Annotated in this window: 92 protein-coding genes and 2 tRNA genes (1 of these 94 running past the window's edge); 55 read left to right on the forward strand and 39 right to left on the reverse strand. The window is 49.1% G+C overall.

The window, feature by feature from the left end; translation table 11 throughout:
* The 4 genes from C3F13_10030 to C3F13_10045 all read left to right on the forward strand — a co-directional run.
* A partial coding sequence (locus C3F13_10030) for a 2,5-didehydrogluconate reductase (GenBank protein ID PWB52955.1) occupies positions 1-354 on the forward strand: 354 nt, incomplete at its 5' end.
* Between the two features lie 25 nt (positions 355-379).
* On the forward strand, positions 380-1,507 hold the full coding sequence (locus tag C3F13_10035; GenBank protein ID PWB52956.1) for a hypothetical protein: 1,128 nt from the start codon (positions 380-382) through the stop codon (positions 1,505-1,507).
* 139 nt (positions 1,508-1,646) lie between these two features.
* Positions 1,647-3,470: a hypothetical protein gene (locus C3F13_10040; protein PWB52957.1), complete on the forward strand. Its 1,824-nt coding sequence runs from the start codon at positions 1,647-1,649 to the stop codon at positions 3,468-3,470.
* Positions 3,464-5,083, forward strand: coding sequence for a hypothetical protein (locus C3F13_10045; GenBank protein ID PWB52958.1), 1,620 nt, complete (start codon positions 3,464-3,466; stop codon positions 5,081-5,083). Before C3F13_10040 ends, C3F13_10045 begins: the two co-directional genes overlap by 7 nt.
* Positions 5,084-5,157: 74 nt before the next feature.
* Here the strand turns inward: C3F13_10045 and C3F13_10050 are convergent, their stop codons facing one another.
* The gene (locus C3F13_10050) at positions 5,158-5,526 is read right to left on the reverse strand and encodes a hypothetical protein (protein PWB52959.1); all 369 of its coding nucleotides are present in this window, start codon (positions 5,524-5,526) and stop codon (positions 5,158-5,160) included.
* 25 nt (positions 5,527-5,551) lie between these two features.
* Positions 5,552-6,013, reverse strand: a complete 462-nt coding sequence (locus C3F13_10055; protein PWB52960.1) for a hypothetical protein — start codon at positions 6,011-6,013, stop codon at positions 5,552-5,554.
* Positions 6,014-6,155: 142 nt separating this feature from the next.
* Between C3F13_10055 and C3F13_10060 the strand changes: the two genes are divergently transcribed.
* From C3F13_10060 to C3F13_10125, 14 genes are all read left to right on the forward strand, one after another.
* Positions 6,156-6,686, forward strand: coding sequence for an Lrp/AsnC family transcriptional regulator (locus tag C3F13_10060; protein PWB52961.1), 531 nt, complete (start codon positions 6,156-6,158; stop codon positions 6,684-6,686).
* Complete coding sequence (locus tag C3F13_10065; GenBank protein PWB52962.1) at positions 6,664-7,971, forward strand: aspartate aminotransferase family protein; 1,308 nt, start codon at positions 6,664-6,666, stop codon at positions 7,969-7,971. The genes C3F13_10060 and C3F13_10065 overlap by 23 nt, the downstream gene beginning before the upstream one ends.
* 55 nt (positions 7,972-8,026) lie before the next feature.
* Positions 8,027-9,346 carry an aspartate aminotransferase family protein gene (locus C3F13_10070; GenBank protein ID PWB52963.1) on the forward strand — a complete coding sequence of 440 codons (1,320 nt, stop codon included), beginning with the start codon at positions 8,027-8,029 and terminating at the stop codon, positions 9,344-9,346.
* Between the two features lie 50 nt (positions 9,347-9,396).
* A complete protein-coding gene (gene mmsA / locus C3F13_10075) occupies positions 9,397-10,872 on the forward strand; it encodes a methylmalonate-semialdehyde dehydrogenase (CoA acylating) (protein ID PWB53096.1) in 1,476 nt (491 codons plus the stop codon).
* A 101-nt stretch (positions 10,873-10,973) separates the two neighbouring features.
* Positions 10,974-12,581: an APC family permease gene (locus tag C3F13_10080; protein ID PWB52964.1), complete on the forward strand. Its 1,608-nt coding sequence runs from the start codon at positions 10,974-10,976 to the stop codon at positions 12,579-12,581.
* A gap of 80 nt (positions 12,582-12,661) precedes the next feature.
* The gene (locus C3F13_10085; GenBank protein ID PWB52965.1) at positions 12,662-13,603 is read left to right on the forward strand and encodes a metallophosphoesterase; all 942 of its coding nucleotides are present in this window, start codon (positions 12,662-12,664) and stop codon (positions 13,601-13,603) included.
* A gap of 11 nt (positions 13,604-13,614) precedes the next feature.
* Entirely contained in the window at positions 13,615-14,430 is an 816-nt protein-coding gene (locus C3F13_10090; GenBank protein PWB52966.1) for a hypothetical protein, read from the forward strand.
* 11 nt (positions 14,431-14,441) lie between these two features.
* On the forward strand, positions 14,442-15,800 hold the full coding sequence (locus C3F13_10095; protein ID PWB52967.1) for a putrescine aminotransferase: 1,359 nt from the start codon (positions 14,442-14,444) through the stop codon (positions 15,798-15,800).
* A 72-nt stretch (positions 15,801-15,872) separates the two neighbouring features.
* The gene (locus C3F13_10100) at positions 15,873-17,078 is read left to right on the forward strand and encodes an ATP-binding protein (protein PWB52968.1); all 1,206 of its coding nucleotides are present in this window, start codon (positions 15,873-15,875) and stop codon (positions 17,076-17,078) included.
* Positions 17,079-17,140: 62 nt separating this feature from the next.
* Positions 17,141-18,415 (forward strand): aspartate aminotransferase family protein, encoded by a 1,275-nt coding sequence (locus C3F13_10105; GenBank protein ID PWB52969.1) that lies wholly within the window; start codon positions 17,141-17,143, stop codon positions 18,413-18,415.
* A gap of 25 nt (positions 18,416-18,440) precedes the next feature.
* Positions 18,441-19,796 (forward strand): aspartate aminotransferase family protein, encoded by a 1,356-nt coding sequence (locus C3F13_10110; protein ID PWB52970.1) that lies wholly within the window; start codon positions 18,441-18,443, stop codon positions 19,794-19,796.
* Between the two features lie 13 nt (positions 19,797-19,809).
* Positions 19,810-21,540 (forward strand): aldehyde ferredoxin oxidoreductase, encoded by a 1,731-nt coding sequence (locus C3F13_10115; protein PWB52971.1) that lies wholly within the window; start codon positions 19,810-19,812, stop codon positions 21,538-21,540.
* Positions 21,541-21,691: 151 nt separating this feature from the next.
* Entirely contained in the window at positions 21,692-23,716 is a 2,025-nt protein-coding gene (locus C3F13_10120) for a DNA ligase (NAD(+)) LigA (protein PWB52972.1), read from the forward strand.
* Positions 23,717-23,758: 42 nt separating this feature from the next.
* Positions 23,759-24,949: a 23S rRNA (cytosine(1962)-C(5))-methyltransferase RlmI gene (locus tag C3F13_10125; GenBank protein PWB53097.1), complete on the forward strand. Its 1,191-nt coding sequence runs from the start codon at positions 23,759-23,761 to the stop codon at positions 24,947-24,949.
* On the opposite strand, the gene C3F13_10130 is transcribed toward C3F13_10125, so the two are convergent.
* Both C3F13_10130 and C3F13_10135 read right to left on the reverse strand, forming a co-directional pair.
* Complete coding sequence (locus C3F13_10130; protein PWB52973.1) at positions 24,917-27,337, reverse strand: alpha-glucosidase; 2,421 nt, start codon at positions 27,335-27,337, stop codon at positions 24,917-24,919. The genes C3F13_10125 and C3F13_10130 overlap by 33 nt on opposite strands.
* Positions 27,338-27,455: 118 nt before the next feature.
* Positions 27,456-28,343, reverse strand: a complete 888-nt coding sequence (locus tag C3F13_10135) for a hypothetical protein (GenBank protein PWB52974.1) — start codon at positions 28,341-28,343, stop codon at positions 27,456-27,458.
* 79 nt (positions 28,344-28,422) lie between these two features.
* Here C3F13_10135 and hpt point away from each other — a divergent pair, with 79 nt between their 5' ends.
* Complete coding sequence (gene hpt, locus C3F13_10140) at positions 28,423-28,959, forward strand: hypoxanthine phosphoribosyltransferase (protein ID PWB53098.1); 537 nt, start codon at positions 28,423-28,425, stop codon at positions 28,957-28,959.
* A 78-nt stretch (positions 28,960-29,037) separates the two neighbouring features.
* On the opposite strand, the gene C3F13_10145 is transcribed toward hpt, so the two are convergent.
* The 4 genes from C3F13_10145 to C3F13_10160 all read right to left on the reverse strand — a co-directional run bounded on the left by C3F13_10145 (position 29,038) and on the right by C3F13_10160 (position 36,436).
* Positions 29,038-29,111: transfer RNA gene (locus tag C3F13_10145), tRNA-Asp, on the reverse strand.
* A 52-nt stretch (positions 29,112-29,163) separates the two neighbouring features.
* Positions 29,164-31,356, reverse strand: a complete 2,193-nt coding sequence (locus C3F13_10150; protein PWB52975.1) for a hypothetical protein — start codon at positions 31,354-31,356, stop codon at positions 29,164-29,166.
* 1,293 nt (positions 31,357-32,649) lie between these two features.
* Positions 32,650-36,129 (reverse strand): hypothetical protein, encoded by a 3,480-nt coding sequence (locus tag C3F13_10155; protein ID PWB52976.1) that lies wholly within the window; start codon positions 36,127-36,129, stop codon positions 32,650-32,652.
* Positions 36,101-36,436 (reverse strand): anti-sigma factor antagonist, encoded by a 336-nt coding sequence (locus tag C3F13_10160; protein PWB52977.1) that lies wholly within the window; start codon positions 36,434-36,436, stop codon positions 36,101-36,103. The genes C3F13_10155 and C3F13_10160 overlap by 29 nt, the downstream gene beginning before the upstream one ends.
* Positions 36,437-36,570: 134 nt before the next feature.
* Between C3F13_10160 and C3F13_10165 the strand changes: the two genes are divergently transcribed.
* Positions 36,571-37,542 carry a glycosyltransferase gene (locus tag C3F13_10165; protein PWB53099.1) on the forward strand — a complete coding sequence of 324 codons (972 nt, stop codon included), beginning with the start codon at positions 36,571-36,573 and terminating at the stop codon, positions 37,540-37,542.
* Between the two features lie 55 nt (positions 37,543-37,597).
* On the opposite strand, the gene C3F13_10170 is transcribed toward C3F13_10165, so the two are convergent.
* Positions 37,598-38,593: a hypothetical protein gene (locus C3F13_10170; GenBank protein PWB52978.1), complete on the reverse strand. Its 996-nt coding sequence runs from the start codon at positions 38,591-38,593 to the stop codon at positions 37,598-37,600.
* A gap of 199 nt (positions 38,594-38,792) precedes the next feature.
* The gene (locus C3F13_10175; protein PWB52979.1) at positions 38,793-41,798 is read right to left on the reverse strand and encodes an FAD-binding oxidoreductase; all 3,006 of its coding nucleotides are present in this window, start codon (positions 41,796-41,798) and stop codon (positions 38,793-38,795) included.
* 99 nt (positions 41,799-41,897) lie between these two features.
* Here C3F13_10175 and thrC point away from each other — a divergent pair, with 99 nt between their 5' ends.
* From thrC to pckA, 3 genes are all read left to right on the forward strand, one after another.
* Entirely contained in the window at positions 41,898-43,064 is a 1,167-nt protein-coding gene (gene thrC, locus C3F13_10180) for a threonine synthase (GenBank protein ID PWB52980.1), read from the forward strand.
* Between the two features lie 160 nt (positions 43,065-43,224).
* Positions 43,225-44,457: a pyridoxal phosphate-dependent aminotransferase gene (locus tag C3F13_10185; GenBank protein PWB52981.1), complete on the forward strand. Its 1,233-nt coding sequence runs from the start codon at positions 43,225-43,227 to the stop codon at positions 44,455-44,457.
* Positions 44,454-46,094, forward strand: coding sequence for a phosphoenolpyruvate carboxykinase (ATP) (pckA, locus tag C3F13_10190; protein PWB52982.1), 1,641 nt, complete (start codon positions 44,454-44,456; stop codon positions 46,092-46,094). Before C3F13_10185 ends, pckA begins: the two co-directional genes overlap by 4 nt.
* A gap of 54 nt (positions 46,095-46,148) precedes the next feature.
* Here the strand turns inward: pckA and hflX are convergent, their stop codons facing one another.
* Genes hflX through C3F13_10205 form a run of 3 tightly spaced genes read right to left on the reverse strand, consistent with a single transcriptional unit; the run spans position 46,149 to position 49,832 of the window.
* A complete protein-coding gene (gene hflX, locus C3F13_10195) occupies positions 46,149-47,480 on the reverse strand; it encodes a GTPase HflX (GenBank protein ID PWB52983.1) in 1,332 nt (443 codons plus the stop codon).
* 49 nt (positions 47,481-47,529) lie between these two features.
* The gene (locus tag C3F13_10200) at positions 47,530-48,435 is read right to left on the reverse strand and encodes a hypothetical protein (GenBank protein PWB52984.1); all 906 of its coding nucleotides are present in this window, start codon (positions 48,433-48,435) and stop codon (positions 47,530-47,532) included.
* A 5-nt stretch (positions 48,436-48,440) separates the two neighbouring features.
* Positions 48,441-49,832 carry a methylenetetrahydrofolate--tRNA-(uracil(54)-C(5))-methyltransferase (FADH(2)-oxidizing) TrmFO gene (locus tag C3F13_10205; GenBank protein PWB52985.1) on the reverse strand — a complete coding sequence of 464 codons (1,392 nt, stop codon included), beginning with the start codon at positions 49,830-49,832 and terminating at the stop codon, positions 48,441-48,443.
* A 180-nt stretch (positions 49,833-50,012) separates the two neighbouring features.
* Here C3F13_10205 and C3F13_10210 point away from each other — a divergent pair, with 180 nt between their 5' ends.
* From C3F13_10210 to hypE, 7 genes are all read left to right on the forward strand, one after another.
* Positions 50,013-51,167, forward strand: a complete 1,155-nt coding sequence (locus C3F13_10210; GenBank protein ID PWB52986.1) for an acetyl-CoA acetyltransferase — start codon at positions 50,013-50,015, stop codon at positions 51,165-51,167.
* Between the two features lie 128 nt (positions 51,168-51,295).
* Complete coding sequence (gene hypA / locus C3F13_10215) at positions 51,296-51,640, forward strand: hydrogenase maturation nickel metallochaperone HypA (GenBank protein PWB52987.1); 345 nt, start codon at positions 51,296-51,298, stop codon at positions 51,638-51,640.
* 24 nt (positions 51,641-51,664) lie between these two features.
* Positions 51,665-52,312 (forward strand): hydrogenase accessory protein HypB, encoded by a 648-nt coding sequence (hypB, locus tag C3F13_10220; GenBank protein ID PWB52988.1) that lies wholly within the window; start codon positions 51,665-51,667, stop codon positions 52,310-52,312.
* 32 nt (positions 52,313-52,344) lie between these two features.
* Positions 52,345-54,690, forward strand: coding sequence for a carbamoyltransferase HypF (gene hypF / locus C3F13_10225; GenBank protein PWB52989.1), 2,346 nt, complete (start codon positions 52,345-52,347; stop codon positions 54,688-54,690).
* Between the two features lie 22 nt (positions 54,691-54,712).
* The gene (gene hypC, locus C3F13_10230) at positions 54,713-54,952 is read left to right on the forward strand and encodes a HypC/HybG/HupF family hydrogenase formation chaperone (GenBank protein PWB52990.1); all 240 of its coding nucleotides are present in this window, start codon (positions 54,713-54,715) and stop codon (positions 54,950-54,952) included.
* A complete protein-coding gene (locus tag C3F13_10235) occupies positions 54,949-56,037 on the forward strand; it encodes a hydrogenase formation protein HypD (protein ID PWB52991.1) in 1,089 nt (362 codons plus the stop codon). Before hypC ends, C3F13_10235 begins: the two co-directional genes overlap by 4 nt.
* Positions 56,034-57,113 carry a hydrogenase expression/formation protein HypE gene (hypE, locus tag C3F13_10240; GenBank protein ID PWB52992.1) on the forward strand — a complete coding sequence of 360 codons (1,080 nt, stop codon included), beginning with the start codon at positions 56,034-56,036 and terminating at the stop codon, positions 57,111-57,113. Before C3F13_10235 ends, hypE begins: the two co-directional genes overlap by 4 nt.
* 28 nt (positions 57,114-57,141) lie before the next feature.
* Here hypE and C3F13_10245 read toward each other — a convergent pair whose 3' ends face one another.
* Together C3F13_10245 and C3F13_10250 are read right to left on the reverse strand one after the other, a co-directional pair.
* A complete protein-coding gene (locus C3F13_10245) occupies positions 57,142-57,714 on the reverse strand; it encodes a hypothetical protein (protein PWB52993.1) in 573 nt (190 codons plus the stop codon).
* A 547-nt stretch (positions 57,715-58,261) separates the two neighbouring features.
* Positions 58,262-60,517: a (p)ppGpp synthetase gene (locus tag C3F13_10250; GenBank protein ID PWB53100.1), complete on the reverse strand. Its 2,256-nt coding sequence runs from the start codon at positions 60,515-60,517 to the stop codon at positions 58,262-58,264.
* A gap of 170 nt (positions 60,518-60,687) precedes the next feature.
* Between C3F13_10250 and C3F13_10255 the strand changes: the two genes are divergently transcribed.
* Positions 60,688-61,359, forward strand: a complete 672-nt coding sequence (locus C3F13_10255; GenBank protein ID PWB52994.1) for a hypothetical protein — start codon at positions 60,688-60,690, stop codon at positions 61,357-61,359.
* A gap of 16 nt (positions 61,360-61,375) precedes the next feature.
* A complete protein-coding gene (locus tag C3F13_10260) occupies positions 61,376-62,749 on the forward strand; it encodes a glycerate kinase (GenBank protein PWB52995.1) in 1,374 nt (457 codons plus the stop codon).
* A 1-nt stretch (position 62,750) separates the two neighbouring features.
* On the opposite strand, the gene C3F13_10265 is transcribed toward C3F13_10260, so the two are convergent.
* The 8 genes from C3F13_10265 to mtnA all read right to left on the reverse strand — a co-directional run bounded on the left by C3F13_10265 (position 62,751) and on the right by mtnA (position 72,676).
* On the reverse strand, positions 62,751-65,183 hold the full coding sequence (locus tag C3F13_10265; GenBank protein PWB52996.1) for a copper-translocating P-type ATPase: 2,433 nt from the start codon (positions 65,181-65,183) through the stop codon (positions 62,751-62,753).
* An 86-nt stretch (positions 65,184-65,269) separates the two neighbouring features.
* On the reverse strand, positions 65,270-65,479 hold the full coding sequence (locus C3F13_10270; GenBank protein ID PWB52997.1) for a heavy metal transporter: 210 nt from the start codon (positions 65,477-65,479) through the stop codon (positions 65,270-65,272).
* Between the two features lie 18 nt (positions 65,480-65,497).
* A complete protein-coding gene (locus C3F13_10275; protein ID PWB52998.1) occupies positions 65,498-65,764 on the reverse strand; it encodes a transcriptional regulator in 267 nt (88 codons plus the stop codon).
* Positions 65,765-65,866: 102 nt separating this feature from the next.
* Positions 65,867-69,496 (reverse strand): chromosome segregation protein SMC, encoded by a 3,630-nt coding sequence (gene smc, locus C3F13_10280; GenBank protein ID PWB52999.1) that lies wholly within the window; start codon positions 69,494-69,496, stop codon positions 65,867-65,869.
* A 3-nt stretch (positions 69,497-69,499) separates the two neighbouring features.
* Positions 69,500-70,219, reverse strand: a complete 720-nt coding sequence (gene rnc / locus C3F13_10285; protein PWB53000.1) for a ribonuclease III — start codon at positions 70,217-70,219, stop codon at positions 69,500-69,502.
* 210 nt (positions 70,220-70,429) lie between these two features.
* Positions 70,430-71,158 carry a hypothetical protein gene (locus C3F13_10290; GenBank protein ID PWB53001.1) on the reverse strand — a complete coding sequence of 243 codons (729 nt, stop codon included), beginning with the start codon at positions 71,156-71,158 and terminating at the stop codon, positions 70,430-70,432.
* On the reverse strand, positions 71,142-71,621 hold the full coding sequence (moaC, locus tag C3F13_10295) for a cyclic pyranopterin monophosphate synthase MoaC (GenBank protein ID PWB53002.1): 480 nt from the start codon (positions 71,619-71,621) through the stop codon (positions 71,142-71,144). Before moaC ends, C3F13_10290 begins: the two co-directional genes overlap by 17 nt.
* A gap of 11 nt (positions 71,622-71,632) precedes the next feature.
* Positions 71,633-72,676 (reverse strand): S-methyl-5-thioribose-1-phosphate isomerase, encoded by a 1,044-nt coding sequence (gene mtnA, locus C3F13_10300; GenBank protein PWB53003.1) that lies wholly within the window; start codon positions 72,674-72,676, stop codon positions 71,633-71,635.
* Between the two features lie 69 nt (positions 72,677-72,745).
* Between mtnA and C3F13_10305 the strand changes: the two genes are divergently transcribed.
* The 15 genes from C3F13_10305 to C3F13_10375 all read left to right on the forward strand — a co-directional run bounded on the left by C3F13_10305 (position 72,746) and on the right by C3F13_10375 (position 87,684).
* Positions 72,746-73,654: a signal recognition particle-docking protein FtsY gene (locus tag C3F13_10305; protein PWB53004.1), complete on the forward strand. Its 909-nt coding sequence runs from the start codon at positions 72,746-72,748 to the stop codon at positions 73,652-73,654.
* 29 nt (positions 73,655-73,683) lie between these two features.
* A protein-coding gene (locus C3F13_10310; protein PWB53005.1) for a peptide chain release factor 2 occupies positions 73,684-74,779 on the forward strand; the annotation gives its coding sequence in 2 pieces (ribosomal slippage) (positions 73,684-73,719 and positions 73,721-74,779; 1,095 coding nt in all).
* A 109-nt stretch (positions 74,780-74,888) separates the two neighbouring features.
* The gene (locus C3F13_10315; GenBank protein PWB53006.1) at positions 74,889-77,291 is read left to right on the forward strand and encodes a hypothetical protein; all 2,403 of its coding nucleotides are present in this window, start codon (positions 74,889-74,891) and stop codon (positions 77,289-77,291) included.
* Positions 77,292-77,415: 124 nt separating this feature from the next.
* Positions 77,416-77,607 carry a 50S ribosomal protein L32 gene (locus C3F13_10320; GenBank protein ID PWB53007.1) on the forward strand — a complete coding sequence of 64 codons (192 nt, stop codon included), beginning with the start codon at positions 77,416-77,418 and terminating at the stop codon, positions 77,605-77,607.
* Between the two features lie 51 nt (positions 77,608-77,658).
* Positions 77,659-78,594 carry a [acyl-carrier-protein] S-malonyltransferase gene (fabD, locus tag C3F13_10325; protein PWB53008.1) on the forward strand — a complete coding sequence of 312 codons (936 nt, stop codon included), beginning with the start codon at positions 77,659-77,661 and terminating at the stop codon, positions 78,592-78,594.
* Positions 78,595-78,717: 123 nt separating this feature from the next.
* Complete coding sequence (locus C3F13_10330) at positions 78,718-79,458, forward strand: beta-ketoacyl-ACP reductase (protein ID PWB53101.1); 741 nt, start codon at positions 78,718-78,720, stop codon at positions 79,456-79,458.
* Positions 79,459-79,480: 22 nt separating this feature from the next.
* Complete coding sequence (locus C3F13_10335; GenBank protein PWB53009.1) at positions 79,481-79,840, forward strand: hypothetical protein; 360 nt, start codon at positions 79,481-79,483, stop codon at positions 79,838-79,840.
* Between the two features lie 4 nt (positions 79,841-79,844).
* Positions 79,845-80,285, forward strand: coding sequence for a transcription antitermination factor NusB (gene nusB, locus C3F13_10340; GenBank protein ID PWB53010.1), 441 nt, complete (start codon positions 79,845-79,847; stop codon positions 80,283-80,285).
* A 5-nt stretch (positions 80,286-80,290) separates the two neighbouring features.
* The gene (locus C3F13_10345) at positions 80,291-80,701 is read left to right on the forward strand and encodes a hypothetical protein (protein ID PWB53011.1); all 411 of its coding nucleotides are present in this window, start codon (positions 80,291-80,293) and stop codon (positions 80,699-80,701) included.
* A gap of 3 nt (positions 80,702-80,704) precedes the next feature.
* Entirely contained in the window at positions 80,705-81,616 is a 912-nt protein-coding gene (tatC, locus tag C3F13_10350) for a twin-arginine translocase subunit TatC (GenBank protein PWB53012.1), read from the forward strand.
* A gap of 67 nt (positions 81,617-81,683) precedes the next feature.
* Positions 81,684-82,835, forward strand: coding sequence for an acetyl-CoA acetyltransferase (locus C3F13_10355; GenBank protein ID PWB53013.1), 1,152 nt, complete (start codon positions 81,684-81,686; stop codon positions 82,833-82,835).
* A gap of 13 nt (positions 82,836-82,848) precedes the next feature.
* Entirely contained in the window at positions 82,849-84,015 is a 1,167-nt protein-coding gene (locus tag C3F13_10360) for an acetyl-CoA acetyltransferase (protein PWB53014.1), read from the forward strand.
* A 10-nt stretch (positions 84,016-84,025) separates the two neighbouring features.
* Positions 84,026-84,541, forward strand: coding sequence for a DNA-binding protein (locus tag C3F13_10365; protein ID PWB53015.1), 516 nt, complete (start codon positions 84,026-84,028; stop codon positions 84,539-84,541).
* Positions 84,538-85,005, forward strand: a complete 468-nt coding sequence (locus tag C3F13_10370) for a nucleic acid-binding protein (protein PWB53016.1) — start codon at positions 84,538-84,540, stop codon at positions 85,003-85,005. Before C3F13_10365 ends, C3F13_10370 begins: the two co-directional genes overlap by 4 nt.
* 186 nt (positions 85,006-85,191) lie before the next feature.
* Positions 85,192-87,684: a hypothetical protein gene (locus tag C3F13_10375; GenBank protein ID PWB53017.1), complete on the forward strand. Its 2,493-nt coding sequence runs from the start codon at positions 85,192-85,194 to the stop codon at positions 87,682-87,684.
* Positions 87,685-87,795: 111 nt separating this feature from the next.
* Here the strand turns inward: C3F13_10375 and C3F13_10380 are convergent, their stop codons facing one another.
* The 10 genes from C3F13_10380 to C3F13_10425 are packed head-to-tail and all read right to left on the reverse strand — an operon-like array spanning position 87,796 to position 98,177.
* A complete protein-coding gene (locus tag C3F13_10380; GenBank protein ID PWB53018.1) occupies positions 87,796-88,842 on the reverse strand; it encodes a 2-oxoglutarate ferredoxin oxidoreductase subunit beta in 1,047 nt (348 codons plus the stop codon).
* Between the two features lie 6 nt (positions 88,843-88,848).
* Positions 88,849-90,681, reverse strand: coding sequence for a 2-oxoacid:acceptor oxidoreductase subunit alpha (locus C3F13_10385; GenBank protein PWB53019.1), 1,833 nt, complete (start codon positions 90,679-90,681; stop codon positions 88,849-88,851).
* A gap of 25 nt (positions 90,682-90,706) precedes the next feature.
* Positions 90,707-91,882 carry an amidohydrolase gene (locus C3F13_10390; protein ID PWB53020.1) on the reverse strand — a complete coding sequence of 392 codons (1,176 nt, stop codon included), beginning with the start codon at positions 91,880-91,882 and terminating at the stop codon, positions 90,707-90,709.
* A gap of 44 nt (positions 91,883-91,926) precedes the next feature.
* The gene (locus C3F13_10395) at positions 91,927-92,841 is read right to left on the reverse strand and encodes a hypothetical protein (protein PWB53021.1); all 915 of its coding nucleotides are present in this window, start codon (positions 92,839-92,841) and stop codon (positions 91,927-91,929) included.
* Complete coding sequence (locus C3F13_10400; GenBank protein PWB53022.1) at positions 92,645-93,631, reverse strand: hypothetical protein; 987 nt, start codon at positions 93,629-93,631, stop codon at positions 92,645-92,647. The genes C3F13_10395 and C3F13_10400 overlap by 197 nt, the downstream gene beginning before the upstream one ends.
* Positions 93,632-93,643: 12 nt before the next feature.
* Complete coding sequence (locus tag C3F13_10405; protein ID PWB53102.1) at positions 93,644-94,714, reverse strand: chromosome partitioning protein; 1,071 nt, start codon at positions 94,712-94,714, stop codon at positions 93,644-93,646.
* A 16-nt stretch (positions 94,715-94,730) separates the two neighbouring features.
* Entirely contained in the window at positions 94,731-95,051 is a 321-nt protein-coding gene (locus C3F13_10410; protein ID PWB53023.1) for a hypothetical protein, read from the reverse strand.
* Between the two features lie 40 nt (positions 95,052-95,091).
* Entirely contained in the window at positions 95,092-95,721 is a 630-nt protein-coding gene (locus C3F13_10415) for a hypothetical protein (GenBank protein ID PWB53024.1), read from the reverse strand.
* Positions 95,722-95,728: 7 nt separating this feature from the next.
* On the reverse strand, positions 95,729-97,471 hold the full coding sequence (locus C3F13_10420; GenBank protein ID PWB53025.1) for an NADH-quinone oxidoreductase subunit NuoD: 1,743 nt from the start codon (positions 97,469-97,471) through the stop codon (positions 95,729-95,731).
* A 28-nt stretch (positions 97,472-97,499) separates the two neighbouring features.
* Positions 97,500-98,177 (reverse strand): NADH-quinone oxidoreductase subunit B, encoded by a 678-nt coding sequence (locus tag C3F13_10425; protein ID PWB53026.1) that lies wholly within the window; start codon positions 98,175-98,177, stop codon positions 97,500-97,502.
* A gap of 127 nt (positions 98,178-98,304) precedes the next feature.
* On the opposite strand from C3F13_10425, the gene C3F13_10430 reads away from it, so the two are divergent.
* The 8 genes from C3F13_10430 to C3F13_10465 all read left to right on the forward strand — a co-directional run bounded on the left by C3F13_10430 (position 98,305) and on the right by C3F13_10465 (position 107,541).
* On the forward strand, positions 98,305-98,922 hold the full coding sequence (locus C3F13_10430) for a hypothetical protein (GenBank protein ID PWB53027.1): 618 nt from the start codon (positions 98,305-98,307) through the stop codon (positions 98,920-98,922).
* 96 nt (positions 98,923-99,018) lie between these two features.
* On the forward strand, positions 99,019-99,777 hold the full coding sequence (locus C3F13_10435; GenBank protein PWB53028.1) for a hypothetical protein: 759 nt from the start codon (positions 99,019-99,021) through the stop codon (positions 99,775-99,777).
* 24 nt (positions 99,778-99,801) lie between these two features.
* On the forward strand, positions 99,802-100,452 hold the full coding sequence (locus tag C3F13_10440; protein ID PWB53029.1) for a hypothetical protein: 651 nt from the start codon (positions 99,802-99,804) through the stop codon (positions 100,450-100,452).
* A gap of 18 nt (positions 100,453-100,470) precedes the next feature.
* Positions 100,471-101,922 (forward strand): hypothetical protein, encoded by a 1,452-nt coding sequence (locus C3F13_10445; protein PWB53030.1) that lies wholly within the window; start codon positions 100,471-100,473, stop codon positions 101,920-101,922.
* 5 nt (positions 101,923-101,927) lie between these two features.
* Positions 101,928-103,385: a hypothetical protein gene (locus C3F13_10450; GenBank protein ID PWB53031.1), complete on the forward strand. Its 1,458-nt coding sequence runs from the start codon at positions 101,928-101,930 to the stop codon at positions 103,383-103,385.
* A gap of 117 nt (positions 103,386-103,502) precedes the next feature.
* Positions 103,503-104,918, forward strand: coding sequence for a hypothetical protein (locus C3F13_10455; protein ID PWB53032.1), 1,416 nt, complete (start codon positions 103,503-103,505; stop codon positions 104,916-104,918).
* Between the two features lie 14 nt (positions 104,919-104,932).
* On the forward strand, positions 104,933-106,102 hold the full coding sequence (locus C3F13_10460; GenBank protein PWB53033.1) for an amidohydrolase: 1,170 nt from the start codon (positions 104,933-104,935) through the stop codon (positions 106,100-106,102).
* A gap of 11 nt (positions 106,103-106,113) precedes the next feature.
* Positions 106,114-107,541, forward strand: a complete 1,428-nt coding sequence (locus C3F13_10465; GenBank protein PWB53034.1) for a hypothetical protein — start codon at positions 106,114-106,116, stop codon at positions 107,539-107,541.
* A 9-nt stretch (positions 107,542-107,550) separates the two neighbouring features.
* Here C3F13_10465 and glmS read toward each other — a convergent pair whose 3' ends face one another.
* From glmS to C3F13_10495, 6 genes are all read right to left on the reverse strand, one after another.
* Entirely contained in the window at positions 107,551-109,392 is a 1,842-nt protein-coding gene (glmS, locus tag C3F13_10470) for a glutamine--fructose-6-phosphate transaminase (isomerizing) (GenBank protein ID PWB53035.1), read from the reverse strand.
* 65 nt (positions 109,393-109,457) lie between these two features.
* Entirely contained in the window at positions 109,458-111,161 is a 1,704-nt protein-coding gene (locus tag C3F13_10475) for a glutamine--tRNA ligase (protein ID PWB53036.1), read from the reverse strand.
* Between the two features lie 58 nt (positions 111,162-111,219).
* Positions 111,220-111,293, reverse strand: a tRNA-Gln gene (locus tag C3F13_10480).
* Positions 111,294-111,364: 71 nt separating this feature from the next.
* Positions 111,365-112,852: a glutamate--tRNA ligase gene (locus C3F13_10485; GenBank protein PWB53037.1), complete on the reverse strand. Its 1,488-nt coding sequence runs from the start codon at positions 112,850-112,852 to the stop codon at positions 111,365-111,367.
* A gap of 61 nt (positions 112,853-112,913) precedes the next feature.
* Complete coding sequence (locus C3F13_10490; GenBank protein PWB53038.1) at positions 112,914-114,017, reverse strand: hypothetical protein; 1,104 nt, start codon at positions 114,015-114,017, stop codon at positions 112,914-112,916.
* 75 nt (positions 114,018-114,092) lie between these two features.
* Positions 114,093-115,343 carry the 3' portion of a hypothetical protein gene (locus C3F13_10495; protein PWB53039.1) on the reverse strand. The gene runs 897 nt beyond the window's last position, so only the last 1,251 of its 2,148 coding nucleotides appear in the window; its start codon lies beyond the right edge, outside the window; its stop codon occupies positions 114,093-114,095.

Consider the following 115,343-nt stretch of genomic DNA (forward strand, 5'->3'; position numbering starts at 1 on the left):
CAATTAGGCATCACAATCATTGCGTATTCTCCATTAGAGAAAGGACTCTTAACCGGGAAATACACAACGGAAAGACTCCCACGGGGTTTATTGTCTTGGCGATATAATAAATCAATGATGGTGAAAATCTCACCATTACTTAATATCTTGCAGGAAGTAAGTGATGTGCATGACAATACCACGCCTGGGCAGGTGGCATTAAATTGGCTTGTTTGCAAAGGAGCGGTGCCCATCCCTGGTGCCCGGAACCTTAAGCAAGCCAATGAAAATGCCGGGGCAATGCTATGGAGCCTGACGGATGACGAGGTAGATAGGCTCGATAATGCATATCATAGTGTTTACAAAAACGGGTAACTAAAAATTCCTGATGGAGGACACAATGTTACGTGTAGATCAAATCGATACCAATGATAAAGCACTCGTAAAGAAATTTGTTCGAATTCCTTACCGATTGTATAAAAATCATCCACAGTGGGTACCTCCGATATTAATGGATGCAGAGACGCAGCTTGACCGAAAGAAGCACCCGTTTTTTGAGCACAGTGATGCAGATTTCTTCCTTGCTACTAGAGATGGACGAGAAGTAGGCAGGATTGCTGCGCTTGAAAACAAGCGCTTTAACGCCTACCACAAGACAAAGCAAGCTCAATTCTATTTATTTGAGTGCGAAGACGATCAGGAAGCTGCCGACGCATTGTTCGAGAGAGTATTCAATTGGTCAATGAAACGCGGCCTCGATCGTGTTGTTGGACCAAAAGGCTTCGGGGCACTGGATGGTTATGGTGTTTTAGTGGAAGGCTATGAAAACCGCCAGATCATGTCGATGATGAATTACAACTATCCATATTATGTAAAGCTGATAGAGAATAACGGATTTACTAAAGAAGTCGATTTCGTTTCGTGCTATATGAGTCGAGATTCTTTCCACCTCCCTGAAAGGGTATATAAAATTGGGGAGCGGGTCAAAGCCAGGAATAATATGGGTGTTCATTATTTTGAAACGAAGAAGGACTTGAAAAATTGGGCTAACCGGATTGGTAAACTCTATAACGCTTCATTTGTCAATAATTGGGAGTATTATCCGTTGACAGAACGTGAAATTCAATTCTTACTGGACAATATCCTGACCATCGCGGATCCCAGGCTGATCAAGATTATCACCCATAATGAGGATGCGGTGGGATTTTTATTCGGTTTCCCCGATTTATCTTCTGCGATGCAACGTGCCAAGGGTAAACTACTCCCGTTTGGCATCATTGACATCATGCTTGAAATGAAACGGACAAAGTGGATATCGCTCAATGGAGCCGGTGTCCTGCCTGAATATCAGGGAATGGGCGGAAATGCACTGCTGTACCTTGAAATGGAAAAGTCACTGAACGATTTTCAATTTGAGCATGCAGATTTAACACAGGTAGCCGAAACCGCTGTCCAAATGCGGCGCGACCTTGAAAATGTGGGTGGCAGGGCCTATAAGAATCATCGTGTATACCAAAGAACGGTATAGGTAATTGAGTAGATATCTACCAAGACGAACTAGAATATTCAAGTATTTTTACATCCTCCCTGATCTCTTTAGGGAGGATGTGTTATTACCACAATTTGTGTTAAACTAAATTACGCGCTGATCAAGGAGGTCAGGTGAAATGATGCAGCCAATCCTAAGGGTAAACTTAACAACTGGAAAGGTCGATGAGTATCACATCCCCCAATCATGGCAAGATGATTATTTAGGCGGGGCATCATTAGCGGCAAGGATACTCTTCGATAAGTTGTTGCCCGGGTTGGATCCCCTCTCTCCTGAAGCGCCTTTATTATTTTTAAACGGACCATTATCTGGCACAGCCGGTCCGGCTGTTGGGAGGTTCGTGGTATGTGCTAGGTCACCGGCGACAGGTTTTTGGGGTGAATCAAATTGCGGGGGTTTTTGGGGACCTGAACTGCGATTGAACGGCTATGATGGCCTGTGGGTTACAGGTAAGGCTGAGCAACCTGCTTATCTGACAGTGATTAATGGTAAGCTTGAAATAAGAGCAGCCGGTCATCTTTGGGGGATGGATACTTATTCAACCCAGGAAGCGGTGAAAAGGGAGCTGGAAGTAAAAAATCCACGGGTAGCAGTGATTGGGCAGGCAGGTGAAGCGCTAATCCCATACGCATCGATTCTTACAGATCACGGTCGACTGGCTGGGCGAACTGGCATGGGGGCAGTGATGGGTGCGAAAAAATTAAAGGCTATCGCAGTGAAAGGCAACCAAAAAGTGCCGGTTGTAGATATTGAAAAGTACTCCGTGCTCCGAAGTATTGCCAACCATGAGCTTAAAGCTGATTCGTACACAGAAGTGTTCCATGACCTTGGAACCGCAGGGGCAGCCGATTATTTCGATTACCTGGGCGATATGCCTAAAAAGTATTTTCAAAATGGTGTGTATGAGAATGCCTTGAAGGTTTCTGGCTCCAGTGTTGCGGAGAGTATTTTAGTGGGTACAACTGCCTGCCACGCATGTGTGATCGCCTGTGGTAGAGTTGTCCAGTTGAATGAAGGAGCAAAGCGTAAGGGCCCCGAGTATGAAACCCTGATAGGCTTTGGACCTAACTTACTATATGATGATCCGTCCCGGATCACTCAACTGGGAGAACTATGTGACCGGTATGGTATGGATACCATCAGCATGAGTAACACCATTGGATTGGTATTCACTTTGAGTGAGATGGGTGCCATACCGAAGGAAGATATGGCTAATTTATCATTAGAATGGGGAGATGCAGAATGTATGGAGCACCTAATCCATTTAACGGTCAGGCGGGAGGGGATTGGACAATGGATAGCTCAAGGGGCACGAGCATTCGGCGGGCATTACGGTCATGAACAGGAGGCAATCCAGGTAAATGGATTAGAAGTACCCTATCATGATCCACGCGGCTCCAGCGGTATGGCATTGGTCTATGCCACCTCTCCCCGCGGCGCCTGCCACAACCAATCCGATTACTTTGTGATTGATATGGGCCAGGTATTAACTAGTTTAGGGATAAAAAAGTATGATCGGCAGGGCGGTGCTGAAAAGGCAGCTAACGTTGCCATCCACCAGGATTGGCGGACGGTGATGAACGCACTCGTCATGTGCGTGTTTGCGAATGTCCCTGTTGAAACTGTCCTTGGCCTAGTCAATACGGCTTGTGGTCTGGATTGGGATATAACCGACCTAATACGATCTGGTGAGCGGGGCTGGAACCTCAAGCGGGTGATCAATCACCGCCTGGGATTGTCCCGCCAAAACGATACGTTGCCAAAGGGCTTGTTACAGCCATATAAAGATCATCCAGGTGGCGCAGATGGATTTGCTCCCGATTTCGCGGCGATGATCGATGCATATTATGAGGCACGTGGGTGGGATAAGATCACTGGATACCCGACAGCTGAAAAGCTGGATTCACTGAACCTGGGCTGGGCAGTGGAGGACCTATGGTGAAAATCTATTCAGTCAAAGAAATGCTTTCACTGGAGAAGGAAGCGGACAGCAGCGGATTAAGCTATGCGATGATGATGGAAAACGCTGGAAAAGGATTAGCGGGCGAAATCGAACGCGCATATAGCCATCATCATAACAAAACAGTCTTGGCTTTGGTCGGCTCAGGAAATAACGGTGGTGACGCCCTGGTCGCTTTACAGGAGCTGGCGAGGTTGAATTGGGAAACCTATGCCTATATCGTAAAACATAGGGAAGTGGATGATCCACTAGTCAAAAAATATGAAGAACTTCATGGGTGTGTTACTGATATTGATCATGATCCAAAGCTTGAAAAATTATCCGAATTATTAACCAATTGTGGTATTTTGATTGACGGTGTTTTTGGTACGGGAATTAAGTTGCCCTTGCGAGGTGAAACAGCGGAAGTTCTGGCATTCTGCAAGAAAATCATCGAAATCCAGGATGAGAAAATCCAGGTTGTTGCAGTTGACTGCCCGTCAGGGGTGGACTGTGAAACTGGAGAAGTCGCAGATCAGACGATTCCCGCAGATCTCACGGTGACAATGGCCGGTTTAAAGACCGGGTTACTGCGCGCACCGGCTGAAAAAATTATTGGCACATTGCGCATAGTAAGTATAGGGTCATTGGAGAGACTGAAAACTTACACTGATAACCAAAAAATTGTCCTCGACAATGCATCTGCGAAGAAAATTCTTCCACAGCGTCCCATCGATGCGCATAAGGGCACATTTGGCACAGCTTTTATTGTTGCTGGGTCGATCAATTATACTGGGGCAGCCCTGCTGGCTGGTGAGGCAGCTTATCGCGCCGGGGTCGGATTGGTTACTATGGCAGTGCCTGAACCACTACATAGAATATTAGCAGGTCATTTTCCGGAATCTACCTGGGTTATTCTTCCTCATGAGATGGGAGTGATTTCAGAGGATGCAGTAAGGGTTGTTCGACAAAATATTGCCAAAGCATCCGCAGTTCTAATCGGTCCAGGTTTCGGGCTTGAAGAAACCACTGGCGTTTTTATGTCCCGATTATTTGAGGAAAGTAGACCAGTATACCTTGGAGATTTTGGATATATTCAAAATAAAGCATCTGAAATTGACAACCAATTATTTACACAACCAGTCGTTATAGACGCAGACGGTTTAAAGCTGCTGGCGAGAATCGAGCATTGGTTTGAGAAACTGCCAGCCCTGGCTGTGCTCACTCCGCATCCAGGGGAAATGTCAATCTTATCTGGCTTGCCCGTAAATGAGATTCAAGCTAACCGATTGGAAATCGCTGAGAAATATGCCAAAGAATGGGGTCATGTGCTAGTCTTGAAAGGGGCGTATACTGTTATTGCTGCTCCAGATGGCCGAATAGCCGTCGTACCGATTGCCACATCTGCTTTAGCCAGGGCTGGAACGGGTGATGTTCTCGCCGGATTGATTGTTGGATTGAGAGCTCAGGGAGCTGGTGCATTTGAAGCCGCGTGTGCAGGCGCATGGATTCACGCCCAGGCTGGATTATCGGCTGCGGATAAATTAGGGACTACTGCCTCAATCTTAGCCAGAGATGTATTAAACGCGGTACCATCGGTCATCAGCAAGTTATAGATTATTGGTCACTTAAATAAAAAAACGGAACCCATTACAACAAGATAGGGTTCCGTTTTTCGTTGTGAGGTTATCTAGCCTTCTACAGTTACTTCTGGGGTCTCTCCTGTAGCAGGAGCAGATTTTGCTGCATCACCTTTTGACCGGTAGCTCTGAACGACTTCTTCACCTTTTTTCTTCATTTCGAGCGCTTTTTCCTGGGTCAATTTCGCAAGCTCATCAGCGCGGGCCCTTGCTTCTGCAGCAGCGGCTTCAGCCTTAATACGAGCTTCTTCTGCTTTTTCAACAGCTTTATCCTTTAGCTCAATGCTCCTGTCATGGATTAATGTCCGAGTCTCCTCACCTGATTGGGGGGCAAGTAATAAGGCAACGATCGAGCCGACCATACCGCCAATTACGAATCCAGCTAAAAATACCCCAATATCACCTTCATGCTCTGCCATGTTGTTTTCTCCTTTCAAAATATGCTTATTTTTTTCCTGATAGTCTGAAGATATCCGATAATCGCTGTAAAACAGCAACGATTTCATTCAACTTAATAACTGGTTCAACCAGGTTATCACTTAAGAATTTTGTGGTGCCACGCAAATTACTGACTGTCTCATTCGTGGAATCGAGGATCGGTTTTACCTCATTTTCAATAAGGTTAGTCAACCGGGCAATCTGTACAATCAATATTACCAGAGCCAGGCTGATGACGATTGATTCAATTGCCATCAAGATAATTGAGATATCGCGTAAACGGGCAACAGTCTCATAGGACGAATATGCAGGACTGATTAAATAAATAAATCCGAGGATAAACAGAGCCAGTACGATCACCACCCCGACGACAATTCCAGCTGTCGTAAGGCGCCTCTTACGAAGCTCTTCAGGGGATAAAACTGGTTGAATTACTTGAGGTTCAGGATCGTTTGTCCCAGTGTCCATTATTAATAATTATACCATAGGGAGATTTTTTTTGAATTTTCCCTAATATGAACCTAAACAGCGCCCTGACTGCTGGTTTGCTTGACATTTGGTGAAGTATGAGTATAATGATTGTTAGAAACGGAAACGTTTCTCCCAAATCATGTACGAAATAGACAATACTGATATTAAGATCATTAATTTGCTTATGGAGGATGGCCGTATGCCAGCCTCTGAGCTGGCAAGGCGTATCGGCAATATCTCTGAACGCGTCATACGTTATCGAATTGATCGCATCATTCAAGAGGGGTACATACAAATCAGCGCGATTAATAATCCAAAATCATTGGGATATTCGGTAACTGCTGATGTGTTCCTAGAAGTTGAATCAAATCATATCCTTGAAGTCGCTAAAAAAGCAGCTGAATTTGAATGCGTAAGTTATGTAGCCTGTTCAATAGGGGAAAATGATATCAGTGTACAGGTACTTGGGCATGATACCAATGAGGTATATCAATTTGTAACGGATGTAATCGGCAAGATCCCGGGTGTGCGCAAGACGACGACATCCATTGTGCCTTTAGTGCTAAAAGATGTATACCAATGGCGGATTCCTAAATCAGCCTGTACTTCACAAAAGTTGATAGATAATCTGGCGATTGAGGAGAGAGATGATGAGCGAGACACGATCTAAAAGCAAGCTGCTTCAAGAGAGGGCATTCAAATCTATCCCGTTAGGTGTAAATTCAAATTTTCGATATTGGGGCGAAGGGATCACCCCTTACCTGGAGCGCGCCAAGGGGGCATATCTATGGGATGTGGATGGAAATCGATACATTGATTACCGGCTGGCATTCGGGCCTATTATTCTGGGGCACGCCTACGACGAAGTAAATAGCTTGGTGCACGCCGAGATCGATCGGGCAGTCTTAGGTGCCATGACCTGTGAGCTTGAAGTAAAAGTTGCAGAAATGATCATCGATATGTGCCCTTGTGTTGAGATGGTCAGGTTAGCATGCTCCGGCACAGAAGCCACCATGCATGCCCTACGGATCGCCCGGGCTTACACGGGACGAGAGAAAGTGATAAAGTTCGAAGGTATGTATCATGGCTTTCATGATTACACGCTCTTTTCTACCTATGCTCCGGCAGAAGCATACGGAAACATAAACAACCCGATTCCCATCCCTTCGAGTTCAGGCATTCCAAAACCTTTGAACGACCTGATCACGACGGTTCCATTCAACAATTTTGAAGTATTAGAGAAGGTATTGCGCAGAGTCGGCTATGAAGTAGCTGCGATCATCGCTGAACCTTGCATGGGCAATTGTGCCTCGATTGAGCCAGCCCCTAAGTTCCTTGATTTCATACGCGAGAAATGTAATGAATACGGGATCGTTTTTATCCTCGACGAAGTGAAGACAGGCTTCCGAATTGCTCGTGGTGGTGCCCAAGAATATTATCAGCTGATGCCAGATATGGCAACGTACGCCAAGGCACTTGGAAATGGCTTCCCAGTGGCAGCTTTTGGGGGTAAGAAAGAAATCATGAGCATCATCGGGAAAGGCGTAGCCCAGGGTGGGACCTATAACAACAATAAAGCTGGTGTGGCAGCCGCCTACGCAACTCTTAAACTCCTAAAAGAGGAACCCATCCTCGAAACAATAGAGCAGCGAGGGGAAAAATTAATGCAGGGGTTTAAGGACATCTTTGAGCGGGCACAAATACCTGCATGCATCAATGGATACCCAGCCATGCATTCATTTGCCGTAGGTACTGAAAAGGTCGTTGCCCAACGCGACTGGCAGGAAACTGAGCGGGATTATTACCTGCGCCTGGTTGAATACGCCATCGAACGCGGCGTGATGCCTGACCATGACCCACGTGAACCCTGGTTCTTATGCTATTCACATACCGACCAGGATATTGATGAGACACTGAACGTCATGTCGGATGCAGTCAGGGATGTAAAGCGGTAAAACAATTGACAATCGACATTTAGATATTTAACCATTTACTTACACGGAGAATGCAATGAGTAGAAACAATACCAAGCTTTCTACGCAAGAGATCGTAGCGCTTAATAAAGAGTACACACTATTTTCCTGGTCAGTACAATCTGCTACCAATCCCATACCCATTGCAAGGGCTGAGGGGATATATTTCTGGGATAATGACGGTAAACGATATTACGATTTCTCTTCGCAACTTATGAACATGAATATTGGTCACCAGCATCCCAAGGTGATCAAGGCGATACAGGAACAAGCTGAAAAGCTGTGCTATGCCCATCCAGGTATGGCAACCGAAGCGCGAGGATTGTTAGGCGAAAAGATTGCCGAGGTCGCACCAGGTAATTTGAACAAAACTTTCTTTTGCCTGGGCGGCGCGGAAGCGAATGAGAATGCCATCAAGATTGCCCGGTTCTTTACAGGGCGGCACAAGATCATGGCCCGTTATCGCTCGTACCACGGTGCCACGCATGGCGCAATCGCCCTGACCGGTGACTACCGGCGTTTACCCGTTGAGCCTGCTCTGCCCGGTGTGGTGCATTTTCTTGATCCATTCTGTTATCGCTGCCCATTCGGATGGACCATTGAGACCTGCCATAAAGAATGTATCTCTCATGTGGAGGAAGTGATCAGTTACGAAGGCCCGGATAAGATCGCGGCGATCATCATGGAAGGCGTAACTGGCTCAAATGGATTGATCGTCCCTCCGGAAGATTATTGGCCACGGGTGCGTGAGATTTGCACAAAATATGGCATCCTATTGATCTCGGATGAGGTAATGAGCGGTTGGGGCCGGACAGGAAAGTGGTTTGCGGTGGATAACTGGAACGTCGTCCCCGATATCATTACGACTGCCAAAGGCATCACTTCAGGTTACGTTCCATTGGGTGCCGTGATCGTGTCTGATCCGATCGCGGAATATTTTAACGACAAGATGTTTTACTGTGGATTAACCTACAGCGGGCATCCGCTGGCATGCGCTGCTGGAATTGCAACGATCGAAGTTTATAAAGAAGATCATCTATTGGAAAATGCTGTCAAGGTCGGGAAACACCTTGCAAAACGATTGGATCACATCAAGCAGCACCATGCAAGTGTGGGAGATGTGCGCCATATCGGATTATTCACCGCCATAGAAATTGTAAGTGATAAAAAGACTAAAAAACCGATTGATCCATTAGCCGATACCGCAAAATTATTGAGGGACAATGGCTTATTCACATTTGTGTTCCATAACGTTGTCTTTGTTGTGCCTCCGTTATGCATAAATGAATCGCAAATTGATGATGGTCTAGCTATTGTCGAAAAAGCTATCGATGTCATCGATAAAAACATCAAATAATTATCATTAGCCATTCGATAAACTACCGACATTTTCGAGGAGAATAGATGATGGAAGAACGTATTTTACAGAACTACATCAATGGGAAATGGGTGAACTCAAATTCAGGGAAATTCAGAGAAGTAACCAACCCTGCAACAGCCGAATTACTGGCAAAAGTACCTGTTTCCACCCTTGCAGAGTTTGATGAGGCGGTTCAAATAGCACAAAAAGCGTATCACAGCTGGCGGCGGGTGCCTGTAACTAACCGTATTCAATATTTATTCAAGCTAAAAATGCTGCTGGAAGAGCATTTTGAAGATCTGGCACGCACGATCACCCTTGAACATGGAAAAGTATTGGATGAGTCACGGGGAGAAATGCGCCGGGCGATTGAAAATGTCGAAGTAGCTTGTGGGACACCTTCCCTGGCAATGGGAGATCTGGTGGAAGATATTGCTCCTGGAATCGATGAAATGATGATTCGCCAGCCGCTTGGTGTCGTTGGGCTTATCTCTCCATTCAATTTCCCGGCAATGATTGCATTCTGGTACTTACCTTATGCGGTAGCTACTGGAAATACGGTAGTCGTGAAACCTTCCAGTCGAGTACCGATCACCATGGTGAAAATGTTCGAGCTCATGCAAGAAGCGGGCTTCCCTGAGGGCGTGGTGAACCTGGTAAATGGCGGGGCAGAGATCGTAGATGGCATGCTTGATCACCCATTGATCAAGGCAGTTGGATTTATTGGATCTACGCCGGTGGCATTACACGTGTACAGCCGCGGGGCAGCGCATGGCAAAAGGGTGTCAGCTGGTGGCGGAGCCAAATGCCCGTGCCTTATCCTGCCCGATGCAGATATCAATACAACCACCAATATCATGATGGACAGCGCATTCGGATGCTCAGGCCAACGTTGCCTGGCAGCGACAGTTGCGATAATGATTGGTGAAGCAGACAAGACCTTCATCCCAGCCTTCGCTGAGGCGGCATCAAAGCGCGTGACCGGTTATGGCATCAATCCCGACGTCCAGATGGGCCCAGTGATCACGATGCAAGATAAAGTGAGGATCGAAGGCTTGGTTAAACAGGGGTTGGATGAAGGCTGCGAAATGCTGGTGGATGGTCGAAATGCGGTGATCCCCGGATATGAAAAAGGTTATTTCATACGGCCAACCATCCTGACTGATATCCCCGTCAATGGCATCATTCACTCAACCGAAATCTTTGGCCCAGTGCTGGGGATCATGCATTGCAATACAGTTGATGAAGCGATAAAAATTGTCAATGACCATACTTTTGGTAATGCTGCTTCAATATTTACTCGTGATGGAACAGCAGCTCACAAATTCCGTTACGAGGCACTTGCGGGCAATATTGGGGTTAATATTGGTATAGCTGCGCCGATGGCATTCTTCCCGTTTAGTGGCTGGAAAGATAGCTTCTTCGGAGATTTGCATGGGCAGGGAAAACATGCAATCGAATTTTTCACTCAGACTAAGGTCGTAATTGAACGTTGGCCAAAGGAGTGGACACGGAAGTTTTAGTGAAAGGAGGAAGTATAAGAAATTAAGTAAGTCTTTCATTGGCTCTGATGTATATAAATGCATAAATTAGTACCAAACCAATAATTGCAGGAGGATGAAAGATGTCTCAAGACATGGCTTTTGCTCGAAAAGCAAGTGGACTTGTGAGGGGGCTGTCTTTTTGGGACGCATTCGGTGTTGGTTTCATGAACCAGGGGTTGACACCCAGCATGTATGTGATGATCAGCCTAGGTTTGGGGGTATACACTGGCGGGAACCTGATCCTAGCAACAATCATTTCAGCGGTTCTCTGTGGTATTGGGTTTTCTCTGGTTTGGGGCATCCTGGGTGGATCTATGCCCCGATCGGGTGGTGAATATATTTATAACTCACGCATTATTCACCCACTGGTTGGTATCGCAGAGTCTTTTGGAAATGCATTTGTTTGGATTATGTGGATCTATGTTCTAGCCCCATGGACAGCTGACGGCTTGGTAATGCTTTTCCAATTTTTAGGCCTTCAGTCTCTTGCGGATGTCCTTCAAACACCGACGAGTATATTTCTTCTAGCCACACTGACCAGTCTGATTGCTTTGCTATTTGTGGTATTTGGTATGAAAGTTTTTGCCATGGTACAGAAAGTGGTCATGGTTCTGGCTATTCTAGGCTGTATCGTCATATTAGGGGTGTTCACTTTTACCAATCATTCCGAATATGTCACAGCCTGGAATAATACCGCCGCACAATATGGATCATTAAATTATGATGCATTCCTCAGCGAAGCTCGAACGACTATTGAAGGCGCCGGAAATGTTCTTCCTACGACGTGGAATTGGTATGATACTTTCGGCGTGATGGTTGCTGGTTCATGGCTTTTTGCTTATGCTTATTGCATCACCTTCATCGCTGGGGAGGTAAAGCGACCGGATAAAACGATTATCCTATCCAACTTAGCCGCGGTTCTTGTGCCGGCATTCTTTATGTTGTGGTTGGCGATTGTTTTGTACAACTCGGTAGGATTTGAGTTTCTTTCTGCCGCATCATGGGTGGATAACAGCGGAGAAGCGTTAGCTGGCTATACCATCCCTTGGTCAACCAACTTTGTTGGCCTGGCGGTGATGGTCACCCAGAATGCATTTGCGGTATTCATGATGGCTCTCTCGTGGATATTGTTTAACTTGTGGTGGGTCGCGTTATCCTACCTGGCTTTCCCGAGAATCTTATTTGCCTGGGGCATGGACCGCATGGGACCGAAGTGGTTCGCTGACATTGACTATCGCTGGGCTTCACCGGTCAAAAACCACATTCTTTGCTTCATCCTGGGCGAGATAGGAATTGCTCTATATGCTTTCCGAGGCAACCCGATGGAGGGTCTGTCAGTAACCGGCATGGAGATAGTATCTGTGTTCGGAATCACTGCCATCGCGGCTGGAATCTTCCCATTCAGCAAACGTGCAAAGCAGATTTGGGATGCATCGCCATACAAAGGCTGGAAGGTCTTGGGAATTCCAGCTGTCACCATTGGCGCGATCGTCAATCTGATTTATCTCGGCATCCTTTTCTATTTCTTGATTGTCATGCCCGATTTGGAAGGACTGGTACTTGGATCGGTGATCCTGTACGTTGTAATCTGGGCATTAGGAATCGCGTGGTACTTCTACTGGAAGTCGCGCAATAAGCAAGTAGGCGTGGATGTTAGCATGACATTTGGAGAATTGCCTCCAGACTAGCCATTGATATCGTTGTGATATGGAGGACGGAGAGATAAGCCTCCGTCCTCCATAAGCCTTAATATTTTGAGGAGAAAAACATGGGAAATGCGATCAGAATTTTCTTTGTAACCGATATCCATGGCTCGAATCATTGCTATCGGAAATACCTGAATGCCTTGAAAGTCTACAATGTGGATGTTGGCATCCTGCTGGGAGATTTGACCGGCAAAGTACTTGTCCCGCTGGTTGAAAAAGCCGGAGGTGGTTGGGAAACAACCCTGATGGGCATCCATCGGGATATTAATACTCAGGAAGAGCTGGCTGAGCTAAAAAAGACCATCGAGCTCCTGGGGTACTATTGGGTCCACCAGACTCCGGAAGAATTTAGGGCATATAAAGATGATCCGATGTTAGTCGATAAGTTGTTCAAGGAATTGATGATGAGTCGACTGTGCGAATGGATTGACCTGGCTGATGAGCGATTGGCTGGGTCAAAGTATAAAGTATATATGGCTCCGGGAAATGACGACCATTTTGAAGTCGATCAGATTATTTCTGATTCGACAGCAATTGTGAATTGTAACAATAAGAACGTCGTGGTAGGCGATCATGAAATGATTACCTTCTGCTGGGCGAACCCGACACCTTGGAATACTCCCAGGGAAAAACCGGATGAAGAGCTAGAGCCCATGCTTGAAGAACTTATCGCTACGGTAAAAGACAAATCGAATGCGATCTTTAACTTCCACGTACCTCCGTACGGTTTCGCATTAGACCTGGCACCAGAATTAAGTAAGGATTTAGTGCAAGCAGCGGATCGGAAGATCCACGTAGGTAGCCGGTCGGTAGCGAAAATGATAGAAAAATACCAGCCCTTGATAGGTTTACACGGCCACATTCATGAATCAAGGGGTGCACAAAAAATTAAGAAGACTTTGATCATCAATCCAGGTAGTGAATATTCTGAAGGGATTTTAAAAGGTGCGATGATTGTGTTGGAGAAGGGTAAAGTAAAAGATTACGTCTTCACTTCTGGATAGGAGGAGAAAGCATGTTACCGGTGAAAAAATTTCGTTTGCCGAAGGACATCCCCATGGAAGAATATCCCAAACCAGAGGAGTATTTAGACGAGGCGCGTCGCTTGACCGATGCCGCTCAAAAAGAGGGATTGATTCTACGGGTGATGGGCCCAATTGCTTTGCATTATTATTTTCCCGATTATGTTGATTTGTATCGACGCATGGAACGACTGGGTGAAAGGGTTTTCACCGATATTGACTATGCCTCCTACGGGAAAAATCGCGGCAAGATCGTTCCGTTCTTCGAAAAACAGGGTTATGAGTTGGAAAAACGGGCTGCTATGATGAGCGGAGGAACGCGACACATCTATTTTGGATCACGTATTCCCATGATCGATGTTTTTTTTGATAAATTAGATTATAACCATCCGATCAACTACCAGGGCCGTCTTGAGCTGCATCCTTATTGTGTATCCCTCACCGATTTACTCCTGCAAAAACTGCAGATTGTAAAGATCAACGATAAGGACTTGAAAGATGCGATGATCTTGCTCCTTGCTGGGCAGATCGGGGAAGATGATAAGAACAAGATCAATATTAAATATGTCGTAAAACTGATGTCAGAAGATTGGGGTTTTTATTACACCTCTGTCATGAACCTGAATAAAGTGCAGGCGGCGATATACGGAGTGCCTGTCCTTTCGGATCAGGACCGATTACTAATCAAAGAAAATGCCGAAACGATTATAAAAAGTATTGAAATGGCTCCAAAATCAGGAAAGTGGAAGGGCCGCGCAAAGACTGGCACCAATAAGATTTGGTACAAGGAAGTATCAGATTGGGAATAGGGAAGGAAAATATGAGCGATACATACGATGAGGCAATTGCATTTGCGCAACGCTGGACGGACATTATTCACAAGTCGCAGGTGACTGAGGATGAAGCAAAAGCGATCATTGATGAGTCAAAATACAACTTTGCACAACATTTCAATGCCGGTTGGCTCGATTATAGAAAATCAGTAACGGAAGCCGGTGATTGGGCTTGCGTGGAGTGGACGGGCTCAGGCGCGATTTTCAGAGATGTACTGGGTCGCGAATATATCGATTGCTTGGGTGGATATGGAATGATGGACCTCGGGTGGGGAAATGCGGAAGTAATTGATAACGTCAAAGCGCAATTAGGGCGCACCCCCATGCCGAGCCAGGAATTAATCGATCCACTGCGTGGGGTACTTGCCAGGTTATTAGCGATGATTACCCCGGGAGAGATCAAGTATAGTTTCTTTGCCGCCAGCGGGACTGAGGCGATTGAAGGGGCGATCAAACTGGCGAAGATGTATACCCACAAAAGTGGATTTATCGCTGCAACCCAAGCCTTTCATGGAAAAACGATGGGATCGTTAAGCATGATAGGAAAATCGGATTTCCGTGTACCGGTAGGCACTTTGTACGGTGGGCCGGTCTACCATCTTCCATTTGGAGATGCCGATGCAGTGGAAAAGCAATTGGAGATCTCCAAGAAGGTCGGTGTAGATATTGCGGCTGTGTTAATGGAACCAATCCAGGGAGAAGCCGGCGCCATCGTTCCTCCAGATGATTTCTGGCCGCGCCTCAGGGAATTAACCAAGCAATATGGTGTGTTGCTGATTGCCGATGAAGTACAGACTGGCCTGGGGAGAACCGGTAAGTTGTGGGGCGTGGATCATTGGGATGTGAAGCCGGATATTATCGCTCTGGCAAAATCACTGGGTGGGGGAGTAATGCCGATCAGTGCTTTCTGCTCTACGGAAGAAATCTGGCAGTGCATGATGTACCCGAACCCGTTTATTCATACAACTACCACTGGTGGTGGCGCCTTGGCTTGCAGCGCAGCGATTGCAGCCATCAAGATCACCTTGCGTGATAAGCTTTGGGAGCAGGCAGCTGCAAAAGGTGATTATCTGATCCCCAAGCTCAAAGAGATTGCCAACCGATATCCAGATATCTACCGAGGTGTGACTGGCAAGGGTCTGTTGATAGGTCAGCATTTCCATAATCCAGAGGTAGGGTATAAAGTTGCCGCAGGCTTATTTAAACGAGGCGTATTGGTCGCGGGGACGCTGACCAGTGCTCAAACGGTTCGTATCGAACCTCCATTAGTAATCACCTATGAGCAGATTGATAAACTACTTGATCGCCTCGAAGATACGCTAAACGAAATCGTACGAGATCAATAATTCGACAATATCGCATAGTCAAAAATCTTCATATAAACACGAATAACATCCCGGATAATAAGGAGAATTTTTATGAAAGTGCTGCTTGTAGGTGTAGGAGGTGTGGGGGAAGCCATTGCGGCAATTGCAAAACCACGAAATTGGGTGGAGCTGATCGTGCTATCCGATTACAACCTTGAGAGAGCTAAGGAAGTTCAGGCAAAACTAGGAGACGAAAAGCGTTTCCCTGCTGAAAAGGTGGACGCCAATCGTCAAGATCAGATTGAAGCCCTCGCTCGAAAATATCAGGTCGATTTGATCATGAATGCCTGTGATCCGTCTTTCAATAAGCCGATATTTGATGCTGCCTTCAATTATGGATGCAATTACATGGATATGGCCATGACATTGTCGGAACCTCATCCGACCGATCCATTTAACAAGTGCGGAATTAAATTGGGTGATTACCAATTTGAACGATCAAAGCAGTGGGAAGATAAGGGATTATTGGCACTCGTTGGTCTAGGTGTGGAGCCTGGAATGGCGGATGTGTTTGCACGTTATGCCCAGGATTACCTGTTTGATGAGATAGAGGAGATCGGCATTCGGGATGGTGCAAATATTGAGGTCCGTGGCTATGAGTTTGCTCCAAACTTCTCCATCTGGACGACAATAGAAGAGTGCTTAAACCCACCCGTCGTTTGGGAAAAGGAACGCAATTGGTTCACAACACAACCGTTTTCCGAGCCAGAAGTATTTGACTTCCCAGAAGGTATAGGAAAAGTTGAAGTAGTAAATGTAGAACATGAAGAGGTCCTGTTAATTCCCCGATGGGTGAAGTGTAAAAGGGTAACCTTTAAATACGGGCTAGGTGACCAATTCATTGGTGTATTGAAAACCCTGCACATGATCGGGTTAGATAATAAGGAACCTATCAAAGTGAAGGATGTGATGGTGGCTCCCCGCGATGTGGTGGCAGCTTGCTTGCCTGATCCGGCTCACCTAGGTGACCGAATGTTCGGCAAAACTTGCGCTGGAACCTGGGTGAAAGGCAAGCAAGACGGGAAATCGAAGCAGGTCTATCTATACCAGGTAGCCGACAACGAAGAATGTATGCAGAAATGGGGTTGCCAGGCAGTGGTCGCTCAAACTGCTTTTAATGCAGTTATCGGGTGGGATCTTCTCCATAGTGGCACCTGGACTGGTAAGGGAGTCGTCGGACCAGAAGCACTGGACCCGGTTCCCTTCATGAAATTAATGGCTGATTATGGCTTCCCCTATGGGATAAAAGAATTATAAAAAAATCTCCTGCCTGCTAACTGAGCGGGCAGGATTTATGATTAACATAAAAGGAATTAGCAATGGAAAATATTGAAGAGAGCAAGTCAAATTTATCGCCAGTCTGGTCACGGATATTCTCTATAGAAGTTGACCATGGTGAGGGCAGCTATTTATATGATGTCCACGGCAACCGCTACCTTGATTTTACCTGCGGTATTGCGGTAACGAACACTGGGCATTGCCACCCGCAGGTAGTTGAAGCTATTCGCAAACAAGCTGGACTATTAATTCACGGCCAGGCAAACATCGTGCTGCATAAACCCATGCTTGAACTGGTGGCTGAGCTGAAAACCGTTGTAAATCCTGTCATTGATGGTTATTTCTTCACCAACTCTGGCGCTGAGGCAGTAGAGGGTGCAGTAAAACTGGCCAGGCACGCCACTGGTCGGACAAATATCATCGTGTTCCAGGGAAGTTTCCATGGGCGAACCGTTGGAACGATGAGCCTGACCACATCCAAAACCGTATATCGGGCAGGATACCAGCCACTGATGGCTGGCGTATTTGTAGCGCCATACCCTTACAGCTATAAATATGGATGGTCTGATGAGCAGACCACACAGTGGTGCCTGGATGAGCTTGACTTCCTTTTCTTCTCGCAGACCGCACCTCAGGAAACTGCTGCGATCCTGATCGAACCGGTGCTGGGTGAAGGTGGATATGTTGTGCCGCCGGCAGGATTTTTAAGTAGCCTGCGTGAGATTTGTGATAAGTATGGCATCATGTTGATTATCGATGAAATTCAATCCGGTTTTGGACGGACAGGTAAGTGGTTTGCTCAGGAACATTTCAATGTGACCCCGGATATCATGACCGTAGCCAAGGGTATTGCTTCAGGGATGCCTCTCTCGGGTGTGTTCAGCCGGTTGGAACTAATGAAAAAGTGGCAGACGGGAACCCATGGCGGAACCTATGGTGGTAATGCCATTGCGTGTGCAGCTGGTGTGGCAACCATTCGAGCGATGCGAGATGAGAAAATGCCTGAAAATGCCCAGGTACGCGGCGCACAATTGATCAATCACTTGCGTCGTTTGCAGTTGGATTATCCGGTTATTGGAGATGTGCGCGGCTTGGGTTTGATGATCGGAGTAGAATTCAGAACTCCTGACAGGAAACCAGATAAAGCTACCACAAAAGCAGTCATCCAGGCTTGCTTCGACCGGAAACTGATGCTTTTGGCTTGTGGCTCGTTCGACAATGTCATACGCTGGATACCACCTCTGGTGGTGACTGAGAAGCAAATCGAAGAAGCAGTCGATATCTTCGCAGACGTGTTGAAAACGGTCGTAAAATAATCAGTCCTTATCGCAAGGATAAAATATGGTAAATATTGCGCGTGCGCACATGGAGAAGCTGCTTAAAGCAGAAGAATTACGCTTTCATGAGACGCATCAAAAATCATATCAGCTCTATAAACGCGCCCGGAAAAGCTTGCATGGTGGAGTGCCCATGCTTTGGATGATCCGCTGGGCCGGAACTTTCCCGATTTTCGTCGATGAAGGTAAAGGGGCACATTTTACAGATGTCGATGGGAACAGGTATATCGATTTCTGCCTGGGGGATACAGGTGCAATGACGGGGCATGCTCCTGATAAAACAGTTGAAGCGATTACGAAGCAGGTGGGAAAAGGGATCACCTACATGCTCCCCACAGAAGATGTGATTTGGGTGGGAGAAGAACTTCAAAGGCGTTTCGGATTGCCTTACTGGCAGTTCACCCTCACCGCCACGGATGCCAATCGGTTTGCCATCCGCATGGCACGCGAAGTCACCCAGCGAAAGTATATCCTCGTTTACAACTACTGTTACCATGGCTCGGTGGATGAGACATTTATCACAATTGGTGATAAAGGAGTTGGACCACGCAGAGGAAACCTGGGTCCACCTGTCAATCCAGCTGAGACCACCAAGGTGATTGAGTTCAATGATATTGAAGCGCTCGAAAGCGCATTAGCTCCGGGAGACGTGGCTTGCGTGCTGGCAGAACCAGCGATGACGAACATCGGCATCATTCATCCAGATCCGGGATACCATGCAGCTCTCAGAGAGATCACACGCCGGACTGGCACTTTATTGATTATTGATGAGACGCATTCCATTTGCACTGGACCACGCGGCTATACCGGCGCATATAAATTAGAGCCCGACATGTTCACTTTAGGGAAACCGCTGGCTGGGGGTGTGCCTGCAGCCGTATACGGATTTTCCCAGGAGGTGGCTGACCGATTTGCTGCCAGGTTGAGCCTGGAAGATTCTGATGTGGGAGGGATTGGTGGTACACTGGCTGGCAATGCCCTATCGATCGCGGCCATGCGAGCTACCCTTGAGTACGTATTAACAGAAGCTGCTTATGAAAGGGCTATCGGATTGGCTGTTCACTTTGCAAATGGTGTTCAGTCTGTGATCGATGAGAAACACCTCCCATGGATCGTAAAAAGGTTGGGGTGCCGTAGCGAATACTGGTTTCGTGAAAAGCCTCCCAGGAATGGTAGAGAGGCGTTTGATGCCATCGATAGTGAGTTGGATCGCTATATGCACCTTTATTCACTCAACCAGGGGATATTAATGACCCCATTTCATAACATGGCTTTGATCGCCCCCGACACTACCAGAGATGATGTCGATTATCATACGCAAGTATTCCGTAATGCAGTAGAAAATTTGTTGAATCAATAATCAGGAGCACTAAATGGTTGAAAAGAGCACGAATTTTAGTACACAGAAGGTTTGGAGAATTAACAGCCGGACACGGCAGATAGCCTGCGAACCCGTCCCAGAAGCATGGGAAAAGCTGGGTGGTCGAGCTCTCATTGCCAAGATCCTGGTAGATGAAGTCAAGGCAACCTGTGAACCGCTTGGACCATTGAACAAGCTAATTTTCACACCAGGCTTGCTGGTAGGGCACATGTTGTCCAGCTGTGATCGCATTTCTGTGGGAGGGAAAAGCCCCCTTACTGGAGGGGTAAAAGAAGCGAATGCTGGTGGCACGACTGGGTTACAAATGGCGTTATTGGGTATAAAGGCGATCCTGATCGAAGATAAGCCTGACAATAACGAGTGGAGTATTCTATTTGTCGATCATGAGGGGATTAGGTTTGAGCCTGCTGACAACCTGGTTGGTTGTGGGGTTTATGATTGCGGTCAGAAAATCGTGGCGTGGTATGGGGGAAAAGTTGCAGCGGCAATCATCGGCCCAGGTGGTGAAATGCAGCTTGCTGCATCCGGCATCCAAAATTTTGATAAGGAGAATATACCATCACGGATCGCCGCGCGCGGTGGGTTGGGAGCAGTCATGGGCTCGAAGAAAATCAAAGCTGTGGTGATCGATGCCCGGCAAGGACAAAAACCACCGCTGATAGATCCTGATGCTTATAAACAAGCTCAAAAGGTTTTCACCCAGACCTTGATGGGTACGCCACAGACAGCAGTGTATAGGGATTACGGCACAGCTGCCATGGCACGCATGGCGCAAGGATTTGGCGGTATTCCCACCCGTAATTTTTCTGAAGGGACGTTTGAAGATGTCGAGACGATTAGCGGTGAGTACATGCGTGATCTGATCTTAAGCCGTGGCGGACGAGGTGTTCCAACCCACGCATGCATGCCAGGTTGTACGATTCGTTGCTCGAATAACTTTGCTGATGAACATGGCGAAACCATTGTCGCACCATTGGAATACGAAACCATCGGATTAATGGGATCAAACCTTGGGATCAGCAACCTGGATGAGATTGCCAGGTTGAATTGGATGGTAAATGACCTGGGCTTGGATTCGATTGAAATTGGTGCAGCTCTGGGTGTGGCAGCCAAGGCTGGATTGATGAATTTTGGAGATGTAGAACAAGCGCATCGACTACTTGACGAGATCAAGCTCAATACTCCTTTAGGCCGGTTATTGGGCAGCGGTGCGACCATAACTGGGAAAGTGCTCGGGGTTGAGCAGGTGCCGGCTGTGAAGGGGCAAGCGATGTCGTCTTACGAACCGCGCGCCATTAAAGGCACTGGCGTTACCTATGCTACATCACCTCAAGGAGCGGATCATACCAGTGGATTGACCATACGAGCAAAAGTCGATCACCTGGACCCGGCAATTCAAGCTGATTTATCACGACCCATGCAAATCAATATGGCTGGTTATGATTCACTTGGTGCCTGTATTTTCACCGGTTCTGGATTTACCGCTGCGCCAGATTCGATACGAGATCTGATCAATGCGCGCTATGGGTGGAATGTTGGCTCCGATTTTTTACAGGTGCTGGGTCGTGAATCATTGAAATGGGAACACGAATTTAACCGCCTGGCAGGATTTACCAGTGCGGACGACCGCCTGCCTGAATGGATGACTCGCGAGCCATTGCCACCCAATAATTCTGTTTTTGATGTATCTGATGAAGATCTGGATGGAGTGTATAACTGGTAGAAAACCTCAGAAACAAGGGTTTACTATCCGCCAGGAATAATCTTGGCGGATTTTCATTTATTTAATAGAGCATATTATTTAACTTCCATCAAAATATAAAAACCGGAAAATAGGTTCAGAGCAGGCTATAATTACTGAGAGGGAAACGAAAATGACTGAACCAGAAGAACGACAAAAGCTTGAAAAATTAAAGAAAGAAATAAACTTTCATGATTACCGTTATCATGTTCTTGACTCGCCGGTGATCAGCGATTATGAATATGACCAACTGGTGAAAGGTCTTCGAAAGATCGAGGCAGAACATCCGGATTGGATTACACCTGATTCACCTTCCCAGAGAGCCGGAGCAAAACCTTTAGATAAATTTGTAAAGGTAAGACACCCCAGTCCGATCTTGAGCCTGGCTAATGCATTTACCGATACTGATGTACGTGCCTGGTTTGACCGGATTGGCCGACTGGATTCGACTGTACGCACGACTGATTTTCTGGTTGAGCCAAAAATCGATGGCTTAACCATTGTGTTGCATTATCATAACGGTATATTCGTCCAGGGAGCCACCCGGGGGGATGGAATGATTGGAGAGGATATCACCGAGAATTTAAGAACGATGCGTGTGTTACCGCTGAAGATACCTGTGCTGCCAAATGGATCCATTCCTCCGTCGGAACTGGTAGTCAGGGGTGAAGCGTTTATTACGGTAAAGGATTTCGAAAAGCTGAATAAAAGGCTTGAGGAAGCTGGAGAAGCCACGTATCAAAACCCGCGAAATACGGCTGCCGGTTCTTTACGCCAGCTGGACCCGGGATTAACTGCTCGACGCCCATTAAGCATGCTGATCTACGCCATCGTCGCTGCGAATGGGGATATACCAATGACGCAAAAAGAGCGCCTGGAATATCTCAACACCTTAGGATTTCCCGTTCCACAATCATTTTATTGTAAGACCTTAGAAGATGCTATCATTGCGTATAGCCACATATGTGATCAACGTGATCAGTTTGCCTATGAAGCTGATGGTGCGGTTATCAAACTTAATGACCTGGCCTTGTCTGAGAAACTCGGAGTGGTTGGGAAGGACCCGCGTGGGGCGATCGCATATAAATTCCCTGCCCGTGAAGTGACCACGAAGCTGCTTGATATCGGGGTTAATGTTGGTCGGACCGGAGTGCTAACGCCATACGCGATCCTTCAAGCGGTTGAAGTGGGAGGAGTTGTCGTCAGGCAAGCCACGTTACATAATTTCGATTACATCCGCGATAAGGATATCCGCATCGGTGATCGGGTTGCATTAAAGAGGGCTGGAGATGTAATACCTTATGTGATTGGGCCTATCAGCGACGTGCGTGATGGGACTGAAGTCGTATTTGATCCTCCACGCGCCTGCCCGACCTGCAGGCAGCCTGTAGAGCATTTCGAAGGTGAGGTAGCCTGGTACTGCGTCAATATTGCCTGCCCGGCACAGCTGATTCGTAACCTTGAACATTTCGCCTCCAGAGGCGCAATGGATATTGTTGGCATGGGACATAAAATTGTAGAGCAGCTTGTTGATGCGAGTCTTGTGAAGGACGTCGCTGACATCTATTCATTAAATAACGCAAAGCTCCTTGCCCTGGAGGGATTCGCCACGAAAAAAGCTGATAATCTCCTGGCTTCCATTCAAGCCTCGAAAAGCCAGCCTTTGAACCGGGTGATCAATGCCCTCGGGATACATGGGGTGGGGGAGGTAATGGCGGTTGAGCTTGCCCAGCATTTCCTGGATCTAAGCATGTTGTCGCACGCAAGCCTGAGTGACCTGCAGAAGATCGAAGGGGTTGGCCCAAATATCGCCTTGGCAATTACAGATTGGTTCAAACGTAAGACCAACCGCCAAGTGTTGGAGAAATTACATCAGGCTGGTGTGTGGCCTACCGAACAGCCTGTGGAACGAAAGGACACGCAAAACCTACCGCTTTCTGAGCTTATTTTTGTGATCACTGGTACGATTGAAGGTTATACACGCGATGAGCTAAAGGATCTCATTACAAAGAATGGTGGTAAAGTAACTGATTCAGTCAGCAAGAATACGAGTTATGTACTGGTTGGCGAACAGCCGGGTTCAAAACTGGATAAGGCAAAAAAACTCGGTGTTAATATCATTGATATCGAAAACTTTAAGCAGCTGATCAATCAATGATGGTAGTAAACGAGATAACCAGTGTAGATGAATAACTTACCAATGGCAGAAATCATCCTTAAGGCTGGCAGGGAGAAATCGCTCTTGCGCCATCATCCGTGGATTTTCTCTGGGGCAATCAGCATGGTGAATGGCAAGCCAAATCCAGGCGAAAGTGTGAAATTATTATCGGCTAAAGGTGAGTTTCTGGCAATAGCTGCCTATAATCCTCTTTCTCAAATAGCCTGCCGTGTTTGGACCTGGAATATGGATGAAGAGATCACACCTGATTTTTTCAAGCAGCGTCTTGCCCAGGCCATTCACCTGCGTGAGTTGAATTCCGAGCTGATCCATTCGAATGCGATGCGGCTAGTCCATGGAGAATCGGATGGGATTCCTGGACTGGTCCTGGATAAATATGGCGAGACACTTGTAGTCCAATTCCTGACTGCTGGGGCCGAATTTTGGCGTGAATGCATTATCAAGGAAATCGTGCACCTAACCAATTGCCGAGTGTTATATGAGCGGTCAGACGTCGACGTGAGGCAGTTAGAAGGTCTGCCATTAAAAACGGGTTTATTGTATGGAATGGTGAAAGGTGAGCCGGTAACGATTGTTGAAAACGGGCTACAATTCTTAGTCGATGTAAGCAAAGGGCATAAAACGGGATTTTACCTTGATCAGCGCGAGAATAGATTATTAACCAGACAGATAAGCACGGATAGAAAAATCCTGGATTGTTTTTCTTACACCGGTGGTTTCACAGTTAACGCCTTAGCTGGTAATGCGAAACATGTCACCACGGTCGATTCATCAAAGGAAGCGCTTGAGATAGCGGCTCGAAATGTTGAATTGAACAGCCTGGATCTTCGGAAGGTAACATTCATCGAACAGGATGTGTTCAAGTACCTGCGATATTTACGAGACAAGGGAGAGGTTTTTGACCTGATCATCCTGGATCCACCGAAATTTGCGCCAACCGCTTCCCAGGCGGAGAAAGCCGCACGTGGATACAAGGACATTAATTTACTAGCCCTGAAAATGCTGGTACCTGGTGGCTATCTACTCACCTTCTCCTGCTCCGGTGGGGTGGGGGAAGAGTTATTTCAGAAAATCATCGCTGGAGCGACACTTGATGCTGGAATTAATGCCGTCATCCTAAAACGTCTGCACCAGGCAGTGGACCACCCAGTAGCTATCAATTTCCCAGAGGGGGCCTATCTAAAGGGATTTTTGATCCAGCGGATGAATTGAAGCTCTTAAAATATTTAGCTCTAAAGTATTAAATAATTGCGTGGTGAGCTCATGATTGACAATCTCAATCTTTTTACCATCAATTTGCGCATAGTCATTATTGACACCATGAAAATTCCAACTAATCTTTGAATAATCTAAACGATACTCGCCCTTGCTATCCCAGATAATTCGAAATCTTCCTTTTTGGTTATCTAAATAAAATTTATCGATGCGATTATTTCCATAGCCATCGCCTTCATCATGATAGATATGGCTAATCGACGGTTCATCAAGCCCGGGATAAACATGGAAGATAAGTGAATTTCCTTCTTGAGTCGGAAGCACACTTCCACCTTTTACGAAAATCGGAATCGTATCAGGGGTTGTGTGAATTTCGACCTGGCAAGGACCTTGATGTTGTTGATCGTCCCAATAGGAGTACCACAACCCGGCAGGCAACACTACTTTCCGGCTGATTTCACCTGGATGCACTATCGGGGCAATCAATAGCGCATCACCCAGCATGAACTCGTCTTCAATATCCCAGGAGGATTGATTTTCTTGATCATTCCAGAATAATGGCCGTAACAATGGCAAACTAGTTTGGTGTGATTCCCATGCCAGGGTATAGTAATACGGGAGCAATTGGTAGCGCAGTTTGGCGAACTTCCGCACAATACTCGTTGTCGGCTCACCGAAAGACCAGGGCTCTCTGGGTTCTGTCCCTACCGCCGAATGAGTTCGAAAAAGGGGTAAAAAGGCACCCAATTGGAACCAGCGTTGGTATAGCTCAGCATCGGGGTTGCCACTGAATCCGCCGATATCCACACCTGAGAAAATATGCCCGGAAAGGCCAAGCCCAAGGAGCATGGGGATGGTTACCTGGAGGGCTTCCCAGGAAGTTTCAACATCGCCGGTCCAATTCCAGGCATACTTTTGAAGGCCAGCCCAACCAGACCTTGAAAAGATCCACGGTCTTTTTTCAGAGGTGAGTTTTCGAAAGGCCTCAAAACCAGATTGGTTCATCAGCAATCCATAGATATTATGGGCTTCGAGGTGGTCACCACCACATCCTTCCATGGCGTGGCGAGTTGTGATCGGGAAGGATTTATCTCCCCAAGCGGTAAACGAAGACGGCTCATTCATGTCATGCCAGATACCGGATATTCCCTGATCGAACAACCGCTTGTATAAGCTCATCCACCATTGCCGGGTTTCTGCGTTCGTGAAGTCTGGGAAGACTGACCAGCCAGGCCACGATACACCATTCATTGTTTTCCCATTGGGTAACTTGCAATATACATCCCTGGATAAGCCAACTGCGTAGATATCATACCCAGCATCGCGTTTCACCGCCGGGTTGATACTGGCAACAACTTTGATCCCTTGATGATCAAGCTCAGTTGTCAGGTTTTTCAGTTCAGGAAAGTGGGATTTGTCGACGGTAAATACTTTGAAGCCATCCATATAATCGATGTCAAGGTGGATAGCAGAGATTGGCAGATCATGGGTTTCAAAACCTTTGATCACCTGCCTGATATCTTCTTCCGTATGGTAACCCCAACGGCATTGGTGATAACCAAGCGACCATTTCGGTGGTAGGAATGGACGGCCAATAAGGTCACCAAGCTGAGTGTAGATCGTGGACAATGAACCAGTGATCACGTAGTACCTGAGCTCACCGCCTGAAAATGAAGCCTCAAGTGTCTCACCAATTTCAAATGTGGAGCGGTATGAATTTTCAAAATACACCAGATGGCTGCCTGAAGGAGAGATGCTTAGATAAATCGGTGTACCGATATAGAGAGGATCGCTGCCTCGGGTGTAGGTTCCGCCGGCATCGGTGTTCCATGAGGTATAACGACCAGGACGGAGATTGATTGAGCTGGAACGCTCACCCAAGCCATAAATGTGTTCATCAGGGGAGAGATTGGTGGATACCTTCCACGTTTCTCCACAACGAATGGGTGCATTGTCCTGTTTTAATATCTTATCATTTCGATCTCCAAAAATGACATTCCCCGCCTCACCAAGCATTACCTGCAAATTATTCCCTCGCAGAGTGAATCTATCCGAACTACCTGCAGTCAGCTCAGCATCAACAAAATTCCATTCCGTTCGGTTTATCGTATAAGGATAAGAAGGCTTACCTGGTCCCCAGGTTATTCGGATCATCTCCTCGGTGAGGAAAACAACTTCCAGGTTTGCGTTTTCAAATTTGAAAATAAATCCGCCAGGAATTTTGTCATATTCTATTAAAGTACCAGGCTTTACTGATGTTTCCGTTGAATTATTATTTGTTGCCAAACGTTCATTGTGGTCACGAATAATAGTGTTTTGCAAGGTTCGCGAAATCCCAGATAAGCGAAGCGCTCGTAATACATAGAAAATTCTGCTGATGTCCATAACGATTCACAACTTCCTTAATACATTCATCAGGCAATATTCAGTGCCGATAAAGATCGGTTTGGAACGCGAAAACCACAAATCGCAAGAAATAATAAATTCAAAGACTAAATCGTGACTAGTCGATCAATTCTTTTAATGCTCTATATCCGATGACGTGAATACCTTCCTTATTTAAATGTTGGCGTAATTCCTCAGACATGAAGGTCAAATAATCAGCTACGCGACTATGCCAATCTGGGGTGATCGCAGTCAGCTCAGGGGTTTTGACAGAGGGGTGTATCACAAAATGGGTAATTCCGCTTTGTAGATTGCTCATCGTCTGCTTTGCATAATCCAGGCGATTATGTGGCTTATCCAGATCGAGCCCAGATGTGTGATCCACTAACGGAATGCCCTGTTCTTCTAGAATTTTGACATAGCTGGCAGCAAAGGCGGCTGTATCTTGATCCAATCCTAACTTGATATAGCTCACCTCATCTAGCCTTGGAAATAAAAAAGGCACCTTAGATTGGAGAGCTAATTGGATATAGTCCTTAACAAATTTCGGGTGAGCCACGGTTAGCATGTGAGTATCCAGGTGGGTGACAACGATGCCAGCCGATAGCGCTCGATTGAGCTGGGCTTGCAGCTCGGTCCGAACAGCTTCAGGGTCGCCAGATAATTGAGCTTCCTCTGATGTGTGGTAAAAATATCCAGCTGGATCGATCATTCCTGAGCGCTTATCGGAGGTAGAAATTGGCGACCAGCGGTAATTATCCCACTCGCTGGTTAGAGTCAGGTGGACACCCATGTCAGTCGATATATTTTGACGGCAATACGCTACTACGGCCGGAAACCATGACGAAGGCACCATTGTAGCGCCGGAAGAAATCAATCCGAAATCGAATAATTCCGAATACGCCTGGACAGATGCCTGGCACATACCAATATCGTCGGTATGGATGATCACTAAACGGTCATTGTCAGAAAACCCAAGTTTGTTGAGGACAGGATTAGGTTGCATAGATTTTCCCTAACAGAGAAAGAATTAGTTATGATTATAATTGAGGCATTCAATTACTTGGAGAAAATAAATGGAGAATATGGAGAATGATCTCGAGCGGATCCTGGTCACGTCTGAGCAGATCAAGGCTCGGGTAAATGAACTAGCCGACCAAATTTCAAAGGACTACGCCCAAGTCGATCAAATATATTTGATCGGTATATTAAAAGGGGCATTCATTTTTTTGGCAGATTTATGCCGAGAGCTCAGGATGCCACATATTGTTGATTTTATGGCGGTATCAAGTTATGGCAAAACCGCGAATACCGGGGCAGTAAGGTTGATAATGGACTTGCGCGAGCCAATTGATGGGCAGCATGCAATCATTGTAGAAGATATCGCCGATAGTGGAAAAACACTCCGGTATCTATACCAGGTATTAAAGTGGCATAATCCTGCGTCATTAAAAACTTGCGTTTTACTGCGGAAAAACAAAGATAACCTCGATATACCCATTGATTACCTCGGGTTCGATATACCTAATGCCTGGGTTGTCGGCTACGGGCTGGATTATGCTGACCACTACCGAACTCTGCCCTATATTGCAGAACTAAAGCCAAAAATCTATTCTACCTAGATTGTTTACAATCCCCACCTAAAAATAAAGCCTGGAGGTTTATATTCTCCTCCAGGTTTACTTTTCCTGCATTTCCTGCGGTCCCGACGGGATTCGAACCCGCGATCTCGGCCTTGACAGGGCCGCATGTTCGGCCGCTACACCACGGGACCTTGCGTGCGGTAGTTTACTATACAATTATTCCATCGTCAAGTAAAGTGACGCTTACCTGGTAGCTGGTTCACGCAATGGCAATATATCCACACTGATGGAATATTCATCGGAGTTATCAACTTCAACAACAGCCATTGGAAAGGGCAGGTAATGACCAGGTGAATAGTCAAAATTAGGGTCCTCTGGTTTGGACATCATCGAAAATGTGTCATTGAAGGCATAGGTGCTTATGGGGACTGAGGATGAGATTCTCACTCGTATGCCAGAATGCAATCCCCAGGTAGAACTGCGATTACTTTTTTCTAAGAAATATAATTTCCCCCAATCGGGTGTAAAACGTGTCCAAGGGTCAACAGCCAAAGGAATTAATGTTTTAGTCGCGTTGGGAGGCGTTTGGATTTGGATGTCTACCCCATCAGCTGTAAGGGTAAAGGATCTTGAGATTGCTCCGCGGTTGTCTATGAGATATATGTAGTCATTCTCGATCTGTGCAGTATAGTCTTCCCATTCTGAAAATGGGTTTTGAAGCGCACCTAAAATCTGGGCAGAGTCAGCCCGAATCCCCAGGTTCGGTTGCCAGGTGGAAGGGTCGCTCAAGCCAACGACAAATTCCCAGGTGGGACCAATAATTTGATGGACGCCTTGAGCATCGATCGAGAAGAAAAATGGAATGTAACCACCTTGAGGCTCAATTACCAGGAATTTGGTCTGATCGGCGAATATACATTCACTGGCATCATCGAAATCCAAATCGAGGGTGCAGGTTTGAATCGGGAGCGGTGCAGCAGCCCATTCAGCTGCCTTAAGCAGAAAACCCAATTGGTTTAAATAGCCTGCTCGCAGCACAGCCAGGTCAGGTCTAGCCTGTCCGTTGAGGTCATCAAACACGGATTGGGTAAGCTGAGTCAAGCGATTATCGGGCGAAGCAGATAAAGCATCAGCGATTTTTAACTTAACCTGCGTTTCGTGGTCAGAATCAGCAATCCGTGTCGGGGAGGTGACAGCAGACTGGGCGTAAATAGCTGAGAACATATCAGGGTAGGCTAGTAAATCTTCCCGAGTTAATACCTGGATCCAAGGATGGGACGAGATATAACCGAAAACCTCGGAACTTACAGCCGGGTCTCCCAGGGGAGAGAGAGCAAAATCACCGCCGAATACAAGTAGGGAAGAGGATGGGTTATTTGCCGTAGAAATCATTAACACCTTGCAAGATAATGAAAGAGAAAGAATCGCGTCGGATTTTTCAAAGGTACGGTATTCATGGGTTTGCTGACAATCATATGGAAAATCAAAATAATGCGCATAGCCATAATCGATAAATAATATAGATTTATCTTCCTCCTCAAAATAAAATACTTCTTCATTTTCTTTATTGATCAAAATGCTATTTATTATATTTCTACTAACTAGTAAGGTTACTTCGTCATCGTTTCCCATATAATCAAGCGCGGATATGTTTTCACGAGATAAAAAATCATAAAAAAATACTGGAGAGTAAGTGCGCGCAACATCATCCAGGAGGTATTTCATGCCATGCCGACTGCTCATCAGCCCGGAATGGGCACCAGCCCAGGATCTCAATGCCTGTGCGGGTGTTACGGAGGAGAAAGTATTCCAAAAGACTAACAGTACTTTTGATTTGGGTGGTGGGAGGGTGTCAATATTGAATGGATCGGTTTGATCAACTACCAGTGGACTGCCAGGTTTCGTAACAATGGCTTGGAGTTTTGTAAACCCCGGGTAAACAGGTATGCGGTTATGAATGAAATCTAGTACTAACCAATCCTGGTAAACGTCATATACTGAATTAATTCTCTGGTTTATCACCGAGGTTTTTTTATTGTCAATAACACTTATCCTGCCGAAGTCATTAATTTTGACCAGATAATCCCAGCTAAAACCTGCAGGATTTTGATAATTACTGAAATTCAGGCGGTTTTGGTTGCTGTCCGGATTCGTATCTATAGCAATATAAATATCATTTCCCAGGTAGGAGTCCAGGTCTAGAAAATCGAGCCGGATTTGAAAAGAGTCATCGATTTTTCGAGTATATAGCGCAATCAGGTCTTGTTTTGGTTCGAGAGAATCAACCGGATCCAATAACCTGAGATCCGAATACTTCCAGTTTACGAGATCCGTACCTGGATCGAGGTAAGCTGCCTGACATCCTGCTAAACCCAGGCATATAATAAGACCCAGGATCATCAGTGTGGTCTTATTTTTATAATGAATGTGGCGCATACAGTAGAGAAGAACTGTCATATACCGTGTGGATTGTTCAAAAAATAACAAAAATCTTAACAAAATGAAGTAATGCAAGTATAATCAGGAATTATCCACATTGATGCTTTTCCAACAATTTAGAAGGGAGATATCCGATGAAAAGATTATTTGCAGTCCTTATAACTATCATCGCATTATTGGCGTTTGTTTTTCCTGCCTCAGCATCAACAAACTCATCCCAATCATACCCTTATTTTAATATATTGGAAGTCGTGAAAGATAAAACTGTCACGATACAGGCTTACAATTTCCCAGCCAGCGATAGTTTTCGGGTCACTATGGGACAGTATGGCAACCTTGGAATAAATGGCGTCGTTGTCGGGTTCACCGACACAGGCAATGGGGGATCGTTCACCGCAACTTATTCCATTCCTTCCACTTTGGCGGGCTATGAACGGATCGCCATACGACTGCAAAGCCCCACCAGCGGATATTATGCCTACAATTGGTTCTGGAATAATCCCCAAACAGCTCCAGCACCAGCACCAGCGCCGATACCTGGTTATAGCGGCTTTCCAACTTTCTCAATAAAATCAGTGGTTAAAAACGATTCCGTCACGATATTGACGAAGAATTTTCCTCCCAATGACGCCTTCACAGCGACTATGGGCAAATATGGAACCATGGGAGTGGGTGGCGTCGTTGTGGCAACCACAAATTCTGGTGAAGGAGGCTCATTCGAAGTCACATATAAGATCCCTTCATCGCTAAAGGATTTTAACCCAATCGCGATTCGATTACAGAGTCCAACAACCGGCTATTATGCCTACAATTGGTTTTGGAATAACACTGCAAATACCGCAGCACCTGAGCCACAGCCAGCCCCAGCCCCAGCACCAGCCCCAGCCCCAGCGCCTGCACCTGGTCCGGTCACACCCGGATATAGTGGTTTCCCAACCTTTGTGATTAGCGCAGTGGTTAAAGGCAGCACGGTCACCATTTCTGGGTCCAACTTCCCAACCAGTGATACGTTCTCAGTATATATGGGAGCATATGGCACTCAAGGTGTGGGAGGAGTAAATGTTGGCAGTACGAGCACAGGTTCGGGAGGCAAACTAACCGCAACTTACAATATCCCAGCATCCTTAGCAGGCTCCACACAAATTGCCATACGACTGCAAAGCCCCTCTAGCGGATATTTCGCCTTTAATTGGTTCTGGAATAACACATATCCGTAATATGTAATTTTGGATAAATATAGGACCTCATTCTTTTGAATAAAAGGATGAAGGTCCTATTTTTAATTAAGAATTAACCGATTTTTCGAAAAATCGCGGCTAGGGTCATATCATCGGAAATTTCTGCTCCCCGGATAAACTCGAGCACAGATCCTACGATCATTTCTAGCAAGTCAGCACAAGTTGTAAAACCATGCTTTGACAAAAGGTCGAATAACCTCTGCGTGCCAAACATCTCTTCGCCAACCGAAAAAGCTTCGGTGATGCCATCCGTATACAAAAACACAAGGTCACCGGGATTAATCTGGATGTATCTTTCGGTAACTTCGATATCATCAAATATACCCAATGCGATGCTGGTGCGGGTCAGCTCAACGAGCCCTTCCTGCCTGGCATTGATTATGATCGGAGGATTATGTCCTGCATTCGCATAAACAAATTCGCCGGTATCGAGAGAAATCACTCCATAAAAGACAGTTACAAACAAGCCGTGCTTAGAATCAGGGAACAACAGGTCATTGACTTGCTTCAAAACAGCAGCCGGAGATGGCTTTTCTTTAGCGGTTGAGCGGATCAGTGTCCTTATCAAGGTCATAAATAACGCAGCTGGCATCCCTTTATCAGCTACATCGGCAATAACCAGACCAATTCGATTTCCATCAAGTTTCAGAACATCATAGAAATCTCCGGATACCTGGCGGGCTGGTTGCCAGTGAGCGCAGATATCCCATCCCGGTAAATCGGGCAACCGATCGGGCAAAAAAGTCATTTGGATCTCGCGAGCCAGCTGAAGCTCACGTTCCATCCGCTCACTTTTGACGGCTTCCTGCTGCAATAAATCATTTTTTATAGCAATTGCCGCTTGTTGGGTAATACCTTTAACGATTTCGATGCGTTTTTCGCGGATGTGCAGAGACGGCGTGCCTCGGATTGGGTCTTCTTCTTCAATCAACATCACACCTAAAACTTCATCCTTCACACTTAGGGGGAAACCGATGAGGAGCTTTTCCCTCACTCTAAGTGACTGGCTATCCAGCTGAACGGAAATATCATCACCATCTTCAGAGGAAACAGTATCCACATACTGATAACCGCCAGAAGCAATCTCATTCCAGTTGGTTGGTGAGCTGTCATGGCCGAGTGAATGGTAGACTATCTGCTTACTTATCTGAATACCTTCGATTAAGGGAAATTCGTCCGCTCTGATTACCTGACCCAGCAATGCGAGCTCATTCCTGGAAAAACCAAAATATTCCGACTGGCGGAACACCAGTTGCCGCGCATCCCACAAGTAGATGATGCACCGTTTGACCCCGACCAGGATGGGTGTGATGCGGACAATTGAGCTAAGGATTTCACTTATCTCCTTCGAACTGACCACAGCTTGAGCTACTTGAAGCAGGGCAATGGAGGTATAGGCTTCTTCCTCTTGAGATTTTATCAACTGAAGGTTTTCAATAGCTGCCGCTGTCTGGCGGGCGGCCCCCTCAATCAAGGTAAATTCCTCATCCCAAACATCCTGTGGGGAATCCTTGGAGAATGAGGAATCGCTGAAGTCAAGCAACATGGCGCCGCACAGGCCATTTTGGGATATCAAGGGAAATAAAATCAGTAGATCCTTGTGGAGATCTTTTTCAGGAAAAACCTGCGCAGAAAATTCTATTGGTACTGACTCATCAGTGAATATAACCGGGCTGGTGCTTTCCTTTAGCTTATCAAATGCGGGAATAGTGCCTTCGAAGACTTCCACTGCCATCAACCTGGCAGTCTGATCTTCACTAAAACCACTGGATGCCCGAGCAAAGAAGGCCTCAATGAGTGAATCCCATAAGAAGACTACACACCCTGTGGCATTAATCAGCCCGGGCAACATACTAACCACAGTCTCAAGCAGTTCATCAAGATTAGTGATTGATTGAGTAGCTTCAGCAACCTGGAGAAGAACCGTGGAAATCCAGGCCTGATCATGGGCTGCAGTATAATTCCTGGCATTTTCCAGGGCGATCGCGGCAAAATTTGAAAATGATCTGATAAGGCTATTTGATTCACTATCATATAGACCAGATTTATGGCTTACTGCCAGGATCATTCCTAATGCCTGGCCCGAGCCATCAAATAATGGAGACCCAATGGCTGAATAATCCCCATCAAAACCAAGGATATCTCCAAAAGGCTCGAGCACAGCCTCAATGTCTTTAATCACCGGAGTGACCGAACCGATAATTTCCATTAACCATGGATAGATGGTTAAAAGATCCTCTTCATCAAATGTCCGCTCAGCATACTTATCTTCAAAATCCGCAATGCTTGTGATATTTTTAGTTGCGGAAGTTTGAATAGATTGCTCAGCTAATCGGTAATCAGCTAATCGCAACGTTGATCGAAACAGGTCGATATCGGATTGGTGTTCAGCGATTTTATATAACCAGATACCCACTGCATCCCATGTGAGAACCTTACCCAGCTCATCAAATAGAAGCTTTGAGACACTTTCCAGAGAAATGTCTGGAGACAGTCGCCCGACCGATTGATGTAAACGCTCATATATTGCCCGTTTGACATACTCTGATTGATGAATGTCAGCATTATGGATGGCCACAGCAATATTCTGGGACAGTAAATGGAAGCCATTCAACGTTTCAGGGCCAAATACATCTGAAACATTACTATAAATAGCCAAGGCACCCATGCAGTGGTCGCCAATCACCAATGGTAGGATTATTTCAGCAGCTTCAGGCGATTTGAAACCGAGTGAGTGCTCAGGGATGGCAGCCATATCGTTGACGATAATAGGGAACTGATGGTTAATCGACCAAACCAACTGGACGGGCACTTCATTAACTTCAAGGATCTGCTCTTCAAGAACGTTTTCCTGAGATATTCCGATATATTTAAACCTATTAAGGGTATTTCCATGGCGAAGATATAACCCGACGCTAGAATGCCCATAATATTGATGGATAAGAGACAGGCAGTTATTGGATAGGCTGTCACGGTCTAAATTGGATAATATAGACCGGCTAATTAGGGTCGTAATATTCAGCCAGTCCATGCAAGTGTGAATATATTCAGCCTTTGTCCACGATGTAAGGCGACTGATCGCCAGAGCAAATTGAGAACACACATCGATAATGAATTGAACATCATGAGGAGCGACTGTATGCTGAGTATGTTCCTGTATCTGCACCGCACCAAGCAGTTGTCCTTTATCCAGTAAGGGAATAGCAAAATTCAGAGGCCTGGTTTCATCCTGAAGCAAGAATTCATCATTCCAGACTACTCGTTTTTCATCGCTTGCTTTCGTCATTAAAGGAGTATGTTGATTGGTAAAATATGGAGGACTATACGGATCTTCACCCGACAGGTTGCTCACCCAGGTTGGATCGAGCCAAAGGCTGATTTTGCATCCGTATACCTGATCGAGAAGCTGTGATAAGTAGGATTCCAGGGAAATTAAATCATATTGTGCCGCTAGTAACTCGGCTAGTCTTAGGTGATGGTGCCATTTATTCAAGTTGGCAGTTTCAGAAAGCTGTGAGGGCTGAATCGACATCTTGGAAAAATCTGAATAGCGGAACAAAACCTGCCAACTCTAATGTATCATAAACCCTTTGAGGCACATTAACCAACAAGACTTCCCCCGGATGGATCTTTTTGCACGTTTTTTGAATATCGATCAATACCCTCAGCCCCGCACTGGATACATACATGACATCCCCAAGGTCCAGGATGATCTGGAAATGATTCTGTTCGGTGATGTTTTTTAGTACATCCGCAAGACTCGGAGCCGTGTAGCTATCAATCCGTCCCTTGATTGCGACTAAATCACAATTTGGCTGAGATGTTACGGTAATCTCCATGCCGCTATATCCTTTTCGTTATGATTGTCGTCTACTAGCCTCGTAAAATTATACCATTGGGGAATATAATATACTGGTTCGTCAGCATAATTGCATACCCAATCGCGTCAGGATAAGGCTCTATGGATAGTCAAATTGCTCTGTCAGTTGTGATTCCAGTTTTTAATGAAGAAAATAACCTATCACCGATATATTCGGAGCTGACCGAAGAGTTAAAGAAGATTGGCTTATCTTATGAGATCATATTTGTGGATGATGGCAGCACTGATAAAAGCTTTGACGAACTTGAAAAGCTCCACCAGGCCGATAAATCGATCAAGGTGATCCAATTCCGGCGGAATTTCGGCCAAACCGCAGCGTTTGCTGCGGGATTTGACCATGCCCTGGGGAATTTGATCGTTACACTCGATGCAGATGGCCAGAATGATCCTGCAGATATCTCGAAACTACTCAAGCTGATGCAGGATGGCGATTACGATTTTGTCACGGGTTGGCGGCTAAATCGCAAAGAACCCATCATCCGCCGCTTCCTTTCTAAAACAGCCAATAAAATCATCAGCCACAGCACACACCTGGTGATCCAGGATCGGGGTTGCTCATTAAAACTCTTCAAAAGCGAGATCGTGAAAAACCTGCGCTTATATGGGCAATTGCACAGATTTCTGCCTGAATTAGCCAGCTCATTGGGCGTGAAAATCGCCGAAGTACCTGTCAATGATCGATCCAGGACATCCGGGAAATCAAAATACGGCTCGATTACACGCACGCCGCGCGTGTTCCTGGATATGATCACCGTGATCTATTTACTGACTTTCTTCACCAGCCCGATGCGGTTATTCGGATCGATGGCATTTTTCTGCGGTATTGCTGGTTTTATTATCGGTGCGGTGCTAGCCGGAGCAAAAATTTATCATGGAATTATCGGTGGATGGGTAGGCTTCCAATCATACGAGATCGGGAATCGACCGTTATTGCTATTAGCCATCCTGCTGATTGTGATCGGGGTCCAGCTGCTCATGATGGGTTTCTTAGGCGAAATGATCATGCGTATCTATTATGAATCACGCGATAAACCTGTCTATCACATACGCCAGGTATTAGAATGATTTCCCTACCCAACAAGCAAGAGCTCCACAAATAAATCACATATTTGCAGAAAATCTAGGAATTGGTTTTTTTTCTTTCAAATATTTCCCAATAGCCTTTATCCAGCTCATCATCGGAGAGATGCGCATATCGTTGGGTTACGGCGATATTCTTATGCCTGGCCAGTTCCTGGGCGAGCTTCAGGTTGCCAGATCCTCTAAGCACAACGGTGACAAAGTAATGGCGAAACGAGTGGGGAGTTATGGTCCCCACTGCTTCCTCCCCAAGCGCCTCTCGAACCCTCTGGGTGACAATGTTCCTTCCCGTCGTGGTGGTGATGGGCTTGATCTTTTTACCGGCACCTCGATCATGCCGGGCGAAGAGGGGCAGGGAAGCGAGAGTCCTTCCGGAGGCTCCATCCAGGCTAGCTCGACGCGAGAGGTAATCCTTGATGGCGGCTATACTGCGCCTAGAAAATCTAACCACTGCTTGTTGGTTACCTTTCCCAATGATGATCGCCCGACCTTCGTTCCAATCCATATCACCACGGCGAAGATTACATGCTTCATGTACACGTAATCCTGTATCTGCCAGGGTAAGCAGGAATGCCCTATCGCGGTAATTTATTAATTGTATAACTTCATCTGTAACAGGCGTTATTGCAATATTATTTGCATTTTCTAATACATTCTCAATATTGTAATAGGGAAACTGGGGCAGGCGTTGACCTGGTTTCCTGGCCCGCTGCCTGATTAGCATCCGAACACGTGGAAGGTTGATTTCGCATAGTCGTTCTGCTGAAACGAACTCATAAAATCCGGTCAATGCCGTCAGGTAAAGACGTTCGGTGGTGGGCGAATATACTTTCAAGGTCGTGATAAACCAGACCACAGCATCTTCCGATAAAGTCACAATGGGAGTAGTCTCCGGCGGTATGCTGTGGTCAGTAAGCATGATCTCAAATGCATTCATTGCGTTGTGGTAGGTGCGACCGGTGTTCGCACTACGAGCAGAGGAGACAGATTGAATATATTCGTTAATTACTTGTGATATAGATGTTTTCTTATTCATAGGTCCAGTCACTCAGAATTCTATGGTTATGATAATAATACTTATCGAAACCATGATTATAATAACCGATGGAATCCGGGTTGTCAAGCCCCCCACTCATTAAAAGCATTGTAAATTAAGGTTAAATCTCTATTCAGAAATATAATTTCCCCAAAATATTTATTATTAACAAATATTTATCGAAAATACTTACTCTAATTCAGCTCCCCCACTCGCATCTCCTGGCCAATAAAGAGATCGGGTGATGAGCCTGCACTCCTGTTCCGTCCAGGATTTGCGATTGGCATGAAATGCCAGCCGCAGCGACAAGCGGATCATCGGTAGCATCAATTGCGGGAAACAAAGCTAACCTACCAACTTGCAACGATGTGTCGTAGTGTTCAGCCTCATAACCAAATGCCCCTGCCATACCACAACAACCATCGTCGATGACCTTGACCACATACCCAGCATATTCCAATATCGCCGCCGATGCAGCCACTCCCACCGGGTATCCATCCACTGCTGGAGGTTGAGCTTTTTGGTAACAGTGTCCGTGTAATAGAACATTTGTGCTAGACGCAATATCTTGCTTCACTCGTATCCTTGAGATCAAAGTCTGATTATCTCTCCCCGGCCTGAGCAAGAACTCGTCCACCAGGTAGGCTCTGCGAGACAAGGCAGCGACGGTTTCGTCTCCTGGGAAAAAGTCAAGAAACTCGTCTTTGAGGGTATAAATTTCGGATGGCTCTAGTCCAACCACCGGTAGCTTTCCATCAGGATCTTCATTACGAATTTCGTCTATCAGATTGTGCGCATGTTCCTTTGCCTGGGTGAGGAAACCTTTGGATACCAATGTCCGGCCGGCACCCAGGTTGCGTAAAACTTTTACGCTCACACCTGCTGACTTCAACACTTGCAATGCATCCATGCCAGTTTCAGGGTAAAAGTATTCGTTGAATGCATCGGATAAGAACAGGCAATCGGGATGATCCATTGACTCCATGATGGACCTTGCTCTCGCCCGAAAAGACATGCGTGATAACTCAGGTAAACTACGCTCCTTGGAAAGTCCAAGCATGGATCGACGCAATCCGGCAAAAGCGGGCGCAGATAGGAATATGTTGAGAATTGGTGCCAGGTGATGTCCATACCTTGCAATGGTTGAGATGTACCCAAAGAGATAATCTCTCAGGGGATGTCGGTGGCCAGGCAACGAATAATAATACTGGTAAAACTCATATTTCAATTTTGCCATATCCACTGCCGACGGACATTCGGCCTTACAGCCCTTACACGCCAGGCACAATTCCAGGCTCTGCTTAACGGCTTGAAAGCTACTTTCCTGGGATGTAAATCCGTTCGAGATCATCTCTCTGAGTAGGTTCGCCCGTCCACGGGTACTGAACATCTCATCCTTCGTCGCCTGGAACGAAGGGCACATCACGCCAGTGGACTTACGGCATACCCCGGCACCGTTACACTGCTCTATGGCTGCAACCAGCTGTTTAGGCTCAGCCTTGCTCGATGAAAATGCCATCACTGATGCCCAGCCTACCGGCTGATATGCATCATCATATCTTAGCGAGCTGTCCATCCTGGGTGGGTTAACTATCTTTCCAGGATTCAATATCCCAGTGGGATCAGCGGCTAGCTTCAGGAGGCGGCAAGCTTCTACGACCTTCGGACCATATGCACGTTCTATCCACTCACCGCGGGTGATGCCATCACCGTGCTCGGCACTTACTGCCCCACCCAGGCTGATTACCAGGTCCGCAGTAGCTTCAGCGATTTGGCGCAGCTCCTGCCTGCCTTGGGGGGTCTTGATGTTGATCAGAGGCCGGATATGCAAACAGCCGGCTGAGGCATGGCCATAAAAATCAGCTTCAGTGTGAAAACCGGCGAGGATTTGTACCATCCGACTCACAAACTCACTCAATCGCTCCACCGGCACACTCATATCCTCGATGAAGCTGATTGGCTTTTGAGCTCCCAGCCTGGACATTAGGATGCCCAGGCCCACCTTCCGCACATCCCATACCTGCTTCTGCTGTTTCGGGGTTTCGGCAAGATATGCTTCATCAGGCCAATGCTGCAACTGATTAAGCCGGGAAATCTTGTCTTTGATGCCCTTGAGCTCATTCCCGGAAAATTCTACAACCAGCATAGCAGCCGGGTCTCCAACAACAAACGAAAGCAGGCTGGCATATGCAGGTACAGAACGAGCCAAGTGAATCAAACTCTGCGGAATCAGCTCGACTGCTGAAGGTGAAAGTTCCAGGATGTCTACGACACTGTCACAGGCTTCGCTGATTGACGAGAAATTGATCACCGATAAAACCGTATGCTGCTTGACTGGCACCAGGCGTAGGGTGGCATTACGGATGAGAGCCAGGGTTCCTTCTGAACCCGCCATGATTTGCGCCAGGTTGATCGTCCCAGGGGCTACCGGTGGGTATGGATATGTGCTGGTATCCCATTGCGGTGGGTATGTCGGAGACCAGGGCAGCAGGTAGTTCAGGTTATAGCCCGATACCCGTCGCCAGGTGCCTGGCCAGGCTTTGCGAATGTCATCAGCATAGTCTCGGCGGATTTGCTGCACTGAGCGATAGATACACGTGATAATCTCAGGCTCGGGATAATTTTTCGGAGTTTGTAAACTGCGATTGATTTCATCCAGTGGCACCTGTCTAAAGGCGGCGACCGCCCCATCAGCAAGCACCACATCGACTGCCAGGATATGGTCAGCGGTCATACCATGCTCGATAGAATGCGCCCCGGCTGCATTATTTCCAATGCAACCACCCAAGGTGGCACGTTCGGAGGAAGCCGGGTCAGGGCCAAATACCAGATCATATTTCCGTACCGCCCGGTTGAAATCATCAAGGACCAAACCTGGCTCGACTACTGCGCTGCGTTCTTCCAAATTCAAACTCACCAATCGGTTGAGATAACGCGAGCAATCAACAATTAAGCCTTTGCCGATACAACCACCAGCCAAACCGGAGCCAGAACCACGCGGGATGATGGGGATACCATACTGGTGGCACATTCTGACTATCGGAACCAGCTCATCAGAAGAACGTGGAAAGACAACACCAAGTGGCTGAATCTTGTGTATCGATGCATCGGTGCTGAATAAAACCCGGCTGATAGGGTCTACCTTGACCTCGCCAGTTATATTCTGTTTTAGCTCTGCAACAAATTCTGGTGATAATTGGTCCATATTAAGTACACTCGGAAAATAAACCTGAGATTTCTAATTATGCCATAATCCACTCAGATCATTGTTATATAATGGCAGTGAAAATAAAGGCAATGGATTATGGCAAAAACCTCCTATCTCATAGATCTCTCCTGCACAACTTGTGGAAAGCATTTTCCATCAAATCAGCCTCAGACCTATTGCCACGATTGCAACGCGACGCTCCTGGCGAATTATGATTTTACACGCCTGAAGCAAGCTGTAGATCGTGATCAATTCAGGTGCCGACCCAAAGGGATGTGGCGCTGGTATGAATGCTTGCCTGTGAGAAAAGCGCATAGCATCGTTACCCTCGGAGAAGGTGATACACCATTGCTACGCCTCACAAGGTTAGGTCACACGCTTGGTTTACTAAATCTTTATATCAAGGAAGAAGGAATTAACCCAACCGGTTCTTTCAAAGCGCGTGGGGTGGCTTGTGCTGTTTCAAAAGCCCAGGAGCATGGGATAACAAAGCTAGTTATCCCCTCAGCCGGCAATGCTGGCGGTGCCCTGGCGGCTTATGCCGCCCAAGCAGGCATGGACGCACTTATCTATATGCCAAAATCATCCCCAAATTCTAATATCTCCGAAAGCATAATCACTGGAGCCAGGGTTGAGCTGGTTGATGGCCTAATCGATCAGGCAGGAAAGCTGGCTAATTTAAAGACGGAGCAAGATGGATGGTTTAACATGGCAACCTTCAAGGAGCCGTACCGGGTGGAAGGTAAGAAGATCATGGGCTATGAAATCGCCGAAAGCCTGGGATGGAGACTTCCTGACGTGATCATCTATCCCACTGGAGGCGGCACAGGTCTGGTGGGGATGTGGAAAGCCTTCCAAGAGCTGGCATCCCTCAGTTGGTTGGAGGAGAGAAGCATGCCAAGGATGATGGCGGTTCAGGCTGAGGGCTGTGCACCGGTAGTAAAGGCATTCGACTCAGGCGTAACGTTTTGTGAACCCTGGATAGATGCTCAGACGATTGCCACCGGGTTGTGCGTGCCGAAGAGTTTTGCTGACCAGCTCATCCTGAGAGACATCCAAGAAAGCAATGGTATGGCGATCAGTGTGTCCGATGAGGAGATCCGCCAATGGCAGGGACAACTAGCCAGGACGGAAGGATTATTTGCCTGTCCAGAAGGAGCGGCTACGCTGGCAGGATTGGTAAAGCTCATCCATCAGGGTTCGATATCAAAAGACGAGACCGTGGTCATCTTCAACACGGCCAGTGGAATAAAATACAATTAGGGTCGCTATTACCACTCCAGGCAAGATACTCATAATCGTGAAACCCCGATAAATATCACATTGACGCAATAGTTTATTCACGATACACTTTTTAGGAGAGTCATTGCTAACATCTGTTTAAAACCATAGCTCAGAATAATGTCAGGAGAGAAGTCGATTTATGAATATCAGCAGACTTGCGAGAGGAATTGCTGAATCACCCACATTTGCACTGAATGAAGAGGCCAGGATCTTGCGGGAAAGAGGTGAGCCGGTCATCAATATGAGCATCGGCGAGCCGAAGAACAAAACACCGATTACCGCAATCTTGAGCTCAGCAACAAAGCTGAGTGGAGGAGACATAAAATATACTCCGCCAGATGGCACGCCATCCCTGAAAAAAGCCATCATTCGCTATACGGAAGAGAATTATAACAAGGTGGTTGCCCCTGAAAACGTGATCGTTTCAGCGGGAGCCAAGCAATCGCTGTTCAACATCCTGTATAGCATTATCAACCCGCAGGATGAAGTGATCATCCTTGCTCCGCATTGGGTCAGTTACCCAGAGATGGTGAAGATGGTGTATGGCATCCCTGTAATCGTCAGTCCAGAAGATGGGACGTTCCACCCACGCATGGAAGATATAGAGCGTGCGGTGAGCTCGTACACGAAGGCGATCATCGTTAACAGCCCCAATAATCCATCTGGCGAAGTGTTTTCATCAGAATTTATTGGACAGATTGTCGAATTTTGCGAGCGGAAGAAGATTTACCTGATCATGGACGATATTTACCACAAGCTTGTGTTCGATGGTTCAGTCTGGGAGCCAGCATATAAGTTCACCAACCTGGATATCGAGAATACCATGGTCATTGTGGTGAATGGTGTTGCCAAGCTATACGGGATGACCGGCTTCCGCATCGGTTGGACGGTAGCCAATCGAAAATTGGTCGAAGTAATGACCAATGTGCAGGGGCAGATGACTTCTTGCACCTCAGCTTTACTCCAGGCAGCCGCAGAAGGTGCATTAAACGGGATGCAGAGCATTGTCGAAAACCTGCGTTTGACCTTTCAGAATAACAAGCAGGTTGTCGTCCAGGAGTTGAAAGCGTTCAAAGGGATCCACCTCAATCCTCCCAAGGGGACCTTTTATGCCCTCCCAGACTTCCGGGCATACCTTCCCTCCAGCCTGGCCAAGGATTCTGTTGAGCTGTCCAATCTGCTTCTCAAAAGAGCCCTGGTAGTTACCGTTCCTGGCAAGGAATTCGGGATGGAAGGCCACATCCGGTTGAGTTATGCCGGCTCTGTCAAGGATATAAAAGAAGGAATCGAGCGCATCAAATGGGTCTTAGATCCTACCTCGCCAAATGAAATCTACATTGGTGACCGCAAGCTGGTGAGGGACTGGCTATGAACAACATTTTGAATATCAAGACCCCCGCCGAAGGCCAGGCCGAGGCCAACAAAAGCGATTTCGGACTGGATAATATCGCGCTGCTTAACTTGCGGAAAGTATATTGGAACCTGACCACCGAAGCATTATATGAGGAGATCATTTTCAGGGGTGAAGCCCAAATATCCCACATGGGTCCGGTTATCGTCAATACCGGTAAGCACACCGCCCGGGCTGCCAGCGATAAATTTGTGGTGCGCGAGTCGACCACCGAACAAAATGTATGGTGGGGGGAATATAATCGCCCGTATGCCACCCCGAAATTCGATGAGCTGTACAACCGCTTGCAAGGCTTCCTACAGGGACGCGATTTATTCGTCCAGGATTGCTATGGTGGAGCTGATCCAAATTATCGATTACCAGTTCGGATCATCACCGAATCAGCCTGGCACTCGCTCTTTGCCAGGAATATGTTCATCAAGCCAAAGACGAATGAAGAATACCGCCGGCATGTACCAGAATTCACGGTGATCAGCGTTCCCTCCTTCAAGGCTTTCCCGCAGATCGACGGGACACCTTCCAATACGTTCATTGTGATCAACTTTGAACAAAGACTGTGCATCATTGGGAACACAGGGTACGGTGGTGAGATCAAGAAGTCGGTCTTTACTTTATTGAACTACTTATTGCCGATGCAGGGCATCATGACCATGCATTGCTCTGCCAATATCGGCAAAAATGGAGACACCGCTTTATTTTTCGGCCTTTCCGGCACGGGGAAAACCACCCTTTCAGCAGACCCGAACCGAGGTTTGATCGGTGATGATGAGCATGGCTGGAGTGACGAAGGTATCTTCAATTTTGAAGATGGATGTTATGCCAAAGTCATCGGTCTCTCGCCCACTGCTGAGCCTGAGATCTATGCCTGTACACGCCGGTTTGGGACCATCCTTGAAAACGTTGTCTATGATCCAGTCACCCGCTATGTGGATCTTGACGACGATACGCGCACCGAGAATACACGTGCCTCCTACCCACTCGATTTCATTGGTAATGCCATCCCGGAGAAAATGGGTGGGCATCCAAAAAATATCATTTTCCTGACCTGTGACGCCTCGGGCGTGATGCCCCCGATCGCCCGTCTCACCCCTGACCAAGCGCTATACCATTTCATATCAGGATACACAGCCAAGGTGGGAGGAACCGAGATTGGTCTTGGTGAAGAACCAGAGATCACTTTCAGTGCCTGCTTTGGGGCTCCATTCATGGTCCTTCCTCCCGCTTTTTATGCGAATTTATTGAAGCAGAAGATCCTTCGGTACGGGGTCGATTGCTGGTTGGTCAATACGGGTTGGGTCGGTGGACCCTATGGCGTGGGTAAACGGATCAGCATCCGCTACACGCGTGACCTGTTGAACTCGGCCTTGAACGGGGAACTGAAGGATGTTGAGTATTACACTGACCCAGTCTTTGGTTTCCAGGTTCCTAAACATTGCCCAGGCATACCCGATAATGTTTTGTACCCAGCAACTTCATGGCCGAGTGAAGATGCTTACATGAAACGCTACACCAGCCTGGCAGCAAGGTTCATCGATAACTTCAAAAAATTTGCCGACGATTGCCCGCCGGAAGTCGTGAAATCTGGGCCTACGATCTAGAAAACTTAATCTCATCAAACTGACCTGCAGTATTTGGCTGCAGGTCAGTTTATTTTATGTTTGGTTGATTTCTTTCTGGAATGGGTGGAAATAGGATAGCAGTCTTCCAGGGATGTGACCCTGGATTTCCACACCACCCGAGACGTGCTCCAGGCGGTCTACCTGGCCTTGCCCGTGGAACAAGGTGATCAATCCACCCTCGTTGTAAGGGAGGTAAACGTGAATGGGAATAAAATCCTCATAAAGGTACGTATGGGCTTTTTGGAGCAGATCAGGGAGACCTTCACCCGTCAGAGCAGAAATGGCAACGGCACTGGGGAAATCAGCCAGGGATCGCATTGCCTGGTCAGGGTCGGTCAGCTGATCAATCTTATTTAACGCGGTAAGGATGGGGATATGGTCAGCTTCGATCTCCGATAACGTCTGATACACTGCCCGGGCTTGCTCGTGTGCCTGGGGATGGGTGATATCGATGACATGGATCAGCAGGTCAGCTTCAGCAATTTCCTCCAGGGTGGCTCGAAAAGCTGCCACGAGCGTGGTAGGTAGCTTTTGGATGAATCCCACCGTGTCGGTGAACAAGGCCACATGCCCATCAGAGATATTCACCCTGCGGGTAGTTGGATCTAATGTGGCGAATAGCTGGTCGGCTACATATACATCCGAATCGGAAAGGATATTCAGTAGGGTCGATTTGCCGGCGTTGGTGTAACCCACCAAGGCCACCACAGGGGTGAGCGATTTTTTACGACGGTTGCGATAATGCTGCCTATGCACACGCACCTTCTCAAGCTGTTCTTTTAGATGCTTGATGCGGGAGCGTATCTCGCGGCGATCTACTTCCAACTGGGTTTCACCCGGCCCGCGTAAGCCGACACCGCCGACTTTACCTGACCGACCTCCACCACCGCCAGCCTGCCGTGCCAGGTGGGTCCAGGCCCTGGTGAGGCGGGGTAGCCGGTATTCATACTGCGCTAGCTCAACCTGTAGTGCACCTTCATTCGTGTTGGCATGTTGCGCAAAGATATCCAAAATCAAGGCAGTGCGGTCGAGGATACGGAAATGATCCCCAAAAATCTGTTCCAGCTCACGTAGGTGACGTGGAGAAAGCTCATTATCGAAAAGGATTACTTCCGCTTTCACCTCATCAGCCAGCATACGGATCTCATCCACCTTGCCAGAACCAACATAAGTCTTGACATTCGGTTTAACCGGGTATTGGGTGGATTGGCCAACGACCTGTAACCCAGCAGTATCCCCAAGTAATGCCAGCTCAGCTAATGAATCTTCAAGGCTTAATAAGTGCTCTTCACCGCGGATCTCCACCCCGACGAGGAAGGCTTTTTCGCGCGGACGCTTGGTAAGCTCAGGTAGTTTTTTTGCCATTGTGGTCCTGTTATTTCCCTTAAGAAAATCGTTTAGACAGTCTTCATGCTTAATTCGTAGAATTCTTAATTATTGAATATTGCTCAAGCCATTTTTGAACAGTAATGCCAACAATTTCCAGACTCTGGGCAGATACTTTATCCACTGTATCGCTGATGGTATGCCAATAGGGGTAATCCATGTCGATCACATCGATAGCCGGTATGCCAGCCTTGATAAACGGGATATGATCATCGATGATATCGTATTTGTAAATTTGGATGAATTGTGAATAACCTATTTCGTTGGCCAGTGCCCAAAACTCATTGTTCAGCTCTCGGTTCGAGTTGCCTTCCATGTAAATATTCAGGTCTTTATCACCTACCATGTCAAGAACGATGACCTGATCGGGTTTTCCCTCGAGCATAGAAACAAAATACTCTGATCCATTCGCCCAACCTGTGCCCGTGCTCTTGCCGGTATCTTCTGCATCAAAAAACACCAGCCAGATTTGACCATCGATCCTGCGAGGAATCACGCGGGCAAGCTCTAGCAGAATGGCTGTGCTGGATGCGCCATCATTAGCGCCGGGTACAGGCTTATCACAATTTGTTGGATCAGGATCCCGATCAGCAGTCGGTCGTGAATCGTAGTGGCTGCCCAGGATAATCCAGGGCGTGCCCTCACCTCGCTTTGCAATGACATTGGTGATCGCCTGACCAGAAATCTCAGCTTCTTGGGTCTCAACTTGCCAGCCCTCAGTGGACAGCTCACCAACAATCCAATCCACCACCCTGGAATGGGCTTCGCTGTCCAGTGTTCGAGGACCTAAACGTACCTGGTATTTCACATCCTCGAATGCCCTGGTTCCACTAAATTCTTCAAAAGGTTTATTGGTGAACTCGAGGTAACCGATAAAAATAATAATGCCAATTATTATTAGAATAAAAGTAATTAACAAATATCGTTTTAACATTATGGCTATACGCAATCTAGTTTATTTACAACTTCTTGGTGCCTGGCGATGAATTGCTGAATCTGGCGACTAGAGCGCTCTGCAAAGGCAGCTGCGCGTTTCCTTTTTCCCTTGATCTGTTCTTCGAACTCCGGAAGGATCCCAAAATTGGCCTTCATCGGCTGAAAGTCTTTTGCATTGGCATGAGAAATATAGTTGCATAATGCTCCAATGATTGTACCAGACGGCATCTCGATCAATGGCTCCCCAAGAAGATAATTGGCAGCGTTCCAACCGGCCACCAACCCGGTGGCGATATTCCCAATGTACCCCTCTACCCCGGTGATTTGGCCAGCAAAGAAAAGACCATCCCGCTGCCTATATTGTAAGGTCAGATCCAGTAATGCGGGTGAAAAAATAAAGGTATTGCGATGCATCTGACCAAAGCGGGCAAACTCAGCCTGCTCAAGCCCTGGGATCATCCTGATGAGGCGTTCCTGTTCATTATGCTTGAGGTTGGTCTGGAATCCGACCAGATTGTATAAGGTCTTCGCCAGGTTATCCTGCCTCAGTTGCACAACTGCGTAAGCTTTCGCCCCGGTGCGCGGGTCGGTCAACCCGATAGGGCGCATCGGGCCATAGGCAAGCGCCTGCACACCTCGCATGGCAATAATTTCGATCGGTAGACAGCCTTCGAAATAACGATGCACTCCTGCTGTAACACCGAGATTGACATTTGTCTCAAATTCATGCAAATCGATCCTTTCTGCCTTGAGTAATTCATCCACAAACCGGTCGTACTCGTCTTTGGTCATTGGACAATTAAGGTAATCGCCAATTCCCTCTTCTGAACCTTTTCCATAACGCGAAGCCTGGTACGCGATTTCCATGTTTATTGATTCACGGTAAACAATTGGCGCCAGAGCATCGTAGAAAAATATCTGGTCATAGCCGGTCAGCTGCTGGATGGCGCGCGTCAACCCAGGAGAAGTCAGCGGTCCGCTGGCAATTATCACTGGTCCGTCTGGTATCTCGGAAACTTCTTTTTGAACCACCTCAATGTTGGGATGATTTTCTAACTGCTCAGTAACCAGGGCAGAAAACATCTCGCGATCAACGGCCAATGCCCCACCAGCAGGAACTGCACAGGTATCGGCGCACTTAATCAGCAATGAGTTGAGTGTCCTGAGCTCATTTTTCAGTACGCCTGCTGCACGATCTGGAAGGTTGGATCCCAGCGAGTTGGAACATACCAGCTCAGCCAGCTTTCCAGATTGGTGAGCACCAGTAGAAACACTGGGACGCATCTCAAACAAGCGCACTTTAATACCGCGCGAAGCTGCCTGCCAGGCAGCTTCGGACCCGGCTAACCCACCCCCGATGACGGTTAACGCATGGTAATGATCAAGTATATTCATAACGGAGTATTTTACCAAATTCGCATGTATAATCTTATATGTCTTTGTGTTCTATAATGGCTATGCGCAATCTGGATTGTTGCTATTTACCATTATAACGAGCACATTGTAAGCTGATAGCTTCTGACAGCCTGGAACCGGATAATTACATTACTACAAACTGCCCATGAGGTCGATTAAATGCGTGAAATTGCTATCCTTGGGATCGGTCAAACCCCAGTAGATGAACATTGGGATAAGTCATTAAGAGAATTAGCGGGCGAAGCGATCATCGCCGCCTTAGCGGATGCGAACCGCGATTCAGCTGAATCACTCTTCATCGGGAATATGCTCTCCGGTATCCTCAGCAAGCAGGAAAATCTGGGCGGGCTGATCTCCGATTGGATTGGTTTTCCAGGGGTGGAGGCTGAAAAGGTGGAAGCAGCTTGTGGATCTGGAGCAGCAGCCTTTCGTGCGGGGTTGATGGCAGTTGGCTCGGAAGAAGTGGACAGTGCCCTGGTGGTTGGCGTCGAAAAAATGACTGAAAGCCTTCCCATCGAAACCACGGAAGCCCTGGCAACCGCGGCAGATGCAGATTATGAATCAGCCCAAGGATTATCGTTTGTGGCGATCAATGCCCTGGTGATGCAACGCTACCTGCATACTTACGGCTGGAAACACACCGATTTTGCCCCATTTTCAATTAATGCTCATGCCAATGCATTTAGCAATCCATTCGCCCGGTTACACGAGAAGATCACCGAGAAGGATTACATTAATGCCAGGATGATAGCAGAACCGATCAACCTGTTGGACGCATCCCCTACTGGTGATGGCGCTGCCGCGCTGCTTCTTGTTCCTGCAGATAGCATTTCACTGGATGACAGGCGCTTGGTGAAGATCGTCGGGTCAGCATCAGCCACAGATACGATTGCGATCCATAGCCGGAAGGATCCGCTCTGGTTATCAGCCGCAGAAAAATCAGCCCAAAAAGCGTATGACCAGGCGGGCGTTCGACCACAGGATATCGATTTCTTTGAGCTGCATGATGCTTTTTCGATCATGTCGGTGCTATCACTGGAGGCTTGTGGCTTCGTTGAGCGTGGTAAAGGCCCGGAGCTTGGCCTCCACGGTGAAATCACCATCGATGGAAAGCTCCCCATCACTACCCGAGGTGGATTAAAGGCACGAGGTCATCCAGTTGGTGCCACCGGAGTGTACCAAATCGTAGAAGCGGTACAGCAACTGCGGGGTGAAGCCGATCCTACCCAGGTTAATAATGCAAAAATTGGCATGACGCAAAATATTGGCGGAAGCGGGGCAACTATCATCACACATATCTTAAAAAAAGGATAATTTAACTCGATTCCGAAGAAAAGACCAGCTAATTGGTCTTTTTTAGCTTAATTCGAGAATAATGATATGATTGGTGGATGACGAAACACACTACAGGTGCTCCTATTGTCGTGGTATTCTAAAATGCTATGCATGAATTATCGGTTACTGAGAGCATCCTGGAAATCTCGTTACGCCACGCTGGTCAGGCTAATGCAAAACGCGTTACCAACCTTTACCTGGTCATTGGTCAATTGGCCAGTATCGTGGATGATTCAGTCCAGTTTTATTGGGACATCATTTCCAAAGACACGATAGCTCAGGGAGCTACCTTACATTTCAAGAGATTACCGGCAAAGCTAATTTGCCTGGATTGCAGTCAACAATTCAATCTCGGTAGTGATGGTTTCAGCTGCCCAAATTGCATGAATGACCATGTGAAGATACTTTCAGGTGACGAATTCTACATGGAAGCTATCGATGTTGAGACCTGATTACTCTAATTTGGTTGGAAGATGATGACGAAAAATATTCTGGTAGTTGAAAAAATCCTGAGTGCAAATGACCGTATCGCAGCTCAAAACCGAGCGATTTTTGATGAGGCAGGGATAAAGGCATTCAATTTCATGGCGTCACCTGGGGCGGGTAAGACTTCATTAATTGAGCAAACCGTGAAACGGTTGATCCCTCGGATGAACCTGGCGGTAATCGATGGCGATATCGCCACCAACCTGGATGCCGACCGTGCCCAGGCGGCGGGAGCTTTGGCAGTACAGATCAACACTGGCGGAGAATGCCACCTGGACGCAGTCATGTTGAATTCTGCTTTGAAGCAAATGAACCTGAAAGGTATTGACCTGGTCATAGTTGAAAATGTCGGTAACCTGGTGTGCCCAGCAAGCTTTCAGCTCGGCACACACAAGAGCGTATTAATTGCCTCCATCCCTGAAGGAGATGACAAGCCTTATAAATACCCAGGGATGTACCGTGGGGTGGATGCCCTGGTGATTAATAAAATTGACTTACTACCGTATGTACCGTTCGACATGGCCTTCTTCAGCAAGGGTGTTGAGATCTTAAACCCTGGCCTGGTTTCATTCTCCCTCTCCTGCAAGACTGGTGAAGGACTGGATCGATGGCTTGATTGGCTGGTGAGCAACTCCTGAATAATGCCAAGTGCTGTGAGAATAATCTTCGAATGATCGGAACACACATCCACATCACTGGTATCGTGCAGGGAGTGGGTTTCCGCCCCTTTGTCTACAACCAGGCTACCCAAAAAGGCCTGACTGGCTGGGTGTGTAATACATCTGCAGGGGTAGACATTGAGGTATACGGCGAGGCAGGGGATGTCAGCTCATTCATCAGCGCTTTTCACTCAGATGCGCCACCCCTTGCTCAAATCGATAGCCTCGAAGTGCAGGAGATCCCTTTAAAGTACTTTAAATCATTTGAGATCATCCAGTCAATGCCAATGAGCAAGGCTTTTCAACCCATTTCTCCAGACATCGCCATCTGCGACGATTGTTTAAAAGAGGTATTCGACCCAACTGACCGACGCTACCGCTACCCGTTTATCAACTGCACCAACTGCGGGCCTAGGTTGACCATCATCGAGGATATTCCATACGACCGGCCGAAAACGACCATGCGAGATTTCAAGATGTGCCCCGAGTGCCAGGCAGAATATTCCGATCCGACCAATCGAAGATTCCACGCCCAACCCATCGCCTGCCCGGAATGCGGCCCAAATGTGTGGTTCGAGTATCCCAGGCAGGAAAAAGCTGTAAAAAAGCAGCTCATTTCTGGTGAAGATGCCATCCGAACGACCCAAAAGCTGCTGCTCCAGGGCAAGATTGTTGCGATTAAAGGCATGGGGGGGTTTCACCTGGCATGTGATGCCACCAATACAAAAGCTGTGGCTGAGTTACGCCGCCGAAAGCTGCGTGTAGATAAGCCGTTTGCAATCATGATGCCTGATACAGCCAGTATTGAAGCGAACTGCCTGGTCAACGAAGCTGACCGACAGCTGCTTGAATCACGCGAGCGCCCGATCGTACTCCTTACCCGCAAGGGATCGTCAGAAATAACTCCTGAGGTAGCGCCTCGTCAAAATACGCTGGGGGCCATGCTCCCCTATACGCCCTTGCATTACCTGTTATTCGCACCTCTGAATGGCTACAAATCTGGTGTAAGTGCTCACAAAAATCGCAAAATACCACCACTCGTCATGACCAGCGGTAACATCAGCGAGGAACCAATTGCTATTGACAATGATGCAGCTCTCGAGCAGCTTGCGAGCCTGGCGGATGGGTTCTTGATGCACAATCGTCCGATCCGTACACGCTGCGACGATTCAGTGGTGCGTACGTATCTGAATGACATTTATCCGATCCGCAGGTCGCGCGGATATGCCCCATTCCCGGTTTATCTGGAGACCAAATCACCCCAGATCCTTGCGACGGGTGGCGAGTTAAAAAATACATTTTGTATCGTGCGTGACCGCTATGCTTTTCTTAGCCACCATATCGGTGACATGGAAAATGTGGAAACCTACCAATCCTTTCACGATGGAATCACGCATTATGAAGCCCTTTTCCGGGTAAAACCTGAGGCACTTGCCTACGACCTGCATCCTAACTACCTGGCAACCCGCTACGCGTTGGAGCGCGCTGCGCGTGAAAAACTGCCGGCATTTGGCATTCAGCATCATCATGCGCATATCACCTCCTGCATGGCTGAACATGCTCTACCTGCAGGTCAACCGGTAATTGGTATCGCATTTGATGGCACTGGCTATGGATTGGACGGGACAATTTGGGGTGGAGAGTTTCTGCTCGCAGATTATCACGATTTTACACGGTTTGCCCATTTAAAATATGTGCCTTTGCCCGGTGGAGATACAGCCATTCGTAAACCTGCCCGGATTGCCCTGGCATATTTATGGTCTACTGGAATGGAATGGGACAGCGAGTTAGCACCTGTCCGCGCGCTGTGTGCTGAAGAATTGTCCATATTGAAATCTCAGCTGAAACTAAAAATCAACACCCCTCTTACCTCCAGCATGGGGCGCTTTTTTGACGCAGTTGCGGCCTTATGCGGTATCCGCCAGTTGGTCAACTACGAAGCTCAGGCAGCGATCGAGTTTGAAGCCCTGGCTGACCTTGCTGAGACTGGCGTGTATGATTTCATTGTTAAGGACAAGGATGATGACGGCAGCTTGCAAATCGATTCACTGCCACTCATCGAACAGGTGCTGATCGATGTGCAACGAGGCACACCTGTCTCAAAAATCTCAGCCTGCTTCCACAATAGCATCGCCAGGCTGGTTTTAGAGCTTTGTGAGCGGATCAGGCGAGAGCATGGAGTTGATCAAGTCGTACTCAGTGGTGGTGTATGGCAGAATCAGACATTATTGCAGAAAACGCATGACTTGCTGATTACGAAGGAATATCAGGTGTACGTTCACCGTAAGGTGCCAACTAATGATGGAGGATTGTCGCTCGGCCAGGCTGTTGTGGCAATCCATAGGATGATGAGATGAGCGGCAACGTTTTGGAGGTATTATGTGCTTAGCGGTTCCAGGAAAAATCGTTGAGATTTACGAGACCAATGGTTTATTAATGGGCAAGATAGACTTCGGAGGCGTAACACGAGAGGTATGTCTCAGTTATGTGCCTGAAGCAAAGGTCGGTGATTATACGATTATCCACGTGGGTTTCGCCCTCAACCTGATCGACGAACAGGAAGCCATGGAAACCTTAGCCCTTCTAGATGAGATATCCAAGCAGGATATTGAAGAATGAAGTACCTCTCTGAATACCGTGACGCCCAGCTGGTGAGGGCTGTGATGGACGAAATTTCTCGGACCATTCATCAGCCCTGGGTGATCATGGAAATTTGTGGGGGTCAGACACATTCGATCATGAAGTACGGTCTCGAACAGCTGCTACCTGCAGATGTAGAACTAGTGCATGGGCCGGGCTGCCCGGTATGCGTGACTTCGCTGGAGATGATCGATAAAGCACTCGCCATTGCATCCCTACCCAATGTCATTTTTACATCTTATGGTGATATGCTGCGGGTGCCAGGCTCAAGCGGTGACTTGTTCTCGGTCAGGGCCACCGGAGGTGATGTGCGGGTAGTTTACTCCTCCCTGGATGCAATAAAAATCGCCCAGGAGAATCCTGATAAGCAGGTTGTATTCTTTGCCATTGGGTTTGAAACCACGGCCCCGGCAAACGCCATGAGCGTAATTCAAGCACATAACCTTGGCTTGGAAAATTTTAGCTTATTGGTATCACATGTCAGGGTACCACCAGCCATGCACGCCATTTTAGGTTCACCGAGTAGCCGTGTGCAGGGCTTTCTGGCTGCAGGTCATGTGTGCAGCGTGATGGGATTTTGGGAATACCCTTCCATCGCGGAAAAATACAATGTTCCGATCACGATAACTGGCTTTGAACCCCTGGATATTGCCCAGGGGATACTTCTTACTATTAGGCAGCTGGAAAATGGCAGCCACGCTGTTGAAAATGCTTACGCGCGGGTGGTGACCTTTGATGGAAACCGACCGGCACAAAAAACCATCCGTCAGGTCTTTGAAGATTGTGCTCAAGCATGGCGCGGGATTGGAATGATCCCGTTAAGCGGCTGGCGCCTAAAAGATGAATTCAGCAATTACGATGCAACCAACCGCTTCCAGGTCCAATCGATAAAACCGTCCGAGTCACAGCTATGCATTGCCGGGCAGATACTCCAGGGGCTTAAAAAACCAGTGAATTGCCCGGCATATGCCACTCAATGTACACCAGAACATCCGCTAGGTGCCACGATGGTGTCATCAGAAGGCGCCTGCGCTGCTTACTATCGATATGGAAGGTCACAATGACGGATCCCTTACCAACCATTGAAGGATTGGTCTGCCCTGTTCCCCTGCCTCATAACGAAAGGATCGTACTCGGCCATGGAAGTGGTGGCCGCATGTCGTTTGATCTGATCACCAAGATTTTCACCTCGTCCTTTGATAATCCCATCCTAAAGCAAGGGGATGACGGAGGCGTTCTGAGCATTTCGACTGGAGATCAGGCAGCCAGCCAAAGGGTTGCCATAAGCACTGATTCGCACGTGGTAACACCACTATTCTTTCCGGGCGGAGATATTGGTAAGCTGGCAGTGTGCGGAACGGTCAATGATGTAGCCATGATGGGTGGTAACCCGCTCTACCTGACGACTGGATTCATCCTGGAAGAGGGTTTGGACCTGGAAATCTTACGTAAGGTGATTGAGTCGATGAGATCCTCCGCCGTAGAAGCAAAAGTCCAGGTTATCGCCGGAGACACCAAAGTAGTCCAGAAAGGGAAAGCAGACGGATTGTATATCAACACTACTGGGCTGGGGCTAATCCCAGATGGGGTCAATATCAGCGGTCACAATGCCAGGCCAGGGGATGTGGTTATCCTATCTGGGACGATTGGTGATCATGGAATTGCCGTACTGGCAGCCCGAGGCGAGCTGGACTTCGAAGCACAGCTTGAGAGCGACGTGGCACCCCTGAACAACCTGGTGAGAGCCATGCTGGATGTTAGCAAAGCGATTCACGTCTTGCGTGATCCCACACGTGGAGGCCTGGCGACCAGCCTAAATGAGATTGCACTTCAATCGGGTGTGGGAATAAATATTTATGAAAATGCCATTCCGGTAAAACCCGCTGTTGCAGCAGCGTGCGAGATGTTAGGCTTTGATCCATTATATGTCGCCAATGAAGGTAAATTAATCGCTATTGTGGCGAACGAAGTCGCTGAGCAAATCCTATCCACGCTTAAGGTACATCCACTTGGTCAGGAAGCAGCTATCATCGGTAAGATCACAGAGCATGCAGGGGATCATGTAACATTAAAAACCACCTTCGGCACCACCCGCATGGTTGACATGCTTTCAGGCGAGATGCTGCCCAGGATCTGTTGATCAGAACTATTATGTTAATTATCGATCTTTAGGGGATAAGTTTATCGGCGACAATCCATGCTGTAGTCTTGTAATGATGGATGGTAACTTTAGCGTCCGGATATGACAATTCAACACCGATCGCCTGGGGAGAGAGAAAATGGCTGCGCATCAAAGCCAGCTTCTCCATGATAGCCAAAATTTTTACTGGCACGGTGCAGAAGTCTGGCTCTTCGATTACCAGTCGACCTCCAGGTTTCAATAGGCGCCACAGCTCCACAAGTGTATGATGTTGATCTGACACATGGTGTAAAGCATCCACCATGATGATCCGCTCAAATGACCCGGCTTTGAATGGCAACTGCTCGGTCTCCGTGCAGACTGCCATCAAAGATCCCTTACCATGTGCCTGGTAGAGCATACCCATCGATGAGTCAGCAACTACGATGCCTGCAGCCAAGCCATGGAGCGGGAAAGATTTTCGTCCAGTGCCGCCTGCTGCATCGAGCAAGTACCCTGATGTCGGTAGCTTAAGCAGCGTGATAAACCCCGACGCATCGGTTGGTTTGATAAACCGGTCGTAATAAGGTGCAACCCAATCAAAGTGATTAAATGATCTCATGCGTGGCTATAATGCAAAAGAGCCTCCAAAGCGAGGAGGCTCTTAGTATTCTTCAAGGGTGGAAGCAATTAGAACTCATCTTCATCGATGTATAAATCGTCATCTTCCTCATCAACATCCACATCTTCCCAATCATCCAATTCTTCGGCTTCTTCTTCCTCTTCATCCCATTCGTCTTCTGTCTCGATATCATTGGCACGAGAGTAAGTCATACATCCCATGTCAGGGTCGATCTCAACAGCAGCTGCGCCACAGTATCCATCATCCAGGAAAACGCAATCAACATAATGGCATCGTATTCGGGGCATGGATTCCTCCTAAATAAAATAATCGCTTACCGTCAAGCAATAACGCGCTACCTGGACAATCCCTTTTCCAGACGGCAGTGATTTTACCTCAGATAATGCAAACCGCAAAGTCTCAGTCAAGGCAAAATATCGCCTATTTTCCTCAGAAATACGAGGCGACATTATATCACCACATTTGCAAATTGATTGCCAATCTGCGTGCTAACGTTACCGATTTCAATCCCCCTGACCTGCAACACTCAGCCTGGCCGAACCCGGTGGGCTTCCATGACATTGGGTAAAGCCTCAATCCGGGTCAATACCCGGGTCAGCTGGTCGATATCCTTTACTTCCAAAACAAGATCCAGGATTGCCAAACTAAGCTTTGAGTCATGATTGACGCCAGCCTGCACCAAGCCCATATTGATGCCCTCATTGGCGACCAGGTTTGACACGTCGCGAGCAAGACCGTCGCGATCATAAGCTTTTACCCTCACCGATACCGGGTAGGTCCGCTTAGGTTCTCCCCATGCCACCCTGACAAGGCGCTCCTTTTCCCTCAAACGCAGGATATTCGGGCAGTCTCTGCGGTGGATGGTAGCTCCCCGCCCACGTGTCACATAGCCGATGATGTCATCCCCAGGTACCGGATTGCAACAACGCGCCATTGTCGTCAGCAGTCCCTTCAGACCCACCACGGTGATGGTATCGTGACTCTCGCCGGCAGTCTCCGGAATCTGGCGCGTACCAAATTTTAAGCCTTCTTCATCCTGTTCATTTTGCATCAATTGATTGGCTATGCGTATTAATGGGACGTCACCACAGCCAATTGCTACATAAAGATCTTCAACTGTCCGATATTCGAACTGCCGGGCGAGCTGCTCAATGTTGATATCCCCCAAACCAAGCCGCCGTAGCTCCCGTTCGAGCAGGTCTCTACCCTGATTGATATTTTGCTCTCGCGCTTGCTTCTTGAACCAGTAGCGAATCTTCGCCCGGGCTCGCTGGGTCTTCACCAAACCGAGGTTCGGGTTGAGCCAGTCCCGGCTCGGGCCACCGCGTTTGGCGGTCAGCACTTCCACTTGCTCACCCGTACGCAGTACATAATCCAACGAGACCAGCTTCCCGTTTACTTTTGCACCCCGGCAACGGTGCCCAATATCAGTATGGACATGGTAAGCAAAGTCAATCGCGGTTGAGCCAGCTGGCAGGTCATATATATCACCCTTCGGAGTGAAGACGTATACACGATCCTGGAAGACATCCGATTTGAGGCTGTCAACAAACTCACCGGCATCTTCGACGTCTTGCCGCCATTCCATCAACGAGCGAAACCACAGGATTTTCTTCTCAAATGCTTCATCGCGGGGCGCGCCCTCTTTATATCGCCAATGAGCAGCAATACCCAGCTCAGCATTCTGATGCATCTCGGGTGTTCGAATCTGAATTTCCAGGGTCTTTCCATCGTCATACAACACGGCAGTATGCAGCGACTGATAGAAGTTATCCTTGGGCACAGCAATATAGTCATCAAACTGACCTGGGATGGGTCTCCAATGGGTGTGGATCACACCTAACGTGCTGTAGGCAGAAGGGATATCCTGTACGATGATACGAACCCCGCGAATATCATGGACCTGATCAAATTGAACGCCTTTACGCACCATCTTTCGATAAATCGAATAGATATGCTTTGGCCGCCCTGAAATCTCTGGTTTTATTCCGTGTTGGGTAATGATTTCGGTGAGATGGTCGATGATATCATTCATCTCCTTTTCACGATCCATGCGGCGTTCGGCGATATTCGTGGCGATTTCCTTGTATTTTTCTGGGTTCACATAGCGGAAAGCTAAATCCTCCAATTCCCACTTCATCTGCCAGATACCCAGACGGTTAGCCAGGGGGGCAAAGATATCCAGAGTTTCCTGTGCGATTCGTTGACGTTTAGCCAACGGCATATGGCCAAGTGTGCGCATATTGTGCAGCCGGTCGGCAAGTTTGATCAACACTACGCGCACGTCCTCGCCCATGGCCAGGAAGGTTTTACGTAGGGTTTCAGAAACAAGGTCATACTTGCGGCTTTTAGCCCGCATTTCAGCATAGTCTTCCGGGTTTGGCTCACCTCGCCTGTCAGCAACTTGCCGTAATTCTTCATCCTGAAGATCTTCTTCAAGATGCTGATCCCCTCTGGATACGCGGGGTAGCTGGGTTAATTTTGTTACCCCATCTACCAGCTTGGCGACATCATCGCCAAAGTCTCTTTTGATATCGGTAAGCTTCACCGGGGTATCTTCAACAGTGTCGTGCAACAAACCCGCAACAATCACCTCTACCGGCACTCTAATCTCAGCCAGGATTGAGGCCACAGCCACACAGTGATTTACATAAGGCTCACCGGAAGCGCGGTTCTGTCCGCGGTGTGCATTCTCAGCCATCTTATAGGCGCGTAATATCAGATCACGGTCAGCGATCGTATAAATCTCAGGAAGAGAATCCATCAACTGTTCAATCTGCATAGGTTCGAACCTATCGGGCATAGTATACTCACGCCGCTATGCGGACACAAGGGGTGATATTCATGCTGTATTCCATGTAAAAGTAACATTAATCAATAAGGATAGCAGATGTGAATTTTTAATAATAGTAAAATTAACATCATAAGATTGGTACAGAAAGAGAGGCATCCATGTGCGGAAGGTTTACACTTACAATTGACCCCACTCAACTGCAGGAAGCTTTTCCATGGGCTGAAATCCCTGACGATATCTTCCCCAGGTATAATATCGCCCCCTCCCAATCAGTGGCAGTCATACCCAATACTGGTGATCCGCGCGTAGCGATGTATAAGTGGGGGTTGATCCCTTCTTGGTCGAAAGATCCAGCCATCGGTGATCGCATGATCAATGCTCGTGCAGAATCACTGGCTGAAAAACCTTCCTTCAGGAACGCATACCGCCGCCGGCGATGCTTGATCCTGGCCGATGGGTTTTACGAGTGGAAACAAGATCCTACTCGAAAAAGCAAAACACCGATGTATATCCGCTTGAAAAATGGCCAACCATTCGCCTTTGCCGGTTTATGGGAGATCTGGAAATCTCCAGGTGGGGATGAAGTGCGCACTTGCACCATCATTACCACCCAACCAAATTCGCTGCTCGAACCCATCCATAATCGCATGCCGGTTATCCTGCCCACGGATGCCTATCAGGAATGGCTCACGGGAGAAGATCGCCAGCCCGCCCAGTTAAATGGCCTCCTGATAGCTTATCCCGCGTCTGAAATGCTGGCTTATCCAGTTTCACGCATGGTCAACAGCCCACAAACCGATGCACCAGAATTGATCCAGCCGATTGATTAGTTCTGGACCTATAGAAATGATCTTCAAGCCAGAGCAATTTTCTACCAGCAGTTTGCGTAGCTCGCCCCTTGGAACCAAAATCTGCCAGGTTCTTGCAGCAACACTCAACCAGGCCGATGCCGGGATGTGCCTGCGCAGTCATCTCCAGGTTGAGTCTGATAATTTGCTGATTGACACCTCGCGTACAGAATTGGCAATATTTAATAATGTCTATCTTGTCGGCGTGGGTAAGGCTGCGCTGCCGATGACAAGCACCATGATAGACTTGATCGGTAAGAGGATCACATCGGGAGTGGTCCTCACCAAAAACGGATACACAGGCTGTATGGATTTGGTCGATGACAGGATCGAGATTTTTGAAGCAGGCCATCCAATCCCTGACCAGCGGAACATTAAAGCTTCAACAAAATTATTAACTAAAATGAGTCATCTCAATACCGACGATCTCGTGATCTGCCTGATTTCGGGAGGTGGATCGGCTCTATTGACCAAACCAGCGCACGGGATCACTTTGGCAGACCTGCAACAAACAAACAACGTATTACTACGCTGTGGTGCTTCAATAGATGATATTAATACGGTGCGCAAGCACCTGGATGAGCTCAAAGGTGGCGGTCTTGCCCGGGTTCTGTACCCAGCTCAAATTATCACATTGATCTTGTCCGATGTACCTGGTGACCGATTGCATAGCATCGCATCAGGCCCAACCGTGCCAGACCCAACCACATTCGCGGATGCGTATAAAGTGCTCACGAAATTTGGCATCTTGGACCAGGTTCCAGATTGCGTGTTGAATCACCTTAACGAGGGCCTATCCAGGGAAATCCCTGAGACGCTGAAACCCGGCAGTTACTACTTTGAGCACACCACTAATCATCTGGTAGGGAGTAACTCACAGCTGGTTACAGCAGCAGCCCAGGTAGCAAATAGCACTGGCTTTACTACTGAATTACTCCCAGTCATGTTGCATGGAGAAGCCTCCCTGGCAGGCCAGGAACTTGTTGATTATGCGAAATCATTCGGAAAACACACGAAACTCACTCAACCATTATGCCTGATCGCAGGCGGTGAGACGACCGTAACGGTTAATGGATTGGGTAAGGGTGGGCGTAACCAGGAACTTGTCCTTGGCGCAGTCAAAAGCTTAGCATCGGCAGAAAATCTGATCCTGATCAGCCAGGCCACCGACGGTGGGGATGGTCCAACGGACGCAGCCGGTGCAGTCGCCACGCAGCAGACATACCAGCGGGGTTTACAAAAAGCTCTCGATCCGCAATATTACCTGACCAGAAATGACTCATACTCCTATTTTGACTCATTAGATGACCTGATCAAAATAGGCCCGACTTTGACAAACTTGAATGACCTGGTTTTCGTTTTTTCCAGCTAAATCAACTGAGTTTTACATTCTTCAATCGGAGACTATTGGTTACCACGAACACACTGCTGAAGGCCATTGCCCCGGCAGCCAACATCGGGTTCAATAGGCCAACCGCAGCAGCAGGTATCAAGATCACGTTATAGAAGAAGGCCCAGAACAGGTTTTGCTTGATTGTCCGCAGGGTTTTACGCGACAAATTAATTGCCTTGGCCACACCATTGAGATCACCGCTGATTAAGGTAATCGGTGCTGCAGCCATGGCAATATCCGTGCCGGTACCGATCGCAATCCCCACATCCGCCTGGGCTAGGGCAGGAGCATCGTTAATCCCATCGCCTACCATGGAGACAACTTTTCCCTTCTCTTGTAACTTCTTCACTTCAGCCGATTTATCTCCTGGCATCACTTCTGCCAGCACAGTTTGAATGCCTACCTGACGGGCAATGCCATGCGCGGTCTGCTGGTTATCGCCCGTAATCATGGCAACATCTAATTTCATATCCACTAACATGCCAATGGCTTCCTTGGATGAGACCTTGACCGGATCAGCGATCCCGAAGGCACCTTTTAATTTTCCATCAATGGCGACAAGCACAACCGTTTTGGCTTCATTTTGCAGGCGGTCGATCGTTTCCACTCCAGATGCAATGTCAACCCCGGACGTTTCCAACAATTTTTTGTTTCCAACTAATACCTGGCTGCCACCTATCATCCCCTTAACGCCCATGCCTGTCTCAGTGGAAAAACCATCCGGTACCTCAAGAGAGAGGTTTCGTTGTCCAGCTTCTGCGACAATGGCTTCACCCAAGGGGTGCTCACTGGCATTTTCCAGCGAAGCAGCCAGGCGGAGGAGAGAATCTTCTTCCACTTGCTGATTGATATGATCGACAAACGTAATAAAATCGGTGACTATCGGCTGACCCTTGGTTATTGTGCCGGTCTTATCAAACACAACGGTATCGATTTTTCCAGTCTGCTCGAGAGCTTCACCGGAACGTAGCAGGATGCCTTGCTCTGCACCCTTGCCAGTCCCAACCATGACCGCGGTGGGTGTGGCCAGGCCCATAGCACATGGACACGCGATTACCAATACTGCTACCATATTAATCAGGGCACGCGTGAACAGGTCTACGTCTGAGTTAGCAGGCAGGGGGATAATGAAATACCACACCAAAAAAGTGATTGCGGCAATACCGATCACTGCCGGGACGAATATTTCAGAAACTCGATCTGCAAGTTTCTGGATGGGTGCTTTACTCCCCTGGGCTTCTTCAACAAGGCGGATGATCTGAGCTAGGGCAGTTTCCTTACCCACCCTGGTAGCTTCAAATTTTAGAATACCAAGTTTGTTTAATGTCGCCCCAATTACCTGATCTCCAGATTTCTTCTCTACAGGTAATGATTCGCCTGTCAGCATGGATTCATCGACCGAGGAATGGCCTTCGATGACCACCCCATCGACCGGAACCTTCTCGCCAGGTTTGACCTGAACAATATCACCAATTTTTACCTCATCTACGGGCACTTCCAGCTCTTCACCATCACGGATGACATGAGCTGTCTTCGCCCGTAGCTCCATTAGCTTTTTTATAGCTTCACTCGTTCGCCCTTTAGCTTTAGCCTCCAGGTACTTGCCAAGCTTAATCAAGGTGATGATGACAGCAGAGGTTTCAAAATAAACATGGCCTGGCAGGAAGCCTATGGTCACAAATATCGAATAGAAATATGCGACAGATGATCCCATGGCGATCAGGACATCCATATTGGCAGAACGATTCCGTAATGATTTATATGCACCCACGTAATACTGCCACCCAACGTAAAACTGAACCGGTGTGGCAAGCAGGAACATGACCCAATTCACCCAAGCTGCATCAGACCAGGCAGGCATCAAGATATCCCGTACCATGGAAAGGATGAAAAGTGGGACGGTGAAAATTAGGCCGGTGATCAGCAAACGCCGTTGCTGGTCAATTTCATGCTGGCGTGCGATCTGCTCTGCATCTTCAGCTTCAGCACCTGTCTCAACGACTTCGAATCCGGTGGATTTGATCACCCTGCGTAGTTCATTTTGGCTGACGATCGTGGGAATGTACGTTATTCTGGCGTGCTCGGTAGTGATGCTGACATTAGCCTCAAGGACACCCTCAATTTTGGTGACCGCTTTCTCGATCCGGCGTGCATCATTGTCGTCGCTCATGCGTCGTATCAGCAGATCAGCTTCACCTGTGGCAACGCCGTAGCCCGCTTTATTCACGCGCTGGATCAAGCTCTCGAGAGGTGAGAGTGAGGGATCAAATTCGACGGTCGCCCTCTCAGACGATAAATTGACATTCGCGACTGTCACACCTTTTTCCTTCTTAAGGTTTCTCTCCACAGTCGCTACGCAATTTGCGCATGTCATCCCTGTTATTGGGAGAATCACCTGTTTAGTATCGGTCATATGGTCTCCACAAACGAAAATTACGCAATATGCTCCATCTATCCCAACCTGGGCATATTGCGTAATTCATGATGAATTTCAGCGAATTAACCCACAGAGGGATAATCAATCGAAGTCAATAACTCTTTTATCTTTTGTTCACTGGCAGGTGGCTCAAATTCGATGGTGGCATTCCGTAGATTAAGGTCTGCCTTGACAGACTTGACACCCGGTAACTCAATTAACTCTGACTGGATGGTGTGCACACAATGCCCACAGTGAATATTTGGGATTGAGTAGGTAACTTTAGACGTCATATGTTTTCTCCTTGTGATTTAAGTAAATTTTTTCATTTCAAAAACATCCGCAATTTCTGCTAATACCCGCTCTCTTTCATCGGGGTTTTCCCCTCTCACTGCAGTTATGAGGCACGAATGTAAGTGTCCCTCCAGGATGATTCCGCTCACCTTATCCAACGCTGCCTGAACGGCATGAATCTGCTTGATCACGTCGATGCAATAGGTGTCGTTTTCGACCATTTGTTCGATGCCACGCACATGGCCTTCTATGTTTTTTAATCTTTTTACCACGTCGTCATCCATTTACGCCTGCCTACCCCCCCCTTAGGGGTGGGGTATTTATATTATACTAATAATATCAACTTTGTCAAGAGTATTTACTTGACTGATGTATGGGATTTAGAACTACACCCCGAACTCTTCCCCCAGTTCGTCCATGTGCAGGCTGATCACCTGGCTGGCAGAATCACGCCCCATGGTAACGCCATAAATAATGCTGGCTGCCTGTACGGTATTGCGATTATGGGTGATGATAATAAATTGAGTTTTTTCACTTAGTTCTGTAAGCAAATCACGAAATCTGCCTACATTCGCTTCATCTAGCATTGCATCCACTTCGTCAAGGATACAGAAAGGCGTTGGTGATACTCTGAGCAATGCAAATATTAAAGCTGTGGCGGTCAAGCTTCTCTCACCCCCTGACAGCAGTGATAACCCCTGTTCGCGCCTGCCGGGCAGACGCGCTTCAATATCGATCCCTGTTTCGGTCATGTTACCAGGGTCAGTTAATGCCAGGCGAGCAGAGCCACCCCCAAATAGCCTGGTGAAGATCTCTTTAAACTCCTGGGCGACGGCATCAAATGTACGCAGGAATTCCCTTTCCATCAGCAGGTCCAGCTCAGCAATAACCTCGCGGATATCTGCTTCCGCTCTGGTAAGATCATCAACCTGGGAGGTGAGGAACTCGTACCGTTCCTTAACTTCCTTGAATTCGCTCTCTGCTTCAGGATTGATGGCTCCCATCCTGCGGATCTGGGCTTTCTGCTGCCGGATGCTTTCCTCCAGCTCAGGAGATAACTGTTCAACTTTAGGCAATCTTTCGACCATCCCATCCAGCGGAAGGGGTTTAGGCCCGGAAACAGTGTCGGTATACTCAAATGCTACCAGGCCAAAATCATCTTCAATATGTCCACGCAAGGTTTCGAACGACTCCTGGTGATGAGCCAGGCTGATCTTTGCTTGCGTATATTGCGTTTCAGCACCACGTAAAACTTGGCGGGCCTCACTATCGCTGGACAACAGGCTGTTGTGCTCAAGCTCCAGGTGGTCGAGCTCTTTCTCCAATGGATCAACCTTCTTGGTTAATTCATCGATCTTCTGACTAATTTCACCTTCATCTTCTGATGACAGGTTGATTTTTTCATCCAACGATTTGATCTCTGCATCCAGTTGAAATTCCCTATCAGTCAGACTGTCAATATCGGCTTTCAATTGTCCCATGCGCCTGGTCTTGTCGAGCTGACGGTTACGGGCATCTACCAGGGCCTGCTCGATGACCGCTGTATTGGTATTCCAATAGGCATTTTGAGCCTGTAGTTCTTCCAAGGGCAGCTCATTCAGCGCGCCCGCTTGCTGATCTCTATCACGCTTGATTGTCCTTGCTTCAACCTGTAGAATACCTGCTTCTGCTTTCAGGTTGGCTTTTTCATCAGTCTCATTTTGTATATCTTGTTGAAGCTGGGCTTTTTGATCCTGGTGCCATTGCAGGGTACGCTGGAGCTTCTCAACCAGCATTTCAAGCTGGTGAGTTTCTTGATTAGTGTTTTTTTCACTTTCGCTGGCAATTTTGTGACGTTCCTTGGTCGCTTTTTCCTCTTGCAGTGCAGTATTCAGTTTCTGTTCGATTACAGCCTGTTTTGCTTCATAACCGTTGACCAGATTAACCGCTTTTTCCAGGACCGATTTACTCTCCCGGCGTTGGCGAGGCCTGACGAGAAGAGCTTTTCGGGATGCCCCTTTGATAATCGGCCCACTCGAAAGGTAGACTTCACCATTCAATGTAACCAGGCGGAAATTTGGAACCTTCCTCCAGTTACCTGATGAAAGGATGTCCCGCGCGGTTTTCCGATCCTTGACAACAATCACCTGACCCAATAATAGGTCGATAACCGGCATTAAACTAGGATCGGCTTTGATTAATTTGGCGGCGACACCGATGATCTGGCTTGGATCAACGGGGGCTTTCTCTAAATCCAGCGAGATCGGTTTAGATTGCGCGATAGCATCCAGCGGAAAAAGTGAGCCTCTTACTGTATCACTTTCGATCAGGTCCAGTGCTCGATCACTTTGGCTGAGTGTTTCAATCACCAGGGAATCAACATATTCACCAAGCACTGCAGCAATGGCGGATTCATATTCTTCTGGGACGGTCAGGATATTTCCCAAAGAACCTACAGCCCCATCCAGCCGCTTTTCTTTCACAGCCTGCAACAGAATCCGTGCACCTTCTTCATAGCCGGTCAGGTTTTTATCCGCCTCTTCCAAGACGCTGATCTCTGCTTGGACCTTGGCAACCGATGCCTTCTGGCTGGATATCTTTTCAGAGATATCTTTACGACCCAGTTCCAAAACACTAATCCGTTCCTGGACGGCGGAAAGCTCAGCCTGGATTGCTCGACTTGCTTTCACCTTCTCGTCTTTGGTTCGGACAAATATTGCATAGCGTCCCTGAGCGGCGTTTAGCTCATCCTGGGCAGTGGACACATCTCGGTCGAGCTTTAATATTGAGGTTTGGAGCTGAGCGATATGATTTTCTTTCTCGATAATACGGGCTTCAAGCTGTGTTGACTTAGCTGTGAGGCGTTGGATCGCACCATCCAATTCTTCTATTTGTCTTTCCAATTTTAAGCGGTCAACCTGCCGCGCCGAAAGTGCCTCAGCAGACTCGATGGCAGATTGGCGGGCTTCACCAAGCTCCTGTTCCAATTGCTTCAAGTCCAGATTGGCTATTTCGAGCTGATCTTTCTGCCTGGCGAGTTCTTCCTCGATCTTGAGCTTATCGACGGACAGCTGCTCGCGCTGCTCAATGAGCAGGCGTGATCGCTCAATACTCACTGCTTGCTCACGGCTTAAGACTTCACTTTTCTGATGTAGAATGGTCAGCTTCTGATGTGAAGCATTTAAATGACCACGCACCTCGTTAATTTGTGTACGAAAGGAGTGCAGCTTTTTATCCAGGTCAAGCTGCGACTCTTGCACCTTGAGTAAGACTGCTTCCTTCTGTTTGGCGTCGATCTGAGCTGCAACCAATTCAGCCTGGGATTTATGCCAATGGTATCCATACCATTCATGCAGAACCACCTTTAGATCTGCCTTCATCTGGTTGTACTCTTGGGCTCGTTTTGCTTGCCTCTCCAGGCTGCGTAAACGAGGCTGGAGCTCTGCCAAAATATCTTGGACGCGTTCCAAATTTCGTTTGGTATTCTCAAGGCGCTTGAGCGATTCCTCCCTGCGTGAGCGGTGTAAACCAATTCCAGCAGCTTCCTCAAATAATCGCCGTCTCTCTTCGGCTTTCAATGCTAAAGCGGCATCGACCAACCCCTGGCCGATGATCGTATAGGTACGCTCTGCCAATCCTGACTTAGCCAATACTTCCGAAACGTCTTTTAGCCTGACACGTTGCCCATTTAATAGGTATTCATTCTCTCCATCGCGATATGCCCGGCGGGTGATCCCCACTTCGGTGAAATCGATGGGCAACCAGCCATCGCTGTTATCAAATACGACCGTCGCTGAAGCCATACCGGCTCTTGGACGATTTTCCGAACCCGAAAAGATCATATCCTCGGTTTTTTTCGCCCTGAGCAGACCAAATGACTGTTCCCCCAACACCCACCTTAGTGCATCGGCAATATTGGATTTTCCAGATCCGTTGGGTCCCACGATGGCGGTGATCCCATCAGAGAAGAGGAATTCGCTTCTAGAGGCAAAGGTCTTATATCCGTGCAGCTCAAATGATTTTAATCTGGCAGGCATGTTTTATCTGATCCCTAATTTTTCGAGCGCATTTTTGGCAGCAATCTTGGCTGCAGCTTGTTTACTATGCCCCGAGCCGTGACCGTACTCGATTCCGTCAATAAGGACTTCAACCTCGAAATATTTGTCATGATCTGGGCCTGAATCGCCCACGGTTTTATAAACCGGGGTTCCAAAGCCTTTCGATTGTGACCATTCTTGTAATATGCTCTTCGGATGGTGTTCGACTTGATCGATCATGATCCGTTTCACCGCTGGTTCGATGATTGGATCCATGAATTTCCAGACATCATCCATATCATGGTCGAGATAAAGCGCTCCAACCAATGCTTCGAATGTCGAACCAAGCAGTGGGATACGATCGCGCCCGCCATTTTCAGCTTCGCCATGACCTAACCGCATGGCTGCTCCCAGATTTATGTCTCCAGCAAATTGCGCCAGTTGTTCATTACCAACCAGGGCTGCCCGGAGCCTGGTCAGCTGGCCTTCAGCCATTTCTGGGAAGCGATGGTAGAGCCAGGCAGCCACCAGGAAATCCAAAACGGCATCACCAAGAAACTCGAGGCGCTCGTTGTCCTCGATGGCATCCTTGTGCTCATTGTAATAAGATCGGTGGGTGAGGGCGCGAGACAACAATCCAATGTTATTAAATTTGATGCCAATACGTTGAGAAAAATCCAGTGGAGATTCTTCGGGTTGACTGCTCCCTGGGAGATATTCCATACTTTCTACTCCTGCGAACTCAGGGAGCGCCAGACGCTCTGCGACTGCCGAGTATCTGGCGATCCATTAGTTCAAATTATTAGTTCAAAGGTTCAATGGTGATATTATAAGCGAAATCTCATTCCGATATTTGGAAACCAACGACTATCTTTTCATAGATGTATATGCGAGATATACGAAATTAACTAGCGAATAGCCTGTAAATGCGAATTACTCCCCTCGCTGGGGGATATACTCACCTTCGACCCATTCTTCACCGTCGGTACTGACCTCTTTTTTCCAGATCGGCACAATCTCCTTCAGGCGGTCGATGCCATAACGGGTAGCTTCGAAGACGCCTGAATCTCGATGGGAAGCTGAACAAGCAACAATGACACTCACCGTTCCTGGTAGCAGGTGACCCACCCTCTGTACCATGGCGATACCTTCTACTTCCTTCCATCTTGAACGAATCTCCGTGCAGATCTGGTGCATTTTTTGTTTCGCCATCGCCTCATATGCTTCATACTCAAGATGTTCCGTTTGCTTGCCCACACCCCGGCTCGTTTTTCCCCTGACAGTACCCGAAAAAATGCACACAGCCCCGGTGGTGGCAGAAGTCAGAGCAGCGTTAATCTGGTTGATGTCGATTTCGTGCTCCACGATCGAAATAATTGTCGGTGGGTTGTTATCTGGAACAACGCCACCGCTTACAGGTGGAAACATGGCGATCTCGGCCTGGTCAGGAACCTCATCCTCATCGAAGGCAAACTCGTGGTTCAAGGCGACGATCACCGTTTCCATGCTTTGTTTCAACCCTGGGTATTGTTGCAGGACAAGTTGCTTAATATCAGAGATATGGGCTCCGGGTGGGTATTCCAGGGTCGCTTTGGACACGCCTGCCTTGTCGCGCAGGGTGGCAAAGAATAGCACGCGGGCTTGATTACTCATTGATGACATCCCCACTCTGACCGCCGGTCTTTTTTATCAGGCGGATATTCTGGATGCGCATGGTCTTTTCTACAGCCTTGGCCATATCATAGATGGTTAAGCCAGCCACAGCCACAGCCGTCAGGGCTTCCATTTCAACACCGGTTTTTGCGATCGTTTTAACGGTAGCGCAAATCCGAATCCCTGACAAGTTATCGTCAGGGGTTAATTCAACCTGAATATCGTGCAGCGGTAGCGGATGACACATGGGGATCAACTCTGCGGTCCGCTTGGCAGCCATAATACCTGCCACCTGGGCAGTGTTCAGGACATCCCCCTTTTTGATTAAGCCGGCACGGATCAGCTCAAGCGTTTTGGGCTGCATGACTACTTCACCGCCAGCGATCGCTACCCGCTCCGTTACGTCTTTATTACTGACATCAACCATCCTGGCACGTCCAGTTTCATCCAAATGGGTTAATTCCTGTTTCATAGCTTTAGACCTCACAATTTCTTCAACCCGGCCAAAGATTCTGTATAAGGTGGGTATGCCACTCCCCGGTCAGTGATGATTGCTGTGATGTATCTTGCCGGGGTAACATCAAAGGCTGGATTCGCAACCGTAACCTCGGGTGGAGTAATGGGATGAGCCTGTATATGTGTTACTTCTTCTTCAGGTCGTTCTTCGATGGGAATTTGGTCTCCGCTCGTGATCGACAAATCGAGGCTGGTGGTTGGCCCAGCTGAATAGAACGGCACACCATGAGCTGCTGCTACCAGGGCAAGGTTATAAGTGCCGATTTTATTGGCAATATCCCCATTTGCCGCGATGCGGTCACATCCCACCAGACATGCATCGATCTTGTGGTTCTTCATTATGTAACCGGATGCACCGTCGACGATCAAGGTGTGTGGGATACCCAATTGCTTCAGTTCCCAGGCAGTCAGGCGCGCTCCCTGCAGGCGCGGGCGAGTCTCATCGATAAAAACATGTACATTCTTGCCCTTCTCATGAGCCAACCTGATCACTCCCAGTGCGGTCCCGATCCCAGCAGTGGCCAATCCACCGGTATTACAGTGGTGGATCAAATTGGCCTGATTAGGGATGAATTTCTGGCCGTTTTGAGCGATTTTATAATCCATTTGAACATCTTCAGCATATATATTCTGAGCTTCAACCAGAATCCTATCTTTCAATTGGACGAGACCCATCCCAGCATTTAACTCGATGACCTTATTAATCCGATCGATCGCCCAAGAGAGGTTCACTGCGGTCGGCCGTGAGCCTTTCAATTCGACTGAGCTGGTATCTAGCTGCTTGATCAGATCTGAAGTAGTTTTTGCTGAGCTGGAGAGGGCAGTCAAAGCGAGGCCGAAGGCGGCAGCAACACCAATAGCGGGGGCACCACGGATAACCATATCCCTGATCGCTGTAGCGATATCGCTGCAGTGAATGTAATCATGGTAAACCACTTCATCGGGTAATAAACGCTGGTCCAGCATGCGTACCATGCCGTCCACCCAGCGGATTGAAAAATACTCACCCATCCTGTCCTCCAGATAGAACCAATGCGCAATTATAAACCCTGTTACCCTGCATGTTATAATACCCGACCGATGAACAACATTCTGTCGAAATGGAAATCCGGCTTATCACGCACAAGCAAAGCGACCTTCGGTCAGCTAGCCACGCTTTTTGGTGCGACTGAGATCAATGACGATACCTGGGAAAAACTGGAAGCCTTGCTCATCCATGCCGATATTGGTGTGGATACGACCATTAATATCATTGATAAGCTGGAAGACCGGGTTGAGCGGGAAGGTATTATAAAAGAAAGCGAGCTTAATATCATCCTGCGCCAGGAGCTGCGTGCCCACCTAGAGAACCCTCCCCAAATTGAGTTTTCTGAAAAACCTGCCATAATCCTGATCGTGGGCGTAAATGGCTCTGGGAAAACAACAACCATTGCCAAGCTGGGTAAAAGGTTCTTCAATGAGGGCAAGCAAGTCATCCTTGGTGCTGCAGATACTTTTCGAGCAGCAGGGGTGGATCAGCTGGAGATATGGGCCGATCGCATAAAATTACCCATCATCAGCGGGCAGCTGGGCGGAGACGCAGGCGCCGTGGCTTTTGATACCGTGCAGGCAGCCATCTCACGGAATTCTGACATCGCCATCATCGACACGGCAGGCCGCCTTCATACACGCTACAACCTCATGGAAGAACTTAAAAAAGTTCATCGCGTGGTTGGCAAAGCCATGCCCGGTGCGCCGCATGCCGTTTGGTTGGTAATGGACGCTACGACTGGTCAAAATGCCATGCAACAGGCACGGGCATTCAAAGACGCAGTGAAGATCACAGGTGTGATCCTGGCAAAGCTCGATTCGTCTGCCCGTGGCGGGATGGCTTTATCAATCCAGAAGGATCTAGGCTTGCCAATCCTGTTTGCCGGCCTGGGCGAACAGCCAGATGACTTACAGCCTTTCGACCCGGACATGTATATCGACGGATTGCTTCAAGAATAATTTTTTAGGATAACGGGGAGCTCATCGTTATGGATGACCTTGTAGAACGTCTAAATTCTGCCCAATCAAGAATACAGAGCCTACTGGTGCGCCTTTGACTTAGCCCACAAGCAAGAAGAGCTCGCAATACTTCAAAAACAGGCTGAACAAAATGAATTCTGGCAGGACCCAGAAGCTGCCCAAAAGGTGATGAAGAAGATATCTGCCTTGCGGCAGGAGGTTGATGATTGGAACCAAGTAAAAGGGCGCATCGACTACCTGCTGGAGCTGGCGCAGCTGAATGACGAAACGCTCCGCCCAGATATCACCAAAGACCTTGAAGATATCGAAAAAGACCTTGAGCATCGCGAATTCGATGTGCTCCTGTCGGGCAAGTACGACCGCAATAACGCACTGCTTGCCATCCATTCAGGCGCAGGCGGCGTGGATGCGCAGGATTGGGCTGAAATGCTCGAAAGAATGTACTTGCGCTGGGCAGAAACCAGGGGGTTTCGATCAGAGATCCTGGATATAAGTGAAGGTGAAGAAGCCGGAATAAAAAGTGTGACCATCGCAATTGAAGGTCCTTATGCTTATGGATACTTGCGACCGGAGAAAGGTGTCCACCGTCTGGTAAGGCTCTCTCAATTCGATGCGGCTCATCGCCGTCACACTTCGTTTGCCCTGGTTGAGGTGCTACCAGAAGTGGACGACGATACTGACGTTGATATCTCTCCAGACGACCTGCGTATCGATGTTTACCGCTCCTCGGGTGCTGGGGGGCAGAACGTCCAGAAGAATGCTACTGCAGTACGCATCACGCATATCCCGACCGGCATCGTCGTCACCTGCCAAAACGAGCGTTCACAGACACAAAACCGCGAGAATGCGCTGCGGGTTTTACGTTCCAGGTTGCTAGAAATAAAGGAAGAAGAACATGTGGCCGCGTTATCGGAGCTGCGGGGTGAGTATACCAAAGCCGAATGGGGCAGCCAGATTCGTTCATATGTACTGCACCCCTACCAGATGGTCAAAGATCACCGGACGGAGTTTGAAGTTGGCAATGCGCAAGGGGTGTTGAATGGTGATATCGATGGTTTTATTGAAGCCTATCTACGCTCGAACCTAGACAATGGCAGCAAATAATCCATCATATAGAGCTGGAAATAAATCTTTAATATACTTTAGAATAAAATATCTCCTCTTCGTACTCCTAGTTATCTACCTCGCCTTCAGCCTATCAGGTTGCGTGACATTGACCGACCCTGAGGCCTCCCAGGTCTACAACGCTGACGTCGTTGGCACGATTGATAGCGAAAATGATATCGGTCAAAGTTTCAAATCACGCAGGCCAGATGTAAATGCAATTACCCTGTGGGTCAGCATCCCTCCCAGTCAGGGAACAGCAATAACGAACCCCGCAACAAGGAAAATACGAGCCAGCTTATACACTTCTCCGGATAAACCCAATCCAATATTTGTCACCTCGATTCAAGCACCAGCTTCCGGCAGTAATGTTGCGTTAACGATCCCCATCTCTGACCTGAAAACACCCGCTTATCAAGAATTCTATCTGCTTATATCCACGGAGCCAGACAGCCTCCTGGTGAATGGTCGTAATGAAGATGCCTATACGCAAGGTCAGGCATATATTAATGGCACCCCATTTAATGCAGATATTGCCTTCCGTCTGAGCTATAACTACGGACCAGCAGCACTTTTTCAAGACCTCCAGAGATTCTTATCCAATGCCTGGATCGTCCTGCCCTTAATCATCCTTTTATGGTTACCTGGCTGGTTGCTATTGGATATCTCCGGATTGCGTAACCGCTTCGATTTCGGTGAACAAGTGGCCATTTCATGTGGGCTGAGCCTGGCGATAATCCCTGTGCTGGTTTTATGGACCACGACCCTCAATCTCCTTTGGTCACAGACAGTTATCTGGATCACCTTTGGGGTCTTGATTGCCCTTTTCATTTACAGACTCTTGTTCAGCTATCTTCAAACCCATAGAACCTCAGCACATTCATTTGAACATGACAAAGATACCGAAACGATTAACCCCAAGAGCTTCGCTCATCAGTTATTTAGTAATACATTTGCACTCTTGCTGATCTTTGTCATGACCCTGATGATCCGGCTGATCATGGTGCGCGATCTGGCCACACCTGCCTGGGTCGATTCAGTCCACCATGCTCTGATCACACGCCTGATCATGAACAATGGAGGCTTTCCCGCAACATACCTCCCGTATTTGAATATACCTGCAACGGATTACCATCCTGGTTTTCACAGCATTGCGGCGTTCTTCACCTGGCTAAGCCAATTTGATCTGGCAAGCTCCCTGCTGGTGTTAGGCCAGGCGATCAATGCGTTGTGTATTTTCTCCGTGTTCTTGCTGACCAAGACGCTAACCCGCAACAGCACTGCAGGTATCGTGGCGGCATTTATCAGCGGGTTCCTGACCCCGATGCCAGCTTACTATACGAGCTGGGGAAGATACACCGAGTTGACTGGGCTGGTGATTTTCCCGGTGGTGATGGCATTGATCCAGGCCTGGATGGAAGATAAGTCAGACCGGAATCCAGGGTGGTATCTCTTCCTTGGAGCACTGGCTTCGGCAGGGCTGTTTATGATTCATTACCGGGTAATCGTATTCCTCGCCTGCCTGGTGATTGCCTTTATCCTTATCAGGTTGGTGTTTCGAAACTTGAGGTTTGGGAAGAAGCTCACACATATTTTATTGTTTATCCTCACCATGCTGGGTCTGAGCATCCTACTTGTCCTTCCATGGATCATCCCAACCGTGAAGAACACGCTGTTGCCTGTTCTGAGTGCTCCTGTGACAACCTCTGCTTCGCCTTTGCAGGATTTTCCCTGGGCCTACTTGACTTCAGCACTCGGCAAGCAGGCGATGGTACTCGCAGGTTTGGGCCTGATATGGAGCATCATTAAAAAACAGGCTGTGGGGTACCTGTTGGCTGCCTGGGTGCTTTTGATGTTCCTGCTCGCCAACCTTGATAGTTTGCGTTTACCCGGTGGGAGCCTGATCACCAATCTTTCGGTGGAAATCAGCCTGTTTATCCCCATCGCTGTCCTGGGTGGATATTTTGCAAGCCAGGTGATTGGCAGCTGGAAGAAGGTCACATCCCAGCGATTAGCAATCCCCACTCAGGTCATCACCCTGATTATCTTCGTTTGTGTGGGGTATCTCGGAGCAAAACAGCTGGTGGCGATCCTCAACCCTGCCACTCTTCTTTCCCGCCAGGCCGACCTATCTGCCATCCAATGGGTCAAGCTGAATATCCCGGAATATGAGACGATCGTGCTCAACCCATTTGCCTGGGGTTATGGCCTGTATGCCGGGAATGATGGAGGTTACTGGCTGGAACCACTTGCAGGCCAGCTGACCTTACCCCCACCGGTGCTTTATGGGCTCAGCGCAGATTTTACGGAAGTCAGTCAACAGTGCCAGAATATCATCACGCTCAGCAGTGATCCACCAGCCTTAAGGGATTACCTGCTTACCAAGCAATATCATTACATATTTATTGGTGCTAGGGGAGGGGTTATCCCACCCCAAAAACTTTCATCCAGCGGATTTTTTGACCTAGTCTATAATCAGGATGGCGTGCGGATTCTGAAGGTTAAACCTTGACAGGTGAAGCGCACGAATATATAATCATGCCCTGCCTGCCCATTTGGGCAGGTGTTCTTGTGAATTCATCAGCCAGGCATTACCAAAGCAGGTTTTGCCAATAGAAATAGATAGGAGTAACCTCATGACGCCCCAACCAAAAAGGAAGCACTCTTCTGGTAGACGTGATCGCCGGCGAGCCCATGATGCATTGGCAAATACCAACCTGGTGGTTTGCAGCAACTGCGGAGAGATGCGTTTGCCTCATCGGGTTTGCCCGAACTGCGGTCATTTCAAAGGCCGTGAAGTCATTGAAATTAAAGAAGAGAAGAAATAACTTCGAAACGGGCCGTGAAACTCACGGCTCGAATGTTTTTATAACCATCTAATGAATACATCCAAGATCGCTTTCCTATTCCCCGGACAGGGCTCGCAGGCTGTCGGGATGGGTCGTAGTCTCGCCCAGGAATACTCGGCTGCAGGTGAGACATTTAAGGAAGCAGATGAAATCCTGGGCTTTCCGTTATCGCAGATCGCCTGGGAAGGGCCGGAAGAGTGTTTGAATGATACGATCAACACACAGCCAGCTTTGTTCACCCATTCGATCGCAGTTTTGCGCGTGATCCAATCCTTAAATCTTGAGCTTATCCCATCCTATGTGGCTGGCCACTCGATGGGGGAATTAAGTGCTTTGGTTGCTGCGGGTGCGATCTCCTTTAATGATGGTTTACGATTGGTCCGAATTCGCGGTGAATTGATGAAACGTGCCGGCGATATGAGCCCAGGAGGCATGGCGGCAGTATTAGGACTGGATATCCCCACACTGGATGAGCTGTGTGCTTCAGCAAGCACAGAAACGGAAATTGTACAGGTCGCCAATGATAACTCTCCCGGGCAGGTGGTCATCTCCGGTTCAAATGATGCGCTGGATCGTTTGCAACCGCTGCTCGAGAATGCCGGCGCCAGGCGGGTGATCCGTCTGGCGGTGAGTATCGCCGCACATTCGCCGTACATGTCTACTTCCCAGCAGGATTTCAACCAGGCCATTGCTGCAACACTTATCAAGAACCCCCTCATTCCGATCATCAGTAATGTAACCGCGCTGCCAATGCTCAATGCAGAAGAGATCAAGGCTGACCTGCAAAACCAGCTCACCCACCGCGTGCGCTGGACTGAATCGGTTCAATATCTTGCCTCAGAAGGCGTCTGTGAGTGCTATGAGATAGGAAGTGGCTCGGTACTTAGTGGCCTGGTAAAGAGAATTGACCGAAGCTTAGCAGCAACCACCCTGGGTAACCCTGTAGACTTTGCCAGAAATCAATAATTATTAACCATGCTGTTAGAATCCTCCCTGGCATTCCCGTTTTCCTCTTAGTGTATAATAACATGGCTTGGATTTCTCCAATATTTTGAGGAGTATGACATGGTAAAGGTAGATTTTTGTTCCATGGAAGGACGCGTGGCGATTATCACCGGAGGCGCCCGTGGGATTGGACGGGCAATTGCCGAAAAACTAGCCAGCCGCGGGGCCAATCTAGTCATTGCTGATATGCTGATTGACCTGGCAGAGCAAGCCGCGGAAGAAATTTCTCAGTCTGGCAATACCAAAGCAATCTCGGCTAAGGTGGACGTCACCGATGGAAAATCAGCCAATGAGCTAGTTGACTCAACGATCAGGCAATTCGGTAAAGTTGATATATTGGTGAACAACGCCGGCATCACCCGCGACACCTTGATTTTGCGCATGGACGAAGCCGATTGGGATGCCGTCTTGAATGTTAATCTCAAAGGTGTCTTCAATTGCTCCAAGGCAGTCGTCCGCTCCATGATGAAGCAGCGCTACGGTCGGATCGTTAACATCTCCTCAGTCTCGGGGCAGGCAGGGCAGGTTGGTCAAACCAACTATTCTGCCTCCAAGGCTGGCGTGATCGGATTCACCAAGGCTTTGGCACGCGAGGTGGCTTCCAGGCAGATCACGGTTAATGCCGTGGCCCCGGGTTTTATACCGACAGCGCTCACCAACGACCTGTCTGAAGATCTCAAGAAAATGATCTTGACCGCAACACCGATCGGCCGAATGGGGACACCCGAGGAAGTAGCAGCAGCGGTAACATTCCTGGCATCTGAAGAAGCAGCCTACATCACTGGTCAGGTCCTGGCAGTTGATGGCGGCATGGCGATGATGTAAATTGATCGACAGGAGCAGTGCAATGACAAATGAAGAACTTTCCCAAGGAAAGACAACGATAGCTCCAGATGTATTGCTGACTATTGCTCAATTAGCCACATTAAACGTAGATGGAGTAAGTCGCCTGAGCCACGTCCAGATACCGGTCAACCAGCTGCTCAAGCGTACACAAAAACGTGAAGGCGTGTTGATTGAGGTTGTAGATGATGTTGTTTATGTCGATATTTACGTCATTCTGAACAGTGATGTGAATGTACGAGATGTCAGCCATAATATTCAACGTGAGGTTGCCAGGGCGATCTCTGAAATGGTGGGCATGGTGGTAGGAAGTGTGAACATACATATTGAAGATATCGACTATCCAGTGGAGGTTGAGGCATAATCAAATGAAACCTCGTACCAGGGCACGAAGTATTGCCCTGCAGGCACTTTACGAAATTGATGTCACCGGACACCCACCGGGTATTGTTATAGAAGAAAGATTAGTAGATACACCCCTCGAAAATAATCTGGGTGAATTTGCTCGTAATATTGTTTTTGGAATCCAACCCCTCATTCATGAGCTGGATGAAATCATCGCTAAACATGCACCTGAATGGCCTCTCGACCAGGTTGCGATTATCGATCGAAATATCATGCGGATTGCCTTGTGGGAAATTGCAGTGAGCAACCAAACACCTCTTAAAGTGGCGATCAACGAAGCTGTTGAGCTGGGGAAAATCTATGGATCAGAAAGCACACCACGTTTTGTAAACGGTGTGCTGGGTAGCCTTGCGTTGCACTATAACGATATTGTCCAGCATTTTAAGAAGTTAAATCAGGCATAATCGGGATGGAATTATTTGGTATTGGACCTCTCGAGTTATTTTTTATCTTGGTCATTGCACTGATTGTGCTTGGACCTAAAGACATGGCCAAAGCAGGCAGAACTTTGGGCCGATTCATGCGTAAGATCGTGACGTCTCAGGAATGGCGCACGGTGCAAAAAGCCTCTCGTGAGTTTAAGAACCTGCCCAATCGATTGATGCGCGAAGCCAGCCTGGAAGACCTTTCCAAGGATATGGGTGAGATCAACAAAATTGGTGGGCAATTGAATACCGAAATCAAACAGGTGCAAAGCGATTTTTCATCTTGGACAACTCCGCCACAACAGGCGAACGGTGAAGAAATGGTGCAGGAACCGCCTTCGCCTGCTCCTGAAGAAATCACCACAGATTCAAAGACGACCGATCTCCAAGTTTAAGCCATGCGAAAGCTCTTGCGTTCTCTATGGAAATTCATCACCGCACCATTTCGGTTCATCGCCTGGGTGATTAATCAGATATCTTCCAGGATAAGCACTAGCACAAAGAAAATCCGAGCCTACTTCAAGGAAGAAGAGTCCGATGATGCTCCGCTTGGAGAAACGCTGTCGACTACGATTGAGAATCCGGCGGCGTTACTGCCTCACCTAAATGCATTGCGTAAACACCTGCTTCGAGCAGTTCTGGCGGTTGTAATCACAACCGCGCTCTCATTTATCTTCGTCCAACCAATTTTAGGCTTTCTCGCTGCTCCAATGGAGGGTGGCATTGAAGAGCTGGTTGCCATCGATGTAACCGAGAATATCGGTACAGTCATGCGTGTCACCCTGCTGAGCGGCTTCACACTGGCTTTACCCTATATCATTTTTGAGCTGTGGTTGTTCGTTGCCCCAGCCTTATCCGTCAAATCAAGAGTGAAAGGACTGATCGCCATCCCAGCAGCAATTGTCCTTTTCGTGGGCGGTATGTCATTTGCGTTTTTTGTAATGCTACCTACCGCATTACCCTTCCTGTTTAACTTCATGGGATTAACCACCCAGCCTCGACCATCTTCGTACTATAATTTTGTTACAACGATCATGTTTTGGATCGGGGTGACCTTCGAGTTTCCGTTGGCGATCTATTTGCTGGCGAGCCTGGGTTTTATTAAGGCGAAAACCCTGGTAACACAATGGAGGTTGGCAATCGTCATTATTGCAGTGCTGGCAGCAGCGATTACCCCTACAGTAGACCCAGTCAATATGGGGTTGGTGATGGCCCCCATGATCGTCCTCTATTTCTTCAGCATCTTTTTAGCCCATTTAGCTCAGCGGAACCGTGAAACCAAGCAAAAGGAGGCACTGGAAAACATATAACCAGGCGAAGCATTTGATCAATAACACATCTGAATAATCAATACCGGACCAATTCAAGGAGGTATCCATGCATGAACGTGTAGCCATTGTGGGAGTAGGCTGTACAGGTTACCGACCTACCACACCCGAACAGTCGTATAAGGAAATGATTTATGAAGCGGCCATGCGTGCCTATAATGATGCTGGAGTGGACCCTCGGCGCGATGTTGACAGTTTTGTCACCGTCGCAGAGGATTTTCACGAAGGAACCAGTATCTTTGACGAATACACTCCTGATCAAATCGGGGGCGCACTCAAGTCAGTGCATACCATCACGGGGGACGGCTTACATGGCATTGCCACAGCGTACATGCTGATCCGCACAGGACAATTTGATATCGTAGCCGTAGAAGGGCACAGCAAGGCTTCCAACATTAAAACACTATCTCAAATTACTGCCTATGCGCAAGACCCTATTTTAAATCGTCCTTTAAAACTCAACAGCCATTTCATTGCCGGCCTTGAGATGAACCGCTACCTATTCGAGACCGATACTGCTCTGGAAGCTTGCGCAGCAGTTGTGGTCAAGAACAAGCTCAACGCCCTGAAGAACCCCCTGGCACCCTATGGGGCTAGCCTGACCCTGAATGATGTGCTCGGTGGACCCGTGCTTTCATGGCCGCTGGGGATTCATGAAGCAGCAGAGCACGCCGATGGAGCCATCGTGATGGTGCTTGCTTCCGAAGAAAAAGCGGAAGCACTGTCGGAAAAACCGATCTGGATCCTGGGAGCTGGTTGGAACAACGACTCGCCCTCCCTGGAATACCGCGAGTGGGGCCGGGCATCGTATATCGAAGGTGCAGCTGCGATGGCATACCGCCAGGCTGGCATCAACAATCCGCTTGAAGCCATTGATATCGCCGAGGTGGATGACATCTACGCGTATAAAGAGCTGCAAGCCCTGGAAGCATTGGGTTTCTGCAGTGACGGTGAAGCAGGGACAATGACCCTCGAAGGGTACACCAGCCCAGAGAGTGGCTTACCGGTTAATGTATCGGGAGGTAGCCTGGGCATGGGCAATCTTCTGGAGGCTACCGGCCTGGCACGCGCTCTTGAAGTCGTTCTCCAATTGCGTGGGGAAGCCGGTTCACACCAGGTTGAAGACGTAAACGTTGGGCTGGCACAATCGTGGCGTGGCGTGCCGACCACCAGCGGCGCAGTCTTGATCCTCACCAACTAGAAAGGATGCTGACATGGGAATGAGAAAAGTAGCCGTTGTTGGTGCTGGTATGACAAAATTTATGCGGCGTGCCCAGGAAACGCCGAAAGAGCTTACCTGGGAAGCCACCCATATGGCGCTCGAGTCGTGTGAGATGACCATGGACGATATCGAAGGAGTGTGCTTCGGCACAGCCCCAGATGCGTTCGACGGAGTTCACCTCAATGGAGAGTACGTCTCTGACGCTGCTGGGGGATGGGGAAAGCCCTACATGCGTTCCTACGTAGGAGGTGGGACGGGTGTGTTTGTGCCCATCCAGGGTTGGTACCATGTTGCTTCCGGCCTGTTTGATGTGGTGATGGTGGTTGCGGAAGAGAAGATGTCTTCCTACTATCCACACGCGCAGGCTGCTTTCTTGACGATTTTCGACCATACCACAGAACGACCGCTGAAGCCTAACCTGCTGTGGATTTTCGCCCTGGAGATGAACCGCTACATGACCACCTACGGTATTTCCAAAGCGGATATCGCCCAGGTAGCGGTTCAGCATAAACGGAATGCTGCTGACCACCCTTGCGCCTTGCTGGGGGATGCAAATATTACCTTGAAGGACATCCTCGACTCGGAGGTGCTGGCCTGGCCAGTTCAGCGCTTCGATGTGAGCCCGGTCTCGGATGGAGCGGTGGCAGTCATCCTGGCTGCAGAGCACATCGCCAAACGAATTACGGATAAGCCGGTGTGGATCGAAGGGGTTGGCTGGCACCTGGATACATCGTATTGGACCAACCGTGACCTGGCCTACCCGCGCTATGTGGAATATGCAGCGCGCATGGCTTACGACATGGCTGGAATCAAAGAGCCACGCAAGGAAATCAATATAGTTGAGCCTTACGACCCATTCGATTATAAAGCCCTGCACCATCTGGAAGGTCTCCAGCTGGCAGACCGGGGCCAGGCAGCCCAGTTATACACCGATGGGATCGCTGCCCGGACGGGCAACATGCCGGTCTGCCCATCGGGCGGGTTATTGGGTGTGGGTAACCCGATTGCAGCCGCAGGACTGATGAAGATTGCCGAGCTATTTTGGCAGCTACGCGGTGAGGCGGGTGCCAGGCAGGTACCCGGATCGCCAAAGCGCGGTCTAGCTCAGGCCTGGGGCGATCTAATGCAAGTCGGCACCGTAGTCATCATGGGTCGATGAGGAGGCAAGCATGACTGCAAAAATCAAGGAATTTCCAGGAATTTCATTAAGTGAACAGGATTTCGAAGACGGGAAGATCCTATACAACTTTGATAAACTAAATGGCATCTTCGCCTGGGATACTGGGGTTGGGATTGGTACATATTTGGCGTCACTCAAGCAAGGCGTGATCCTGGGGAGCCATTGCCCAAGCTGCCGAAAAATTGTGGTGCCGCCCCGAACCATCTGCGAATGGTGCTACCGGCCCATGGATGAGTACATACCTCTTAAAGACACAGGCACGGTGAATACTTTCTCCCTATGCCACATCACCTGGGACATGAAACGTATCAAGGACCCGGAGATCCCAGCGGTGATCGAAATCGATGGGGCATCACCATTGCACGGGATCATGCATATGCTGGGTGAAGTGGACCCCCAGGAAGTAAAGATCGGCATGCGTGTCAAGGCCGTCTGGAAGCCTCCCCGGGATAGGGTTGGCTCGATCAACGATATCCTGTACTTCAAGCCCATCAAGGAGGGATGAATATGACTCTCTTACACCGAGGTCCAAATGCGCCTGCGGCATGGAATGGTGAGCTGCCGGTGGTCAACCGTTATACCTACGGCCTGGCTGGCGAGAAGTTCTTCCGTGCTATAAAGGAAGAGGGTAGCATCCTGGGTACCTACTGCCCAAACTGCGATATCACCTATGTACCCGGAACGATCTATTGTGAACGCTGCCTGGGTAAATTAGATGAGTGGGTGGATGTAGGCACGATTGGAGATGTAGTAACCTTTACCTTGTTGAATATTAGCCTGGATGGGACACCACTGGATAAGCCAGAGATCATCGCGTTCATCCGCCTGGGAGATGGAGGGCTGATCCACCGCCTGGTCGGGATCGATCCAGAACAAGTTGAGATCGGATTGATGGTCGAAGCAGTGTTCAAACCAAAGTCGAAACGAACCGGCTCAATCGAGGACATTCGCTTTTTCAAGCCGGCATAAATCCGGTTTACGAAACCAACAAAAACTCCTGCGAAAACTTGAGGCAAGCCGGATTGCCCTGGAGGTATCCCGCAGGAGTTTTTTAATTTCATCCTGGAAGAATGTCACTCAAATGATAAAATTCAAGAGATCTTCACTCCTGCGAATGATCAACCAGGCTTAAGCGTTAATTCTATAGACACATCCATGCCTAAATCCATCACAAAAACACTCTGGAATTTTTTCGGGCTTGTTCTGGTATTCAGCCTGCTAGCAGGATGCAATTTTCCAGGGCTGAGTAGCATCACCTCAGACGAATCTCAGACCTCAAATGGTTCAGAAATCCAGCCATCCGAGGTAACATTCACTGCCAGCCTCCCGCAGCCCCTCCAGGCAGGTGATTCTGTCTATCTTAATGTGCTGGATGAGGTGACCGGTCTGTCATTCAATCCGCAAAAATACATCATGCAGGCTGACAGCTCGCTGAGCTATTCTGTCACCTTACCATTGACCGTAGGCAGGGTGATCAAGTACCGCTACAGCCGGGAGGGGGTAACAAGCGTTAACGAACACCTGTATAACGACCGTCCAGTACGCTACAGGCTGTATAACGTACAAGGTCCAGGATCGGTACAGGATGTAATCAGCCGGTGGACTGACACGGAGACCACGGGACCCAGCGGGAGAATCATGGGCAAGGTGCAGGATTTGACCACGGGAAAAGGCATTGGCAACATCCTGGTGACAGCGGGAGGAGAACAGTCCTTCTCCCTGGCAGACGGATCCTTCTTGCTGGAAGGTCTACCACCAGGCACACATACGCTGGTTTTCTATGCGCTCGATGGTGCCTACCAAATCTTCCAACAAGGGGCTGTGGTCGCTGCCGATTCGACCACACCGGTGGTAATCCACTTGAGGCCAACCAAGCTGGTGACGGTAATCTTCACTGTCAGGGTACCTGCGAATACACCACCAGGAGCCAACATCCGCCTGGCGGGGAATCTCACCCAGATGGGAAACACCTTTGCTGACCTTTCAGGCGGAGTGAGCACCTTAGCGTCACGCATGCCGAATCTCGGAAAGCTGGCGGATGGCCGTTATATGCTCACACTTTTTCTACCAAGTGATACGTATATAGAATACAAGTACACACTTGGCGATGGCTTATGGAGCAGCGAAAGGACTACAGGAGGGGAATTCAAGCTGCGCACATTGAATGTACCAGGTTCAGAGCTACAACAGGATGATGTCATTGACACCTGGTTGGCCCCCGGAGGGCGACCTATCCAATTCAATGTTGGAGTGCCTGCCAATACGCCGGAAAGTGAATCGGTCTCAATCCAATTCAATCCGGGCTTCGGCTGGCTTGAGCCACTCACTATGCAGCCGGTAATTGGTACACAAGGGCCTCCTGAGTGGCAATTTACCCTGATGGGTCCTTTCAACAACCAGACTTCTCTTCATTACCGCTATTGTCGCCAGGAGCAATGTGATGCCGCTGACGATTCCTCCACGATGGGACCCAACGCCATTGGCCGGGAGATAAATCCCAAGACGAATCCGGGCATGATTAAAGATAGTGTAACGAGCTGGGCCTGGTTGAGCGATTCCTACCAGCAAGCAGAAGTGCCAGGACTGCAGGTAACGGCCAGGGGAGGAGATTTTGTGGCTGGCCTGGCTTTTCAGCCCATGTTCCATCCTTCCTACAACCCGCTTTTGGGCAGTTCGATCAAGGATACACAAGTGTCAGGCGTAAACTGGCTCGTCTTGCGCCCGACCTGGACATTCACCAACAACACTCCACCCATCCTTGAACCCCTGCCATCCCATGACATGCTGCAGCCTGAGCTGGTTATGGCGATCAACGAAGCACATACAGCTAACCTGCATGTAGCCTTGTTTCCACAGGCGAACTTCCCTGCTGGTTATAACCAGTGGTGGCTGGATTCTGCCCGGGATTATCCCTGGTGGGTATCCTTCTTTGAGAGATATTCAAGCTTTGTACTGCACCATGCCGCAGTGGCAGAGGCAAGTGGAGCATCGGGGCTGATCCTGGGTGGCGACTGGCTCAACCCTGCCATTCCGGGGGGATTGGTACCAGATGGATCATCCAGCAACGTACCGCAGGACATCGAAATCCGTTGGAGAGAACTGGTTCAAAACGTACGGGCAACTTTTACCGGCAAGCTGGCATGGGTAGTCTCTTATCCTGATGGAGTCATAAATCCTCCACCATTCCTGGATGCTTTTGACCAGGTATACATACTTTGGTCAGCCCCTCTGGCGACGCAACCAGGTACACCAATCGAGCAAATGCAAGCCCAGGCAGGCACACTACTTGACGAGCAAATTTTGCCCTTCCAGCAAATCATTGGGAAGCCGGTGATCCTGGCCATCTCGTACCCATCGATCGACCAGGCAGCCACCGGTTGTATCGCACTATCTGATGGTGGTTGCTTGAGCTACGAATTGCTGGCCCAGCCCAACCCTGATATAAGCGCAGTAGGCTTGAATTTACAAGAGCAGGCCAGGGTATACAATGCGATGCTGGGAGCGATCAACGAACGCAGCTGGATCGCAGGTTTTGTGGCAATGGGATATTATCCCCCGGCGCTGTTGCAGGACAAATCCACTTCGATCCACGGAAAACCAGCCAGCGGGGTGCTTTTATACTGGTCGCAAGGCTTCCTGGGGAAATAAAACCCTCATATTCACAAACAATTAAGTGAAAATTTATTTAACTATAAAATGAGACGCCGAATAAGGCGCCTCATTTTTTTGTATAAGTGAACAAAACGGTGTGGAAAGTGGTTAGAACATCAATGCGTTCAGCTTTTCCATCGTCTCTCGTGCAGGGCGAAGGCGCTCTTCCGGTAGGCGGTTGAGCGGCTCAGCCGGCAGGTTGTAAAGCTCAATTAGGGTTGGCTGGGTTTCATCAATATAGATGAGGCCAGTGATCAGGCAGCAGTCTTTGTTTGATTCCTCGAGCACGCGCATGGCTTCCGCACGATTTGTGGGGTCATAATCACGCTCAAGCTTCTTTAATAAGATCGTCGAGCCATCGTGCATGGTCACTTCTTTAAGCTGACCATCTTCATAATCGACCATGATCTCTTCTGCAGGTGGCACATACGATAAGTCATGAAGAGCTACCTCGTGCTCCTTACCCCAGGAGTAAGAATGCACAGCAGTATCCTGGTTATTAAAGGTGACACATGGGCTAATGATATCCAATATGGCGATACCCTTATGGCTGAGTGCAGCCTTGATCAGCTCCTTGACCTGCTTCGGATCGCCGGCGAAGGAGCGGGCTACGAAGGTAGCATGACCTACCAATGCTTCCCAGGCAATGTCCACAGGAAGGTAGGGATTGGTGCCTTGCTTCTTTAGCTCCAGGCCTTCATCAGCTGTGGCGGAGAACTGGCCTTTGGTGAGTCCGTACACGCCGTTGTTCTCAACAATGTAAACCATGGGGACATTCCGGCGGACGATGTGCTTGAATTGGCCCATACCGATGCTGGCAGTGTCGCCGTCACCGCTAACGCCAATACCATGCAGTGAGATATCACCAAACAAGGCACCCGTGGCCAGGGAAGGCATACGCCCGTGCAGCCCGTTGAAACCGAATGACCGGTTCAGGAAATAAAATGGGCTCTTGCTCGAGCAGCCAATTCCACTAAATTTGACTATTTTTTCAGGAACGATATTCATTTCATAACAAGCCGCGATGATCTGGCTTGAAATGGAGTTATGCCCGCAACCCTGGCATAACGAGCTGGGGTTGCCTCGATAATCGTTCTTGGTCAGGCCAACCTGGTTCACCTGGCCACGTGCTAATTGGGTTGTTTGATCTGTCATAGTTTCCTAACTCTCCTTCGTAGTGACCTGGCTTTCCACCCATGCCGCCGTGAGGGGCATGCCGTCCAGGTGAGTAAGAGATATCAACTTCATGCTACAGTCTGGGATCTCCAGCTGCAAGATCTGGTGTAATTGGCCATCGCGATTAAGCTCGATGACGTAGTTACGCTCATGGGAGTGAACGAAATCTTTTACCTCTTGTGCCACTGGTAGTGAACGCATCCGCAGGTGGTCGATTTTCAATCCCCTGTATGTAAGGTTCTCAATGGCTTCGCAGATCGCCTCGGTGGTTGAGCCATAAGAGATGATGCCAATGGAAGCACCTTCAGCGAAAGTTATCTCCGGCTTCGGAAGAATAGCCAGATTGCTCTCCAGCTTGCGACGTAAGCGAAGCATGTTACCCTCCCAAACTTCAGGCTCCTCGCTATAACTGGCGTATTCATCATGCCCTGTGCCACGCGCAAAATATGCTGCACTGGACAGATGGTTGCCGGGCAAGGTGCGGTACGGTATACCGTCACCATCCGTGTCGAGGTAGCGGCCCCATTTTTCGCTCATCTTCTGCAGGTCATCTTCCCACAAGACTTTACCGCGGTCCATGGGTCGGTCGGGGTACACAAATGGCTTCGTCATCCACTGGTTCATACCGAAATCCAGGTCTGAGAGGACCAATACCGGAGTCTGGAGGCGTTCGGCGATATCGAAGGCTTTCCAGCCAAACTCGAAACACTCCGTGACACTGCCTGGGAAGAGCACCACATGGCGAGCATCACCGTGGCCCATGGTATAAGCCAGGCGCAAGTCACCTTGAGATGTGCGGGTTGGTAAACCAGTAGAGGGACCAATGCGCTGGATGTCCCAGATGACCACAGGGACTTCGGCAAAATACGACAATCCGACATACTCGACCATCAGGCTGAGACCAGGGCCTGAAGTGGAGGTCATTGACCGCAAGCCTGACCAACCAGCCCCAATAACCATGCCAATCGCTGCCAGCTCATCCTCGGCTTGGATGACAACGCATGTGTTTTTTCCAGTAACGGGATCCTTACGGAAGACTGGCACATACTCATTGAGCGTTTCAGCTAACGAAGTGGCTGGAGTGATGGGATACCAGGCGGCGAACTGCAGGCCACCATATAGGGCACCCAGGGCAGCAGCTGTGTTCCCATCTGCCATGATGAAACCAGCGGTTTTATCGGCAGATCGTACTGCATAGGGGTCAGTTTTCGTCAGGTTGGATTCAGCCCAATCGTAGGCTTTCCTGACCATGCCCCAGTTCATGTCGATGGGTTTCTGTTTGCCCTTGAAATGGAACTCGAGGGCCTGATAAATCTGGTCCATATTTATGCCTAACACCTGAGCGACAATCCCTACATAAACCATGTTGGCAATGTAATCCCTAATGTTATTGGGCAATTCCGTCTCACGCACCATCTGCTTCACCGGCATGGGATAGGCATGCACATCCTGGCGAGTGATGGGTAAGCGTATACTGTCATCATAGAACAGGACGCCCCCATCAGCCAATCCTTCCACATCACGGGTGAAGGTAGCAGGGTTCATGGCGACCACGATCTCACTCGTCTCACACCGGGCAAGGTAACCTGCTTCATTGATACGGATGGTATACCAGGTGGGTTGTCCCTGGATATTGGATGGGAAGATATTCTTCCCCGAGACTGGCAGCCCCATCTTGAACAAGGCGCGCATGAGGGTCAGATTGGAAGTCTGGCTGCCTGAACCGTTGACCGTGGCGACAGTGATGTTGAAATTATTTACCCACCTGGTGGGCTCGTTTACATCCGATGTGTTAGACGTTTGTGTAGTCAAATTCATGTGTACTCCATCATGTTTAGGAATATCAGTGACCTAAAAATGCCAGTGCAGAAGCCACCATTAACCCAGCTGCCTTGGGCAAAATAGATTCGTCGAAATCGAACCTGGAATTGTGGTGTGGGGCATCCAGGTGGCGGCCAGGGTTGGCAGAGCCAATAAAGAAATAACAACCAGGAATCTCCTGTAGGATGAAGGCCATATCCTCCGCACCCATGGTGGTCGTCTGAAAATCGAGCAAGTCTTTGGGAAGCAATCCCTGGGCAACTTGCTGCACTCGGTTGGTAATCTCAGGATCATTTACAACCGCGGGGGTGATGGATTGTATCTCGATATCCGCCTGGCAGCCCATGGCGAGTGAGACGTTATTCACCACCTCCTGGAAGCGCTTGATCAGCATGTCGCGGACTTCGGTTTCAAAGGTCCGTAAAGTACCCTTCATCTCGATCTCGGCTGGAATGACATTAAAAGCCTCCCCCGCATGGATGGAAGCGACAGTGACTACTGCGGTTTTGAGGGGATTCACATTGCGTGAGATGATGGACTGTAAGGCCGATACCACCTGAGCGGCTGCCACGATCGGATCAACGGTGAGGTGCGGTCCGGCACCATGCCCACCTTTGCCAGTGATCTTCACCGAAAAAGTATCAGCAGCTGCCATGACGGGACCAGGGACAATCCCTACCCATCCAACTGGTTTTTCGTTCCAGACGTGGAGAGAAAGTGCAATATCAGGTTTGGGATCGACAAGGACGCCATCGGCGATCATCTTTTCCGCACCGCCCAGTCCTTCCTCACCGGGTTGGAAAACGAGCTTAACCGTCCCAGAAAACTCGTGGCGGTGTTCATTCAAGAGGCGTGCGACGGTCAAACCAATGGCAACATGGCCATCATGCCCACAAGCGTGCATCACTCCTGGGGTGAGAGAAGCGTACTCTGCACCCGTCTGCTCCTGGATGGGCAGAGCATCCATATCGAAGCGTAATAAAACAACAGGCCCCGCTGCTTTGCCCTCAATGAGGCTGACTACACCGGTTTGTCCGACACCATTATGGACTTCCAAACTAAGGTTCGACAGCTCACGGGCGATAATGCTGGCCGTGCGAACCTCTTTCAAGCCTAGCTCGGGATGTTGGTGAAAATCTCGGCGTAATGTGCGGGTGTATTCAAATAAAGCTTGTGCTTGAGTAAAAGTATGATCCATAATCCCTCTAATTATTTAGATGCAACTACCATAATAATGACTTATCAACCCAATACCAGCCGGCGAAATTTCTCTTCGTAGCGTGGATTTTCCGGCGTGCTGTCGGGAGTACGCCGGTTTCGCAGGCGCTCGGTAAATTTTACCGGGTCACCAATCTGGCTTTTATGTTCATACAATGCCTGCAGCTTGATTTCCCATGTGTCAGTCACATCGAGGGTCACATCAGGCGCCAGCGTGCCACTCACCCACACTTCACGGACGATATGCGGCTCAAGCTTTTCCTCCAGCCACAGTTCAGGGAAATTGAGATGGTCTCGGGCAGCCGGAAAAACCGCATCCAATGCAGCCTGCCCAGCAGCCCGGTGATCTGCGTGATTCAAACCGCCGGTAAGCGTGAAGAGGGTCTGCGGGTCACATGTGACCATAATATCGGGCTTGACCGTGCGAATAACCCTGGTGATCTCTTTGCGAAGTTTTAAATCAGGAACCAGATAGCCATCCGGATAACCCAGGAAACGCACGTCACTAACTCCCAGGACCGCTGCAGCAGCGCGTTGCTCGCCCTGGCGGATGGAACATAGCTCTTGCGCTGTAAGGGTCAGGTCCTTGGTGCCTTTATCTCCGCAGGTAATAACACAGTAACTCACCGTATGTCCTGCCCTGACCCAACGGGCAGTCGTCGCTCCACAGAAGAACTCTGGATCATCCGGATGAGCAAGCACGATCAGGATCTTCTGGTGAGAATCCCAGGCGTCGGGTCCTTTAACGAGGTCGGCCACGCGATTTTTTCCTGGCTTTTCTGGGCTCAGGGCGCTTTGATATTGGGCGGTTATCCTCCGAACAGCCTTCACAAGCCTCTCCAGCTTTATTCTTGAGCGCTTCAAGTTCTTCCAACGGCTGAAGCTCTTCCTGCAGGAACTCGTGGGGTGTGCCTTGTTCAAGCTCAACCAATACAGCACCTTTTAATGGATTGACATCCAAGACTTTTCCATTACCGCGTGGGGTTACTACCAGCTTGCCCCTTTTGGGCAGCAGCCTACGGGCCTCCACGTACTGTTCATACTCATACACCAGGCAACAGCGCAGACGTCCACACATGCCGGTAATCTCGGTTGGGGTGAGCGATATGCCTTGTTCCTTGGCCATCTTGATCGAGATCGGGCTGAATTCAGTGAGAAAAGCAGAACAACAGCGGCAATCCATGCCACAGGCACCCATGCCTCCTAGAGTCTTGGCTACGTCACGCGGCCCGACCAGATGCAGCTCTACGTGTGTCTGGGGGTAGAGGCGTTGCATAGCTTTCTTCAGGGATTTAAGGTCGGATTTCTCTCCTTCATCGCTGGAATAGACAAACAACAGGCGGCTGCTATCCAGGCTGAATTCGGCAGAGACAATTTTTACATCCGACAGATGCAGCTCAACAACTTTAGCTCGGCAAGTTGCCAGTGCTTCGACTTGTAATCGCTCCAGCTCCTGGTGTACCAACAAATCCTGCGGAGTGGCTATGCGCATAATGGACTTTAATCCTGGCGTGGCATTCTGCTCTGGATTCTTCACAAACAGAGCCACCCGCCCAAGCTGAATCCCCCGGCTGGTTTCTACCACCACGTAATCACCCATCTGCACGTCGCGGTAATTACTGGCATCAAAATTGTAGACTTTGCCAATTGGTTGAAATTTCAAACCAACAACGCACGACTCAAGGACCGGATTTTCTACTACTTCTTCTACAAGACTATTATCTTCCAAAATGAACCTTCATTATTCGACAATCTTGATTGGGACTACATTTTCGCCAGCGAAGGCTGCCACACTCACCCTGGCAGCAATCTGCTCGGCAACGCTCCGCAGGGCAGCTGCAACCGGAGAAGTGGGATCGGTAACGACAACTGGCTTACCCGTATCCCCGCCCACACGCACGCGGGGATCGATGGGAATCGTGCCGAAGAAAGGCACATTACTCTGCCTGGCCAGCTGTTCACCGCCACCAGTGCCGAAGATATCCATGCGCGTGCCGTCCTCAAGCTGCAGATAGCTCATGTTCTCGACCACGCCCAGAATGGGCACACTCAGCTGTCGGAACATCTCTAAGCCACGGCGGGCATCTTCGAGGGAGACCTGCTGGGGCAAGGTCACAATGACCCCACCACTGAGTGGTAATGATTGGGTCAAGCTCAAGGCAGCATCTCCAGTGCCTGGGGGCAGGTCGATAATCAAATAATCCAGCTCGCCCCACTCCACGTCGCTAAGAAACTGTCGGATAGCGGAGTGCAGCATGGGTCCGCGCCAGATCAAAGGCTGGTCGGGCTTGACCAGGAACCCAATCGACATCATTTTAACCCCATAGGCCTCGGCAGGCACGAGCTTTTCTTTTCCAGGAGGTGGTAGCCTGGCCACTCCCATCATGGTGGGGATGTTCGGGCCGTAAATATCAGCATCAAGCAAGCCCACACAGGCACCAGCCTGTGCCAGGGCCACGGCAACATTGACTGATACGGTGCTCTTACCCACCCCACCCTTGCCCGATGCAATGGCTACAGCATTGCGAATGGGGAGCTGCATAACACCCCTGGCGCGGCCATCACTGGGCACGCTGGAGTCCATTTTAATCTCTACGCTGCTGACGCCTTTTAGCTGCATGACTGCAGCGCGGGCTTCGTTTTCGATTCTGGTTTTTAAAGGGCAAGCGGGGGTGGTCAACACGATGGTAAATTTCACCTGTTCACCCTTAATTTCCAAATCGCGGATCATATTTAAAGTTACGAGGTCCTTGTGCAACTCTGGTTCCTGCACTTTACCGAGCGCATCCAGGACAGCAGACTCATTAACCAACTCAGACATCATAAAATCATACCTCTTTCATATAACTGATAATATCGCGTTTTGCCTCGTCATATAGGTCAATCAAGGCTTGATCGCTTCCCTTATACCGCCTGACGGTATTACTGGCGCACACTACACAGCCTCGCATCGCTCGAAATGAATCAGATTGGCAAGTGGTACAACCTCCAATGCGGACCATGAATAGCACAAAAGCCGCCTGTTCTGGATCCGTGGGTTCAAGCTCGACCAGGTGCGAAATCAACCTTTCCCATTGCTCACCACGCAATTTCCTCAATGGCTCTATCGCCCTGGACGGAAATAGCAGGTCCACTTCACTGTTTTGCATCTACAACTCCACCAACTTGCCTACCAATAAAATGATTGTCTCAGGCGTGTGATGACTTTCTGGCTGCCCTTTGGGCTTCAGCTTCAAGCTCGGCAGCCTGCTCACGGGCGTAGTTGATTGGCCGGATGGAGGCATAATACGAGACAGGCTTGCCCAGGCGGGCTTTATCATATACATTAGACTTGCGCTCATAGGCCGATAATTCGTAATCGTGGTCCATCTTGATGGCGTCGAACGGACAGTATTCGGCACATAAGCCGCAATTCATGCAGATATCGATATCGATGGTGAACTCAGCTGGATCGGGGATGGGACGGCCTGTATTTGGGTCACTCGAACGCACAATCCAAATGCACTGGGGAGGACATACCTTGGCGCAGATACCACACGAGGTACAGCGGTAGACCTTTTCACCATCCTTTTCATCAAAGATAAGGAAAGGTACATATCGGAATTCTTCAGGGACAATGAGCTTCTCTTCGGGATACTGGATGGTGAATATCCCGCTGACATCCTTGCTGCTACGATACGCAACACCATCCGTTGAATAATAACGCTTACCATGTCGTCGAATATCATCCACATACGTCTGGATAAAATGCTTGAAAGCCAACCCCAACGTTTTGAGGATTCCTACGCCATATGAATAGGCATTCTTTTCTTCGGTCATTCTTCACTCACCTATCTGTCTCACCCAAGACGATATCGATCGAACCCAGGATCACGACCACATCAGCCACCTTATTACCAACACACAGCGTCTCCAAGGGCGTCAGGTTGATAAAGGATGGGGCGCGCACATGGTACCGCCAGGGGTTGGGCTTGCCATTTGAGATAACATAGAAGCCTAACTCGCCCTTGGGACCTTCCACGCAGCCATAGGCTTCACCCGCAGGCACGCGCACCTGGTATTGTGGCTTACCTTCCTGGATGGGACCTTCGGGGATGTCTTTCAGTACCTGCTGTAGGATACGCAAGCTTTGGTGCATCTCATCCAGGCGGACCAGGTAGCGGTCATAGACATCACCATGATAACGAACAGCGACATCAAAATCGAAGCGGTCGTATATGCTGTAGGGTTGAGCACGACGCAGGTCATAGGGCACACCGGATGCCCTCAAGACTGGACCAACCACCGAGAAAGCCAGAGCCTGCTCTGGGGTTAGCACACCCACACCTTCGGCTCGATGGCGCACGACCTCATTATTGGTGATGTACGTATCGAGATCATCAATCTTACGCGGTAAGCGTTCGAAAACCAGGTCTTTCGCTTTTTCCAAAATGCCATCCGGCAGGTCACGCGCCACCCCTCCGAAGCGGAAATAATTGCACATCATGCGTGAACCAGCGGTGGCTTCAAAGATATCGAGGATCAGCTCGCGTTCCTCAAACGCGTACAAGAAGGGAGTGAAATAAGCACCGAAATCGTTCATCAGGAAGCCGAACAACGCCAGATGATTCACGATCCTGGTGAATTCTGCCATCATCACCCGGATATATTCGGCCCGCTCAGGAGGCTTGATGCCCATCAGCTTTTCCACAGCCAGGGCATAACCAAAGTTGTTGCTCATTGAGTTGAAATAATCCAACCGATCGGTGTATGGCATATTACCCAGGAAGGTATTCCGCTCACCGATCTTCTCATGGTTGCGGTGCAGATACCCCATGACAGGCTTCAAGCCCACGATGGTTTCTCCATCCAGTTTGGCTGCCATGCGGAAGACGCCGTGAGTGGACGGGTGCTGGGGACCCAGGTTGACAATGACCTGCTCCGTGTCGATCCCGGTTGGCTCATCCGTCCGTTCCAGCTTACTCAGACCAGCGTACAGGGCAGTCTCCGGCTCTGGCACCCAGCTTTCAGGGTCAAAACCAGCGGGATAATCTACATTTGTTCCGAGAAGGTTTTTCTGCTCAGCACTTTGATAGATTCCTGCTGGCCAGCGGCTTTTAAATGGCTTGCCATCTTCTTCGTAATAACCTTCTTTCCAGTCCTTGCGAAGAGGATGACCGCTGAAACCCTCCCAGGTGAGAATCCGGCGCAAGTCGGGATGTCCTTCGAACTTGATACCCAGCAGGTCATATGCTTCACGTTCCTGGAATTCAGCGCCAGGATACACGGGTACCACCGAGGAGACCACCGGGCACTGCCGGTCCAACTGGACTTTAAGCACCAGAGGTGAGCCACCGGTTGACTTGCGCAGGTGATAGACCACTTCCATCTTATTCTCGGGCAGGTAATCCACGCCGGTGACCGAAGAGAGATAATCATAGCCGAGGTCATCACGCAGTCTCTGCATGGTGGATAGCAACAGCTCAGGCTTTACCAGATAACCTTCGTAATTTAGCCGCTCATCGTGTACGATAATGTCGGGGAAAATATGTGTCAGATCTGTGGCAAGTGCAATGCTTGGATTACTCATGAATATGCTCCCATCTCGGATCACGATTTCAACCAGCTGAAGTAGCAGGAGGCTGGTCGGGGGCTGGTTGAGAGGCAGCTATTTGAGCCTCTAATTTCGTTTCGGTGTACTCCTTGATTTCAATGTACTTGCGCGGATCAATCAGATCAGGACCTAGGATGGGAACTGGCAGAGGTTGTTCGGGACCCTTGCGATACCAGCGCACCGTCTTGATTGACTGCTTATCGATCATTTTATGAAGCGTGATAAAGCCGTTTAAGAGTGCCTGGGGTGTGGGAGGGCAGCCAGCCACGTATACGTCCACGGGAACGAACTCATCGACGCCGGAGACGACGTTGTAGCCTTCTTTGAACGGGCCACCGCCAGAGGCACAGGCACCCATCGCCAGAACATACTTGGGCTCAGGCATCTGATTGTATAGCCGGACGATTTGGGGGATCATCTTTTTGGTGACTGTGCCAGCAACGATCATCAGGTCAGCTTGCCGTGGGCTGGGACGCATGATTTCCATACCGAAACGGGCAAAGTCAAAGCGACTGGTAGCGGTGCAGATCATTTCGATGGCACAGCACGCCAGTCCAAACATCATGGGCCAGACGGAGGAGCGCCGCCCCCAGTTATAGATCTTATCGAGGGTGGTGATCGTTACCTGACCTTGCATCTCCGGTGGGATCTCGTAGCCTGGATTGTTCAACTCAAAGCTCATAAAAAGAACCTCCTCTACTCAATTTCCATATCAATTGGATTATACCTTCATCAGAGGGCATGTCAATCTATTTATGCAAATATATATTTGCATAATTGCGAAATTTGATTATAATGAGGAAAATTAAATGTCGAACGCACGCCAAAAAATCTTAGGTTATATCGAAGAACATCATAGCGCAACGGTAGATGAGCTGAGCAGAGTTTTTAAAGTAACGCCAGCCAATATCCGCCACCACCTTTCGATCCTGGTTGACCAGGATAGCCTGGAGATCATCGGCGTAAAGCCATCGGGCAACAAGGGGCGTCCCACCCAAATTTACAGGAGTGCCGCTCAGGTGAGGCTTAATAACCTGGAAAGCCTGACTGAGATCCTCTTGGGAGATTTTCTACAAGGTATAACCGAAGACGAGCGCGAGAGACTGCTCCGGCGGATCGCCAACCAGCTGGCTGCCAGCTTCACCTTGGAAAAGAATAACCCTACCCGCCGTATTTATGCTTGCATGCGTGTGCTTAACCACCTGAACTACCAGGCTCACTGGGAAGCACACATCGATAATCCGCGCATCATCCTGGATCACTGCCCTTATCAAGCCCTACGCACCCACCACCCCGAATTATGCCAAATGGACAGCTACCTGCTGGAGACTTTGCTGGATGCACCCATCAAGCAAACCGAGCGCTTGTCGAGCACACCGAAGGGTTTGCAACAATGCGTCTTTGCGTTGAGCAGACCGACTGGGTAATCCCCATTTCCTTTACCAAATAACAATAATAATATATAATATATAATATATCGCACGTTTGATATATCCGATTTGTTTTCACACTGAAAGAAGTATATGGATCTACCCAATCCAATCCCTGAGGCTGGTGAAGTCTTACGTAAACGCTCATTGACCGACGAAGTCTATGAATATTTATCCGGCAAGATCATTGCGGGGAACTATTCATCCGGAGATTGGCTACGCCAGGAAGACATCTCCACTTTGTTAGGAGTGAGCCAGACCCCTGTACGGGAAGCATTGGACCGTCTGGTGGCCACCGGCTTGGCAGAGCGTGTGCCCTACCGTGGAGTGCGCGTGCCCATCCTGGAAGACAAGGAAATTGTGGATGCCTTCCTGCTCCGCATCATACTAGAATCCACCGCGGCACGCCTGGCTGCGAACATCATTCCCAATGAAGAAGTTCAAGCCTTAACTTTCCTGATCGACAATACAGCTGAGTTGGTCAAATTGGAGGATATGGCGAGGCTACGCCAGCTAAACAAACAGTTCCACACCCGCATTGTGGAAGCTGCGAGTAGCCAGCTGCTTAATAAGCTCTATGAAATGACCACCAACGCCTTCCCTGATTGGATGCTCTATGAATACATGTTCCGCCACCCTGAGCTCCTACAGGCCAGCCTTGAACGCGAATATTCAGAACATCAGGCGATCATCGCTGCCCTGGGTGCCAGGAATGCAGAAGAAACTTCCAGCCAGGTAGCCACCCATATCAAGAACCAATGGCATGACCTAAAAACCTATCTAAATTTCTCGGACGACTTAATCCGCGAGATAGAAAATCAAATCAAGTCAATGTTCCCAAATCATCATTAATTAAGAAAATCAAAGGAGAATAAAATGCAAAACGAAGAGTTGTTTAAGGAAATGGCCCAAAGCATCACCGATGGTGATGACATAAAAGCAGCCGAGCTTGCACAAAAGTCTGTCGATCTGGGCATTGACCCATTGGAAGCGATCAATAACGGGTTTGTGAATGGGGTGAACTTCGTTGGCGACCAGTTCAGCTGTGGCAACATGTTCTTGCCCGAGCTGGTTATGGCGGGTGAAGCCATGAAGGCAGCCGTGGCAGTCCTTGAGCCTGAGCTGGCCAAGCGTGGCACTGAGCGGAAGATGCTGGGTAAAGTGGTGCTGTGCACCGTTGAAGGTGACATCCATGAGATTGGCAAGACGCTGGTCGGAACGATGCTTTCCGCCACAGGTTTCCAGGTGTATGACATGGGCGTAGACGTGCCAGTAATGAAAGTAGTCGAGAAAGCTCGCGAAGTTGGCGCAGATATCGTGGCGATGAGCGCCTTACTCACCACCACCATGGTGCACCAGAGGGATGTCATTGAAGCCCTTGAAGATGTTGGCATGCGCTCCAAGGTGAAGGTGATGGTAGGTGGTGCTCCAGTAACCCAGGATTGGGTGAAGCAGATTGGTGCTGATGGTTATAGTGAGGATGCCATTGGAGCAGCCCGGGTGGCCAAGCAGCTGCTCGGTGTGTAGACTCTTGCAGGAGCCTATATGACCGGGAAAATTAAATCAATCACCAATCCGAAACTTAACCTGGATATCTTATCTCCTGAAGAAATCCAGCGCACCCATACAGCCACCCTGGATGTGATCGAAACAGTGGGGGTACGCTTCCCCTCCAAACAAGCGCTTGATATCTGGGAAGATAATGGGGCACAGGTGGACCGCGACACTTCGGTGGTTAAAGTACCAGGAAAGGTCATCGAAGACGCATTGAAGCTTGCCCCACCGAAGTATGACCTGGCTGCCCGCAAAGCGGACCAGGACTTGCCTCTGGATGGCAACCATGTCTTCCTGGGCACCGATGGGTGCGGAGTGGAAGTGCTGGATATCCATACCGGCAAGCGTCGCACGTCCACCTGGCAGGATGTGGCCGATATTGCCCGGGTGGGCGACGCACTGGAAGAGATTGCCTTCCATTGGGTGGCCGTTTCGGCCCAAGACCTGCCTCCGAAGACACGTGGCCTGCACGAATTACGTGCCATCTGGGAAAACTCCACCAAGCATGCCCAAACAGAAAGTATTTACAATGCATGGGAAGCCCAAGCTGCAATCGAAATGGCGACGGCCATCGCGGGTGGCAGAGAAGCCCTGCGAAAACGCCCCGTCCTATCCATCATGCAATGCACAGCCCCACCCCTCGGGCAGGATGGCGGCAGTGTGGATGCAGCCTTGATCGGCGCAGCAGCAGGACTACCCGTCGGCTTCATGACCATGGCAGCCTGCCTGACCACAGGTCCGGCAACCCTGGCTGGCAACCTGGTGGTGGGAAATGCCGAAGTGATCAGCGCAACCGCCCTTATTGAGCTGGCCTACCCCGGAGCACCGGTATTCTACGCTGCTGCTCAAACTGCTTCAGACTTGCGCACGGGGGCGTACACCGGCGGAGGCCCAGAAGATTTCCTTTTCGGTGCGGCACAGAACAAGCTCTCTGATTTTTATAATATTCCGTTGTCGATGGGCTCATTCGCCACTGGCGCGAAGGAACCCAACTGGCAAGCAGGAGTGGAAAACAGTTTATCAACATTCATGGCCAGCGTGGTGATGTCGGATATGTTGCTTGGAGCTGGTTTATTGCATGGCAGTCGTATCTGGTCGTATGCCCAGATGTTGATGGACTGTGAGATATTCTCGATCATCCAGAAGGTAATGCAAGGCATTGTGGTTGATGATGAAACCCTGGCGCTGGATGTGATCCGCAGTGTAGGACCAGGAGGAAACTTCCTGAGCCAAAAACACACCTTGAAGCACATGCGTGAGATCTTCATCCCACAATTCATGGACAGGCGACCTTACAACGTTTGGGAAGAAAAGAAAGATGACGGCCGAGATTGGGCGTTGGAAAAAGCGCGCAAGATCCTCAGCACACACCAGCCCGAACCCCTGGATCCAGCAGTCTCCAAAGAACTCAAGAAGATCATTGCGTCCGTCGAGGTCAATTAACAATTATGCAGCCGAATATCTCCTTATTGAGTGATGAATTAGTCAAGAGGATCCTGGATGAAGCTTTTCAGCTGATGATCACACCAGGCATCAAGGTCCAGTCGCCGGCGGCCAGGCAATTGCTGGAAGAAGCCGGGGCGGATGTTAACCATGATGCGGAAGTCGTCCAAATCCCTGAGAAGCTGGTCTACCAGGCGCTTGAAAGCGCACCACACCAGTTCACATTATTCGACCGTGACGGGAATGCCAGGATCTATTATGGCGGCAACATGGTGCATTTCGATCCCGGTTCATCCGGGGTACACATCCTGGACCCAGAAACGGGCGAGCATCGCCCATCCATGGCGAACGACCTGGTTAATATCATCAAGCTGACCGAGATGATGCCGCAATTTGACGCCCAGTCAACCGCGGTGATCTGTAACGAAATCCCAAAGACGATCAGCGACTTCTATCGCTTGTACCTGGTGCTATTAAATTCTGTAAAACCGATCATCACCGGCGCATTTGCCATCCCCACACTGGATGTAATGATCGAGATGCTATCTATCTTTGCTGGTGGGCGAGAAGCGCTACGGGAGAAACCCCAGGCGGTTTTCGATGTCTGCCCATCGCCTCCATTAATATGGAGCAATTTTGGAGCCCAGAATTTAATCGACCTGGCCCGAGCTGGCGTGCCTGCCCAGATGGTCTCCATGCCGCTGGCGGGAGCAACCGCGCCGATCACCCTGGTAGGATCGGTGGTGCAACACGCAGCTGAATGCTTGAGCGGCGTCACCATTCACCAGCTCGCCAACCCGGGTGCACCCATCGTATGGGGAGGAGCACCAGCAATCTTTGACATGCGCAAGGGCACCACCCCTATGGGGGCCGTGGAAACAGCTATGATCGATGCCTCTTACGCACAAATCGGGAAATTTGTGGGTTTACCCACCCATACCTACCTGTGTGCCAGCGACGCCAAGGTGATTGATGCCCAAGCAGGCCTGGAGAGCGGGATGAGTGCGGTCATCGGAGCACTGGCAGGGATTAATATGATCTCGGGTGCAGGGATGCTGGACTTCCTGGCCTGCTTTAGCCTGGAAAAGCTGGTCATCGACGCTGAGATCGTAGCCATGGCAAAACGATTGTTATCGGGTATGCATACACCCACCGAAACCCTGGCGACAGCGATGTTTGAAGGGATTAATTTCAAAGGCGACTTTCTCAAGCAGAAGGTGACGCGCGAGCTGTTCAGCCACGAGCAATATCTACCCTCTAAAGTATTAGACCGTGACTCGATCCGTGGCTGGCACCAGGACGGAAGCCTGGATGCGCTCACCCGGGCAAAACATCAGGTAGAGCACCTGCTTGAGAATTACCAGGCACCGACAATCGAAAAAGCTAAACTCCAGGAACTGCATAAGCTGGTGAAACACCAGGCACAGCAAGCCGGTTTAGCCACCCTGCCTGGAGTAAATTGAATATTTAGGATAATCCACTTGGAGAGATGGGATGCTGGTCATCTCTCCATTTCGCACCTCTCATCTTTCGCCTGGTGATTGTAACCAATAATCGTGGTGAAGCTCGTAAAGGAGACTATGGGCGAATTCAAAGTGATGTCTGAAAATGAGATCGAAGCTGTGCATGCAGCAAGCCTGCGCATCCTGGAAGAAACTGGCTTGCTCCTCTCACATGGAGAGGCACGTGAGATATTCTGCGCAGCAGGAGCAGTGATCAATAAAGATAAAGTTCACCTTCCCCCTACCCTGGTAGAAGCGCAGGTGGCGAAAGCTACCAGGCGTGTGACTTTGCGTGGGCGGGGTGGCACAACCAAGGTGCTCGGGGATGGTACGCTGCACTGGCACAACCTGGGTGGGGCGCGCGATATTTATGATACTGAAACCAGCACACGGCGGAACGCCACGGTCCAGGATCTACGTGACTGCACACGTTTGCTGGATGCTATGGATGGAGCAACTACCATCACGCCCTTCTTCACGCCACTCGATGTGCCTGGTCACCTGATGTCTTTAGCCATGTACCGGCATGCCATACCAAATACTACCAAACCGCTCCAGGGACCTGGGGTACAAACCGCTGAAGAAGTTCAATTTGCAGTACGCATGGCTGGGGTGATCGGTGAACCCAGGGAAGTCTTCTCCTTGAGCGTCTCACCCGTCAGCCCATTGAATCTGTCGCATGGCTTAGCTGGTGCAATCATCGAAATTGCCAGGCTGGGCATCCCGTTTGCTCCACTCCCCTGCCCAACAGCTGGGACGACGGCACCATTTTCGATCGCTGGCGCTGTGGCACAACAGAACGCCGAAATCCTGGCATCTATCGTGCTGGCGCAGCTGGTGCACCCCGGTTTACCGATAATTTACTGTGGACGCCTGGCGATGATGGAACCACGCACGGGCATTTCCGTATGGGGCGGGGTCGAGCTTGGCCTGGCATCAGCTGCTACTGTGCAAATTGGACACCGTTATGGCTTACCGGTGAATGTGTATGGTTTTTCCACCAATTCTCACACACTCGATATCCAGAATGGCTATGAAAGAGCCTTAAATGCCATGATCCCGGCCCTGGCAGGTGCGGATGAGCTCTCTGGGATTGGGGAAATGGAAGCAGGGGTGATGGGCTCTTTTGCCCAGATCGTCAGTGACAATGAGATTGCCAGCAGCGTACGACGACTGATGCGTGGCTTCAATGTGAATGATGATTCCCTGGCCGTAGATGTGATTGCGTCTGTGATGCAAGGCAGCCATAATTTCCTCGGGCAAAAACACACCATGCGCTACCTGAGAGGTGGTGAAGTGCTGCTCACATCGCTGGCTGAACGCGGCTCGTGGGAGACGTGGGAGGCGAATGGACGCGTTGGCATGGCAGAAAGAGCACAGGCAGAAGCTGTGCGTATCCTGGCAAATCACCAGGTGCCTCCGCTTACCCAAAGTCAGGAAATGGAACTGGATGATATTCTCAAGGAAGCGGACAGAAAGTTAAAGAAGCACTAATCTCGGAGGTAGATATGCTGAATCAAGCGAAAGAACTCCAAACCAAATTAACCGAATACCGCCGTGATTTCCACATGCACCCGGAGCTCGGTTTCAACGAATATCGCACATCGGCGAAGGTGGCGGAGGTCTTGCGCTCCCTGGGTTTGCGGGTGAAGGAGAAGGTCGGTAAAACTGGCGTGGTCGGTGAGATTGGCCAAGGATTACCCATCGTGGCCATCCGGGCAGACATGGATGCCCTTCCGCTTCAGGAGGATAATAAAACCGCATATACATCGCAATACCCGGGCGTGATGCACGCGTGCGGCCATGATGCCCACACTGCCATCCTGCTTGGTGTGGCAGAAATTCTCTCCAAAGAAGAAAACCTGCCTGGCACGGTGCGTCTGCTCTTCCAACCCGCTGAAGAGGTGGCTGATGACGAAGGCATTAGTGGGGCCCCACGTATGATCGAAGATGGTGCCATGCAAGGTGGAGTGGGCCTGACCCTGGCGCTGCACGTATCGGCCCATGTACCCGTGGGTCAAATTCAGGTCGGAGCAGGCCCTTCCTCGGGAGGGGTGGATACTTTTCGTGGATCAATCATCGGGATGGGTGGTCACGGTGCCAGACCGCACGAGACGGTCGATCCTATCTACCTGTCAGCGTATGTCATTCTGGCATTACACGGGATCGTCTCACGCAGGTTGAACCCGTTTGACCCGGCTGTAGTGACAATCGGGTCGATCCACGCTGGTAACGCCGAGAATGTAATTCCGAACCAGGTGGATATCCTGGGCACCATTCGCTACATGGAGCATAAAGTACAGGAGCAGATCCACCGCGAGATAAAAAAAGCGTTTGATGTAGCAAAATCGCTGGGTGGAGATTATTCATTGAAGTTTGAGATCGGCACACCACCGATGATCAATGATGAAAAGGCGGTTGAATTGATCAAAGCCACTGCTACAGACCTGATCGGCAGTGAAAATATCCTGCCACCCCAGGATGGATTGGGCGCGGAGGACTTCGGATGCTTCTCTGAGCTGGCACCGGGGGCGATGTTTGTGCTGGGCAGCAAGGTAGAAGGTGACGAACGCGAACACCATAATTCACATTTTGATGTCAATGACGAATGCCTGCCATACGGGGTGGCCATCCTGGCTGATTCAGCGCTACGATTCATGAGAAAAGGTGGCTTCTAGCGAAATCCAACATGGACAAATCACTTGATGTCCATCCTTGTATCCAGGTGCTATCTGAAGAGGCTATCGCCCGCATCCATGCCACCTCCCTGAAGATACTTGCCGAGATTGGCATCCGGGTTGATTCTCCCAGGGCAATCACCGTATTCAAGTCAGCTGATGGAATCAGATTCATCGACGAGCAACACCTGGTGATCCAGCCCGAGCTGGTAGCCTGGGCGCTCGACCAGGCTCCTGCGAGCATCGCTATCTACAATCGGAAAAAAGAGCTGGTTACACACCTGGGCGAAGACCAGACCAGATTCGGTATAGGTGTGACCAATCTTTTTTACCAGGATCCGCAAACTGACCGGGTGCTGCCATTCGCTCGTGAGCATATGCGTAGCTCAGTGGCCATGGCGAATAGCCTGCCATCTTACGACTTCATTTCAACCATAGGGATCATCCGCGATGTGAAGCCTGATCAGGCTGACCTGGTGGCGACCCTGGAGATGGTAGTGAATACGGTCAAGCCATTGATCGTCCTGGTGTCTGATGAAAACCAATTTCAGCCGTGCCTTTCCTTACTCGAGCTGTTGTGTGGAGAAGTGACCGAAAACCCCTTCGTGATCCCTTACTTCAACCCGGTGACACCCCTGATCTTGAACAATAGCACCGCTCAGAACATGATGGCATCGGTTGAGAGAGGCCTGCCGATCATTTTTTCTAATTATGGAATGGCGGGCGTGTCAACTCCGATCACCTCTGCAGGGACCCTTGCGCTGCTCAATGCAGAACTACTGGCTGGATTGGTTTATAGCCAGCTGCTCAAGCCTGGCACACCTGTGATTTTGGGTAGCTTGCCGGCGTTCTTCGATATGAAAACCATGGTGGATTTCTTCGACCCGCAGACCATGCTCCTAAACCTGGCGTGTGCAGAGATGATGGCCCATTACGGCATCCCCCACGCTGGCACTTCCGGCAGCTCCAATGGTTGGGGGGCGGACCTGATCGCCAGCGAGGCGTTGTGGATTAACCACCTGACCAGCTGCATCGGGAAAGCCGGTCTGGCACCCTTCGTCGGTGGCAGCCTGGGATCCAAGGTCTTTTCGCCAAGCATGGTGGTGTATGCGAATGAGATCATTGAGCAAGCCAGGCATTTCAATAAAGGCTTCATTTTTAATGAAGAAACATTAGCCTTTGAAGAGATCAAAAAGACCGGTTTTGGGGGGAATTTTATCTCTTCTCGTCAGACAATGAAAGCGTTCCGCACAGCTTATCATACCAGCAGCATCTTCCCCCGGTTGGGTCTCGAGAAATGGCAGGAGCTCAGACAGCCCTTAGCAGACACATTCCTGAGAGATCGGACATTGGAATTACTCAGCCAGCCTAAGTACCCGGACGACAGGCAGGAGCTACTTGAAAAAGGCGAGTTTTTTATTAATCGTATCGCGAAATAATGGAAAAATTTATTCTACAGTGACTGACTTGGCCAGGTTGCGGGGCTGGTCAACATCGAGGCCGCGCTTGGCGGCAATATGATAGGCTAACAGCTGTAGGGGAATCACAGTAACCACTGGGCTGAGCAGCCAGGGCGTTTCGGGGACCCACAGGACGTGATCGACTAGCGAAGGGATGATCTCGTCGCCATCAGTGGCAATGGCAATCACCACCCCGCCACGTGCCTTGGCTTGCTCGATCTGGCTGATCATCTTCTCATACCACGGATCGTGGGGTGCTAAAACGACCACGGGCATCTCGCGGTCAATCAGGGCAATCGGGCCATGCTTCATCTCACCAGCAGGATACCCTTCAGCGTGGATGTAAGAGATTTCCTTGAGTTTTAAAGCGCCTTCGTAAGCGATGGGCATATTAATCCCACGGCCCAAATACAAGCAGCTCCTGGTTTCTTTAAGCTGCTCTGCCACCACCTCCACTTCCTTCTGGCGGTCAAGGCATTTACCCACCAGGTCAGGTATCACCATCAAGCCTTTTACCAACTTCTGGCGTTCCTTCTCCTTTAATGTACCACGCAAATCGGCCAGTAAAATGGCGAGCATGTAGAGGTCGACAATGGGCGCCGTGAAGGCTTTGGTGGAGGCGACACCGATCTCAGGTCCAGTCTGCATGGAAATGTAACCGTCGGCGATACGCATGGCCTGAGTGCCAATGGCATTGACGATGGACCACAGCGTAGCACCCTTTCTGCGTCCCTCTTCCATGGCGGCCAAGGTATCGGCAGTCTCTCCCGACTGGCTGATTGCCAAAACCACTGTGGCGCGATCAATTATCGGGTCAGCGTAACGAAATTCCGAAGCAATCTCCATCTGAGTTGGGATGTGAGCGATGCGTTCCATGAGGATACGGCCGATCATAGCAGCGTGCGAAGCGGTGCCGCATGCAGTGATGACGATCTTCTCAATTTGGCGAGCTTTTTCAAGGGTAAGGTTCAGCTCATTTAACTGGATCCTGGCGTATTCTAAATCGATGCGACCAGCGATGGTGTCGGTCAGAGACCTTACCTGCTCGTTGATCTCCTTAAACATAAAGTGGCGGTATTCGCCTTTCTCAGCGGAAATCGGGTCCCAAGCCACAGTCTGCTCACGGTATTTCACTGGTTTACCATCCAGGGTTTGAATACTCAGCCCATCCGCGGTAACGATGGCCATCTGGCGAGATTCGAGAAAGACCACACGCCGTGTGTGCTCTAAAATTGCGGGTAAATCGGATGCAATGAACATCTCGTTTTCGCCTATGCCAATCACCACCCCACCGGCATTCCCGATGCGAGCAGCGACGATTTTATCAGGCTCGAGAGACGACATCAAAACGATGCCGTGGGCGCCTTTGAGCTGTCGCATGGCTTTTTGAGCTGCCTCCACCAGGCTGGTCTCGGTGGACTGGTAGCGCTCCACCAGCTGGACGATTACTTCCGTATCAGTCTCGGAGCTGAATACGGCCCCCTCTTCACACAAGTCATTACGCAGTTCGAGGTAATTTTCAACGATCCCATTATGGACAACGACCACATTACCGGTCATGCCAATATGAGGATGGGCATTTCGTGCACTCGGTTCGCCATGGGTTGCCCAGCGGGTGTGACCGATACCAACCTGACCTGAAACCGGGATCTCAGAAACAAGTTCGGCTAATTTACTGAGCTTGCCCACATCCCGTCGTACCTCGATGTGATCATTCTGGATGATTGCTAAGCCAGCCGAGTCGTAGCCGCGGTACTCAAGGCGTTTCAACCCATTCAGGATGATGGGTGTGGCATTTTTAGGTCCGATGTAACCGACAATTCCGCACATAATTCCATCCTTTATTAAACAGCAGGGTATGACATAAGAAACCTATCATACCCTGACGAAAAACACTATGAATTGGCTTTGTTCTTGTGAGCTTCCTCGATCTTAGCCCAGGTATCACGCAGGGGAACGATACGATTGAAAACAAGGTGCTCTGAGGTTGATTCCGGATCCACGACGAAATAACCTTCGCGCTCAAATTGATAACGCATACCTCTGGTTGCAGTAATCAAGCCATGCTCAGCTTTACAATTATCGACAATTTTAAGGGAGTCGGGGTTGACATAATCAAGAAAATCAGCACCCTCATCCAGATTACTCATATCGGAGCGGGTGAACAGGCGGTCATACAGCCTGATTTCTACGTCGATGGCATTATGGGCGGAAACCCAATGCAAAGTGCCCTGCACCTTGCGGCCATCGGGAGCATAACCACCGCGCGTGGCAGGATCATAGGTGCAGTGCAACTCTACCACTTCACCCGTAGCAGGATCCTTGATTACATCGACGCAGGTAATAAAATAACCGTAGCGTAAGCGGACTTCCCGCCCCGGAGCCAGGCGGAAATATTTCTTCGGAGGATCTTCCCGAAAGTCATCGCGATCAATATAGATCTCGCGTGAGAATGTCACCTTGCGCGTTCCGGCAGACAAATCTTCAGGATTATTAACCGCCTCCAGCTCCTCGACCTGACCTACCGGGTAATTATCTATCACGACTTTTAATGGATGCAGGACTGCCATGACTCGTGGAGCATGAAGGTTCAAATCATCACGCAACATGGACTCTAATAGGGCAATATCGACCAGGTTGTTGTGGTGCGGAACGCCTACAGCCTCAAGAAACCGCAGGATGACCTCCGGAGGATAACCCCGCCGGCGCATGCCAGACAAAGTCGGCATACGTGGGTCGTTCCAATCATGCACATATTCATCCTTGACCAGTTTAAGCAGCATACGCTTGCTCATCACGGTGTAGCTAAGGTTGAATCGACCGAATTCGATTTGCCTGGGATGATAGATTTCCAGCTCGTCAAGGAACCAATTATAAAGCGGCCGATGATCTTCATACTCTAATGAGCATAATGAGTGGGTGATGCATTCGATCGAATCACTCTGCCCGTGAGCAAAATCATACATTGGGTAGATACACCAGGCATCGCCAGTGCGGTGATGGGTGGAATGTAGGATGCGATACATGACTGGATCGCGCATGTTCATGTTGCCGGCTGCCATATCGATCTTGGCACGCAACACCCGTGCTCCATCAGGGAATTCGCCTTTGCGCATGCGCTCGAACAGGTCTAGGTTTTCCTCGACACTGCGGTTACGGTAAGGACTGTTCTTGCCGGGCTCAGTGAGCGTGCCACGGTACACCCTGATCTCCTCAGCGGAGAGATCATCCACGTAGGCTTTGTTCTTCTTGACCAGCTTTACAGCAAATTGGTAGAGCTGCTCGAAATAATCGGAAGCATAGAAGAGGCGATCTTCCCAATCGAATCCCAACCAGTGGATATCCTCCTGAATCGATTCAACATACTCCACATCCTCTTTGACCGGGTTGGTGTCATCGAAGCGGAGGTTACACTTGCCACCGAACTCTCGTGCCATGCCGAAATCGATGCTGAAGGCCTTCGCATGACCGATATGAAGGTAACCGTTCGGTTCCGGTGGGAAACGAGTGTGAACATGGTCATAGCGGCCTGATATCAAATCAGCCTGAATGGCTTCACGGATGAAATGAGTGGGAGTTGAAGATGGTATATCAGTCATGGGATCCTCCTCGCTTACAAAAACACCCCGGCTCAAGCTGACGGGGTGTTCTGAGCTCTGGCTGGGGGCAAAGGATTCGAACCTCTACATACAGATCCAGAGTCTGCTGTCCTACCATTAGACGAGCCCCCAGTAATTAGCAGGCAAAATTTTACCACGCCAGACGTGCTGCGTCCAGCCTGGTATCGGTATTCAGGTGATTTCTACATTTTTTCCAGTGTATGCGCCGCAGTGTTTATTCGCTCGAGAATCTTCTCCTTACCAATGATCTCCATGCATTCAAATAGCGGTGGGCTGTTCTTCTGCCCCGTCACCGCAGCCCGGATGATGCCAAACACCTGGCCGGGTTTTAAGCCGGATTGCTCCACAAATTCTCGCAAGAGAGGTTCTGCCTGGTTTTTGTCTATCTCTGGCAACCCGCTGAGGATCGTGTAGACCTGCCTGGCAATATGGGCCGATTCTGTTGAGGTAAGCTTATCACCAATCAGCTCTGCTGGAACGGGGGTGACTTCATCCTTGAATAAGAAACCTGCAACGGGGATAACATCATCCAGGGTAACCAGGCGCTCCCGGATGATGGGAATTGCTTGCAATAGCTTGTCCTCATCCAATTGTAGGCCAGCAATGGCGATATAGGGTGCCAATCTTTGGGCCAGGTCATCATTTGGGAGATTACGGATATGTAGCCCATTGAAATAATCCAGTTTGGTGAAATTAATCGCTGCTGGGGAGGGATTCAGGTGTTCCAGGTTGAATTTCTGAACCAGCTCCTGTAGGGTGAAGAACTCTGTGCGGTCATCATAGCTCCAACCCATCAATGCCACCCAATTGACCACACCCTCAGGGATGTAACCCAAATCCTTCAAGTCTTTGATAAATATCGAGTACCCATCCTGGATGAGTTGGGAGGTTTCGCGTTTGCTCATCTTTCCTTTGCCACTCGGTTTAAGGAAGACTGACAGGTGGATGAACTCCGGCTCCTGCCAGCCAAAGGCACGGATTATGTGAGCATGCAGCGGAAAAGTGGACAGCCATTCAGAACCCCGGATGACATGCGTGATGTCCATCAGGTGATCATCCACCATGGCTGCCAGGTGGTAAAGCGCCAGTCCATCCGAGCGCACGATGACGTGGTCATCCAGTGCGGAGTTCTCTACCGTGATATCACCACGGAGCAAATCATGAGCTGTGATCGAGCCAGACTCTGGAACCTTGAAACGAATCACATGTCGCTCCCCATTGGCAACCCTGGCAGCGGCCTCAGCGGGATTCAATCGGCGACAAAGACCGTCATAGCGCGGATTTTCTTTACGGCTTTGCTGCTCCCTGCGTACTTGCTCCAGGCGCTCAGGGCTGCAAAAGCAATAATAGGCATGGCCACTTTCAATTAATCTACGGGCATGCTCGGCATAAATCTCCCGGCGTTGCGTCTGGTAGTACGGGCCATGCGGTCCGCCTAGTCCGGGCCCTTCATCCCAGTCAATACCCAGCCAATGCAGGCTATCGATCAGCTCTTGCTCAGCCCCGGGAACATAGCGCTTTTGGTCGGTATCCTCAATGCGCAAGATAAATGTCCCACCGGTCTGGCGGGCAAGCAAGTAGTTATACAGGGCTGTACGCCCACTCCCCAGGTGGGTTCTCCCTGTTGGAGAGGGTGCAAATCGCACTCGAACTGGATTTAATTGAGCCACAAAGCGTCTCCTTGATGATTTCTTGTGTCTATGCGCAATGCACTAATATTTTTATCGATAATTAGAACTCAAGCGGCTTATGGCGCAGGATCACACTTTCAACCAGGCCTACCCCTAACAACAAGGAGAGCAAGGAGCTCCCCCCATAACTGATGAAGGGCAGCGGTAGTCCTGTAGCGGGTAAAAGCTTTAAATTAACGCCGATATTCACCATACCCTGGAATGCCAGGAGAACTGCAACCCCAAAGGCGATCAGGGAACCAAACGTATCCCGTGCCAACCGAGCCACTCGCAGGCAGCGATAAATGATAAATAAAAGCAGAACCATGATGAGCACCGAACCGATAAAACCGAATTCTTCTGCAGTGGCTGAAAAAATAAAATCTGACCAGCGTACCTTGAGAAATCGCAGGTGAACCTGGGTGCCCTGATTGTAGCCCTTGCCCAGCAGACCACCCGACCCGATGCTGATCAGGGCTTGCTGGATATTATAGGTCTCGCCCTGTGTGGCATTCGGGTCAGAAATCAGAAAATTCAAAATGCGCTGTTGCTGATAGTCGGCTAGGAGAGGATAAGCAACGAAAGGTATGATCAGGCCGGCCGCGCCAAAGATGAACAGGTATTTCACCTTTAAACCACTGGCCCATAAAAGGGCAAACCAAATGGCCAATATCACCAATGAGGTGCTCAAGTTCGGCTGCAGGATAATCCAAACCACAATACCCAAGGTATATAAAAGGCTGCGCCCAATCCAGGTGAGATTTTCCAGTTTTTCTAGATTCCTGGAAAAAAAATCTGCCAGGACCAGGATCACCACGATTTTGGCAATCTCGGAGGGTTGGATCAGGATCACCCCGGTATCGAACCAGCGAGCGGAACCATAAAGAGCCTGACCGGCAATAGTCAGGGCACCCAAAAAGATGGCGGTAATGATGTACATTGGACGGCTAATGGATGCCCAGAGATGGTAATCTATGGCTGCGGCAATGAAGATGACCGCGAAACCCAGAACGGCAAAGATGATCTGGCGCTGGACAATATTGGTGGACTCAAGCTCGATGTTCCCAGCCACCGAGGACCGAATCATTGTAATGCCAAAAATGGTCATCAATGCGACCGCACCCAATAACCAGAAATCGAAGTGACGCCAGTTCGTTTGACTCATTCGTAAAAGATTATCTCGCCCTTACATGCTCAGTAAATTTCGCCAGATTATAGCATTGCTGATCAACACCCGTAGCTAAGGAGTCAGGGTACTGTCAGCCGCCTTGAGCTCAAAGTATGCCTCCAAGACCCGCCTGACGATGGGGCCAGCGACAGTGGAACCTTCCTGGCCATTGTAAACGAACGCCACCACGGCAATCTCGGGGTCTTCGTAAGGCGCAAATGCCACCGTCCAGGCATGTGAGGGCCAGTTACCCGGCTCACACAGGTTCTTTGCCTGGGCAAATTCGTCACAATACTCGGCTGTGCCAGTCTTACCAGCAACAGCGATGTTTACATTCTCAAATACATCCTTTAATGTGCCTTCCAGTACAGCCAGACGCATCCCCTGGCGAATTTGGTCAAATACCCAGGGTTGCACTGTTTTCATTTCTCCGGTAGGCTGGCAACCCCGGATGGTGTTATCTTCGAAGACCTGGATGACCGGATCTGCGGTGAGGTCCCAACGCTCACGAGGGGTAAAGGGTTGAGTGACGTTGCCTTCACTGTCTAGTACTTCGTAAAGCAATGTGGGAGCCATCAGCTTACCCCCACTTGCCACCGTGGCAGCTGACATCAGCACCTGGAGAGGGGAAGCCAGATCATACCCTTGACCGACGCTGGAGATATAAGTATCACCTGTGGACCAGCTTTCACCCTGGTTGATGCGTTTCCAGGTTGGATCGGGAATCAAGCCGGCAGCCACATCCGGCAGCTCGATCTCTGGTGTCTTGTAACCACTCGGTAAGCCAGCATACCCATCATCCAATTCCCCGTATCCGAGGGCACGTGCATAGGTGCCCAAGCGGCAGATACCCAAACCGGGATCGACTTCATCTTCATATCCACCACCCACCTTGTAGAAATAAACATTACTGGAATTGGCAATGGCATGCACAAAATCGAGCTGGCCGAAGCCATCAGGATTGGTTTTATAGATCCAATCAACAAAATCGCGCGGTCTGCCGGGGTCGTTGGCATAATAAATCTGCTTGACAGTGATCTTTCCAGGTGTTTTTATGATCTCATCCGGTGTGACGATACCTTCGTTCAGCCCACCCGTTGCTGTGACCAGCTTGAACACCGAGCCTGCTGGCAGCTCAGAACCCACCGCCAGGTTGAGCAGTGGGTTACGTTTGTCAGCGATTAGCTGTTGGTAATAGTAAGCCGGGATAATTCGAGCCATGCGATTATTCTCGTAAGTCGGATAATTCACTAAGGCCAGGATCTCACCAGTGCGGGGATTCATAGCAATCACGGCGCCGCTGGTCATGCGTTCTTCGTCAAA

The organism is Anaerolineales bacterium (genome assembly GCA_003105035.1).
In the GTDB taxonomy this organism is placed as follows: domain Bacteria; phylum Chloroflexota; class Anaerolineae; order Anaerolineales; family UBA4823; genus FEB-25.

What these genes read in the sequence shown, in the direction of transcription:
- C3F13_10060 (PWB52961.1), top strand. Translation starts at nt 6,156, where the DNA reads ATGTACGAAATAGACAATACTGATATTAAGATCATTAATTTGCTTATG.
- hflX (PWB52983.1), bottom strand. Translation starts at nt 47,480, where the DNA reads ATGGCAAAAAAACTACCTGAGCTTACCAAGCGTCCGCGCGAAAAAGCC.
- thrC (PWB52980.1), top strand. Translation starts at nt 41,898, where the DNA reads ATGGCAAAAACCTCCTATCTCATAGATCTCTCCTGCACAACTTGTGGA.
- C3F13_10255 (PWB52994.1), top strand. Translation starts at nt 60,688, where the DNA reads ATGTGCGGAAGGTTTACACTTACAATTGACCCCACTCAACTGCAGGAA.
- C3F13_10370 (PWB53016.1), top strand. Translation starts at nt 84,538, where the DNA reads ATGAATATGACTCTCTTACACCGAGGTCCAAATGCGCCTGCGGCATGG.
- C3F13_10130 (PWB52973.1), bottom strand. Translation starts at nt 27,337, where the DNA reads ATGGACATCAGCAGAATTTTCTATGTATTACGAGCGCTTCGCTTATCT.
- C3F13_10265 (PWB52996.1), bottom strand. Translation starts at nt 65,183, where the DNA reads ATGACCGATACTAAACAGGTGATTCTCCCAATAACAGGGATGACATGC.
- C3F13_10090 (PWB52966.1), top strand. Translation starts at nt 13,615, where the DNA reads ATGTTACCGGTGAAAAAATTTCGTTTGCCGAAGGACATCCCCATGGAA.
- C3F13_10125 (PWB53097.1), top strand. Translation starts at nt 23,759, where the DNA reads ATGGCAGAAATCATCCTTAAGGCTGGCAGGGAGAAATCGCTCTTGCGC.
- C3F13_10475 (PWB53036.1), bottom strand. Translation starts at nt 111,161, where the DNA reads ATGACTGATATACCATCTTCAACTCCCACTCATTTCATCCGTGAAGCC.
- C3F13_10095 (PWB52967.1), top strand. Translation starts at nt 14,442, where the DNA reads ATGAGCGATACATACGATGAGGCAATTGCATTTGCGCAACGCTGGACG.
- C3F13_10390 (PWB53020.1), bottom strand. Translation starts at nt 91,882, where the DNA reads ATGGATCATACTTTTACTCAAGCACAAGCTTTATTTGAATACACCCGC.
- C3F13_10335 (PWB53009.1), top strand. Translation starts at nt 79,481, where the DNA reads ATGACAAATGAAGAACTTTCCCAAGGAAAGACAACGATAGCTCCAGAT.
- C3F13_10150 (PWB52975.1), bottom strand. Translation starts at nt 31,356, where the DNA reads ATGCGCCACATTCATTATAAAAATAAGACCACACTGATGATCCTGGGT.
- mtnA (PWB53003.1), bottom strand. Translation starts at nt 72,676, where the DNA reads ATGGGTGAGTATTTTTCAATCCGCTGGGTGGACGGCATGGTACGCATG.
- C3F13_10185 (PWB52981.1), top strand. Translation starts at nt 43,225, where the DNA reads ATGAATATCAGCAGACTTGCGAGAGGAATTGCTGAATCACCCACATTT.
- C3F13_10360 (PWB53014.1), top strand. Translation starts at nt 82,849, where the DNA reads ATGGGAATGAGAAAAGTAGCCGTTGTTGGTGCTGGTATGACAAAATTT.
- C3F13_10105 (PWB52969.1), top strand. Translation starts at nt 17,141, where the DNA reads ATGGAAAATATTGAAGAGAGCAAGTCAAATTTATCGCCAGTCTGGTCA.
- C3F13_10080 (PWB52964.1), top strand. Translation starts at nt 10,974, where the DNA reads ATGTCTCAAGACATGGCTTTTGCTCGAAAAGCAAGTGGACTTGTGAGG.
- C3F13_10375 (PWB53017.1), top strand. Translation starts at nt 85,192, where the DNA reads ATGCCTAAATCCATCACAAAAACACTCTGGAATTTTTTCGGGCTTGTT.
- C3F13_10275 (PWB52998.1), bottom strand. Translation starts at nt 65,764, where the DNA reads ATGGATGACGACGTGGTAAAAAGATTAAAAAACATAGAAGGCCATGTG.
- C3F13_10270 (PWB52997.1), bottom strand. Translation starts at nt 65,479, where the DNA reads ATGACGTCTAAAGTTACCTACTCAATCCCAAATATTCACTGTGGGCAT.
- C3F13_10235 (PWB52991.1), top strand. Translation starts at nt 54,949, where the DNA reads ATGAAGTACCTCTCTGAATACCGTGACGCCCAGCTGGTGAGGGCTGTG.
- C3F13_10200 (PWB52984.1), bottom strand. Translation starts at nt 48,435, where the DNA reads ATGTTAAAACGATATTTGTTAATTACTTTTATTCTAATAATAATTGGC.
- C3F13_10420 (PWB53025.1), bottom strand. Translation starts at nt 97,471, where the DNA reads ATGAGTAATCCAAGCATTGCACTTGCCACAGATCTGACACATATTTTC.
- C3F13_10460 (PWB53033.1), top strand. Translation starts at nt 104,933, where the DNA reads ATGCTGAATCAAGCGAAAGAACTCCAAACCAAATTAACCGAATACCGC.
- C3F13_10455 (PWB53032.1), top strand. Translation starts at nt 103,503, where the DNA reads ATGGGCGAATTCAAAGTGATGTCTGAAAATGAGATCGAAGCTGTGCAT.
- C3F13_10465 (PWB53034.1), top strand. Translation starts at nt 106,114, where the DNA reads ATGGACAAATCACTTGATGTCCATCCTTGTATCCAGGTGCTATCTGAA.
- C3F13_10035 (PWB52956.1), top strand. Translation starts at nt 380, where the DNA reads ATGTTACGTGTAGATCAAATCGATACCAATGATAAAGCACTCGTAAAG.
- hypC (PWB52990.1), top strand. Translation starts at nt 54,713, where the DNA reads ATGTGCTTAGCGGTTCCAGGAAAAATCGTTGAGATTTACGAGACCAAT.
- C3F13_10050 (PWB52959.1), bottom strand. Translation starts at nt 5,526, where the DNA reads ATGGCAGAGCATGAAGGTGATATTGGGGTATTTTTAGCTGGATTCGTA.
- C3F13_10055 (PWB52960.1), bottom strand. Translation starts at nt 6,013, where the DNA reads ATGGACACTGGGACAAACGATCCTGAACCTCAAGTAATTCAACCAGTT.
- C3F13_10330 (PWB53101.1), top strand. Translation starts at nt 78,718, where the DNA reads ATGGAAGGACGCGTGGCGATTATCACCGGAGGCGCCCGTGGGATTGGA.
- C3F13_10445 (PWB53030.1), top strand. Translation starts at nt 100,471, where the DNA reads ATGACCGGGAAAATTAAATCAATCACCAATCCGAAACTTAACCTGGAT.
- C3F13_10120 (PWB52972.1), top strand. Translation starts at nt 21,692, where the DNA reads ATGACTGAACCAGAAGAACGACAAAAGCTTGAAAAATTAAAGAAAGAA.
- rnc (PWB53000.1), bottom strand. Translation starts at nt 70,219, where the DNA reads ATGGAATATCTCCCAGGGAGCAGTCAACCCGAAGAATCTCCACTGGAT.
- C3F13_10450 (PWB53031.1), top strand. Translation starts at nt 101,928, where the DNA reads ATGCAGCCGAATATCTCCTTATTGAGTGATGAATTAGTCAAGAGGATC.
- C3F13_10085 (PWB52965.1), top strand. Translation starts at nt 12,662, where the DNA reads ATGGGAAATGCGATCAGAATTTTCTTTGTAACCGATATCCATGGCTCG.
- C3F13_10430 (PWB53027.1), top strand. Translation starts at nt 98,305, where the DNA reads ATGTCGAACGCACGCCAAAAAATCTTAGGTTATATCGAAGAACATCAT.
- tatC (PWB53012.1), top strand. Translation starts at nt 80,705, where the DNA reads ATGCGAAAGCTCTTGCGTTCTCTATGGAAATTCATCACCGCACCATTT.
- C3F13_10425 (PWB53026.1), bottom strand. Translation starts at nt 98,177, where the DNA reads ATGAGCTTTGAGTTGAACAATCCAGGCTACGAGATCCCACCGGAGATG.
- hpt (PWB53098.1), top strand. Translation starts at nt 28,423, where the DNA reads ATGGAGAATGATCTCGAGCGGATCCTGGTCACGTCTGAGCAGATCAAG.
- hypB (PWB52988.1), top strand. Translation starts at nt 51,665, where the DNA reads ATGACGAAAAATATTCTGGTAGTTGAAAAAATCCTGAGTGCAAATGAC.
- C3F13_10410 (PWB53023.1), bottom strand. Translation starts at nt 95,051, where the DNA reads ATGCAAAACAGTGAAGTGGACCTGCTATTTCCGTCCAGGGCGATAGAG.
- hypA (PWB52987.1), top strand. Translation starts at nt 51,296, where the DNA reads ATGCATGAATTATCGGTTACTGAGAGCATCCTGGAAATCTCGTTACGC.
- glmS (PWB53035.1), bottom strand. Translation starts at nt 109,392, where the DNA reads ATGTGCGGAATTGTCGGTTACATCGGACCTAAAAATGCCACACCCATC.
- C3F13_10290 (PWB53001.1), bottom strand. Translation starts at nt 71,158, where the DNA reads ATGTCATCAATGAGTAATCAAGCCCGCGTGCTATTCTTTGCCACCCTG.
- C3F13_10155 (PWB52976.1), bottom strand. Translation starts at nt 36,129, where the DNA reads ATGTCGATTCAGCCCTCACAGCTTTCTGAAACTGCCAACTTGAATAAA.
- moaC (PWB53002.1), bottom strand. Translation starts at nt 71,621, where the DNA reads ATGAAACAGGAATTAACCCATTTGGATGAAACTGGACGTGCCAGGATG.
- C3F13_10355 (PWB53013.1), top strand. Translation starts at nt 81,684, where the DNA reads ATGCATGAACGTGTAGCCATTGTGGGAGTAGGCTGTACAGGTTACCGA.
- C3F13_10045 (PWB52958.1), top strand. Translation starts at nt 3,464, where the DNA reads ATGGTGAAAATCTATTCAGTCAAAGAAATGCTTTCACTGGAGAAGGAA.
- C3F13_10415 (PWB53024.1), bottom strand. Translation starts at nt 95,721, where the DNA reads ATGACCGAAGAAAAGAATGCCTATTCATATGGCGTAGGAATCCTCAAA.
- C3F13_10385 (PWB53019.1), bottom strand. Translation starts at nt 90,681, where the DNA reads ATGAATTTGACTACACAAACGTCTAACACATCGGATGTAAACGAGCCC.
- C3F13_10040 (PWB52957.1), top strand. Translation starts at nt 1,647, where the DNA reads ATGATGCAGCCAATCCTAAGGGTAAACTTAACAACTGGAAAGGTCGAT.
- C3F13_10380 (PWB53018.1), bottom strand. Translation starts at nt 88,842, where the DNA reads ATGACAGATCAAACAACCCAATTAGCACGTGGCCAGGTGAACCAGGTT.
- C3F13_10260 (PWB52995.1), top strand. Translation starts at nt 61,376, where the DNA reads ATGATCTTCAAGCCAGAGCAATTTTCTACCAGCAGTTTGCGTAGCTCG.
- C3F13_10490 (PWB53038.1), bottom strand. Translation starts at nt 114,017, where the DNA reads ATGAGTCAAACGAACTGGCGTCACTTCGATTTCTGGTTATTGGGTGCG.
- hypF (PWB52989.1), top strand. Translation starts at nt 52,345, where the DNA reads ATGATCGGAACACACATCCACATCACTGGTATCGTGCAGGGAGTGGGT.
- smc (PWB52999.1), bottom strand. Translation starts at nt 69,496, where the DNA reads ATGCCTGCCAGATTAAAATCATTTGAGCTGCACGGATATAAGACCTTT.
- C3F13_10210 (PWB52986.1), top strand. Translation starts at nt 50,013, where the DNA reads ATGCGTGAAATTGCTATCCTTGGGATCGGTCAAACCCCAGTAGATGAA.
- C3F13_10100 (PWB52968.1), top strand. Translation starts at nt 15,873, where the DNA reads ATGAAAGTGCTGCTTGTAGGTGTAGGAGGTGTGGGGGAAGCCATTGCG.
- C3F13_10205 (PWB52985.1), bottom strand. Translation starts at nt 49,832, where the DNA reads ATGAATATACTTGATCATTACCATGCGTTAACCGTCATCGGGGGTGGG.
- C3F13_10250 (PWB53100.1), bottom strand. Translation starts at nt 60,517, where the DNA reads ATGCAGATTGAACAGTTGATGGATTCTCTTCCTGAGATTTATACGATC.
- C3F13_10115 (PWB52971.1), top strand. Translation starts at nt 19,810, where the DNA reads ATGGTTGAAAAGAGCACGAATTTTAGTACACAGAAGGTTTGGAGAATT.
- C3F13_10245 (PWB52993.1), bottom strand. Translation starts at nt 57,714, where the DNA reads ATGAGATCATTTAATCACTTTGATTGGGTTGCACCTTATTACGACCGG.
- C3F13_10345 (PWB53011.1), top strand. Translation starts at nt 80,291, where the DNA reads ATGGAATTATTTGGTATTGGACCTCTCGAGTTATTTTTTATCTTGGTC.
- C3F13_10435 (PWB53028.1), top strand. Translation starts at nt 99,019, where the DNA reads ATGGATCTACCCAATCCAATCCCTGAGGCTGGTGAAGTCTTACGTAAA.
- hypE (PWB52992.1), top strand. Translation starts at nt 56,034, where the DNA reads ATGACGGATCCCTTACCAACCATTGAAGGATTGGTCTGCCCTGTTCCC.
- fabD (PWB53008.1), top strand. Translation starts at nt 77,659, where the DNA reads ATGAATACATCCAAGATCGCTTTCCTATTCCCCGGACAGGGCTCGCAG.
- C3F13_10110 (PWB52970.1), top strand. Translation starts at nt 18,441, where the DNA reads ATGGTAAATATTGCGCGTGCGCACATGGAGAAGCTGCTTAAAGCAGAA.
- C3F13_10305 (PWB53004.1), top strand. Translation starts at nt 72,746, where the DNA reads ATGAACAACATTCTGTCGAAATGGAAATCCGGCTTATCACGCACAAGC.
- C3F13_10440 (PWB53029.1), top strand. Translation starts at nt 99,802, where the DNA reads ATGCAAAACGAAGAGTTGTTTAAGGAAATGGCCCAAAGCATCACCGAT.
- C3F13_10070 (PWB52963.1), top strand. Translation starts at nt 8,027, where the DNA reads ATGAGTAGAAACAATACCAAGCTTTCTACGCAAGAGATCGTAGCGCTT.
- pckA (PWB52982.1), top strand. Translation starts at nt 44,454, where the DNA reads ATGAACAACATTTTGAATATCAAGACCCCCGCCGAAGGCCAGGCCGAG.
- mmsA (PWB53096.1), top strand. Translation starts at nt 9,397, where the DNA reads ATGGAAGAACGTATTTTACAGAACTACATCAATGGGAAATGGGTGAAC.
- C3F13_10175 (PWB52979.1), bottom strand. Translation starts at nt 41,798, where the DNA reads ATGGACCAATTATCACCAGAATTTGTTGCAGAGCTAAAACAGAATATA.
- C3F13_10135 (PWB52974.1), bottom strand. Translation starts at nt 28,343, where the DNA reads ATGCAACCTAATCCTGTCCTCAACAAACTTGGGTTTTCTGACAATGAC.
- C3F13_10160 (PWB52977.1), bottom strand. Translation starts at nt 36,436, where the DNA reads ATGGAGATTACCGTAACATCTCAGCCAAATTGTGATTTAGTCGCAATC.
- C3F13_10320 (PWB53007.1), top strand. Translation starts at nt 77,416, where the DNA reads ATGACGCCCCAACCAAAAAGGAAGCACTCTTCTGGTAGACGTGATCGC.
- nusB (PWB53010.1), top strand. Translation starts at nt 79,845, where the DNA reads ATGAAACCTCGTACCAGGGCACGAAGTATTGCCCTGCAGGCACTTTAC.
- C3F13_10065 (PWB52962.1), top strand. Translation starts at nt 6,664, where the DNA reads ATGATGAGCGAGACACGATCTAAAAGCAAGCTGCTTCAAGAGAGGGCA.
- C3F13_10170 (PWB52978.1), bottom strand. Translation starts at nt 38,593, where the DNA reads ATGAATAAGAAAACATCTATATCACAAGTAATTAACGAATATATTCAA.
- C3F13_10365 (PWB53015.1), top strand. Translation starts at nt 84,026, where the DNA reads ATGACTGCAAAAATCAAGGAATTTCCAGGAATTTCATTAAGTGAACAG.